The following is a 113,533-nucleotide window of genomic DNA, read 5'->3' as shown; positions in this document are numbered from 1 at the left end:
GGGCGGACGCCACGGTCAGGCCGGCGCTGGGGCCGAGGTTCTCCGTCGCGACCTCGTAGTCACCACCCCCGGAGGGGTACGCGTGCACCGTCTGCCGGTACGACAGGACGACCACGAACATCACCAAGGCCACCGCCAGCGCGATCTGCCAGGAGAAGACGAAGCCGGCGACGCCGGCAAGGCTCAGGGTGAGCAGGATCTCGTCGGGGGCGTACGCGACCGAGGACAGGGCGTCCGATGCGAAGACCGGCAACGCGATGCGCTTGGGGAGAAGAGTCTCCCCCAGTTGGGTGCTGGCCAGCTTACGGCCCACCAGGAGCCGCTTCACGGCGTCCGCGAGATTCACGTGGGTAGACTCTAGACCCGTTGCGACAACTTGCCGCGTTCGGTTGCCAAGGGGCTCACGCCCGAGGAGGATCTCCGCGTGCACATCGTCATCATGGGATGCGGTCGAGTGGGGTCCTCGCTCGCGCGGGCCCTCGAACGGCGCGGTCATTCCGTCGCCGTCATCGACCAGGACGCGGACGCCTTCCGACGCCTGGGCCCCGAGTTCCACGGCCAGACGGTCAAGGGAGTCGGATTCGACCGCCGGGTGCTGGTCGCGGCCGGCATCAGGCAGGCGGACGGGTTCGCCGCAGTCTCCTCGGGTGACAACTCCAACATCCTCGCCGCCCGGGTCGTCCGGGAGACGTACGGCATCCACAACGTCGTCGCCCGCATCTACGACCAGGGTCGCGCCGAGGTCTACGAGCGCCTCGGCATCCCCTCGGTGGCGACCGTGCGCTGGGCGTCGGACCAGGTGCTGCGACGTCTCCTGCCGGAGGGCTCAGAGCCCCAGTGGCGCGACCCGTCCGGCCTGGTCCGCCTGATCCAGGTCAGCGCCGACGATGGCTGGGTCGGGATGCGGATCACGGCCCTGGAGGCCGCGATCCGCGCGCGCGTGCCGTTCCTGTCGCGCTTCGGCCAGGGCATGGTGCCGACCGAGAACACCATCCTGCAGGACGGCGACATGCTCTACATCGCCGCCACCAACGAGGACGTGCCCCGCATCGAGGGCCTGCTCGCCCAACCGCCCGCCAAGATCTGAGAGGCCGACCCATGCGTGTCGCCATCGCCGGGGCCGGCAACGTCGGCCGTTCCATCGCCCGCGAGTTGCTCGCCAACGACCACAAGGTGCTGCTCATCGACCGGGACCCGGGCGCCATCAAGCCCGACAGCGTCCCCGGTGCCGAGTGGCTGCTCGCGGACGCCTGCGAGGTCGACTCGCTGGAGGAGGCCCGCATCGACCGCTGCGACGTCGCCATCGCCGCGACGGGCGACGACAAGGTCAACCTGGTGCACAGCCTGCTGGCGAAGACCGAATTCGCGGTCCCGCGTACGGTCGCCCGCGTGAACCACCCCAGCAACGAGTGGATGTTCGACGACGTCTGGGGGGTGGACGTGGCCGTGTCCACGCCGCGCCTCATGTGTGCGCTGGTGGAGGAGGCCGTCACCGTCGGCGACCTCGTGCGCCTCTTCTCGTTCCGGGGCGGTCGGACCAACCTCGTCGAGATGCGCCTGCCCGCCGACAGCCCGATCGCCGGACGCCGCTCGGGTGACCTGGGCTTCCCGGGGGATGCGGTGCTCGTCGCGATCATCCGCGACGGGGTGGCCCACCCACCGCAGCCGGACGCCGCCCTCGAGGGTGACGACGAGTTGCTCTTCGTGGTCGACCCCGACGCGGAACTCGAGCTTGCCCAGTACCTGGCCCCCGGCGTCCACCGGGAGCGGGTCGCGAACGAGGACGACGTGGAGCCGGAGCTGATCGGCTGATCAGAGCAACTCGTAGTGGGGGTTGTAGATCCGACGTACACCGTCCGCCACCGAGATGCGGCCGCGGACCAGGAGGTCGCGGCCGGCCTCGATGCCGGGGATCTCGTGGCGCCCCATCCAGATCAGCGTGACCTTGCCCGTTCCATCCGAGAACTCGGCCTCGAGCCACGGCGTGTCCTGCCGCGGGCGGATGGTCAGCGTGTCGATGGTGCCGCGCAGCACGACGCGCCCGCGGTCCGTGCACGAACCGATGGCATCGCAACCGAAATCCTCGGCCAACCGCTGACGGTCGGCCGAGGCCAGTTCGTCGTTGGAGCGCAGCAGGGTACGTACCCGGTCCAGCCAAGCCATGAGGAAAAGTTTAACCCTGCGCCGCACCGGTCGGCATGGCCAGGTGGATCAGCTCGCCCGGCACACGAGGGTGCTCGTCACGCTTGACGACGATGTTGCGGAAGAACTCCACGAACACGTCCGCCGGCTCGCTCTCCCCCTCGACCATGCCTGCCCGACCCATGAGGGTGCCGCGCAGGAGCCAGCGGGGACCCTCGACGAGCCAGATGCGGGACACGTGGAAGAGCTGCTCCCCCTCCGGTCCCTCCATCGGCAGGACGCGCTGGACCTCGGGCCCGAAGGGACCGTCCGCGACGCCGGCGTGCCCGCCGGACTGGGTGGCCTCCTCGATGGTCTCCTCGCGCAGTTCGGCGGCCAGGCCACCGGTGCGGGGAGCCGCGAAGAGGGCGAGTTCGAGACCCGAGTCGCCCAGCGCGGCCAGGAGCGCATGCACGGCGCCGGTCTCGGGATCGCCGTGCAACTGCAGGCCCAGGCCCTCGAAGGGCGTGATGATGAGGGGGCCGAACGCGACGCGCTCGACGTCGTCCGCGTCCAGGTCGACCTCGTCGAAGTCGAACGGTCCGTCCGCGCGAACGTCGGCGTCTTCATTGCCCGCGGCGGCGGCGACGTCGTCGCCCGCCTCGTCAGCGTCAAGATCGTCCGTGGTGGTGGCCTCGTCGTCGAGGAGCTCCTCGTCGACGGCCTCGATCTCGACGGCGTCCTCGCTGTTCTCGCGAGCCTTGCGCCCAAAGATCACGGGTACCTACCTCCACCTTCCCCCACGGGGATCGTTCCGTCCGCCCAGCCGGCGACGCCGCCGGTGGAACCATGTCCACCGGTACCGCGCGCACTTGCGGGCAAGGTGTCGACCTCGGCGAAGTCCGCCGAATCGACGCGTTGGAAGACTAGCTGTGCGATCAAGTCGCCCCGGCGCAGTATCACGGTTCGGTGGACGTCCGTGTTCAGCAGGCAGACCATGATCTCGCCGCGGTAGCCCGCGTCGACGGTGCCGGGTGCGTTCACGATGGTGATGCCCTCGCGCGCCGCCAGGCCCGAGCGCGGGTGCACGAAGCACGCCCAGCCCTCGGGGACGGCCAGCGCCAGGCCCGTGCGGACGAGGCGGCGCTCCCCCGGCGCCAACTCCACGTCCTCGGCGGTGGCCACGTCAGCGCCCGCGTCCCCGGCGTGGGCATAGCGTGGGAGGGGGACGCCGGGGTCGAGCCGGCGGACGGCGACGCGGACGCGCGCGTCCCCGGTCATGTCCGCGCCTCCGCCCGTCGTCGCTCGATGGCGGCGGCCAACTGGGCCGGGCGCCGGGTCCCGACCAGCCAATAGGGGTGCGGGTCGGCGGGGTCGGCCACGTGGACCACCACCGACTCGTCCAGCCAGGCACGCTGCACGACGAAGGCACGGGCGTTCGCCCCGATCCCGAGGCGGTCGCGGGTGGCGCCGGCGTCCAGCACCTCGACCTCACCCACGTACGGCCACTCGAGGACGGACGGCCCCACGCGGAGCCCGGTGGCGTCGACGGCCACGTCCGTCCTCCCCAGCCAGGCCAGGCCGACGGTCACGCCCGCCGTGACCACGAGGGCCCCCGCGGTCGCGACCCAGGGGCCGTACCAGAATCCGACGGCGACGACGGTGGAGACCCCGAAGGTGATGGCCAGCAGCCAGTACCAGGCGGGGGCGGTGAGCCGTTCGTGATAGTCCACGCATCCAACCTAGCGGGCGCCGGGACGAGCCCTAGGATGAGTTCCATGGACATGTCCCAGAAGATCGTGTGGAACGGCTACTCCACCCTCGTCGGCGCCCTGGCGGCCATCCTCACGAAGAAGGCCGTGGACGGCGCCTGGACGTTCGTCACGGGCGAAGAGCCGCCGGAGCCCAACGACCCGGACACGCCAACGTCGCAGGTAGCGATCTGGGTGTTGGCCATGGCCATGGGCGTTGGGCTCTCGCAGGTCCTCATCAACCGGTTTGCAGCACGGCGCTTCGAGAAGTTCGTCGGCGAGCGGGGAATTCTGCGCCGGGTGAACCTGCGCCTGTGATCCGGTTGATCCAGGGGCTCAGGCGCAGTCGACGCAGTAGGTGAGGCCGTCCTTGACCTTGGCCGCCTGGGCGCGGTGCTTCACCAGGAAGCAGCTGGCGCAGGTGAACTCGTCCGCCTGGCGGGGGAGGACGCGGACGGTCAGTTCCTCGTGGGACAGGTCGGCGCCGGGGAGTTCGAAGGATTCAGCCGCCTCGACCTCGTCCTCGTCGACCTTCCCGGAGTTCTTGTCATTGCGACGGCTCTTGAGCTCCTCGATCGAATCCTCGTTCTCCTCGTCGTTCTTGCGAGGAGCGTCGTAATCAGTCGCCATGATGCCTTTCGGAGCCGGTGGTGCGCGCCCGGCGGCTTGCCGATGCGCAGACGCACATATATCACACGCGTCAAGCCCACCCAAGAAGACGCTGCAACCCGAGGAGGGTGTTGGCGTTCCCGGTCGGGCCTACGCTGCTGGGAAGATTGGGTAGGTTACGCTGCCACAACGAGTGTTGGAGCCGGGAGTTGAAGATGGAGAGTGCCCTGAGGCCGCGCGACATCCAGGCGCGGATCCGCGCCGGGGCTTCCCCCGAGGAAGTGGCGCGGGCCGCCGGCGTCCCCGTGGAGAGCATCGACGCCTTCGCGGCCCCCGTCATCGCCGAACGTGACTACATCGCGGGCCTGGCCCGCACCAACCCGGTCCGGCGACGCGGCGAGACCACCTCCCACCGCACGTTGCGCAACGCCGTGACGGACGCCTTGGCCGTGAAGGGCGTCGACGCCGACGCGGCGGACTGGGATGCGTGGAAGCTCGAGGACCGCCGCTGGCAGGTCCGTGTCGCCTTCGAGGCGGACGGCCAGCCGCACGAGGGCCTGTTCATCTTCGACGCCATGGGCCGCTTCTCGGTGGCGGGCAACGATGAGGGGCGCGCCCTCATCGGCGACAGCGTCTCCGACCAGCTCGCCCTCGTCCGGGCCACCCTGGAGAGCGTCGAGCAACCCGATGAGGCGGACGAGGAGGAGCCACCCAGGCCCTCGCCGGACGATGATGCCTTCGACGCGGACGACGCGTTCCACGAGGGCGACCTCACCGAGGTGGACGGCGTCTACGACATCGTCCCCCCGGACCGCAGCGACCTGGACGTCCTGTACGACATGCTGTCGAGCTTCGACGAGGATTCCGTCAAGATCTACGCCGGTCTGGTCCACCCGAAGGAGGCCTCCCCCGAGCCCACCTCCCCCGTCGTGGTCGGGATGGTCGAACCGGACGCCGGACGCGAACCGGTCGCCGATGAGGCGGACGAGGAGATGACCGGCCTGGTCCCGCGCGTGGAGCCGATCCGGGCGCCGGCCGCGGAAGAGCCCGCCGATGCCCCGTCGGACGTCCCGCAACCGCCGGCCCCGGATGAGCCGGAGCAACTGTCGCTGATCGACGACGTCGAGGAGCCGGCGCCCAAGCCGAAGCCCCGGCCACGCCGCAAGCGCGCCTCGGTCCCCAGCTGGGACGAGATCATGTTCGGCGCACCCCACCCGCCCAAGTCGGACGACTGAAGCGCAACACTGGACCTGGCTGGGGTGAGGTCCGAGCTCACCGGGACTTCGGCAGGTGCGGGCTCACGCTTCGTCGTGAGGCAGCGGCGCCGGAGAGGGACACGCGCTCCGTCTTGTGACACCTGCGCCGAATGGGGACACACGCCCAAGCAGACGCGCCGCTCGGGGAAGGCCCCCGCGAATACATCCGGCTCGGGTGTGCTCAAGCGGCGCGTGGGTCGGATCGAGGCCCGGGGCGTGCCCCAAGGGCCCGCCCACACCGGTTGTGCCCACACCTGCCGCCCCCTCACTCGGCGAACGGGAGCGGCTCCGGGGCGAGGTCGACCCCTCGCCCCGCCGAGGGCTGCCGGGCACGGTGGTGCGCCCGGCACAGCACCTCGTAGGCGACCTCGCCGGCCCCGCCCCCGTCGGTGTCACCGACGGCGATCTGCTCTCCCTCGACGACCATGACGCCATCCACCAGGCGCGCGTTGTGGGTGGCCGGCTCCCCGCACCAGCAGCGCGGCCGGGCCTGGAGCAGCTCGATGCGGTCCGCCAGCTCCACGAGGCGCCGCGAACCGGGGAAGAGCTCGGTCCGGAAGTCGGTGAGGATCCCGAAACAGGAGACGTCGATGTCCAGTTCGTCCACGATGCGCGCGAGGGCGTCGATCTGCGGCGCAGTGTAGAACTGCGCCTCGTCACAGATGAGGTAGTCAACCCGCCGACCCGCCACCAACTCGGTCGTCACGGCGGACCAGAAGTCGAAGTCCCGGTCGACCTCGATGGCACTGGCCACCAACCCGATGCGGGAGCTGATCCGAGCCTCTCCGCCGCGGTCCTGAGAGGTGAACCGCAGCCCGCGGCGTCCGGCCGTCGCGTTCGTGTAGTCGACCTGCAACGCGAGGGTGGACTTGCCGCAGTTCATCGGTCCGGTGAAGTAGGTCAGGTGCGCCATCAGGCCACCAGGAAGGGGACGCGCATCTCGAACTCGGTCAGCGAGCCGTGCATGCCGATCAGCCCGAACTCCTTGGGCTGGGTGCGGGTCATGATCGCCCAGTCGTCGCGGCAGATCGCCAGCACGTCACCGTAGCGGTCGGCCATCCGCCGGTCGACGGCACCGAACCACCCGGATTCCACCGCTTCCTCGCGGGTCACGACCCAGGCGCGCTCCCCCAGCACGGACCGCCAGCGCCGGGCGACGGCGTCCACGTGGCGGGGTTCGCAGTAGAACTGGCGGAAGCGCCCCTCGCCGGCCAGCAGGGTGAGGTCGTCGGTCAGGCCCGGGACGTCCTCAGCGATGATCCAACGATCGAACGGCGAGTCGATCATCCCGTGATCCCCGGTGACGAGCAGTCTCACGTCGTCCGGCAGCGCCGCGCGGACGTCACGCGCGAACGTGTCGATGCGGTGCAGGATTTCCCGCCACTGCGGGGTCTGCCAACCCTGGCCGTGGCCGGTGTGGTCCAAGGACCGCTCGTAGAGGTAGACCAGCGACTTGTCCCCGGTCATCGCGCCGTCGACGGTCCAATCCATGCGGGCCTGTAGGTCGTCCTCATCCGGGACCGGCTGGAACCGCGCTCCCCGCAGCGCTGCCTCGGTGAGGCCGGTTCCCGCGAAGCGCGCCGGGCTGACGGACGTCACCGACACTCCCTGGCGGACGAGACGCTCGAAGGCGGTCAGGCGCGGCTGGACGTCGAGCGCGGACAGGCCCGGGGCCCAGGTCAGGGCGTTCAGGTGGGTGCCGTCGATGGGGTTGCGGAACGCGTACCCGACGATGCCGTGCTGCCCCGGGGCGAGTCCCGTGCCCAGGGACGTGATGCTGGTGGCCGTCGTGCTCGGCGCACCCGAGGTCAACGTCGTCGACGCCTCCCCCGCCACCAGGGACATGAGGAAGGGAGCCTCCTCGGCGGCCGCCGCGAGGTTCAGCGCGCCGAGTCCGTCCACCAGCATGATGACCCAGCGGTCGGACGCCGGGACGGCCAGCGCGTCCGACCACCCCGCGACGCCCATCGAGGTGGCCAGCGAGCCGACGATGTCGGCCAGGGTCGACTTCCCGTACGCGGGGACCAGCGGTGCCTCCACCGTCAGATCGCCACCCTCTGCAGCCGTCCGGCGAAGCGGATGAGGTTGGCGACGGCCGCCTCGCCGTCGGCGGCGGCGCTGATGCGCACGGTGAGGTCGTCCGCCACGTCCTGGACGGTCCAGCCGTGGTCGGCTTCGCAGTTCGGATCGCCACACGTGGCCGGTTCAACCTCTTGGCGGCGCACCGCGCCCCAGTTCACGACGAGCCAGGTCTCGGTCACGCCCTGGGCGCCCCGACCGAACTTCTCCGGCTGGGCGGCCACCTGCGTCAGCGCGACGGACCGGATGTTCCGCACGCCCACGGTCTCCACCGTCGTCAACGCCTGCTGGACGTGGGGGTTCTCGCCATCGTCGGTGTGCGCGGCGATGAAGCGGGTCGGCGTCAGCACCAGCACGGTGACGTGCCGGTGCAGCTCGGTCGCGTTGAAGGTGGCCTCGTGGTGGACGAGGGCGTCCACAACCTCCTCGTCCCCGATCGCCTGGGCGACGGTCGTGGCGACGAAGTCCGGGAAGTACCCCGACGCCACGATGGCGTCACGAAGCTCGGTCGGCAGGGCGGTCATTCCAGCATTCTCCCATGCGTCGGGCGCCCGCCGAAAACCGTTACGGTGAACCCCATGAGCAATCGGCCGTTCATCGCCGCACGCCTCGAGCTCTTCCTCGACCGGCGCCTTGAGCAGATGTTCCGCACCCTCGGGTGGCGCGAACGTGTCATCCCGTACACGGCGTACGGTGACGGCCGGTTCGTCCGGGTGCTGGGCCGCATCGTGCTCTCTCCCCCGTTCGCCGACACCCACCTCGGTCGGGCGGCCGAGGAGTTCCTGCGCCAGCGCGGGTGGCGCAACTTCATCACGGCGCCCTGCGTCCACGCGCGCTACACCATCAGCATCGGCGACGCCCGGGTGACCGGCACCACCGACCGAGGCGGCTACATCGACCACCGGGTGCGGGGCCACGGGCTCTCGGCCGGCTGGCAGAGCGGGTCGGTGGCCCCTGAACAGTCGGATGACCAGCCGTTCCACGCCCAGGTCGTGGGCTCGGACGCCACCTTCGGCCTCGTGTCGGACATCGACGACACCATCCTGACCACGATGCTCCCCCGCCCGCTGATCGCCGCCTGGAACTCGTTCTTCCGTACCGAAGCGGCGCGGCAGGCGATCCCGGGCATGGCGGTGTTCTACGCCGACGTCCTGAAGCGGCACCCCGGCGCCGCCGTCATGTACCTGTCGACCGGCGCCTGGAACACCCACGGCTTCCTCAAGCGCTTCATGCGCCGGCACCGGTACCCCCAGGGCGCGATGCTGCTGACGGACTGGGGCCCCACGAACACGGGGTGGTTCCGCTCGGGGCAGGAGCACAAGCGCAACGCGCTGCTGCAGTTGAGCGTCGACTTCCCGCGCATCCAGTGGCTGCTGGTCGGCGACGACGGGCAGCACGACCTCGACATCTACAGCGAGTTCGCCGCAGCCAACCCCGACAAGGTGGAGGCCATCGCGATCCGGCAGCTGAGCCCGGCGGAGCAGATCCTCGCCCACGGAACCACGGAGCCGCTGACCGCCGCTGAACCCCTCCCCCGCGACATCCCTGTGTTCAAGGCCTCCGACGGGCGTGGCCTGCGCCGGTTGACGCGGGAGTTCCTCGGACTCCACTGATGGGGGCCGTGCGCCGGGTCCCACCCTCGGACCAGTCCGGAGTGGCAGCCACGGCGTCCGGCTTGGGGTGGGGCACAATGGCGGGTGGCGTAGAAACGGAAGAGGGAGCACGTGGTAGCGAAGCCGCCGGTTGACGAGGATGTGATCGAGAAGATCACGGACATCGACGTCACCGAGGAGATGGAGACCAGCTTCCTCGAGTACGCCTACTCGGTGATCTATGCCCGGGCCATCCCCGACGCGCGCGACGGCCTCAAGCCTGTCCAGCGTCGCATCCTCTACTCGATGGACGACATGGGCCTGCGCCCGGACCGGGGGCACGTGAAGTGCGCCCGCGTGGTCGGTGACGTGATGGGCAAGTTGCATCCCCACGGCGACACGGCGATCTACGACGCGTTGGTCCGCATGGGCCAGGGCTGGGCCATGCGCCTGCCCGTCGTCGACGGCCACGGCAACTTCGGCTCGCTGGACGCCGGTCCCGCCGCCATGCGTTACACCGAGTGCCGCATGGCCCCCGCCGCGCTCGCGATGACGGACGAGATCGACCAGGACACGGTCGACTTCAAGCCCAACTACGACGGCAAGATGTCCGAGCCCGTCGTGTTGCCCGCCTCCTTCCCGAACCTGCTGGTCAACGGGTCGACCGGCATTGCGGTCGGCATGGCGACGAACATCCCGCCGCACAACCTCGTTGAGTGCGTCCAGGCCATCAAGCACCTGCTGAACCACCCCGATGCCACCGTCGAGGACCTGACGCGCTTCGTTCCGGGACCCGACCTCCCCTCCGGCGGCAAGATCGTCGGCCTGGAGGGCATCGCCGACGCCTACGCGACCGGACGCGGTACGTTCAAGATCCGCGCGACGGCCCGCATCGAGCAGACCAGCCCGCGTCGCAAGGGCATCGTGATCACCGAACTGCCGTACATGGTCGGCCCGGAGCGGATCATGGAGCAGGTTTCCGCGCTGGTCCGGAACAAGAAGCTCACCGGCATCGCCGACATGAAGGACCTGACCGACCTCACCAACGGCCTGCGCCTGGTGATCGAGGTCAAGAACGGCATCAACCCCGACGCGATGCTCGAGCAGTTGTACAAGGCGACCAAGCTCGAGGACTCCTTCGGCATCAACATGGTCGCCCTCGTCGACGGCCAGCCGCAGACGCTCTCGCTCCGGGACGCTCTGGTCGTGTACGCCGACCACCGCCTCGACGTCACGTTGCGCCGCACCCGCTTCCAGTACCGGAAGGCCGCCGACCGACTGCACCTGGTCCGCGGCCTGCTGCTGGCGATCCTCGACATCGACGACGTCATCGCGATCATCCGCGGTTCGGACGACGCTCCCGAGGCGCGCGCCAAGCTCATGGAGGCCTTCGACCTCGACGAGGTCCAGGCCAACTACATCCTCGACCTGCAGCTGCGCCGGCTGACCAAGTTCAGTCGCCTCGACCTGGAGAAGGAGCGCGACGAGCTCGAGAAGCGCCTCGCCGATCTCTCCCTGATCATCGAGAACGACGACGAGCTTCGCGCCCTCGTGGCGCACGAGCTGGACGAGGTCGCCCGGTTGCACGGGACGCCGCGTCGGACCGTCCTGCTGGCCGGGGGCGGCGCCACCGTGACGGCCGCGAAGGCTGCGCCGCTGGAGATCGCCGACGAGCCCTGCTGGGTGATGTTGTCCTCGACCGGGCTGTTGGCCCGTGCCGACACCGACCAGCCCATGCCGTCGAACGGGCGCCGCGCCCAGCACGACCTCATCACCTCGGCGATCCGAACGACCGCGCGCGGCGAGTATGGCGTACTGACCTCGCACGGACGCGTGATCCGCGCCCAGGCGATCGAGTTGCCGTCCATCGCCATCACCGCGGACGCACCCAACCTGCAGGGAGGGTCCCTGGCGACCGAGCTCGTCGATCTCGACAAGGGCGAGCGGATCCTGGCGTTGACGACCCTGTCCGACGACACCCACGGGTGGGCGTTCGGCACCAGGAACGGAGTCGTCAAGCGGACCAACCCCGAACTCCTGGGCAAGGACTCCTGGGAGGTGATACGCCTCGACGCCGGGGACGAGGTCGTCGGAGCCGTCGAACTGGCCGACGAATCCGGCCACCTCTGCTTCATCACCTCCGACGCCCAGCTCCTGCACTTCCCGGCCGACTCCGTGCGTGCCCAGGGGCGCTCGGGCGGCGGGGTGGCCGGCATCAAGCTGGCACCCGGGGCGTCCGTGCTGTTCTTCGGGCACGTCCCGGACGCTCCGGCGAGCGTGGTGACCGTCTCGGGAACCGGCGCCGGCCTGCCCGGGACCGAGGCCGGCTCGGCCAAGGTCACCCCGTTCAGCGAGTACCCCTCCAAGGGGCGTGCCACCGGCGGCGTCCGGTGCCACCGCTTCCTCAAGGGCGAGACGACGCTGCTCACCGCGTACGCCGGCCCCGATCCGGTCATCGGCTCGGCCTCCTCCGGGTCGGCGATCGAGTTCGGCAGCGTCCACCAGGGGCGGCGCGACGGCTCCGGCACGCCGCTGACCCAGCCGCTCGCTGCGGTGGGAACCCGCACGCACGGCGTCCCGACGGGGCCGTCCGCAGCCTCCCATGCGGCCGCAGGCGTCGACGAGACCCCGGGCGAGGATGCGGTCGATGACCCGCTGTCGGACGCCCGGGACGTCGACTCCGACGACAGCACGCTCTTCTAGGACGCCGTGGACGTCGACACGCTGCTGGCCCGTCTCACCCAGGCGGCGGCGGAGCGGACGGCGTCAGCCCTGATCGCCGACCCCGAGCACACGCTCGAAGTCTCGGTGGCGTCGGACGGCCGCTGGGGCGTCCGCTCGTGGGCGACGGAGTGGTCCTTCGGGCCGGACGGCCTGCGCTGCTGGCAGGTGTTCCCGGCCGGGGGCGCGGCCGCCGTGCCCCACGACCGTCCGCGTGGCTGGGTCCACCCGGTCGTCGGACTCCTCCGACCCGCCTTGTTGCCCATCTGGGGTCGGGACGGCGACCTCTATCGTCCCGTCGGCGTCATCGACGGCGTGGCGGGGCCCGCGCAGGTGGTGCTGGCCCCGTCCAGGACGCACGCCCATGTCGGCACCCTGCACGTGGACGCACGGCGGTGGCTGTGCACCGCCCTCCAACTGCCCGGCCAGTCCTGGACACTCATCGAGTACACCAGCCACACCCCTTGACTTACAACCAACTGGTTGTACATTGTTCCTCATGGAGGGGACGAGCGAGGACCGGGCCGACGCCCTGTTCCACGCGCTCTCGGATCGGACACGGCGCGACATCATGCGCCGGGTGCTGGCCGGGGAGCACTCCGTCTCCGCCTTGTCGGCGAGCTATGACATGAGCTTCGCCGCCGTGCAGAAGCACGTGGCCGTCCTCGAGCGGGCCGGCCTGCTGCGCAAACGACGCAGCGGGCGGCAGCAGCTGGTGAGCGGCGACGTGGAAGCGGTGCGCTCCGTCACCTCGATGCTCGACGAGCTCGAGCAGGTCTGGCGGGGACGCATCGACCGCATCGACATCCTTCTCACCCAGGAGCCCTGACATGCCCGTCACCGACATCACCCGTGACCTCGACAACCGCGCCCTCACGATCACCGCCCACTTCGACGCCCCGGTCGAACGGGTGTGGGCCCTCTACGCCGACCCCCGTCAGCTCGAACGCGTGTGGGGGCCGCCCACCTACCCCGCCACCTTCGTCGAGCACGACCTCCGGCCCGGCGGTCGCTCGTCGTACTACATGACCAGTCCCGAGGGCGAGCGCTTCGGCGGCTGGTGGCAGGTCACGGACGTGGACGAACCCCACCGCTTCGCCTTCGACGACGGCTTCGCCGATGCCGACCTGCAGCCGAGCCCCGACATGCCGGTGGGGCACAACGTGTACACGTTCGCGCCCGACGGCAACGGCGGTACGGTCGCCACCTACCACGCGGTCTACGACACGGTCGAGGCCCTGCAGCAGGTCCTCGACATGGGGGTCGAGGAGGGTGCCAGCGGCGCGATCAACCAGATCGACGAGGTGCTGGCCGCCTGACTCAGACCTCCTGGTGGACGAGGCCCGTGTCGACGTCGTAGACGAACCCACCGACCTTGGCGAAGGGGCCCACGAGGGGGTGGTTGCGCACCCTCTCGACGTCCTTGCGGAGGTTTCCCAGCTGGTCGGGGTCGACGCCGAAGTGGAAGTCGCCGACCTCGACCCCGGAGATCTCGCCGATGGCGGCCTTCATCTGCTCCTCGGTCATCGACGCCGCCGCGCACTTGGTGTGCGGAACGATCATGATGCGGTCCACGTTGAGCTTGTGGACGCCCATCACCATGGCGGCGAGCGCGGCGTCGGTGAGGCGCCCGCCGGCGGTGCGGAGGATCTTGGCCTCACCGATCATGAGCCCCACCATCTCCAAGGGCTCGATCCGGCTGTCCATGCAGGTCAGCATCAGGATGCCGGCGTGGGCGATGCCGTCGAACTCGCGGGGGGCGGAACGGGCGTAGCGCCGATTGGCGGCCAGGAGGTCGTCGAATGTGTCATCCACGACGCCAGACGTTACTCCTGTGGGGACCACCGCGTCAGGCGTCAATGCGCTCCGCACTCAGGGCGTAGGCGCCCTCGACGATGAATTCCTTGCGGGGCGCCACGTCGTTGCCCATCAACTTCTCGAAGGTGGCCGTCGCCTGCTCCAACGACTCACCCTCCTCGACGGTGATGCGCCGGAGTTGGCGGTGCCGGGGATCCATCGTCGTCTCCTTGAGCTGGTCGGCGTCCATCTCGCCCAACCCCTTGTAGCGCTGGGGCTCCTTGAACCCGACACCGCGCTTGGTGAGTTCGGCGAGCTTGCGCTGGTACTCGGCCTCGGAATACGTGTAGATGTACTTCTCCTGGCCCCGCTTGGGGTTGGTGAGTTCGAACCGGTGCAGGGGGGGCACAGCCGTGTAGACCCGACCCGCCTCGATCATCGGCCGCATGTACGTGAAGAAGAGCGTGGCCAGCAGGGTGCGGATGTGGGCACCGTCGGAGTCGGCGTCCGCCATGAAGATGATCTTGCCGTACCGCGACTGGTCGGGGTCGCACGTCCGACCCGAGCCGGCACCGACCACCTGCAGGATCGCCGCGCACTCGGCGTTCTTCAGCATGTCGGCCACGGACGCCTTCTGCACGTTCAGGATCTTGCCGCGGATCGGCAGCAGGGCCTGGAACTCGGAGTTGCGCGCCAGCTTGGCCGTGCCCATGGCGGAGTCACCCTCGACGATGAACAGTTCGGTGCGCTCCATGTCGTTGCTGCGACAGTCGGCCAGCTTGGGCGGCAGGGAACTGGACTCCAGCGCGTTCTTGCGACGCTGGTTCTCCTTGTGGGTGCGGGCCGCGACGCGCGTGCGGGAGGCGCCGACCGCCTTCTCCAACACGGCCCGGGCCATCGGCCGGAGGTTCTGCTTCGTGGTGGTCAGGAACTCCAGCAACTCCTGCTCGACGATGCGGGAGACGAGCCGCGTGACGGGGGGCGTGCCCAACACCTCCTTGGTCTGTCCCTCGAACTGCGGCTCGGCCAACCGCACGGTGACCACGGCCGTGAGGCCTTCGAGGATGTCCTCCTTGATGACCTCCTCGCCGGCCTTGAGCAGGCCGCGGGTGCCCTCGAACGCCTTGGCGAAGGCGCGCACGAGCCCTCGCTCGAACCCTTGGACGTGGGTGCCCCCCTTGGGCGTGGCGATGATGTTCACGAACGAGACGAGCTTGGCGTCGTACCCGGCCCCCCAGCGCAGCGCAATGTCCACCTCGAGGTCGCGCTCGACGTCGGTGGGTGTCATGGCGCCCGCTTCGTCCAGCATCGGGACGGTCTCGGTGAACTTGTCCTGGCCCTGGAGGCGCAGCACGTCGGTGATGGGCTCGCCCTCGGACAGGTAGTCGGCGAACTCGGAGATGCCGCCCTCGTGCAGGTGGACGTCGACGTGCTCGTCGCCGGCGACCCGCCGGTCGTCGACGGTGATCTTGAGGCCCGGGACCAGGAACGACGTCTGGCGGGCCCGGGCGGCGAGTTGGGTGCCGGACAGCTTGGCGTCCTTGAGGAAGATCTGACGATCCGGCCAGTAGCGGGTGCGCGACCCCGTCGTGCCCTTGGCGACCTTCCCGACCTTGCGGAGCGTGTTGTCGGGGGTGAACCCCGCGTCCGGTCCGGGGCCATCGAAGACGCCGGGCACGCCGCGGCGGAACGACATCGCCCACGTGGCGCCGTTGCGGTCGACCTCCACGTCCATGCGGCTGCTCAGGGCGTTGACCACGGACGCCCCGACGCCGTGGAGGCCACCGGTGGCGTTGTAGGAACCCCCGCCGAACTTACCGCCGGCGTGGAGTTTGGTGTGGATGACCTCGACACCGGACAGGCCGGTTCGCGGCTCGATGTCCACCGGCATGCCGCGCGCCTCGTCGCCCACCTCGACCGAGCCGTCGGCATGCAGGACGACGGCGATGTGCCTGCCGAAACCGGCCAGCGCCTCGTCGACCGAGTTGTCGATGATCTCCCACATGCAGTGCATCAGACCGCGGGTGTCGGTCGAGCCGATGTACATCGCCGGCCGCTTGCGCACGGCCTCGAGTCCCTCGAGAACCAGGAGGTGCCGCGCCTCGTAGTCGCGGTTGTCGGTCTTGGGCTTCGGCGAAGTCTTGGCACTGCTGGAGGTCACCATCGCAGATTACCCTCGCTGCCCGACACTTCCGGGCACCGACTCGTTCGCGGGGCAGACCGGCGCAACAATCTGCGAGTCTCTCCCGGTCCTTGTGATCCTCGGGTAACGTCGAACGCACGGGAACAAACCGGCCAACCCCCGCGTTGGAACAGGTGCCCGAGCCGACAGGAAGGATTACGGCCCATGAGCACGACGGTGATGGAATCCCTGAACGCCGCGGATCGCTGCGATCGCTGCGGGGCGCAGGCGTACTTCCGAGTCACGCTGAACTCCGGCGGAGAACTCCTCTTCTGCGCGCACCACGGGCGCGCGCACTCCGACAAGCTGAAGCAGGTCGCCCTGAAGATCCAGGACGAGACGGCTCGCCTGTCCTGACCAACCCCCTGGACCTACGACCCGGCCCCGGCAGATCCTGCCGGGGCCGCGTGCGTCCGGTGGCGCGGCTCAACGCTCGAGGACGGCCGCGAGCGTGTCGATGCGGGTCTGGGTCTCGTACGCCGTGGTCACCAGCATGAGTTCCTGGACCTGGCACTCCTGGACGAGGGCGTCCAGTCGCGACCGCACGTCCGCCGCGGTACCGACGACCTTGGTGCCGGAGAACTCCACCCCACCCATGGCCTCGATCCGCCGCGCGGACTCCTCGGGCGAGGGCAGCGGCTCACGCGTGTCGCGCCGGATGTTGATCCACTGGATCGTCGACGGCCCCGCCAGGTGGATCGCCTCCTCGTGCGTCGCCCCGACGAGCGCGGACGTGCAGAGCATCGCGTGCGGAGCGTCGAGAGCCTCACTGGGCTCGAAGGTGTCCCGGTACAAGCCGAACACAGCGGCCGGGTCGAGGCTGCCGAAGTGGCCGGCGTACGCGTACCGGAGGCCGAGCTTGGCCGCCAGACGAGCCGAGTAGTCGGACGACCCGAGCAACCAGATCTCGGGGTAGCCGGACGCCGCGGGTGTGGCCCTGAGCGTCATCCCCATCCCGACGCGCACCCCATGTGGACTCAGCCACGCCGACACCAGTTGGACGTGCTCCACGAAGTCCTCGTGTCCGAGGCCCTCCTGGGTCCGTCGCAGCGCCCAGGCCGTGACCTGGTCGGCTCCCGGCGCGCGCCCGATGCCGAGGTCGATGCGCCCCGGGTACAGGGCCTCAAGGGCGGCGAACTGCTCGGCGACGACGTAGGGCGAGTGGTTGGGCAGCATGACACCCCCCGACCCGACGCGGATGCGCTCCGTCCTGGCCGCCACCGCGGAGATGATCACCGGCGGGGTGGTGGCGGCGACCGAGGGCATGTTGTGGTGCTCGGCGATCCAGAAGCGTGCGGCGCCCAGTCGGTCGGCGGCCTGGGCCAACTCGATGGTGGCGGCGAAGGCGTCCGAGCTGGACCACCCGCTGCGGACGGTGGCGAGGTCGAGGACGGAGACGGGAACGGAAGCCATGCCCCGACCGTACCCGCCGTCAACGGTGGGTGCCCGGAGCCGGGCACGAGAGACGTGGAGCGGGCAGGATGGCCCCATGGCGACCATCACCTGCGTGCTCGGCGACATCACCCGCGAGGCCACGGATGCGATCGTGAACGCGGCCAACTCGTCCCTGCTGGGCGGAGGTGGCGTGGACGGGGCGATCCACCGCGCGGCCGGGCCTGAGCTCCTCGCGGCCTGCCGCAACCTGCGCGCCACGCGCCTGCCGCACGGCCTGCCCGTCGGCGAAGCCGTCGCGACGCCGGGCTTCGACCTGCCGGCCCGCTGGGTCATCCACACCGTGGGCCCGAACCGGCACGCCGGCGAGACCGATCCGGCCCTGCTGGCGTCCTGCTTCACCCGCTCCCTCGACGTGGCGGTGGAGGTGGGCGCTCACTCGATCAGCTTCCCCGCGGTCAGCGCGGGCGTCTACGGCTGGGACGCCGGCGACGTCGCCCGCATCGCCCTCGCCGCAACGCGAGCGCACCCCGCCGAGGGGATCGACGAGGTGCGCTTCGTGCTGTTCTCCGAGCCGCTGCTGGCGGCGTTCGAGGACGCGCTGGGTCAGTCCAGGTAGTCGCGCAGGACTTGCGACCGCGACGGGTGACGCAACTTGCTCATCGTCTTGGACTCGATCTGGCGGATCCGTTCGCGGGTGACGCCGTAGACCTTGCCGATCTCGTCCAGGGTCTTCGGCTGGCCGTCGGTCAGGCCGAACCGCATCGAGACGACGCCGGCCTCACGCTCGCTCAGCGTGTCGAGCACGTCGTGCAGTTGCTCCTGCAGCAGCGTGAAGTTGACGGCCTCGGCGGGCACGACGGCTTCGGAGTCCTCGATCAGGTCACCGAACTCGGAGTCGCCGTCCTCGCCCAGCGGGGTGTGCAGCGAGATCGGCTCGCGGCCGTACTTCTGCACCTCGACGACCTTCTCGGGCGTCATGTCGAGCTCCTTGGCGAGCTCCTCCGGGGTTGGTTCGCGACCCAGGTCCTGCAGCATCTGGCGCTGGACGCGGGCGAGCTTGTTGATGACCTCGACCATGTGCACGGGGATGCGGATGGTGCGGGCCTGGTCGGCCATCGCGCGGGTGATGGCCTGCTTGATCCACCACGTGGCGTACGTGGAGAACTTGTAGCCCTTGGAGTAGTCGAACTTCTCCACGGCGCGGATCAGGCCCAGGTTGCCCTCCTGGATCAGGTCGAGGAAGAGCATGCCGCGGCCGGTGTACCGCTTGGCCAGCGAGACCACGAGGCGCAGGTTGGCCTCCAACAGGTGGTTCTTGGCGCGCCGGCCGTCCTCGGCGATCCACTCGTAGTCGTCCACGTCGGTGGGATCGACGGTGCCCTCGGTGAGGGACTCGTCGGCGAACAGGCCCGCCTCGATCCGCTTGGCGAGCGTGACCTCCTGCTCGGCGTTCAGCAGGGCCACCTTGCCGATCTGCTTCAGGTAGTCCTTGACCGGGTCGGCGGTGGCCCCGGCGGCCATCACCTGCTGCTCCGGCTCGTCGGTGTCGTCCGCATCGGAGACGACGAAGCCGCCGTCCTCGACGAGCTCCTTCTCCTCCTTGGCGATCTCGCCCTCGTTGAACTGTCCCTCGTCGACCTCGTCCAGCGAGCGCTTCTTGCCCCCCACGGTCAGGACCACGTCGTCACCGTCCCGTTCAAACTTGACCTCCTTGAGCTTCTCCGGGCTCAGGACCTCGGCGACCGTCGGGGTCTCCTCCTCGACGTCGAGCTCGATGCCCTCGTCGTCGAGCACCTCGGGCGCCTCCTCGGCCTCGACCTCCTCGACGACGTCCTCGTCTCCGATCGGCGCCTTCGCCTCGGGCTCGGGCTTCGCCTTGGCGCGCGAGCGCGTCGGCGCGGCCTTTCCGGGGGCCGACGCCTTCGCCGTCGTGCGGCGGGGCGCGCGGGTGGCCTTGCTCTCCTCAGCCGTCTCCGCCGACTCTTCGGGCGCGTCAACCTTGCGGGTGCGCGTGCGACTGGTGGTGGCCTTCGGCCTGTCGGACGCGCTGGCAGCGCTGGAGCTCTGAGTCACGTGGGCCCTCTCGTCTCATCCGGTTTCTGGGCGTGCAGCGGCCGGGACCTGTCAACGGCCGGCGCATCGGCCATTGTTGCACGCCCTACGGTCGTACCCAAACAGCGGCTTGGCAACCGTGGCTACGCTGGCCGCCGTGCCCGATGTCCTGCAGACCCCTCCCGACGCGCCCCAGCGCCCCTTCGTCCGCACCGTCCACGGCGACGCGGTGGCGGACCCCTACCACTGGATGGCCGACAAGGCGGATCCCGAGCTGATCGCCTACCTTGAGGCCGAGAACGCTTGGACGACCCAGCACACCGCCCACCTCGAGCCGCTGGTGGAGGAACTGTACGGCGACCTCAAGTCCCGCACCCAGCAGACGGACATGTCCGTGCCCCTGCACGTGACCCACACCGACGGCAGCAGCTACTGGTATTACGGGCGCACCACCGAGGGGCACGACTACGGGCGGTCCTGCCGCCTGCCCGCGACGTCGCGTGACGAGATCCCCGACGTGACCGTGCCCGCCCCCGAGGAGCAGGTCATCCTCGACATCCAGGCCCTCGCCGAGGGGCACGACTTCTTCTCGCTGGGCCAGGCCCAGGTCTCCCCCGACGGGAGCCGCATCGCCTACTCGGTCGACACCTCGGGGGACGAGCGCTACGACCTGTACGTCGTCGACCTGGCCTCGGGCCGGACGATCGACGGCCCCCTGACCGGCATCGCCGCCGGGGGGGCTTGGGCGGGCCCCGACTGGATCTTCTACCTCCGGGTCGACGCCGCGTGGCGCCCGTACCAGGTGTGGCGCCACGAGGTGGGCTCGGAAGCCGAGTCCGACACGCTCGTCTTCGAGGAGTCGGACGACCGGTTCTGGGTCGGTGTCGGCAACTCCCGCGACCACGAGTGGCTGTTCGTCGAGCTGGCCTCGAAGACCACCACGGAGACCCACCTGCTCCGCACGTCCGACCCGACCGGTGAGCTGGCGGTGGTGCAACCGCGGCGTCCGGGACTGGAGTACGGCGTCGAGCTCGCGCCCGACGCGGTCTGGATCCTGCACAACGACGGGGCCCCCCAGTTCAAGCTGAGCCGCGCCCCGCTCGCCACGCCCGGCATCGAGCACTGGGAGACGGTCATCGAGGAGCGTCCCGAGACCCGCCTGCTCGACGTCAGCGTGTACGCGTCCGCCGTGGTCATCGACCATCGCACCAACGGGTTGTCGGGCATCAGCATCCTGCCGCACGAGGCGGACGGCACCCTCGGCGTCCTCACGGAGCTCACGTTCGACGAGGCGCTGTACGACGTGGGGGCCGACGACGCGCCCGACTTCGACACCGACCGCATCCGCTTCGGCTACGAGTCGTTGGTGACACCCCCGAGCGTGTGGGAGTACCGCCTCGACACCGGAGCCCGCCGACTGCTCAAGCAGACGCCGGTGCTCGACCACCCGACCCACGGCGCGTACGACCCGACCGCGTACGTGAGCGAGCGGCTGTGGGCCACCGGGGACGACGGCACCCGCGTGCCCGTGTCGCTGGTCCGGCACCGCGACACCCCGGTGGACGGCACTGCACCTGGGCTCCTCTACGGGTACGGGGCGTACGAATCCGCGACGATGCCCTACTTCTCGATGAGCCGGATCAGCCTCCTCGAACGGGGCTTCGTGTTCGCGATCGCCCACGTCCGTGGCGGCGGGGAGCTGGGGCGCCCGTGGTACGACGGCGGCAAGCTGCTCGCCAAGCCGAACACGTTCTCCGACTTCGTCGCCTCGGGACGCGTCCTGGTCCAGGAGGGGTACGTGGCCCTCGATCGCCTCGTGGCCGAGGGCGGTTCCGCCGGTGGGCTGCTGATCGGGGCGGCCGTCAACCTCGCGCCCGACCTGTTCCGGGCGGTCCACGCCGCCGTCCCGTTCGTGGACCCGCTCACCACGATCCTCAATCCCGACCTGCCGCTGACGGTGATGGAGTGGGAGGAGTGGGGGAACCCCGTGGAGGACGCCGAGGTGTACGCGTGCATGAAGGGCTACTCCCCCTACGAGAACATCCGGCCCGTGACCTATCCGGCGATCCTCGCCACGACCAGCCTCAACGACACGCGCGTCGAGGTGACCGAGCCCGCCAAGTGGATCGCGCGCCTGCGTGACGTGGTCACCAACGGAGAGGACCGGCCGATCCTGTTGAAGACGGAGATGGTGGCCGGTCACGGCGGTGTCTCGGGTCGGTACAAGGCGTGGCGCGAACGAGCGTTCGAACTCGCCTGGCTGGTCGACCAGGTGGGGGCCTGCTGAGGATCGGCCGGACGGAGCGTGGCCCGTCACCGGCAGGGGGGCCGCGCATCATCCCGCCGGGGGTAGGGGCGGGTACGACCACGGTCTTGATTTGGCAGCTGGGGGCCCCACTCAGGGCCGGTTCGGGGGGTGCACCGAACAAATTTGGCAACTTTCGCGTTGTACTGGTCGACGACGAAAGGACGACGCATGATTTCGACCTCGCACCGTTCCCGCTCCACTGACGGCATCGACGGCAAGGACTCCGTCGGGCTGTACCTCGATGGCATCGCCAAGACCCCGCTGCTCACCGCGGAGGAGGAGGTGCAGCTCGCCCGTGAGATCGAGGCCGGGCTGTACGCGGAACAGATCCTCGCCGGCGCCGTGACCTCGAAGGAGCGCGGGGGCCGGAAGGCCAAGAAGTGCACCGCCGAGGAGTTGGAGCTGGTCGCCGAACAGGGTCGGGCCGCCATGAAGCGCTTCGTGACCGCGAACCTGCGGCTGGTGGTGTCGGTGGCGCGCAAGTACGGCCGCTCCCAGATGCCGCTCCTCGACCTGGTGCAGGAGGGCAACACCGGCCTGATCCGCGCGGTGGAGAAGTTCGACTACACGAAGGGCTTCAAGTTCTCGACCTACGCGACCTGGTGGGTCCGCCAGTCGATCAGCCGTGGCATCGCCCAGCAGGGCCGGATCGTCCGCCTCCCCGTGCACGTCGCCGAGCAGATCAACCAGGTCTCGGCCACCCGGCGCAACCTCGAGCGCAAGCTCGGGCGTGAGCCCGAGGTCATCGAGATCGCCGACGAGCTCGGCCTCGAGGAGGAGCGCATCGTGGAACTGCTCCGGCTGGCCCGTGACCACGTCTCCCTGGATGCCCCGGTCGAGGAGGACGGCGACACCGCGCTCGGCGACCTGCTCGCCCGCGACTCCGCCCCCGGCCCCGACGAGGTCGTGCTGGACGCCGAGGACCGGGCCCGCCTGGACCACCTCCTCGACAGCCTCGACGAGCGCTCCGCCGACGTGGTGCGCCGACGCTACGGCCTGATGGACGGTCGCCAGGCCAAGCTCGCCGACATCGCGACCGTCTGGGGCATCACGGCGGAGCGCGTCCGCCAGATCGAGCGCCAGGCCATCGCCAAGCTGCGGGACACCACCCTCGCTGCCTGACCCTTCGACGGCACCCCATCGCATGCGCCCCCGAGCCCAGCTCGGGGGCGCATCGGTGTGCGGGCGTCCTACACCAGTCCCCGGCGTTCGCGGTCGTCGGCCACCCGGATGAGGCCCTCCTGGGCCGCGTGCGCACCGAGCCGGCCGTCGGCCTCGAACAACTTGCCGAAGGACAGGCCCAGGGCGTTCGTGGCGTTCGGCGACGACTGGTCGTACAGGACCCACTGGTCGGCGCGGATGTGCCGGTGGAACCACATCGAGTGGTCGATGGTCGACATCTGCAGGCGTGGGGACCCGAACCCGTCCGGGTGCGCCAGGGTGGAGACCGACAGCAGCGTGAGGTCGGACGCGTAGGCGAGGACCATCTGGTGCAGGCGTGGATCGTCGGGCATCTCCCCGCCGGTCCGCAACCAGATCTGGAGACGGGGCCCCTGGGTGAGCTCACGGTTGCTGAAGCCGACGAACCGTGTGTCGAGGGCGGCCCACTCGCGTGCCCAGACCTCCCGGGTGCGCGGTGATCGCTCGGCCAGGACGTCGGCGAGGCGGGGGCACTCCTCGGGCGGTGCCGGGGGTTTGAACGGCACCGCGGCGTGCTCGAAACCCTGCTCCGGGGTCTTGAAGGAGGCCGACATCATGAAGATCTCCCGGCCGTTCTGGGATGCCTTCACGCGGCGGGTGGTGAACGACCCGCCGTCACGGATCCGCTCCACCTCGTAGACGATGCCGCTGGACGTGGACCCCGGACGCAGGAAGTAGCTCTTCAACGAGTGGCACAACCGGTCGTCCGGCACCGTCTGGTACATCGCGGCGAGCGCCTGCGCCATCACCTGCCCGCCGAACGTGCGCTGCAGTTCCGTGTCCGGGTGTTCGCCGACGAAGAGGTCGCCGTTCCGCTCGAGCTCGAGCAGGGCCAGGACCTCACTGATGTGTTGCACCATGTGCCTCCGGGTCGTCGCCGTTCTGCTCGGCCAGGAACCGCTCCACGGCCGCTCCGATCTCGTCGGCCGACGGAACGTTGGGTCGCCCCGAGGCCTGCAGCTCGTCGTACTGCTGCTCCAGGGCCTGGACGAGCGGCCCGAGCTCACCGTCGGAGGCCATCTCGGCCTCGAGCTGCGACAGCGTTTGCAGCGCCAGGGTCGCCAGGTCTCCCGGCGGCAGGTCGAGCCCGGTCACGGAACGGATGCGCTCCAGGACCGTGAGCGCGCCGGGCACGAACGAGCCAGGTGCGAGGTAGTGCGGCACGTGCGCCACGAAGCCGCGGGCGAGGCGTCCTGCCTGACCGGAGCGGTACTCCAGCATGGACGCGAAGCTGCCGGGAACGGTGACCCTGTCGATCCAGACGGGGTTGTCGGCGACCAGCGTGGGATCGCTCGCGTGAGCCGTGACCAGGATCGGCCGGGTGTGGGGAACCCCCATCGGCACGCCCTGCGCGGTGACCAGGAGCGACACGTGGAGGGCGTCGGCGATGCCGAGGATCGCCGCGCAGGTGCGGTTCCACTGGGTGTCGGGTTCCGGACCGCTCAGGAGCAGGAAGGGCCGCCCGGAGGTGTCCGTCACCTTGTGGATCACGAGGCGGTAGTCGGTCATCGCGGCCCAGGTGTTGGTGTCGAACACCATCTGCGGACGCCGCGAGCGGTAGTCGTGCAGCTGGTCGTGGTCGAAGGTGACCAGGAGTTCGTGGTCGAAGTCCGACAGCAGGTGATCGCTGAGCTGTCGCGCCACCTGTCCCGCGTCGACATAGCCCTCCAAGAGGTGGATGAGCACGGGCCGGGTGCCGGCGAGGCTGTCCCAGACGTCCTGCTCCACCGTGTACAGCGCGCCCGGATCCAACATGGTTGCCACCCTACCGGCCCGCCCCAGCCGGGGAGACGGACCGGCCAAGGGGTCAGCCGACACGCTCGACGAGTTGGTAGGACTCCTCGTCGAAGGACAGGCGCCACTGGGTGCCGGGGTAGAGCGCCGCCCCGTGGCGGACGCCGTCGACGCGCGTGCTCCACCCGCCCGCGAGGTTGTCGATGACCAGGTGGTCCGGGAGGGGGTTGCCCTGGTTGGCGATGAAGTACACGTCGGCGCGATCCACCAGCTGGTTCATCAGCGAGATGTCGGCCGACACCACCGCCCCCCGCGGAACCCGCTCCAGGAGCGCGACGGCGGCACGCTGGCGCGGACCGTCGACCTGCCAGGTCGCCTGCTTGGTCAGCTCCCACAGGGGCAACTGGGGCAGGATCGCCAGGGTGAACGTCAGCAGGATCGCCGGACCGCTCCTCCCCCAGCCGCGGAGGAACTCGCGCCGCGATTCCCCCAGGAGTACAGCCCCCTCGGTGGCCGCCACGTACGCGATCGGCATGAGGACCAGGCTGTAGTGCCACGTGGGCCCCCAGTGCCCGCTCACCGTCGACAGGAACCGCCAGCCGAGCGTCGGCAGCAGGGCGAATGCGAGGGTGGACCGCAGGGCGAGCAGGCCGGTGCAGGCCAGCAGCATGGCCAGGGTCAGCACCTTCTGCTCGTTGGTGAGGATTCCCGCCAGGGCTCCGAGCGGGTCGGCGAGGACAACCCCCAGGTCGAGGTGTCCGGCGTAGTCGTACTGTCCCCTGGGGTTCATCGCCGGAAGGATCACCCGCAGGGCGAGGAAGAACCAGAGCACGCCCCACAGGGCGAGGCCCCCGCCGAGCAGCCGGCGTCCGGACCGCCACGCCACGAGCAGGCCGAGGACGAGGACGGTCGCGCCGAGGTCCTCCTTCACGAACACGAGCAGGCCGAACCAGATCGTGGCCGCCACCCAGCGCTCACGAACAAGGAACCACAGCCCCAGGGCCAGGATGGGCGCCCCGAGCGCGACCTCGTGGAACTGGACCGCCGCCGCCTCCTGGACGCCCCAGCTGAAGGCATACGCCAGCCCGACGAGCCAGGCGGCGGGGCGTCCGAGCAGGTGGTGGGCGGACGCCGCCACGAAGAAGGCCGAGACGCCCAGCAGGACCGACTGCACCACCAGCAGGGTGTGGGCGGATGGGAAGACCGCGTACACCGGTGCCAGCACCACGAGGAGCGGGTGGAAGTGGTCGCCCAGGATGTTGTAGTCCGCGCCCTTGATGTGGACGATCGGTGCCTCGAGCGCCGCGTACCGCTGGAGGACCTGGGTGAAGATGGCGAGGTCCCACGAGGGTGACTCGTACCGCAGCCACTGCAGCGTCGAGAGCACCAGGTACGCCACCGTCGCCAACCCGCCGACGACCCACGGCGCGGTGCCGAGGGCGGCCAGGGATGGGCGGCGACGCTCGGCGTCCAGAACGCTGGCTGTCGACGGCGGCATGGCGTCGATCCTGTCAGGCCAGGGCGGCCAGCGCGCCCCGGACGCGCTTGGCGGAGACGGGTTGGGCGGTCCCGAGGGACTGGGCGAACAGGCTGACGCGCAGTTCCTCGAGCAGCCAGCCCACCTCGACGGCCGCCGCGGGCAACTCCCCCACCTCGTAGCGGGAGATCGCGTCCGCGTAGGTGTCCTCCAGGTCGGTGATCACCTCGAGGTTCTGGGCCTCACGAGTCGGATTGGCCGTCCATCCCCTCAACCGGACATCGATGGCGTGCACGTACTTGTCCAGCCGCGTGAAGTGCGGCTCGGGCGTCGCCGCGATGAACCCGTCGAAGACGAGGTTCTCGAGCTGGGCCGAGATGTCGGCCTTGGTGTCGGAGTCGGGCCGCCGGGCGAGCTCAGCACGGACCTCGGCGTGACGGGTCAGGATCCGGGCCGCCAGGCGGGTGATGGCCTGCATGCGGTCCGCGGCGTCCGGGCGGACGGCGTCGACCACCCGGCGGAAGGCCGCCTCGTCACGGATGGTGTCGGGGTCGATCCGGTGGGCGGCGATGAGGTCGCCCGTCGCCTTGAGGCGGGTGTCGGCCAGGAGGGCGTTGAGGTTCGCGTACGGCCCGGCCGCCAGCGCGATCTTCTCGGCGTTCGCCATGTGGATGAACACGCTGCGCGTCGGATCCGGCGAGCCGAGCATCACGAGGCGGCGCAGGCCGCGCATCTGCCAGCGGGACGCCTTCTCGGCGGTGTTGGCGATGCGGACGCCCACGTTCGTGCCTTGGTCGACGAGGGCCGGGTAGCCCACCAGCGGGGTCGGGTCGCGATCCACGACGCGCGTGGCCGGGATGGAGCCGAACTCCCACGTCGTCGCGCCCGGGTGCACCACATCGGACGCCGCCGCGTTGAGCCGCTTGTTGAGGCGGGGGGCGAACTGCTTGCGGAGGCTCTCGAAGTCCTTGCCGGCGCCGAGTTCACGCCGGCCGTCGGTGATCACGTAGCGGACGGTCAGGTGGTCGGGCAGGGTCCCGGGGTTGAACAGCGTCGGGTCGAGCGGGTCCCCGGTGAGCGCGGTCAGCGCCCGCGCGAGCGCGTGGGGGAAAGCCTCCCCGTCACCTTCGGACCCAGCCGGCCCGGACGGGTGGTCCTCGAGCCACGTCAGCGCCCGGCGCCCCCAGTCGGGGGCCGGGACGAAGCGCGTCCGGACCGCCTTGGGCAGGGAGCGGATCAGCTCGGTCGCCAGTTCGTCCCGCAGTCCCGGCACCTGCCATGTGAAGGGCGCGGCGTCGACCTGGTTGAGGACGCTGACGTCGACGTCGACGGACACGCCGTCGCGGTGGGCGCCGGGCGCGAACACGTAGCTGACGGGCAGGTCGGTCGGGCCGACGGTCCAGGTGTCGGGGAACGCGTCGGCGTCCACCGCATCGGTGTCGTCGACGAGGTCGTCAAGGGCCAGGTCGAGGTGGTCGTCCTGCTGGCGTCGCTTGTCGCGCCACCACCGGTCGAAGTGGGCGACGGAGGTGATGTCCGCCGGGATGCGCTCGTCGTAGAAGGCGAAGATGGCGGCGTCGTCGACGACGATGTCGCGTCGGCGGGTGCGCTCCTCGAGCTCCTCGGCCTCGGCGCGGACCTTCTCGTTGCGCGCGAAGAAGTGGTGGCGGGTGCGCCACTGGCCCTCGACGAGCGCCGACTGGATGAACACCTGGCGGGCGACGACGGGGTCGATCCTGCCGTAGCTGACGGTGCGACCCGCGACGATCGGGACGCCGAGCAGGCTGACCCGCTCGTCCGCCACGCACTGGCCGCCCGAGACCGACCAGCGTGGCTCGGAGTACTGGCGCGTGATGAGGTGCTCCCCCACCTGCTCGACCTGCTCCGCGGTGATCGGCGCGACCGTGCGCGCCCACAGCCTGCTGGTCTCGACGAGCTCGACCGCCATCACCAGCGGCGGCTCCGCCTTGGCGGACGCGCTGCCCGGCTGGATGGCGAACCGCGCACCGCGGGCCCCGAGGTACTCCGCCATCGGACGCCGGCCGCGCGTCTTGGCGGCTCCCTTGGCCACGCTCTTTTCGTCCTTCAGGCCGACGTGGGACAGCAGGCCGGACAGGACCGCGGTGTGCACGGCCTCCCAGTTCGGCGTGTGCCCGGACGCCGTGCGTGGTTCCTTGGCGCGGCGCCGGCGGTTGTCGGCGTCCCGGTCGGACGCGTTGGCGTCGAGGTCGAGTTCGCCCACGACCTCGCGCAACTGGGACACGAGGTCCTGCCACTCCCGGATGCGCAGGAAGTTCAGGTACTCGTCGCGGCACATCCGACGGAAGGCGTTGCCGGAGAGCTCGTTGCGCTGCTGGCGCAGGTGGTCCCACAGGCGCCAGATGGCGGCGACGTCGGACGGGTCGCGGTCGCCGTGGGCCTGGCCCTCGGCTGCGTTCGCGGCCCCGTCCTCGCTCCAGAACCGGCGGTGGAGCGCGTCCGCCTCGGCCTGCTTCTCGCTCGGGCGCTCGCGGACGTCCGGGATCGCCAGGGCCGCGACGATCGGCAGGACGTCCCAGGCGACGCCGCGGCGTCCGGCCTCGACGAGCATGCGGCCCATGCGCGGGTCGATGGGGAGGCGGGCGAGCATCCGGCCGGTGCGGGTGAGGCGCTGGCCCGGGTGGTCCTTGTCCTCCTCCTGGAGCGCCCCCAGCTCGCGCAGCAGCCGGACGCCGTCGCGCACCTGCGAGCGGTCCGGCGGTTCGACGAACGGGAAGTCCTCGATGGCGCCCAGGCGGGCGTCCGCCATCTGCAGGATGACGCTGGCGAGGTTGGTCCGCAGGATCTCCGGTTCGGTGAACTCCGGGCGCGCGAGGAAGTTCTCCTCGGAGTAGAGGCGGATCGCGATGCCGGGCCCGAGGCGTCCACAACGGCCGGCGCGCTGGTTGGCGCTGGCCTGGCTGATCTCCTCGATCGGCAGGCGCTGCACCTTGGTGCGCGCGGAGTAGCGGCTGATGCGGGCGAACCCAGGGTCGACGACGTAGCGGATGCCGGGGACTGTCAGCGACGTCTCGGCCACGTTGGTGGCCAGCACGACGCGCAGGGTGCCGGGGTGGGGCTTGAACACGCGGTCCTGCTCGGCGGCCGAGAGTCGCGCGAACAGGGGCAGCACCTCGGTGTTGCGCAGCTTCAGGGCGCTGATGGCGTCGGCGGCGTCGCGGATGTCGCGCTCGCCGGAGCAGAAGACGAGGATGTCGCCCTCGCCGAGGGCGTGCAGTTGGGTGACCGCCCTGGCGATGCCGTCCACGAGGTCGTTCTCGTTCTCCAGCGGCTCGTAGACCATCTCGACCGGGTAGGTGCGGCCCGACACCTCGACGATGGGGGCGTCCCCGAAGTGCTCGGAGAAGCGGGCGGTGTCGATGGTGGCCGAGGTGATGATCACCTTGAGGTCCGGACGCCGCGGCAGGAGTTGCTTGAGGTAGCCGAGCAGGAAGTCGATGTTGAGCGAGCGCTCGTGCGCCTCGTCGATGATGATCGTGTCGTAGGCGCGCAGGTCGCGGTCGTGGGAGATCTCGGCGAGCAGGATGCCGTCGGTCATCAGCTTGACCCGGGTCTGCTTGGTGGCCTTGCGCGTGAATCGAACCTGGTAGCCGACGGTCTCCCCCAGCTCGACGCCCATCTCGTGGGCGATGCGGTCGGCGACCGTGCGCGCGGCGAGCCGGCGCGGCTGGGTGTGGGCGATGCGCTTGCGGCCGGTGAGCAGGGCGATCTTCGGCAGCTGGGTCGTCTTGCCCGACCCGGTCTCGCCGGCGACCACGACGACCTGGTGGGCATCGATGAGCGCGCGGATGTCCTCCACCGCCGCGGTGATGGGGAGGGCGGGGTCGAAGACGAGGTTCGGTTCGGCAGTGGGCATGGCCCGCCCATGCTACTCGGAGGCCTGGGCGGGGCCGAGGGGCTCAGCCGAGGATCGCCCTGGCCTGCTCCCCCGGCGTCCACCCCATGGCCTGCTCGTCGAACGGCCGGGGGCCCTGACCCGCCTGCCAGCTGTAGAAGTCGCAGATGCGCTGGAGGGTGCGCACCTCCCTCGCGGGGGTGACCCCCACCAGGGTGCTGGGCTCCACCTGCGCGCACTCCGACGGGAAGTCGTTCGGGCCTGCGGGTCTGGCGTTCGCCGTGATGTCGGCGAGCACGACCCGCCAGTCCTCGGGGCTGATGTCCCGCCCCTTCGCACCGGCGTCGAAGCCGGTGCAGACCACGCCACGTGTGGTGTCCTGCAGCTCCGGCGTCAACCAGGAGGACTGCGAGCGGCACACGGCGTCCGGTTCGAGGGTCCGCTCGGGGGCCGGCATCGTGGCGCGTTGCGCCCACAGGGCGGACGTGACCGCATCGAGCACCTCGTTCGCCCCCACGCGGTTGCCCACGACGCGGCAGCCGAAGAGGTCCCCCGACACCTGGACCGTGCGGCCATCGGGGTACTCGACAGCCAGGCGGTACGCCGGCCCGAGGTCGGCGGTGCAGGCCATGGACTCCAGGTGGGCCACCTCGAGGGCGTTGTAGGCCTCCGCCACCGCGTCGGTGCCGCGGACGAGGGCGTCGGGGGGCGGCGTCGGACCCAGGAAGCCGTACTGCTCCGCGTGGCCCGGGTCGTTGCAGAGCGTGACCCGGCTGATCCCGCGCTCCAGCGACTCCGGCTCATCGCGCCCGGCGGGCAGGCGGGCGCAATCGGCGGGGGTGGCGTCGGCCGGCGCCGCGCGCGAGGGGGTGGACGTGGACGCCGGCTCTCCCTGGTAGGTCGCACAGCCGGACAGGACCAGCGCGGCGCCCAGCAGGGCGGTCAGTGAGCGCTTCATGCTTGCTCCACGTTCCGGGCGCGCTCGGCGTTGCAGGCATGTGGCGCGATCCGGCGGGCTCTCGGGAGGATCCGCGGGCCGTGGGGGGGTCACGCTTCGGGACCGACCTCCAGGCCAGTGTGGTGGGCGACAAAGGCCAGGACGTCCGCCCACTCGGCGGCCACCATTCGCAGCGACTTTCCCGCGCCGTGGCCCGCCGAGGACTCCACCCGGAGGAGCACGGGGGCCTCCCCACCCTGGGCGTGCTGGAGGGCGGCGGCGAACTTGAAGCTGTGGAGCGGCACGACCCGGTCGTCGTGGTCGGCGGTCAGGACGAGGGTGGGTGGGTAGTGGGTCCCCTCGCGGACGTTGTGCAACGGCGAGTACGCGTATGCCGCCGCGAAGCCGTCGGGGGTGTCCGGGTCGCCGTAGTCGCTCATCCACGCCGCCCCGATCGTGAACCTGTGGAAGCGCAGCAGGTCGAGGACGCCCACGCCCGGCACCACCGTGGCGAACAGGTCGGGGCGCTGGGTCATGGCCGCGGCGACCAGGAGCCCGCCGTTGGACCGTCCGTACAGCGCCAACTGGCCCGAGGTGGTGGTGCCGGTCGCGATCAGGTGCTCCGCCACGCCGATCAGGTCGTCGAAGACGTTCTGCTTGCGGTCGAGGCGTCCGGCGTCGTACCAGCTCGTCCCGAACTCACCGCCGCCGCGGAGGTTGGCCAGCACCAGGGCTCCCCCGGCCGCCAGCCACGCCGACCAGCCGGGCCGGTAGTCGGCCAGGATCGGGATCTTGAACCCGCCGTACCCCCACACGAGCGTCGGACGCGGACCCGTGCGGCCATCGTCGGGGACGACGAGGAAGTAGGGCACCTCGGTGCCGTCCGCGCTCCGGGCACGCTGTCGCGTCACGGTGTGGGCGGGCGCGAAGCCACCCGCATCGGACGCCACGAGGTCGACGCGCTCGAGGGACGGATCCTCGTCCCCGGAGGGCAGCTGCACGTGGAAGGCCGCACTGGGTGTTTCGATGGTGCTCACCCCGACGAACGCCTCGTCCCTCAGCGGCGAGGAGTCCAGCGCCACGAGGGCCCCCGCCGGCAGGTCCAGCACCCGCTCCCCCGAACCGTCCAGGTCGCAGTACGTGACGACCGGCTGGGCGTCGTCCAGGTGGGCCAGCAGCAGACCGTGGCCGGCGGCCTCCACGGCGCCCAAGGTGGCGCGCAGCTCGGGGACGACCTCCGCGAACTGCACGTCACCCCGGGACGCCCACGCCAGGTCCACCTTGACCACCCGGCCCAAGGGGGCGTCGAGGTCGGTCTGGAGGTAGAGCTGGTCACCATCGGTGCGGATGAACGCGTACTCGGCGTCCGCCGTGTCGACCACCTGGACGGGCTCGCCGACGGTGGACCGTCCATCCTCGGTGGTGATCGGGTGGGCCCACAGCCGGTTCACGTTCTCGGTCCCCCGCACGATCGAGACGACGAGCCAGGCGTCGTCATGGCTGACCTGCGCGAACGCCATGGTGTGCGGCTCGTCGGGGAAGCTGAGGAGGAGCTCGTCGGGTCCGTCCAGCCGGTGGATCATCAGCCGCGCGGCCCCCAGGCCCTCGGTGGAGGTCCCGCGTGCGTCGGTGGCCTGGTCGAAGGTGGTGTAGAGGAAGCTGCGGTGGTCGGGCAACCACGCCGGGGACGAGAACTTGGCCACCACCTCGTCGTCGAGGTCCGCACCGGTGGTGAGGTCGCGCACGCGGAAGCGCTGCCAGTCCGAACCGCCCTCGCTCCGGGCGTACGCCAGGAGGGAGCCGTCACGGGCCACGGAGAAGGTCGAGAGCGCCACGGTGCCGTCGGGGCTCCAGGTGTTGGGGTCGAGGACCACGTCTCCCCCAGCTCGGAGCTCGTCGAGGGTGGAGGCGGTGTACCAGACGTCCTGGGCCGTGGAGCCGTCGTTGCGGCTGACGAACCACCGACCGCCCCGTTGGACGGGGACTCCGGCGCGGGGCCGCGTCACGATGCGGTCCATGAGGTCTCGGAACCAAGGTCGCCCGGGGAGTCCGGCCAGCGCGTCCTCGGCATGCTTCCCCTGCTCGGCGACCCACGCGGTCACCTCGGGATCGTCGGCGTTCTCCAGCCAGCGGTAAGGATCGGGGACCGAGACCCCGTGCAGGATGTCGACGACGTCGGAGCGGCGGGTTTCAGGGTAGGGCACGGGCCGAGTCTAGGGGCCCCGGCGGCCACGTCCCCGGCAGTGCGGGGGGGACGCGATCAGGCCTCGTCCTCGTCGTCGGCCGACACGATCCGACCCGACCAGTGCGTCGGCTCGATGGCGATGGCCACGTCACGGAAGCCGGGTGCCCACGTCTTGAGAGCGGGCACCTCGCCGTCCCACGGGCCGGAGTTGCCCTGGACGAGCACGGCCCAGCCGGTGGCGGTCTGCTGGTCCAGGTCGTCGACCTGGAAAGCGACCTCCACCGACCGGGTCAGCTCAGCGAGGATGCTGCCCTCGTCCACGCGGAACACGATCCGGTCCTCCACCAGCGCATAGTTCACCGGCAGGACCTGGATGCCCCGGGTCCGGGAGACCCAGGACACCCGACCCACGACGGCGTCGCCGAGAAGCCGGCGACACTCGTCGGGGTCGATCGTCACTATGTAGCCAAGGTCAGTCACGATGGGGAGCTTACAGTTCCCCGAGCTTCCAGTTGCGCACCTCAGGCATGTCCTCCAGGTGCTCACGGATGTATGCCTCGTGACGCTCGAGCTGCGACTCGCACCACTTCTTGAGCTCCTCGGCGCCGCGCGGGAGCCGCTTGGCGTTGTTGATGGCGTCCATCACGAGGTGGTAGCGGGAGGCCCGGTTCCGGACGACCATGTCGAACGGCGTGGTCGTTGTGCCCTGCTCGATGAAGCCACGCACACGGAAGCGGTCGGGGTTCGGCCGCCCGTGCACGAGCTGGTGGATGCCACCCGGGTACCCGTGGAACGCGAAGACGACGTCCTGGGTGTCGGTGAAGAGCTCCCGGAACATCGTGGGCGACATGCCCTCCGGGTGGTCCTTCGGACGGCGCAGGGTCATCAGGTTGACCACGTTGACCACGCGCGTGGCGAGCGCCGGCAACTTCTTCCTCAGGATCTCGGCGGCGGCCACGGTCTCCATGGTCATGATGTCGCCGGCGCAGGCCAGGACGATGTCGGGATCACGGCTGCCGTCCTCGTTGCCCGCCCAGTCCCAGACGGACGCACCCTGGTCGAAGTGGGCCTCTGCCTCCTCCAACGAGAGCCACTGCGGCTGCGGCTGCTTGTCCTGCACGATCAGGTTCACCTTGTCGGTGGACTGGAAGACGTGGTTGGACACCACCAGCAGGGAGTTCGCGTCCGGCGGCAGGTACACGCGGGCGGCCTTGGGACCCATGTTGAGCAGCAGCTGGAGCATGCCGGGGCCTTGGTGGCTGAAGCCGTTGTGGTCGTTGCGCCACGCGGTGGAGCTCACGAGGATGTTCAGGCTCGGGATGGACTCGCGCCAGGACAGTTCGTCGGCCTCCTGGAGCCACTTGCCGTGCTGGATCGTCTGGGACGCCGACACCATGGCGAACGCCTCGTAGGTGGCGAACAGGCCGTGGCGGCCGGTGAGGTTGTAGGCCTCGAGCCACCCGTGGGTGTTGTGCTCGGACAGCACCTCCATGACGCGGCCGCTGCGGCTCAGCTTCTCGTCGTCGGCCGTGACGGCCTCCATCCAGGTGCGGTCCGAGACCTCGAACACGGCACCGATGCGGTTGGAGTTGGTCTCATCGGGGCAGAACAGGCGGAAGTTGTCCGGGTTGTTCCGGTACAGCTCACGCATGAACTCGCCCAGCTTGCGGGTGGACTCGAGCTTCTCGGCCGCGCGCTCCTTGACCTCGACGGCCATCGACCGGAAGTCAGGCAGGACGAGCGGCTTCATGAGGCGGCCACCGTTGGCGTACGGCGTGCCGGACATGGTCAGGTCGGCGTCGTCCGGGTTGGCGGCGAGCACCAGGTCGGACGGTGAGCCGTCCTCGTTGAAGAGCTCGTCGATCTTGTAGGACCGCATCCACTCCTCGAGCTCGGCGAGCGAGTCGGCGTTCGCCTTGACGTCCGACAGCGGAACCTGGTGCGAGCGCCAGGTGCCCTCCATCTGCTTGCCGTTGTGCTTCTCGGGACCGGTCCAGCCCTTCGGCGAGCGAAGGATGATCATCGGCCAGACCGGGCGCTTGCCGTCCCAGTTGCCGCTGCGGGCCTCCTCCTGGATGGCCTTGATCTTGGCGTAGGCCTGGGCCAGCGCCTCGGCGAACTGGTGGTGCATGTCGGGGGTCTCCTGGCCCTCGACCTCGATGACCTCGTAGCCGTGGCCCTCGAAGAGCTTCCGGACCTCTTCGCGCGGCTTGCGCGACAGGACGGTCGGGGCGGCGATCTTGCCGCCGTTGAGGTGCAGGATCGGCAGGACGGCGCCGTCGTGCTCCGGGTTGAGGAAGGAGACACCCTTCCAGGACCCCTCGAGCGGGCCGGTCTCGGCCTCGCCGTCACCCACGACGGCGACGGTCAGCAGGTCGGGGTTGTCGAACACCGAGCCGAAGGCGTGGATCAGCGCGTAACCGAGTTCGCCGCCCTCGTGGATCGAACCGGGAGTCGTCACGGACGCGTGGGACGGGATGCCACCCGGCGCGGAGAACGTGCGGAAGAGCTTGAGCATGCCCTCGGCGTCCTGCGTGGCGTAAGGGAACGCCGGGGTGTAGGTGCCCTCGAGGTACGAGGCGCCGACAATCGAGGGGCCACCGTGGCCGGGGCCGGTGATGTAGAGGCACTGCTGGCCCGTCCGCTTGATCAGGCGTGACGTGTGCGCCCAGATGAAGGCCAGGCCCGGGGAGGTCCCCCAGTGGCCCAGCAGTCGGGGCTTGATGTGCTCGGCCTTCAGCGGCTCGCGCAGCAGCGGGTTCGCCTGGAGGTAGATCATGCCCACCGTCAGGTAGCTGTTCGCGCGCCACCAGGCGTCGATCGAGGCCAGTTCGGAGTCATCCAACTTGGGGAGTAGCTCTGCCATGGGGCTCACGCTAATCGAGGCTCGGATACCAAGACAGCCTGTTGCCGAATTTGTCACTGAGACTAATACGCACGACATCGAGTATCTCGACGGCGAGGTACCTGCGGGGTGACTACAGGGTTCCCGCCTCGTCCCCACCCTCGAACGTCGTCCGCCCGCGGAGCCTCTGGGCCAGCATGTCGTCGATGCTGTCGCTGATGAGGGAGACGACCCGCAACGCGCGTTGCAGGTGCGCTGGGATCAACGGATCCGCCGGCACGGACATGCTCACGTAGACGCTGTCGCGGATCAGCTGGAAGCGCACCCAGCGCGCATCCGTGTTGAGGTCACTGAGCACCTCCATCGCCCGCGTCCGCCCCTCGACGTCGTGGACCAGCGGTGAGAAGACGAGCACCTCCTGCGCGTCCAGGGAGACCCGCACCAGCACCATCGTCGAACCGACGCGCAGGCTCAGGTCACCGGCGTTGTCCCTCAGGGGCTCGAAGCCGAGGACCTGGGTGAGCTCCCGTTGGACAGCGGCGTCCAACTCCTCGACGGTCCGCGCCAGGATCGGCTCGGTGCGCCGCGGCTCCAGCGCGCCGGGTTGGCCCTCCACCGGGGCCGGCGTGAGGATCTCCGCCAGGTGGTCGGGCGCCAGGAGTGCCGGGTGCTGGACGCCGTGGACCTCCCGCAACGCCGCCGACGTCGCTGTCGCCAAGGCGTCCGACTCCTCCTGCGTCCCCTCCCGCTCGTAGGTGCCGGGTACGTCCGCCACGGGCGTCCAGCCGGATGCCGCGAGCTCCAGCCGGGCGTCCTCCCCCAGCCCCTCGGTCGTCGCCCGGGCGACGAGGACACCGCCCTCACCACACCGGAACCGGACGTGCGGCGCCGTCTCGCCGTCCTCGGCCAGCGAGCCGATGGCGAGGGTGGCGCCGGCGTCCATCACCGACAGCACCTCGGCGAGGCGGTCGCTGAACCGCCGCCACGACTCGAGGGTGGAACGGTCGAAGTCGAAGTCGGAGACATCGGAGGCCAGGCTGGGATCTTCGCTCACGTCTCCCAACCTAGACTCAGCCGAGCAGTGCCGCGATGACCAGCAGCGAGCCCACCGACAGGATCGTCGTCCAGAAGACCGCGTCGCGGGCCAGGAGTTCCCCCTCGCCGTAGCGCGAGGCCGTCACGTAGACGTTCTGCGCCGCGGGCAGGGCCCCCAGGACCGTCACGGCGTAGAGGTCGAGTCCCTGCAGGCCCATGAGGGTCCCGATCAGCCAGGCTGCCAGTGGGTGGACGACGACCTTGAGCAGCACCGCCACCCACATTGGAGCACGGTGCGGGCCGGCCCCGGGAAGGGGATCCAGCCGCATCGAGACGCCGAACGCCAGGAGCATCAACGGCAACGCGATCCCGCCGATCATGTCGATGGGCCGCATCACGACATCGGGGAGGGACACGCCCATCAGGTTGAGCACCAACCCGGCGAGGATGCCGATCGTGATCGGGTTGCGGAACGGCAGCTGCAGGTAGCGCCAGGGACCGCCCCTGCCCCCTACGCTGCGTCCGCTCGCCACGTCGAGGATCGCGAGGCAGATCGGCATGATGAACGCGAGCTGCAGGAGCATGATCGGGGCGACCCAGGTGCCGTCGTGCAACAGCGCGAGGGCGACGGGCAGGCCGAAGTTCGCCGCGTTCGTGTAGCAGGACGACATGAACCCGATCACGCCGTCGCCGAGGGACTGCTTGAAGACGGGCACGGCGACCACCAGGTAGAGCCCCCCGGCCACGGCCACGGCGAGGATCGAGACGATCACCGTCCGGGAGAAGACGTGGGCCAGGTCCGCCTTCAGCATCAGGGAGAACAGCAGGGCGGGCGAGCCGACGGTGAAGGCCAGCATCGACATCAGCTTGCGCCCCTGATGGGTGACCAGTCCGCGGTGGGCGATGAACCACCCCACCGCGATGACCACCCAGATGGTGGAAACGCCACTGATCGCGCCCTGCACAGACGCACACCCTAGTCGTCGGTACCATGGCGCGGTGCAGTCGGGGCGGCGGAACCATGTGATCGACGTCGCGCGCGCCTGTTCCGTGATCGTGGTCGTGGTGTTCCACACCTTGCTCTACCGCATCGAACTGACCGACACGGGCCTCACGCTGGTGCCCTGGGCTGCCCCGACGTGGCTCTACCCGCTGACCTGGGTCCTCATGATCATGCCGCTGTTCTTCGTGGCCGGAGGCTTCGCCAACACGCTCACCATCGATCGGATGCGCCGGGACGGGGACAGTCTGGCCACGTACCTGGCGAGCCGGGGGCGCCGCCTGGTCGGTCCCCTCGTCGTGTTCGTCTTCGTCAGCGCCGTCGTCTCGTCCCTGGCCGCGTGGGCCGGATGGCTGGACGCCGCGTCCGAGTTGAGCCGGCTGTTGATGCAGTTGCTGTGGTTCATCACCGTCTACCTGGGCATCATGGTCGTCGCGCCGTACGCGGTCCGCTGGCACGACCGCTGGGGCGTGTGGCCGATGGTGGCACTGGCGCTCGCGGCCGCGGGTGTGGACGCCTGGTCCTTCTCGACGGGGCACTGGCAGCTCCGCAACCTCAACATGGCGTTGGTGTGGCCGCTGGTGCACCAGTTCGGCATCGCCTACCAGCGCGGCTGGTGGCGCCGCGGGCCGGTCTGGGTCGCGTGGGCGTCCATCGTGGCGGGGGCCGCGTCGGTGGCCGTCCTCGTCCTCGTCCTCGGCTACCCACCCACCTCCGTGGGGTTCGCCGACCTGCCCATCGCCAATGTCCAGCCCCCGACGCTGGCGATGGCGGCGTTGGCGCTGGCCCAGTGCGGCGTCCTCGGGCTGCTCGAGCGTTCAGGTGTGTTGGCCACGCTGCCGCCGCGGGTCGAGCGCGTCCTCGGCGTCCTCAACGCGCTCATGGTGAGCGTGTACCTGTGGCACATCCCCTGCATCGCCGTGGCGGGTGGCGCGCTCGCCCTCCTCGCGCTGGCGTGGCCGGCGACGGCACAGGTCCTGCTCTCCCCCGCCGTGCTGGCCGTGGCCTCGCTGGCCGTCATCGCGTTCGTGGTCCCCCTGCTGGGGCAGCTGGAGCTGCGCCTCATCCCTCCGCTGGGCCCCCGGCAGGACCTCACCCTGTCCGTCCTGTCCATCGCCGTGCTGGGCTTCGGGACGCTCCTGGTTTGGCAGGCCGGTACGGTGGTGCACTGGGAACGGCCCGCCTCAACCCTGGGCGTCCTGATGGTGCTCCTGGGGACGCGGCTCATGACGCGGGCGGCGGACGCCACGCAGGCGGCCGTCCGGACCTGACCGCCTTCAGGGCGGTCGGGGCCAGAAGCAGGAAGGAAGACGTGTGAACATCAACCCGATGAGCTGGGACGCTCCCTACCTGGCCATCGTGGGTGCCCTGTTCGTGATCGTGTTCCTGCGGGCCAACGCCACCTACTGGGTCGGGCTCCTCATCAGCCGCGGGGCGGAACGCACCCGGGCCGCCAAGATGATGGCGAGCCCCGGGTACCAGCGCGCAGTCCAGCAACTCAACCAGTGGGGTCCGCCCGTCGTGTCGGTGTCGTTCCTCACGATCGGCTTCCAGACCCTCGTCAACCTCGCCGCGGGTGCCACGCGGATGCCGCTGTCCCGCTACCTGCCCGCCGTGACTCTGGGGTGCGTGATCTGGGCCTTCGTCTACGGCACCGCCGGGACGGCGGGCGTCGAGGCCCTCGGGCTCGTGTGGGAGCGCAATCCCCTGCTGGCGGTGGTCCTCGGCGTGGTGGCCGTCGCCGCGCTGGCGACCTTCATCGTCTGGCGCGTCCGCGGGGCGAGGCGCCGACGCCCGGACCCGGTCGCCTGACCGTCGCGCCCGTCCAGTTTCACGCCCGGCTCACAGGAGGCCCCGCGAGCGCTGCGGGATCTCGGGCTCGTCCCCGTCCGCGGGCTGCCCCGCCACGTCGCCGGCATGCCGGGCCGCGTAGGCGGCGTCCTCGGCCCCTGTTTTCACGTGGACGGGGTTCAGGACGCGGTCGAGGAATTCACGGGTCCGCTCGTGCTGGGGGTTGCCGATGACCTGGTCCGGATGGCCCTCCTCGACCACCACACCGCCGTCCATGAACATCACCCGGTCGGCGACCTCGCGGGCGAACGCCATCTCGTGGGTGACGACCATCATCGTCATGCCGATCTCGGCCAGGCGGCGCATGACCTCGAGCACGTCACCGACCAACTCGGGGTCGAGCGCGGAGGTGGGCTCGTCGAACAGCACCATCTCCACGTCCATGCAGAGCGCGCGGGCGATCGCCACGCGCTGCTGCTGGCCGCCGGACAGCTGGGCCGGGTAGGCGTCCGCACGGTGCTTGAGCCCGACCCGGTCCAGGTACTCCAGGGCCGTCTTCTCCGCAGCCGCTCGGCTGACCTTCTTCACCCGGATCGGGCCGATCGTGCAGTTCTGCAGCACCGTGAGGTGCGGGAACAGGTTGAACGACTGGAAGACCATGCCCATCTTCGTGCGGATGGCGTCGACGTCGGCGTCCGGGTCGGTGATCTCCTCGTTCAGGATGAAGATGCGCCCCGCCGTCGGCTGCTCGAGCAGGTTCACACACCGCAGGAGCGTCGACTTGCCGGATCCCGACGGGCCGATGATGCAGACCACTTCACCGGTGTGGACCGTCATGGAGATGCCCTTCAGCACCTCGACGTCGCCGAAACTCTTGTGCAGGTCGTAGATCTGGATCTCGTCGCGGCGATCGCCGGTCGGGATCGCTGCGGGAACCGTCGCGGGGGTCGACATCGCGGTCACCGTCCCTTCTTCGACTGGGCCTCCATGCGCCGCACCAGGAAGGTGAGCGGGAGGGTGATGAGCAGGTAGCACAGGCCGGCGATCACCAGGGGTGTGAGGTTGCCGTTGGAGTTGGAGATGTCGCGGCCGAACTTCGTCAGTTCAAAGGCGGACGCCGTGAGCCCCAGCACGTAGACGAGCGAGGAGTCCTTGGTCAGCAGGATGAGTTCGTTGGTCAGCGGAGGGGTGATGATGCGGAACGCCTGGGGCAGGACGATCCGCTGCATCGCCATGCCTGACGACATGCCCAAGCTGCGGGCCGCCTCGACCTGGCCCTTCGGCACGGCCTGGATGCCGGCGCGGATCGTCTCGGCCATGTACGCGGCACTCACCATGCCCAGGGCGGTCCAGACCGTCCCGAACGGGTCGAGTGGGAAGCGGAGGCCCGGGAAGGCGACCGACAACAAGCCGAAGGCCAGCAGGACGATCAGGGCCGGGACGCCGCGGAAGAACTCGATGTAGATCGAGGCGATCCACCGGTAGGGGCCCACCTGTGACAGGCGCATCAGGGCGAGCAGGGTGCCGACCGTCAGGCCGAACACGAAGGCGCCACCGGTGTAGAGGATCGTGTTCAGCAGGGCGCGCGGCAGACCGGATGTGAGGGTCACCTGGACCAGGTCGGGGCGGAAGAAGACCGACTGCACCTGGCGGCCGTCCACCGTGAGGATGATCACGAGCAGCAGCGCGGCCAACACCGCGTACTGGACCCAACGGACGCGCTGGGCGCGCTTGCGCGGCGACAGCTTCTTGCGGGGCGCGAGCGTGCTCGTCGTGGTCGTCATCGTGCTCCTGTCGTGGGCGGGCGGGACAGCGCTGCGGGCCTGCGCCGCGGCGTCCGGACGGCGGAATCGGCCACCCGGACGCCGCGAGCCTCAGGCTACTTCTTGGGGGCGTCGACGCCGAACCACTTCTTGTAGATGGTGTTGAACTCGCCGGATTCACGGGCCTTGTCGAGCACCTCGTCGATCTTCTTGGCCAGCGCCTTGTTGTCGTTGCCGACGTTGAAGCCGTACTGCTCGCCGGTGGCGAACTCCTGCACGACCTTCGTGCTCGGGTTGTCCTTGGCGAAGTCGTACAGGACGCCGTTGTCGTTGATGGTGCCGGCCGTCACGCCGCCCAGCACCGAGTTGGTGCCGGTGGGCATGTCGTCGAAGACGCGCGGCTCGAAGCCGTACTTGTCCTTGTTCTCGTCAGCCCAGTCCTTGCCGGTGGTGTCGGTCTGGACGGCGACGACCTTGCCCTTGAGGTCCTCGGCCTTGGTGATTCCGGAGTCCGTCTTGACCAGCAGGGCGAGCGTCGAGTCGAAGTACGGCTGGGAGAACGTGGCGGCCTTGGCGCGCTCCGGCTTGATCGTGATCGCAGCGGCGCCGGCATCGCACTTCTTGGCGGTGAAGACCGAGCCGGAGGTGATCTGGTCGAAGGAGATGTCGACGATCTCCTGGGTGACCCCCAGGTCCTTGGCGACGAGGTCCATCAGGTCGACGTCGTAGCCGACGATCTTTCCGGACGAGTCCTTGTACTGGAACGGCTTGAACGCCAGGTGCGTGCAGACGGTGAGTTTGCCCGGGCTGACGAGCGCGATCTCGCTGCCGGCGTTGCCCCCCGCGGTGGAGGCGGGAGCCGGTTGGGCGGAGTTGTTGGCGCAGGCAGCCAGGGTGAGCGCGGTGGCGCCGGCCACGACGGCCAGGGCGACGGAGCGTAGCGTGGTCACGAGGATTCCTCTCTCGGTCGTGCATTGGTGATGTGGAATCTTCGCACTGAAGACGCGTCTCGCCCCCACTTCGCATGCGGAGACACGCAGACGTAACCAGATCGATGCATCTCAGTGGCAGGGTTGGTGCCATGGTGACGCCTTCCCTGCCCCCGTCCGACGAGCTCGATTCGCTCCTGGCGGTCGCCGTGGACGTGGCGCGGGCCTGCGGACGCCTGATCGTCGACGAACGCCCCGCGCACGTGGAGGTGGCGGGCACCAAGACCAGCGCGGTCGACATCGTCACCGAAATGGACCGGCGCAGCGAGGCCCTGGCCAAGCGCCTGCTGGGCGAGCGACGTCCCGAGGACGGGCTCGTCGGCGAGGAGGGCAGTGAGCGGGTCGGGACGTCGGGCATCACCTGGCTCGTCGACCCCATCGACGGCACGGTCAACTACCTCTACGACAACGGTGAGTACGCGGTCAGCGTGGCTGCGGTGGTCGGGGACGCCCACGTGGACGGCGGCTTCTGGTCCGTGGCGGGGGCCGTCTTCAATCCAGTGTCCGGCGAGTTGTTCGCCGCCCGACGTGGTGGTGGGGCACGCCTGGTTCGGGGCGAGTCGGTGGCGGTGCTGATGGCCTCCCCCTCCCCCGACCTCGCCACCTCGCTGGTGGGGACGGGGTTCGCCTACGACGCGGCCCTCCGGGGTCGACAGGGCCGGGCGGTGGCCACGCTCCTCCCCCTCGTGCGGGACATCCGGCGCCATGGGGCCGCCTCCCTCGACCTGTGTGCCGTGGCCGCTGGGCGGCTGGACGCCTACTACGAGGCAGGACTCAACCCTTGGGATCACGCGGCAGCCTGGGTCGTCGCCGAGGAGGCGGGCCTCACCGTGCGGGGTCCGGGGGTCGGCCGACCGCAGCGGGCGCTCACCCTTGCCGGCAGGCCGGACGTCCTCGACGCCCTGGAACGGGTCGTCGGCCCGACCTGAGCCCGTCCCAACGCACCTCCCGAACTCCGTGGTCCTGTGCGATAGTGGCTCCGTCGCGCACTCACCACCGCAGCACCCCTCGGAAGGAAGTCTCCGCGTCCATGGCCGAACCCCGTGCGTACCACCACGGCGACCTGCGCCGAGCCCTGCTGACCTCGGCCCGCCGCCAACTCGAGGAGTACGGACTCGAGAGCGTGTCCGTGGCGAGGGCCGCCGCGGAGGTCGGCGTGAGCGTCGCGGCCCCCTACCGCCACTTCGCCGACCGCGCGGCCCTGCTCGGTGAACTCGCCACCATGGGCTTCACCGAACTCACGGCAGCGATCCGCGCTGTCCCGAGCGACGACGGTGCACTCCGACGGGTCGTCGAAGTAGGGCTCGCGTACCTCCAGTACGCCGAGGACCACCCCCAGATGTTCCGGCTCATGTTCAGCCGTGGCAGGCGCACCACGAGGAACGAGCCGAGCGCCCGGGCGCTGTCCGCACTCGACGACCTGGCCAGCGAGTTGGCCGCCGAGGACAACCTGGCGGTCCCCCAGGAGGTCGCGGTGCGCATCATGTGGTCGACCGTGCACGGGCTGGCCATGCTGCGGATCGGCCGCCTGCCCAGCCTGGCGGGCCTGCCCGTCGAGGAACACCGCAGAGACCTCGAGATGGCGTTCGCCCACCTCACGGGCGATTGACGGGCGCCGTGGCTCAGCGCACCTGCTTGGTCATCTCCACGTTCCAGATGCGCGCGTCCTGGAAGCGCTCGCGGGGCGTCCGCTCGAAGCCGAGCGAGGCATAGAATCCCTCGGCGTACTCCTGCGCCTCGAGCACCAACGTCAGCGGGCCGTCCGTGCGCTCGGCCGCGATCCGCTCGCCCCCCCCCGCATGAGGACTCGCCCCAGACCGGTTCCCCGGACCGACGGCAGCACGGCGACCCGTCCGATGTGAACCGAAGGCGTGTCGAGGTCGAGCAGCCGCCCGGACGCGACCACTTCGCCGTCCAGCACGCCGGCCAGCAGCAGCGTTTCGGGGAGGTCGTCGCGACCGTCGAGTTCCTCGGCTTCGGTCACCCCTTGTTTGCCCACGACACAGGTCGGGGTCCTCGGTGCAGCAGTGTGGTAACTCCTGATCCTCAGGGCCCCGGCCGCCTACCTCGCCGACCGCGCCCTCACCGGCGTGTCCCGCTCACCCCCACCCGAGATCCCGAAGAGCCGGACTTCTCGGGCCAGGCTTGCACGAGATACGCCTCCCCTGACCGCTCGACGCTCAGGTCGGCGTGCTCATCCCTATCGCGCGCACTGACTCTCAGCAGGTGTCTTCCCGCGCGTGTAGGGCCGAGCACATCCTCGAACGAGTCGGCCCAGTAGGGCGAGGACAGCCGTAGCGGCCCAGCGAGCCACATGGCCAGTTCAACCTGGTCAGGCCACCTGTGCGGCCACGGGGGCTCTTCGTCCCAGAGCTCCATCCGCACACGTACAGTGCCCTCCGCACAGCCCGTCACGATGATCAGGGCGGTTGCGTCGTGCGTCACCGCGGCGAGGCTCACGTCTTCGCCGATCCAAACCGGCGACACCCCCAACGGGGCCAGGAACAGCTGGCGCGCAGAAGCGAACGCCAGCTGTTCCCAATGGCGGACCTCAGGCATCAGGGCAAGTACCCAACTTGGAAGCGATCTCCCGCCAGCATCCGTTCGTTGCTGTAGAAGCCGCCCAGGATTCCCCCAGCCGATAGATTCTGGGACGAGGGAATGAAGCAGCGGCTCCAACCCGTGGAGCCCGTGCGCTGGGGATCCGGCATGCTGCAACCGGGGAACGAGCGCGCGAGGCCGCCACCGCTCGTGTAAGCACCTTGCTGGGAGCTTCGGAACGGATACTCATCGCACTGGTACCCGGTCGGACGAGTAATGCTCGAGGGGCAGGCAGTGGCGCCGTTCCTTGCAATCAACGTGGTGTCCGTAATGCGGGTGAGGTAGGTCCCCGAGGACATTCGGCCTGGGAGCCCAGAAACCTGCGCCTGGTAAATGTGCCAAACGAACGAGGGGTTGAGACTCTGCGCGAACCCCACGATTGCGGATATGTTGGAAAATACGCACCCTGGGAGGCGATTGCCGATCGCATTGTCGCAGCGATAGGAAGCCAACGAAAGGTCTCCAATCACGCTCCGGTTCGACCACTTCGACGAGGAAAGGGTGAACTCCCATCGGCCGGAGAGACCGCTCTCAATGGCGCCCGGAGCCATTGCCTTGCTGAAGGAGCCGGTCCCCCGCCAAGAGTCGAAACTAGGGTGAGTGTAGGTGCTGGTGCCCGTGCAGCCACTGCAACCGAAAAGGCGTAGTGAGGCGCTTTCGGGGAAGCCGATGCCGGTCGAGTTCCAGACCCACATGTACGCGCTAGATGCCCAGCCGGCGGTGCCGGAGAGCGCCGTCATGTCCAGCACCGCGTGCATATTTGCGGTGCCCACGAGGCGCCCGGAGGGAACCTCGAGGACCACAATGTCGAACTGCTGGTGTGAGCAAGCTTCCCGGCGGTTGGCAGCCCACCAACCAGTGTTCGGTGTTGACGTCTGTGAGCACTCGTCAAGCGCCAGTGCGAGAATCTCGCGTTGGCTGTTGTCGAGCGATGCTGGCCTCTTGGAGGGTTCGACGCTGACACATTCCGTCACCGTCGAATCGCCTCGCCGACGAGCTTCTGCGGCTCGCTTCTCGCAATCGGCGCGGGTGAGGCCCGGGATTTCGGACTGGAATTCTGAGACCTTCTCGAACGGGCGAGGGATGAGTGCGCCGCCGGGCTCGGCCGCGAAGGCGGTCGGGAACTCCTCGGGGGCGGGTTCAGTCGCCGAGGCACCGGAAAGGGGGGTGAATCCGAGAATGAGGGCAATCAGAAGAATGCCCAGCAGGCTTCGCATGTGCATAGTGGCTCCGTGTCTGCCGAAGGCGCCCCGCCCAGAAAGGGTTTTGCGGGAGGCCATGGGGGGTGGGTTGCTGCGCAGCGTGCCGGTTGGCGGGAAGAAAGTAACACGCGACTTGCGTGCCGATCAAGGGGCTCATTGCAATCGTAGCGAGTTGTCGTGGGGCGTTAATTAATGAAAGGGCGCCCGTGGCCTCACACTGGGCCGGGTGGTGCGGAGCATCCACCCGGCCCAGGAGGACCAGTTGTGAGTCGATCGCAGCCGGCCGGTCGCCGCGGTGGCCGCCTCCTCCGAGGTAGCTGGCGCCGCAGACGAGAGTGGACAGCGCTACGACACACTCCCCACGGATCCGGAAACTTCTTGGTGAGGGGATGCCGTACTGGACGGCACCCTCTCACCGGGTTGTATCACGTCAGTCTGGCTCGCTTCATCAGCTGCAGCCGGACGTCGAGCCGCAGCCCTCGCACACGTAGCAGCTGCCCGACGGACGCATCTTGGTGCCACACGTGAAGCACAGCGGCGCATCGACGGCGTGGCCGGAGATCCGCTCCATCAGCTCGGCGGTGGTGTGCGCGCCGGACAGGTCAGGGGCGGCCGTGATCAGGGACGGCTGGTTCGGGCCGGACTCGTCGAAGCGCATGTCGTCGACCGCGTCGTTCCGCAGGGAGTCGGACTCGATCATCTGCGCCTCGTCCTCCTCCGAGATGTAGGAGCCGGTCTCGACGTAGTGGGCCCGTTCGGCGGCGGTGTAGATGCCGAGCTCGGAGCGCTCGTCGAAGGACAGGTAGTCCAACGCCAAGCGCTTGAAGACGTAGTCGATGATCGACTGCGCCATGCGCAGGTCCGGGTCGTCCGTCATGCCGGCCGGCTCGAACTTGAGGTTCGTGAACTTCTGGACGTAGGTCTCCAGCGGCACGCCGTACTGCAGCGCGATGGAGATCGCGATCGAGAAGGCGTCCATCACACCTGCGAGGGTCGAGCCCTGCTTGCCCAGCTTCAGGAACAGCTCGCCGAGGCGTCCGTCGTCGTACTGGCTGGAGGTGAGGTAACCCTCCGCGCCACCGACCGTGAAGGACGTCGTGCGCGAGGTGCGCGTCTTCGGCAGGCGCTGCCGGCGGGGGCGGTACTCGACGCGCACCTCGGGCTTCGGGGCCTCCTCGGCCTTCGTCTCGTCCTTCTTCTTGCCGTCGGACAGCGGCTGGCCGACCTTGCAGTTGTCGCGGTAGACCGCGAGCGCCTTCAGGCCCAGCTTCCAACCCTGCAGGTAGACGTCGGCGATGTCCTCGACCGTGGCCGACTCGGGGAGGTTGACCGTCTTCGAGATGGCGCCGGAGAGGAACGGCTGGACGGCGGCCATCATGCGGACGTGGCCCATCGGCTTGATGGAGCGCTCGCCCATGGCGGTGTCAAAGACCTCGTAGTGCCCGGACTTCAGGCCGGGCGCCCCGACGACGTGGCCGTGCTCGGCGATGTAGGCGACGATCGCCTCGGCGACCTCGTCGCGGTAACCGAGGCGCTTGAGCGCACGCGGGATCGTCTGGTTGACGATCTGCATCGACCCGCCTCCGACGAGCTTCTTGAACTTCACCAGGGAGAAGTCGGGCTCGATGCCGGTGGTGTCGCAGTCCATCATGAAGCCGATGGTGCCGGTCGGGGCGAGGAGCGACGCCTGCGCGTTGCGGAAGCCGTTCTTCGCACCCAGCTCGACGACCTGCGCCCACTGCTCGGTGGCGGCCTGGTGGACCGGGCTGTCGCTCGGCTCGACGACCTTGAGGTCGTCGTTGGCGGCCTGGTGCTTGCGCATGACCTTCTGGTGGGCGCTCGCGTTGCGGGCGTAGCCGTTGTACGGACCGACGACGGCGGCGAGCTCGGCGGAGCGACGGTAGGCGGTGGCCGTCATCAGGGACGTGATGGCGGCGGCCAAGGAGCGGCCGCCTTCGGAGTCGTAGCCGCGGCCCATGGCCATCAGCAGCGCGCCCAGGTTGGCGTAGCCGATGCCCAGCTGGCGGTAGTCCTTGGTGGTCTGCGTGATCGCCTCGGTCGGGAAGTCGGCGAACGTGATCGAGATGTCCATCGCGGTGATGATCAGCTCGGACGCCTTGACGAACTTCGCGACGTCGAACGTGTCGTCGTCGTTGAGGAACTTCAGCAGGTTGAGCGACGCCAGGTTGCAGGAGCTGTTGTCGAGGCTCATGTACTCCGAGCAGGGGTTGGACGCCGTGATGCGGCCGGTCTCGGGGTTGGTGTGCCAGGCGTTGATGGTGTCGTCGTACTGGATGCCCGGGTCGGCGCACTCCCACGCGGCCTTGGCCATCTTGTTGAACAGCTCGCGCGCGTCGACCTTCTCGATCACCTCGCCGGTCATGCGGGCGCGCAGGCCGAACGGGGCGCCGTCCTCGACTGCCTTCATGAACTCGTCGTTCACCCGGACGGAGTTGTTGGCGTTCTGGTACTGCACGGACACGATGTCCTTGCCGCCCAGGTCCATGTCGAAGCCTGCGTCGCGCAGGGCGCGGATCTTGTCCTCCTCGCGCGCCTTCGTCTCGATGAACTCCTCGATGTCGGGGTGGTCGACGTCGAGGACGACCATCTTGGCCGCACGACGCGTCGCGCCGCCGGATTTGATGGTGCCCGCCGAGGCGTCCGCACCGCGCATGAACGAGACCGGGCCGGACGCGGTGCCGCCGGAGGACAGCAGCTCCTTGCTCGACCGGATCCGGGAGAGGTTCAGGCCGGCGCCGGAGCCGCCCTTGAAGATGAAGCCCTCCTCCTTGTACCAGTTCAGGATCGACTCCATCGAGTCATCCACGCTCAGGATGAAGCAGGCGCTGACCTGCTGCGGGCTCTTGGTGCCGACGTTGAACCACACCGGGGAGTTGAAGCTGAAGACCTGGTGGAGGAGCATCCAGGTCAGCTCGTGCTCGAAGACCTCGGCGTCGGCGTCCGTGGCGAAGTAGTCGTTCTCGCGGCCGGCCTCGGTGTACTTGCCGACGACGCGGTCGATCAGCTGCCGGAGGCTGTTCTCGCGCTGGGCGGTGCCGAGCGCGCCGCGAAAGTACTTGGTGGTGACGATCGTGGACGCGTTCAGGCTCCAGAAGTCGGGGAACTCGACGTCACGCTGCTCGAAGACGTTCTCGCCCGTCCTCCAGTTGGTCTGGATGACGTCGCGACGCTCCCAGGTGACCTCGTCGTAGGGGTGGACGCCTTCGGTGGTGTACACGCGGTCGATGGTCAGCCCCTTGGGCTTGGCCGCCGGCCGGCGGGGTGCCTGCTTGGTCTCGGTCACTTCTCTCCTCCTGAGGTGATGGTTGTCTGCGCGAACCGCGCGCGGCGGCTGGTTCAGAACAGCTGTTCGGCGGTCTGAGCCGGAACGGCGATCGACTCGTCGCCGGCTCCAGCGGTTCGGAGCCGGGCGATCTCGGCCTCGAAGTCCTCGACCGACTGGTAGTGCTGGTAGACGGACGCGAACCTGAGGTACGCGACGGGGTCCAAATCACGGAGCGGGCCCAGGATGGCGACACCGACGTCGTCGGCGGGGATCTCGGCGCAACCGCTCGCTCGCAGGGTCTCCTCGACCTTCTGGCCGAGCTTGGCGAGGTCGGCCTCCGTGACCGGACGACCCTTGCAGGCCTTCCGGACGCCGGTGACGACCTTCTCGCGCGAGAACGGCTCGATGACGCCGGACCGCTTCACGACCACGAGTTGCATCTGCTCCAGGGTGGTGAACCGCTTGGAACAGGACCGGCACTCGCGGCGACGGCGAATGGAACTACCATCCTCCGCGACACGCGAGTCAAGGACGCGAGAATCGGTGAACCGACAATACGGGCAGTACATCGACCCCACCTCCCCTCGGCAACGCCCCCCGCTGTGGAGGAACATGTGGACGAACCGTGTACATCGTGTGGGTGAACGACCACAAGCTGTGGACGAAAAACAACGATGTAACTACTACATGTAGAGGTTAGGCGCCTCCTGAGCACAAAGCAACCCTGTCCCGGGGTGTCTTCCCAGGACGGCGACCCATTGACACAAAGCGACCAAAGGGCCCCGGTGGTCGCGCTCGGCGACCCCGGGGCCCTCGCCAGTCGTCAACTCGCCGGCTGGGGCGCGGCCAGCGCCACCACCGAGGACGCACCGGCATGCATCGGCTCGTTGCTCACCGCCAGGAACGCCCCGACCAGCGTGGCGACCATGATGCCGACGACCAGAGCCACCAGCAGCACCAGGACGGCGACACCGCGCGGGGTCCACTCCAGCCGGCGCGTGGCACTCGGCGCGGCGAGCGCGACTGCCGGACGCGAGACCTCACAGGCGCGGGCCTGGGCACCCCACCGCTCCTCCGCACGGGCGCTCGCAGGGCGTCCGGTGGCCTGCACGGACGAAGCGGAGCGCGCGGCTCGGATGCGGCGCGAGACCACGTCGGCCCCGGTCGTGTAGTCCAGCAACTCGGCGGTCATGGCTGCTCCTTCTTCGAACATCTGTTCGACCAGTATTATCGAACACTCCTGCGATTGCAAGCACCATTCGCACAGGTGTTCAGCGTTTCGTACGACACCAGAACCGTCCCAGCCGGGTCCGACAATTTCTGCGCACGCCTCCCCCGCACCGCGACAACACCGCGCCGGACACACCCGAACATGTGTTTGAATGATGCGTCGGATTGTCCTACCGTGAGCCCATGGCGACGACGGATGACAAGCGGGGCGGCGGCAAGCGGCCCATCCCCAGGCAGACCCGGCGCGGGCGCCCGACCGATGACGAGATCGCGCGCATCGGCAAGGTCCGCCAACTCCCCGACGGGCCGGAGGATTCTCACGGCCTGACGATCCGACAGCGACTCATCCTCGAGACGATCCGTGAGGCCATCGAGTCCCGCGGCTACCCGCCCACGATCCGCGAGATGGGCGATGCCGTCGGCCTCGCCTCCCCGTCCAGCGTCACCCACCAGCTGAAGGTCCTCGAGGGCAAGGGCTTCCTCACGCGTGATCCCAAGCGTCCCCGCGCCCTGGCGGTGCACCTCCCCGACTCGATGAGGCCCGCCACTCCCGGTTCCCCCGCCCCGGCCGGGGCCGCGCCCCCGGCGTCCGGCTTCGGTGAGGACGTGCACGTCTCCCGATCGGTCGACGTGCCCATGGTCGGGCGCATCGCGGCCGGCGGTCCGATCCTGGCCGAGGAGCACGTCGAGGAGGTGCTGCCGCTGCCGCGCGACCTGGTCGGCGAGGGCACGCTGTTCCTGCTCGAGGTCAAGGGCGACTCGATGATCGACGCCGCGATCTGCGACGGCGACTACGTGGTCGTCCGCCAGCAGCCCGACGCGAACAACGGCGACATCGTCGCGGCGATGATCGACGGCGAGGCGACCGTCAAGACGTTCAAGCGGACCCCGGGCCAGGTGTGGCTGCTCCCCCACAACCAGGCGTACGAGCCCATCGACGGCAACGAGGCAACCATCCTCGGCAAGGTGACCGCGGTCCTGCGCCGCGTCTGACTCCCCGACCGTGGACGGGCTCGGCAACGGCGTCCTCCTCGCGGGCAAGGATCTCCAGCTCATCGACGGGGTCACCCTCATGATGACCTTCGGCGAGCACGCCGCGAACGTGCGGGTTCGCGCTCGGGTGGGAAGCGGTCCTGCTCGCCGCTGTTGCGGTGGTGCTGGGATTGCTGCTCGGGTCGCTGTACGGCTTCGCCGGCGTGGCGGCGCTGCTCGCGGCAGAGGCCGATGTGGTGCCGACGATCCCGTGGCTGCGCCTGGCGCTCATCACGGCGGTGGCGCTGCTGGCCGGCTGGCTGGCGTCCGTCCTGCCATCGATCCGGGCGTCCCGTGTTCCACCGGCGGCCGCCCTCGCGTGGGGTGAGTGAGCCTCACGCGCCGGCGAGGCGCCGCAACGCGTTGACGGCGACCTCGCGGTCGGTCGTCGACCAGAACCCCGGCATGGACGCCCGCAGGTAGCCGCCGTAGCGAGCCGTCCGCAGCCGCGGGTCGAGGACAGCGACCAGGCCACGGTCGGACGTCCGCCGGATGAGGCGTCCGGACCCCTGCGCCAGCAGCAGGGCGGCGTGGCTGGCGGCCACGGCCATGAAGCCGTTGCCGCCGGCGTCCGCCACCGCCTTCTGGCGGGCCTGCATGAGCGGCTCGTCCGGCCGGGGGAACGGGATCTTGTCGATGATGACGAGTTGGCAGGTCTCCCCCGGGACATCCACGCCCTGCCAGAGGCTGAGCGTCCCGAACAGGCACGTGTGGGGTTCGGCGATGAAGCGGCGCGTGAGTTCCGACAGCTGCGCGTCCCCTTGGCACAGGATGGTCATCTTCGGCAGTTCCGCGCGGCAGTGCCGGGCGGCGGCCTCGGCGTTCCGCTGTGAGGCGAACAGTCCCAGCGTGCGGCCACCCGCCGCCCACACGAGTTCGGCGACCTCCGACAGTGCCTCGGGGGTGATGCCCTCGCGGCGCGGGTTGGGCAGGTGCTGAGCGACGTAGAGGATCCCCTGTCGGGCGTAGTCGAAGGGCGAACCCACGTCGAGAGCCCGCCACTCCAACCCGGTGCGCTCCTCCGGTTCGGTGTCGAGCACGCGCTCGTTGCGCCGCAGCCCGACGGACGCCGCGGCCGCCTCGAAGTCACCACCCAGCTTCAACGTGGCCGAGGTGAGGACGGTGGTCGTGTTCGACAGCACCTTCTCGCGCAAGAGGCCCGCGACGTCCAGCGGTGCGACCACGAGCCAGCGACCGAAGCGCTCGCGCTCGCTCACCCAGAGGACGTCCGTGTCCTTCAGCGCTCCCATCGCCTCCGCGATGTCGAAGACCTCCTTGGCGGCGGCCGCGGCCTGCTTCGCGTCGGGGTCCTCCGACTTGAGGGCGCTCACCACCCGCCGCGCCACGTCGCGGATGTGGGCGACGACGGTGAGGACGGGTGAATCCGGGTCTTCGATCCGTTCCAGGCGGGCGTCGGCCAGCACCTTCCCCAACGCGTCCCCCAGGTCCGCGAACTCCACGGCGAGGTCGTCGTCCTCCAAGTGCGTCGTGCAGCGGCGGGACACCCGCTCCAGCTGCTGGGGACTGAGTTCGTGCGAGGCGGCGCCGGTCACGCGTGCCGTCAGTTCGTGTGCCTCGTCGATGACGAGGAGGTCGTGCTCGGGGAGGACGGTGTTGCCGTGCATGGCGTCGATCGCGAGCAGGGCGTGGTTCGTGACGACCAGCTGCGAGCTCCGCGCTGTCTCGCGGGAACGCTCGACGAAGCACTGGTTGAAGAAGGCGCACGTGGTCCCCAGGCACTCGCGCACGGGAATGGAGACCTGAGCCCACGCGGCGGCCGTGTGTGTGGGCGCGTCGTCGCGGTCTCCGGTGCCGTCGGCCTCGAGTTCCTCCTCGACCCACTCGCGCAACGCCAGCACCTCCGCGCCCAGCACGGACGCGGCGTCCGCCCGGCCGGCACGGAGGCCGTCAACAAGATCCTCCCCGCCGAGCAGGGATTCCTGCTCCCGCCCGGTGCCGTCGAGCGCCCGGTGGAGGCAGGCGTAGTTGGTTCGACCCTTCAGGACCGCGTGGGTGATCTCGCCGCCGGTCACCTTGCTCGCCGCCTTGACGGCGGCCGGGATGTCGCTGCTCGCCAGCTGGGCTTGCAGTGCCAAGGTGGCCGTCGCGATGACGACGCGACCCCTCGGGTTCTCCGCCAGGTGGGCCAGCGACGGCGCCAGGTAACCCAGCGACTTGCCGGTGCCCGTCCCAGCCTGGACGAGCAGGTGCTCCTTCTCGACGAACGCGTGGTCGATGGCGCGGGCCATGGCCACCTGACCCTCGCGTGGGGCGCCGCCGATCGCCTCGACAGCGGCGTCGAGGATCTGGTCGGTTCGGCTGGGCACCCGTCCGAGGCTACTTCACCACCGCACCCGCTCGTTCCACCGGCCCGACGGACAACACGCGGACAACACCTCCGATGACGGAAGGACGTCCCCTCCGCCCATCGTCCTGACGCCGAGAAGGAGGAGCCCATGTCCCTGCACCCAACGCCCACCCCGCCCCGCGCGACCAAGCCTGTCCCGTGGACCGATGAATCGCTCGCCGAGCTCGTCGCCGCCGTCAGGGCCGGCGCCGCACTCGAGGAGCTCGCCGCCCAGTTCGGACGAGGCAGTCAGGGCATGAACGCCCGCCTGCGGCTCCTCCTGCCCGTGCAGGAGCGGAAGTGTCCGCTGGATCGTCTCCTGCCGCGCCTACGCGAAGTGCTCGAGGATCCGGACCACGACTGGAGGCAGGTCATGCTCCTCCAGCCGCCGCCGGTTCCGATCGTCCGCCCCGAGTACAAGGGGTTGGCGGGGCTGCTGGACGAGCAGGTCGTGCACGTGGCCGTGGCGGTGTTCGGTGACGCCTGGGCCGACACCGAGTTCGCGGCACAGGTGCACGCCGAGGTCATAGGTCGGCACCTCACGCACCGCGTCGGGAGCGCGCTCATCGCCCGCCTCGTCGCCAAGGGAGTCGACTGGACAGATGCCGAGCAGGCCATCGACAGGCTCTACCCTGCTGCGCTCCACCGTCCCTACGGGATGTGGGGCTCGTACTGAGTGGCGTCCCGTTGGTCCAGAATTCGCCCACGTGTCAGGTGCTGTTCGCCCGGGGTCACCACGAGGTGGCTAGGTTGCGCGACATGACTTCCCGCACCACGCTTCGCGCGCTCACCGCCTCGATCGCGAGCGCTCTCGCCATCAGCATCGGCGCCGCACCGGCCCTCGCCGCCCCCGCCGTCGACCAGGACGTCCGCTTCGCGACGTTCAACGCGTCCCTGAACCGGTCCAACGCCGGCGATCTGGCCGACGACCTGTCCGACCCGAACAACGTGCAGGCCCGCGTGATCGCGGAGATCATCCAGCGGACGCGCCCGGATGTGCTCCTGATCAACGAGTTCGACTACGCGCCGGGCAACGACGAGTTGTTCTCCACCAACTACCTCGAGGTCGGCCAGAACGGCCAGGCGCCGATCCACTACCCGTACTCCTTCATCGCGCCGTCGAACACCGGCGTCCCCACCGACCTCGACCTGGACAACAACGGCGCCGTCGGCGGCCCCAACGACGCTCACGGCTTCGGCTTCTTCCCTGGCCAGTACGGCATGGTCGTGTACAGCAGGTACCCGATCGCAGCCGATGACGTCCGCACCTTCCAGAACTTCGTGTGGGCGGACATGCCCGGCGCGATGTTGCCCGACAACCCCGCCACGCCGGAACCGGCCGACTGGTACTCCGCCGAGGAGCTCGCGGTGCTCCGCCTGTCGTCGAAGTCGCACTGGGACGTGCCCGTCCAGGTCGGCCCCAAGACCGTGCACCTGCTCGCCGCGCACCCGACCCCGCCGACCTTCGACGGCGCCGAGGACCGCAACGGCACCAAGAACCACGACGAGATCCGCTTCTGGGCCGACTACGTGGCCGGCGGCCGGCGGGCGGCCTACATCTACGACGACGAGGGCGTCCGTGGGGGCCTCGCCTCCGGTGAGCGGTTCGTCATCGCCGGCGACTACAACGCCGACCCCAACGACGGCGACTCGACGGCCGGGGCCATCCACCAGCTGCTCGACCACCACCGCATCAACAGCCGCATCACCCCGGCCAGCGACGGCGGCGCCGAGGCGTCCGCGCTTCAGGAGGGGGGCAACGAGACCCACACCGGCGACCCGCGCTTCGACACCGCTGACTTCGCCGACGGGGCCCCCGGCAACCTGCGCGCCGACTACGTGCTGCCGAGCAAGAACCTCCCGGTCACGGACGCCGGCGTGTTCTGGCCGGTCAGCAGCGATCCGCTCTCGTCGTTGACGGGCACCTATCCGTTCCCGTCCAGCGACCACCGCCTGGTCTGGATCGACGCGAAGCTGCCGCACCGCGCCTGAGTCCGTCACTCCTCGGCGGGCTCCGGCTCGCCGAGGAGAAGGGCGCGGTCGCCCTCGGCCCGGGCTCCGCTCAGGTCGACGCCCCGAAGTCGGCCAGTTCGCCCGCGAGGTTCGGATTGACGCGCGCGGTGACGCGCGTGCCCTCGGCAGTGTGTTCGCTGCTGAGGATCTCGCCCGTCCGGTGGATGCGGTCGACCAGGTCGTGCCGGGCGTACGGGATCAGGACGTCCACCTCGACGGCTGGGCGTGGCAGTCGATCCTCGATCCGGTCCCGCAACTCGGCGAGTCCGGCTCCCGTGCGTGCCGAGACGAACACGGCGTCCGGTGCCAGCGTCCGCAGCGGGATCAGGACGGACTCGTCCACGAGGTCGACCTTGTTGAACACGATCTGCTCGGCGACGCCTTGGGCGCCGATGTCGTTCAGCACGGTCCGCACCGCCGTGATCTGTCCGGCCGGGTCCGGGTCGGAGGCGTCCACGACGTGCAGCAGGAGGTCGGCGTCCGCGGACTCCTCCAGCGTCGAACGGAACGCCTCGACCAGGTCGTGGGGCAGGTGGCGGACGAAGCCGACCGTGTCGGTCAACGTGAAGACGCGGCCGTCGGAGGTCTGGGTTCGGCGCGTGGTCGGGTCGAGGGTGGCGAACAGGGCGTTCTCAACCAGCACGCCGGCACCGGTGAGGCGGTTGAGCAGCGAGCTCTTGCCGGCGTTCGTGTAGCCGACGATGGCCACCGAGGGGACCTGGTTCCGCCTACGCTCCGACCGCTTGGTGTCACGCACGGCGTCCAACTCGCGGAGGCGCTTGCGCAACTGCGCGATGCGCGTGCGGATGCGGCGACGGTCGGTCTCGATCTTGGTCTCACCGGGACCACGCCCGCCGATGCCGGCGCCGCCCGCCGCCCGGCCACCGGCCTGGCGGGACAGGTTGCCACCCCAACCACGCAGGCGCTGGCGGAGGTACTGCAACTGCGCCAGCTCGACCTGGGCCTTGCCCTCGATCGACTTGGCGTGCTGGGCGAAGATGTCGAGGATCAGGGCCGTCCGGTCGATGACCTTGACACCGATCCGGTCCTCGAGGTTGCGCAGCTGGGCGGGTTCCAGTTCACCGTCGGCGATGACCGTGTCGGCCCCGGTCGCGATGACCACCTCGCGCACCTCGTCCACCTTGCCGCGGCCGATGTAGGTGGCCGGGTCCGGGTGCGTGCGCCGCTGGACCAGACCCTCGAGCACCTCCGATCCCGCAGTCTCGGCGAGCAGCTTCAGCTCGGCCATCGCGTTGTCGTGGTCGGCCTGCGTGCCGGACGTCCACACGCCGACGAGCACCACGCGCTCCAGTTGCAGTTCGCGGTACTCGACCTCGCTGATGTCGGTCAGCTGGGTGGACATGCCCGCGACGCGGCGCAGGCTCAGGCGTTCGGCCAGATCGAGCTGGTCGCCGTCGTAGTGGGGATCGCCGTAGTCGGGATCGCCGAACTCGAGGTCGCCCTCTTCGGGGTCAACCGTGGCATCGTAGGTGTCAGCCATGTGTCTCCTTGCCCGGCAACGTGACGCTGCCTCGGGCCACGATCTCGGCCGGACCGGTCAGCCAGGCCTCACCCCCGCGCAGGTCGACCTCGACCTGGCCGCCGGGTACGTCGACGATCCAACGACCGTCGGTCTCGCCGTGCGCACGCGCGACGGCGGACGCCACCGCCACGGTCCCCGTGCCGCACGACTCCGTCTCCCCCACACCGCGTTCGAACACGCGCATGCGGACGTGACCGGGCTCGAGTTGGTCCACGAACTCGACGTTGACGCCGCCGGGGAAGGAGTCCAGCGGGAACCAGCTGGGTGCCCGGGTGAGGTCGAGCTCGGTCAGCTCGTCCCCGTCGCCCAGGAGGACCACGGCGTGCGGATTGCCCACGTCCACGTTCGTGGCGCCCCAACTGGCGTCACCGACCTGGACCGTCGTCCCAGCCTCCGCGATCCGCGGACGTCCCATCCAGACCCGGACCCGGCCATCGTCGAGCAGGGCCGCCGCCCGCAGACCGGCTCGCGTGCCCACGGGGATCTCGGTGGTGCCCTCCGGCACCAGCCCCTCCTCGACGAGGTACCGCGCGAACACCCGCAGGCCGTTGCCGCACATCTCGGCGATGGAGCCGTCCGCGTTGCGGTAGTCCATGAACCAGAGGTCCGGGTCGCCGTCCCACTCCGGGATGTGCCGGGCCCTGACCGCGCGCAGGATCCCGTCGCCACCGATGCCGGAGCGTCGGTCGGCGAGGAAGCGTACCTCGGCGTCGCTGAGTGGGCGCGCGTCGTCGGCGTCCGTCACGAGGACGAAGTCGTTGCGGGTTCCGTGTCCCTTCGCGAATTGCAGCACGTCGGCCATTGTCCCACGGGGGGCAACCGGCGCAGGCTCGGCTGGCGGTCGGGCCTCAGGGAAGGAACGTCAACTGACCCGTCGCCGCCTGGAGCGCCAGGCTGGTGGTCGCCACGAGCGCCCACAGGATGCCGCCGAGCGCGAGCGGACGCCAGCCCGCCTGCTTGATGGCGCGGAGGGAGCTCGACATGCCGACACCCGTCATGGCGACGGTGGTGCCGAAGTGCGCGGCGAGGGTCAGCCACGGGACGATCGCCTCTGGGATCGCGCCGATCGTCCGCAGCGCCGCGGCCACGAGGAACAGGACCAGGAAGCCCGGCACCATCTTCCACCAGACGGTCCGGGAGCGCTCGGACTCCGGCGCCCGGAGGTTGCCGAACCACTGCTGGAAGAGCGCCAGCGGCACCAGCATGAGGGTGCGCACCAACTTCACCACGACCGCATACGCCGAGGCCGACATGCCACCGACGACGACCCCCGCTGCGATGAGCTGCGCGTCGAAGGACGTGGCGGCTGCCACCACGGACGAGGTGTCGTTCACGGCGGTGCCCGCCCACAGACCGAAGGTGGTCGGGGTGAACCCGAAGGTCATCCCGAGCGAGGGGAAGACCAGCGCCGCGAGCACGTTGTACATCACGATGACGGCGATCGACATCGCGATCGCGGTGGCGCGCGCCTTGATCACCTGGCTCATCGTCGCGATGGCGGACGCCCCACAGATCGTGGTGCCGTACGTGACCAGGATCCCGGTCTCGCGATCGACCTTGAGCGCTCGCGTGAGCGGGATCCCGGCGGCCACGGCCACGATGACCGTCCCGAGCATGACGGGGAGCCCCGCCCCACCGATGGACATGACCTGGGTGAGTGACATGCCGGCGCCGAGCAGCACGATGGACGCCTGCAGCACACGCTTGGCGTTGAACTGGACGCCCTTCTTCCACTCCGCGCGCTGGCCGAGGAACTGGCCGATGAGCAGGCCGAACACGATGCCAAGAACTGGGGCGCCGATCACGGGCACCTGCTGGCCGAGGACCCACGCGACAGAACCGACGATGACAGGAAGGACGTATCCCCAGGCAGACGATTTCACCGCCCTATGCTTCCACCGCCCCCGGCGTGTGCCTGACGCTGTACTGACGAGTGGGCGCGGGCGTGAGCCCCGTCAGCTCGTCTGCTAGAGACCTCGCCAACCCGGGCTCCAGCGCATCCCGCCAGGCGATGCGATGGTCCCTCCGGAACCACGACAGCTGTCGGCGTGCGAACCGCTTGGTCGCCTGCACGACGGCGCGGCGGGCCTCGTCCTCGGACAATGCGCCGTCGAGGAACTGCAGGACCTGCCGGTATCCGATCGCCTTGACCGCCGTGACGCCCTCGCGCAGGCCCCGCTCCTCAAGGGCGCGCACCTCGTCGACCAACCCGGCCGCCCACATGGCGTCCACGCGCTCGACGATGCGGGCATCCATGGTGGCGCGGTCGAGGTCGAGCCCGACGCTGGTGACCCCCTCGAGGGCGTAGGTCCACTCGGGCAGGTTGGGGGCGTGCCCACCGGTCAGCTCGAGCACCTCCAACGCCCGGACGGTCCGACGTCCGTTGTTGGGCTGGATCTCGGCGGCGGTGTCCGGCGCCCGCTCGGCGAGCAGGGCGTGCAGGGCCTCGGGACCCACGCGTTCGAGTTCCGCCTCCCAGCGTGCCCGCACCGCGGCGTCCGTGCCGGGGAACTCGAAGTGGTCGAGGATCGCGCGCATGTACAGCGCCGATCCGCCCACCACGATCGCGAGGACGCCGCGGGCGCGGCAGTCGGCGATGGCGGCCCGCGCGAGCTGCTGGAACTGCGCGACCGTGGCGGTCTCGGTGACGTCCAAGATGTCGATGAGGTGGTGCTGGACGCCGCGGCGCTCCTCCGCGGTCGGCTTCGCCGTGCCGATGTCCATCCCCCGGTAGACGAGCATGGAGTCGGCGTTCACGACCTCGGCCGGCTGCCCGCGCCCCGCCAGCGCCAGGGCGACGTCGACGGCGAGGGTCGACTTGCCGCTGGCCGTCGGCCCGTTCAGCGCGAGGATCTTCTGCACCGGTCCATTCTGGCCGGTCCGGCCTGTTGTGGGGTCCAGCGCGCGGCTACCGTGGTGGACGCCGGTTGTACCAGACGGCACACAGACGAGAGAAAGGGGGTCCCATGGGCATCTTCGACGACATCAAGAACGCCGCCAACGCCAACGAGGCGCAGGTGGAGGCCGGGATCGACCAGGTCGGCGACTTCGTCGACAGCAGGACCGGCGGGCGTTCCGCCGCGCAGGTCGACCAGGCCCAGGAGTTCCTGAAGGACCAGATCGGAGCGCCGAACCAGGTGCCCGCCGAGGCCGCGCCCGCTCCAGGGGAGCAGGCCTGACTCGTTGATGGTCCCGCTCCGGGACATTCGTTCGAGACAGTCCGTCCGAGACGCAACGTATCTCGCTCAGGGCCGCCCATGGGGGCGGCCCTGAGTCGTTTCTTCGGCAGCTCAGGCCTGTCCGCACCCATCGGACGCCGGCGCCATCGGCTGGGGCCTGCGCAGCGGCATGCCGAGGCCGACCCCGGCGGGCGCCGGAGTCGCATCGTTCCAGCGGGCCCAGGCATCGCCGCCGGGCGTGCGGCGGAGGTTGGAGACCGCACCGTCGGCGTTCAGGTGGTGCGGCGCGGCGTAGGTGATCTCGACGTCCGCGATGTCGCCTGGCCGAGGGCGCTCCATGCCCTCGGGGATCATGACGTGAACGAGCCTGTTGTCGCGGGCGCGGCCGGAGACGCGATGGGTCGCCTCGTCCTTGCGGCCCTCGCCGGTGGCGAACATGACCTCGACGGTCTTTCCCACCACCTTCTTGTTCTCGTCCCACGCGACCTCCCCGACCAGGTCGACCAAGCGCTCGTAGCGCTCCTGGACGACCTGCTTGGGCACCTGGTTCTCCATCGTTGCCGCCGGCGTACCGGGGCGGATCGAGTACTGGAACGTGAAGGCGGCGCTGAATCGCGAGGCGGCCACCACGTCGAGGGTGGCCTGGAAGTCCTCCTCGGTCTCGCCGGGGAATCCGACGATGATGTCGGTCGTGATCGCGGCGTCCGGCATCGCTGCACGGACGCGGTCCAGGATCCCCAGGAACTTCTCCGAGCGGTACGAGCGGCGCATGGCCTTGAGGATGGCGTCCGACCCCGACTGGAGCGGCATGTGGAGGCTCGGCATGACGTTGGGGGTCTCGGCCATCGCGGCGATCACGTCGTCGGTGAACGCGGCCGGGTGCGGGCTGGTGAAGCGCACCCGCTCCAGTCCGTCGACCTCGCCGCAGGCGCGCAGCAGCTTGCCGAAGGCCAGCCGGTCGCCGAACTCGACCCCGTAGCTGTTGACGTTCTGGCCGAGCAGGGTGATCTCCTGGACCCCTTGGTCGACCAAGGCGCGGATCTCGGCGAGGATGTCGCCGGGGCGGCGGTCCTGCTCCTTGCCGCGCAGGGACGGCACGATGCAGAACGTGCAGGTGTTGTTGCAGCCGACGCTGATCGACACCCAGGCCGAGTACGGCGACTCGCGTCGGGTGGGCAGGGTGGACGGGAAGCGCGTGAGCGCCTCCTCGATCTCCACCTGGCTGGCCCGCTCCACGCGGGCGCGTTCCAACAGGACCGGCAACGACCCGATGTTGTGGGTGCCGAACACGACGTCGACCCACGGGGCCTTCTTGACGACGGTGTCGCGATCCTTCTGCGCCATGCAGCCGCCGACAGCGATCTGCATGTTCGGGTTCTTCGACTTCTCAGGTGCGAGGTGGCCCAAGTTGCCGTACAGACGGTTGTCCGCGTTCTCACGAACGGCGCACGTGTTGAACACGATGATGTCGCCGCGCTCCCCCTCAGGTGCGCGGACGTGGCCCGCCTCCTCGAGCAGCCCGGAGATGCGCTCGGAATCGTGGACGTTCATCTGGCACCCGTAGGTGATGACCTCGTAGGTGCGTGGCGCTGCGTGCGTAGTCATGGCTGGACGAGTCTACGTCACGGCCAGCGACCCCCCGGGATGGTGGGCTCCAGAGCAGTATGAGTGATGCAGCTGTGCATCACTCGGACACCCTTGAACACATGACCAAGGGGTCAGCTGTCACCTTGCCACGCCGCGTCGGGCATGCCGTCCATGACCTCGGACACCACGCGGTGGCACAGGCCCGGCGAGAACCCCCTGCGCGCCAGAGCGCCTGCCAGCCTGCGGTACCGCACCTGCGGCTCGAGGCTGCCCATGCTGCGCACCTTCTTCTGAGCCAGGGCCAGTGCCGCCTCGTAGTCGGCGTCGTCCGCAGTCTCGGCGAGCGCCTCATCGATGACCGCGGCGTCCACGCCCTTGAGCCGCAGCTCCGCCCGGAGCGCCCGTGACGACTTCATGCGTCGCTGCTGACCCTCGACCCACAGACCGGCGAACTGGGCGTCGTCGACGAGTCCGACTTCCTCCAACCGGTCCAGCACCGACTCGATGATCTCGTCCGGCACGGCCTTCTTCGCCATGGCCTGGGCGAGCTCGGCCCGTGACCGGGCGCGCGATTCGAGCAATCGCAGCGCGATCTCGCGGGCCACCGCCTCGTGGTCGGCGGGCGAGAGGTCCTCGGCCAACCCGTCCGGCTCCTCACGGCCGGGACGGGGCCGCGGCTTGCGCCGCGACCCCGGATCTCCGAACCCGCTCAGAACTTGACCTCACCGGTGATGGGATCGATCTCCTCCGGAACGCCGGCGGCCTTGGCCCTGCCCTTCCTGACCTCCGGCTGGACCTCCTCCGGCTGGGCCTCCCCAGGCCGGACGCCGATGCCGAGCTTGGTCTTGATGCGCGACTCGATCTCGTTGGCCGCGTCCGGGTTGTTCTTGAGGTAGTTGCGCGCGTTCTCCTTGCCCTGCCCCAATTGGTCGCCCTCGTAGGTGAACCAGGCCCCTGCCTTGCGGATGATGCCGTGCTCGACACCCAGGTCGATCAGGCTGCCCTCGCGGCTGATGCCCTGACCGTAGACGATGTCGAACTCGGCCTGCTTGAAGGGCGGGGCCACCTTGTTCTTGACGACCTTGACGCGGGTGCGGTTGCCGACGGCCTCCGTGCCATCCTTCAGCGTCTCGATGCGGCGGACGTCGAGCCGGACGGACGAGTAGAACTTCAACGCACGACCACCCGTGGTGGTCTCCGGCGAACCGAACATGACGCCGATCTTCTCGCGCAGCTGGTTGATGAAGATGGCGGTCGTGCCGGTGCCGGAGAGGGCTCCCGTCATCTTGCGGAGCGCCTGGCTCATGAGTCGGGCCTGGAGGCCGACGTGGCTGTCGCCCATCTCGCCCTCGATCTCGGCCCGCGGGGTGAGGGCGGCGACCGAGTCGATGACGATCAGGGACAGTGCACCGGAACGGACCAGCATGTCGGCGATCTCGAGCGCCTGCTCACCGTGGTCGGGCTGGGAGACGAGCAGCGCGTCCGTGTTGACGCCCAGCTTGGCGGCGTAGTCCGGATCCAGCGCGTGCTCGGCATCGATGAAGGCGCAGATGCCGCCTGCGGCCTGCGCGTTGGCGATCGCGTGGAGCGCGACCGTCGTCTTGCCCGAGGACTCCGGACCATAGATCTCGACGACGCGGCCGCGCGGAAGCCCGCCGATGCCGAGGGCGACGTCGAGCGCGATGGACCCGGTGGGGATCACCTCGATGGGCTGGCGGGTCTCCTCACCCAGCCGCATGACCGACCCCTTGCCGTGGGCCTTCTCGATTTGGGCGAGCGCCGCCTCGAGCGCCTTCTCGCGATCTGCAACCGCCATGGTGGTGACTCCTTCTAGAACGCCGTGTGCCGTGTGGTTCTGCGTGGTGGGGGCACCCGCTGTCCCCCGACACCGATCACGTTAGGCGTCGCGTCCGACAATGTGTCGCGCGCTCGCGACCTGTGGACGACCGACCCACAACCTTCACGGTACGAGGCACATTACCGAACAAGTGTTCGAAGTGCACGCAACACGCCGGGTCAACGTTCGGACGCGGGGAGTTCGAGGAAGGACCACACAGCTCGCCAGACCTGCTGGGCCGGGACGCCCGCGTCCAACGCCTCGCGCACGCTCCGGTGGCCCAACTCGGTGAGCACCACGTCCTGGCTCCACATCGAGACCAGGGAGGGACCGATGTGCGTGGTGAGCCGCCGCCAGAGTTCCTGCTCGCGCACGGTCAGGCGACGGCGGCCCGGGCCATCCGGACCGGCAGGTGGGTGACGTTCTCGTGCGCCGCAACGCGGGAACTGGTCAGGCGGAGCACCTCCGACAGGTCGACCCCGAGTGCGCCGCAGATGGCGTTCAGCAACTCGGAGGAGGCCTCCTTGTGGCCACGCTCGACCTCCGAGAGGTAACCGAGGCTCACGCGGGCGGCGCCGGACACCTCGCGCAGCGTCTTTCCGGAGTCCACGCGAAGCTCACGAAGGGTCTCCCCCACCATCTCGCGCATCAACACGACGGCCATGCCCAGCACCCCCTCCAAGGACACTTCCCCCAACATCCGAATGCGGGAGGTTGTTCCCCCCAACCTACACGGGTGAGACAACGCGCAGCAGCATCCGCAGCGCCGCGTCCACGGTCTGTTCGCGGACGGCGTCGCGGTCGCCCTCGAAGTCGAAACGCTCGACCTGGGGGAACTGCGGCATCGAGGCGATGCGCGGACCGAGCACGCAGATCCACACCTCCCCCGGCTCGTGGCCGTCCTGGGCGTCCGGCCCCGCCACGCCCGTCACGGCGATGACCCAGTCGGCGTTTGTGCGGCGCTGCAAGCCCACGGCCATCCCGAGGGCCACGTCCTCACTGACGACGGTGTGGTCGGTGATCGTCTGCGCCGGGACGCCGAGCAGGTCGGTCTTGAGGTGGGTGGCGTAGGAGATGACGCCGCCGAGGTAGACCTTCGACGCGCCGGGCACGGTCGTGAGCGTGGCGCCGATGAGCCCGCCCGTGAGCGACTCGGCCACCGCCAGGCTGACCGACCGCTCCTTCAGGGTCGTGATGACCTTGCTCGCCAACGCGTTCATCGCGCCTCCTCCGGGTGCTCGGCCAGCCAGTTCGTCCGCATCTTGTTCGCCTCGCGCAGGTAGTCCAAGCCCGTCAGGACGGTGAGCACGAACGCGATGACCATCGCCACCCAAGCCACCCATCCCCACGGCTCCGGTAGGAACTGCAGGCCCGGCAGGAACATCACGAGGGCCACCGACTGCATGAGGGTCTTCAGCTTGCCGCCACGGTTGGCGGCCATGACGCCGTACTTCATGATCGCCCAGCGCAGGACCGTGATGCCCCACTCGCGCAGGAGGATGATGATCGTCATCCACCACGGCAGCTCATCCAGGATCGACAGCCCGATGAAGGCCATGCCGGTCAGCGCCTTGTCGGCGATCGGGTCCCACAGCTTGCCGAAGTTGGTGACCAGGTTGTAGCGGCGGGCGATGCGGCCGTCGAGGGCGTCGGTGGCGATCGCGACGACGAAGATGGCCGTGGCGACCCAGCGCATCGTGGGATCCGCCGGGTACGCGAGCAGCACCCACGCGAAGACCGGCACCATGACCATGCGGATCGCGGTCAGGACGTTGGGGACGTTCCAGTTGCTGGGCTTTCCCTCGGTCATGCAACACCATCCTCGCGCGCGATCAGGTCGACACCGTCGGTCGAGGTGACCCTACCCCAGACGAGGTCACCGACCCGCAGGTGTGCCCCGGCGACGAAGCTGGTCGTCCCGTCCACCTCGGGGCCCTGGTGCTCGGCCCGACCCACCGCGACGTCCCCCTCGTGGCTCTCCACCAGCACGCGCACCCGCTCACCCACGCGCTCCAGGGCGCGCTGGTCGACGAGGTCGGTGGCCAGGTCGCTCACCTCTTCGTAGCGCTGGTCGATGACCTCCTGGGGCAGGTGGTCACCCAGGGTGGCCCCCTCCGTCCCCTCCTCGTCGGAGTACGCGAACACGCCGAGGGCGTCCAGGCGGGCCTCGTTGACGAAGTCGACCAAGGTCTGCACGTCGGCGTCCGTCTCGCCGGGGAAGCCGACGATCACGTTGCTCCGGACCCCTGCCAGCGGACTCAGGCTGCGGATGCGCTCCAGCAGGGCCAGGAAGCTGTCGGGATCCCCGAACCGTCGCATGCGCCGCAAGACGGAGGGTGCCGCGTGCTGGAAGCTCAGGTCGAAGTACGGCACCACCTTGTCGATCGAGCACATGGCCTCGATGAGCCCCGGCCGGATCTCCGCCGGCTGGAGGTAGCTCACGCGGATCCAATCCAGGTTGTCGATGCCGTTGAGGCGCCTCAGCAGGGTCTCCAGCGCGCCGAGCTCACCAAGGTCCTTGCCGTAGGAGGAGGTGTTCTCGCTGACCAGGAACGCCTCGCGGACGCCGTGGCCGGCGAGCCACCTGACCTCCTCGACGATGTCGTCGACCGGGCGGCTGACGAAGCTGCCCCGGAAGCTCGGAATCGCGCAGAACGCGCACCGGCGGTCACAGCCGCTGGCGATCTTGATCGGGGCACTGGGCGCATTCCCGCGCCGCCTGCGCATCACGCGCGGCCCGGACGCCGGCGCCACCCCCTCGGGCAGGTCCGCCGTGTGCAACCCCGGGATCGCCACCCCGGACGCCGCCGCCTGCCGCTGGGCGGGGGCCAGCGGCAGGAGCCGCCGCCGGTCGGTCGGCGTGTGCGCCTCGAGGTGACCGCCGGCCATGATCAGGCGCAGCTTGGCGTCGATGTCGGCGTAGTCGTCGAACCCCAGTACCGCGTCGGCCTCGGGCAGCGCGTCCGCCAGCTCACGGCCGTACCGCTCCGCCATGCAGCCGACAGCCACGACCCGCTGCGTCGGTCCCGTCCCCTTCAGGTCGGACGCCGCGAGCAAGGTGTCGATGGAGTCCTTCTTCGCGGACTCGATGAAGCCGCAGGTGTTGACCACGACGGCCTCGGCCTCCGTGGGCTCGTCGACGAGGGTGAACCCGCCGGCCTCGAGGCGACCCGCGAGTTCCTCGGAATCGACGTCGTTGCGGGCACAACCCAGCGAGACGATGTGCACGGTGGTTGGAGTGGTCACCGCACCAATCTATCCAACCGTCCGCACGCCCGACCGCCCGCCGGTTACCTCAACGCGTGTAGTCGAGCTCCACGCGGTGGACGGCCTCGCTCGCGTCGAGGCTGATGCTGCCGCTCAGGCCCGTCAACTCGCCCGTACCGGAGCCGGGGGTCACCACGTAGGTCAAGATGGCCCCCGCGGCGTCCATGCTGCCGAACTGCTGGAGGGCCAAGGTGCCCGATCGCCCGTCGACCGTGCCGGTGAACACCTCGAGGGCCACGTAGCCGGCCACGCCGGTCGACGGATCGCCGCCCGACAGCATGGTTCCGGACGAGGTGCCCTCGAGGCCGCCGGTCCAGGTCTTGGTGAAGTCGAAGCGGCCGGTTCCCTCCAGCAGGGGGTCGCCCGGGGTGAGGTCGATGGTGAAGGTCGCGCTCGTGGTCGCCATGGCCCTCAACCTAACCGACCTCAGCGCTGCAACAGGCCCGCGCTCAGGCGCTCCTGCTCGTCTGGGTGCAGCTCCAGGGTCATGGCCTTCGCCGAGTCCTTGATCGACGCCGGACGCGATGCGCCCGGGATCGGGATGACGTGGTCGCCCAGACCCAGTTCCCAGGCCAGTACTACCTGCTGCGGGCTCACGCCGTGGGCGTCCGCCACCTCGGTGATGACCGGGAAGCGGCCGCCGACCTCAGCGCTGGCGCCCACCCCGCCGAGGGGCGACCAGGGGACGAAGGCGATGCCGTGCTCACCGCAGAACACCAGTTCCTGCCAGGAGGTGTGGTTGAACTTCGGGGAGAACTCGTTCTGCACGGCCGCGAGACCCCCCTCGCCGAGGACGTCGATGGCGATGCGGATCTCCTCGACGTTGGCGTTGGAGATGCCGATCTCGGCGATCACACCCTCGGCCTTCAACCCCGCGAGCACCTCGATCGCGTCGGCGTAGCGACGCGTGCGGTCGGGGCGGTGCAGGTAGTACAGGTCGATCGTCTCGACGCCGAGCCGCTCGCGGGAGGCCTTGGCCGCGCCGCGCAGGTACTCCGGCGAGCTGTTCCGGCCCCACGCCTCGCCCTCGTGGCGGGTGATGCCGCCCTTGGTGGCCACCGTGATCCCGCTGGTGTCCCCATCCCAGGTGCGGAGGCCCTCGGCGATGATGCGCTCGTTGTGGCCCATCTGGTCCCACGTCGGGGCGTAGATGTCGGCCGTGTCGATGAGCGTGATGCCGGCATCCAGCGCGGCGTGCACCGTGGCGATGCCCTGCTCGCGCGGCACCACCCGATCACCCCCGAGCGAGAACGGCATGCCGCCGAGGCCGATGTCCGAAACGGTGAACTGTCCGATGGTTCGAGTCACGCGGACACCTTAGACGCTGGCGGTGATGGTCGGCGTCCACTCGATCCGGACCGCCACCGGGAGTCGGGGCGCGGTCGCCGTGACGGCGACCAGCGAGTGGTCGTTTCCCCTCAGCGACGTCCGGAGGGCCGAACCGACACGACCTCGACGGTCGCGTCCGGGTCGGCTTCGAGGACGAACTCCACGGCCTTGGCCACCGATGATGCCGACATGGCGATCGAGGCGTCGTACTCCCGCCCCTCCGCCACCTGCAGCTCTCGTTGCATGTCCGTGTCGACGCGGCCGGGATGGACCGAGGACACACGCACCACGCCCTTCTCCTCGGCGCGCAGCGCGTCCGCCCAGGCCCGCACGGCGAACTTGGACGCCGCGTACACGGAACCATTCGCGCCGGAGGTGAAGCCCGATCCGGAGTTGATGACGACCACGGTCCCCCGCGCGGCCCGCAGCTTGGGCAGCAGCAGGCGGGTCAGGTCGGCCACCGCGATCACGTTCACCTCGAGGACCCGTCGCCAGTCGTCGCGGGTGGTGTCCTCGACGCTGCCGTAGCCGACCACGCCGGCGGAGTGCACCAACGCGTCCAGCTTGCCGATGCCCTCGACGGCCGCGGCCACGGCGTCCGCGTCGGTGAGGTCGCAGACGAACCCGAGGGCGTCGGGGCAGTCGTCGACGACGGCCTCGACCGCTTCGGCGGACGTCCCTCCGACGATCACACGCCATGACTCGCAGAGCTGGCGGACCACCTCTCGTCCGATCCCCCGTGTCCCCCCGGTGACGAGCACCGTGGGTCGCGGCATCGCCCGCCGCAAGCGGGAGTCACGCAGGTTGGCCATCAACCCTCCGAAAGATTCGCCAGCACCTCATCCAGGTCGTCGGGCTTCACGAGCACCTCGCGGGGCTTGGATCCCTCCGACGGACCGACGATACTGCGCGTCTCGAGAATGTCCATCAGGCGTCCGGCCTTCGCGAACCCGACGCGCAACTTGCGCTGCAGCATCGACGTCGAGCCCAACTGGAGGTTGACGACGAGCTGGGCGGCCTCGAGGACGAGCTCGAGGTCGTCGCCGATGTCCTCGGCCACCTTCGTGCTCTCCTGCGGAGCGGCGACGTCCTCGCGGTACTGCGGGGCGAGCTGCTCCGTCACGTGCTTGACGACCTCGCGGATCTCGGCCTCGGTGACCCAGGCACCCTGCACGCGCACCGGCTTGGAGGCCCCCATCGGCAGGAACAGCCCGTCGCCCTGACCGACGAGCTTCTCCGCGCCGGGCTGGTCGAGGATGACGCGCGAGTCGGTCATCGACGACGTCGCGAACGCGAGGCGGCTGGGCACGTTGGCCTTGATCAGGCCGGTCACCACGTCGGTGGACGGGCGTTGGGTGGCCAGCACCAGGTGGATGCCCGCGGCTCGGGCGAGCTGGGTGATGCGGACGATGGAGTCCTCGACGTCGCGCGGGGCGACCATCATCAGGTCGGCGAGCTCGTCGACGATCACCAGCAGGTACGGGTACGGGGCGAGGACGCGCTCGGACCCCGGCGGCAGCTTCACCTGGCCCGCCCGGACGGCCTTGTTGAAGTCGTCCACGTGCCGGAACCCGAAGGCGGCCAGGTCGTCGTAGCGGGTGTCCATCTCCTTGCAGACCCACTGCAACGCCTCGGCGGCCTTCTTGGGGTTGGTGATGATCGGCGTGACCAGGTGCGGGATGCCCTCGTAGTTGGTGAGCTCCACGCGCTTGGGGTCGACCAGCATCATGCGCACCTCGTCCGGTGTGGCGCGCATCATGATCGAGGTGATGAGGCTGTTGATGAACGACGACTTGCCCGAGCCCGTCGCACCCGCCACCAGCAGGTGCGGCATCTTGGCCATGTTCGCGATGACGTAGCCGCCCTCGACGTCCTTGCCCAGACCGGTGATCATCGGGTGGTGGTCGCTGCGGGCGCGGTTGGAGCGCAGCACGTCACCCAGGGAGACGATCTCCTTGTCGACGTTCGGGATCTCGACGCCGATGGCCGACTTGCCCGGGATCGGGCTCAGGATGCGCACATCCGCGGACGCCACCGCGTAGGCGATGTTCTTGCCCAGCGCCGTGACCTTCTCGACCTTCACGCCGGTGCCGAGCTCGACCTCGTAGCGCGTCACCGTGGGACCGCGGGTGTAGCCGGTCACGGTCGCGTCGATGTCGAAGTCGCGGAAGACCTCGGCGAGCCTGTGCACCACCGCATCGGACGCCTCGGTCCGGCTCTTAGGCGCGGAGCCGGCCTTGAGCACCTGGGGTTCGGGGAGCACGTACTGGATGTCCCCGGACAGCACGGTCTGCTCGGCCCGCAGCGGCTCGTTGGAGTACGTCGGGGGCTGGAGGTCTCGCGGCTGGTCGACCGGCACGGACGCAGCCCCCTGGGTGCCCGGCTCGACCCCACCCGGTGCCTTGCCAGCGGTGATGGGGGGACGGGTCGCGTCCTCGTACACCTCTCCGGTGAACGGGTCGACCATCTCGTCCTGGGCAGCGTCGGCGGGATCGTCGCCGGGGAAGAAGTCGATGACCTCGCCCTCGGGGCGACCGCCGTCGCGGCGACCACCCCTGCGACGCGAGGGCTTGTCGTCCAGCACGAGTGGGGTGTCGTAGGCCTCGTCGACGCCGTAGGTCAGTTCCTGCTGGGGCTCCTCGCGACGGTACTGCTCGCGCCAGGCGTGCAAGCGCGGACCGATCTCGTACAGCGGGATGCCGGTGATGACGAGGGCACCGAACAGTGCCATCACGACCAGGACCGGGATGGCGACCCACACCGTCCCCAGGTCGGCGAGGAACGAACTGGGGATGAACCCCAGAGCACCGCCGGCCTCGCGCATCGCCTCCGGCGTGCTCGGGCTCGGAATGCCCTTGGCCACCGACACGAGTCCCAGGACCCCGAGTGAGAAGACCAGCCAGCCCACGGGCTGTCGACCGGCCGGGCCGTTGGCCGCGGGGTCGCGCAACGTCCGCCACGCCATGCCGAAGAAGGCCAACGGGAGGGCGACGCTGGCGCCACCGACGATCGTGGAGAACCCGATGCGGAGCCAGTCACCGAACTGCCCGGGGAGCATGAACCAGAAGGCCGCCGCAGTCAGGATGCCCAGCACGACGAGCAGGAGTCCGGTCCCGTCGCGTCGCTGCTCGGGGTCCAGGTCACGGACGCCGCTCCCGAGGCTCCGCACCAGGCCGCCCAGCAGCCCGGCCACGGCGCGCCACACGGCCGCGAGACCACGTCCGATGGCAGGGAGCAGGCCGCCGGAACCCCCGGACTTCTTCGCGGGGGCCCGACGTGAGTTCTTGGATGAGCTTCCGCCACGAGAAGTCGACGAACGAGGGGTGGACGCGTTCGATCGGCTCCGCGAGGGGGAAGACGCGCGGGTCGCCATGGGGCCGACCATAACAAGCCGCACGGTTCCGCCCCAAGCAACCACGCCGCCGACGACACCCCTTGACCACGCGGTGGCCACGGGTCGACCATGGGCGCAGCGCGGTCGACGCATGCGACCACCCCCACCGCTAGGACCCGCGATGAGAAGCCCGTACCCCGGTGACGAACTGCTGGATGCCGACGAGGCGCGGACGGCCGCCCTGCGCTACGAGAAGGAGAGGCCCGAACCTGCCGGTGCGGAGATCGGCCCCCCCGAGGAGCCGGACCGCCGCAAGGCCTACCTCAAGGCGTCCCTGACCCAGGAGAAGGCCCGCGCCGTCGTCGCCGACGCGGACGCCCAGGGCACGGTCCGGTCTGCCGCGGACACGCTGGCGGGACTCGCCCAGGAGCGCATCATCGGCTCCAGCGACCTGCGCGACATCAACTACCTCGAGCTGGCCGTGGCGGTCGCCCGTGCCGTCTGCCGCATCCGGATCGGTCGGGGTGCGGGCACCGGCGTCCTCGTCGGTCCGCGGTTGTTGCTCACCAACAACCACGTGCTGCGGTCCCCGGAGCAGGCGCTGACCGCCGAGGCGCAGTTCGACTACCAGGAGAACGCGACCGGCGAATTGCTCCCCGTCCAGGCCTACGCCTTCGACCCCACCACCTTCTTCGTCACCGACAAGCTGCTCGACTTCACGATCGTCGCCCTGGCCCTGACCTCCTCCAAGGGGCAACCGCTCGAGCGCTACCCCTGGACCCGGCTGAACCCCACCTTGGGCAAGGCCGAGGCCGGCGACCCGATCAACATCATCCAGCACCCCCGCGGCGGACTGAAACAGGTGGCCCTGCGCAACAACGAGGTCATCGTGATCCCCAACGGCAAGCCGGACTTCCTCTACTACACGACGGACACCGAGCCCGGATCCTCGGGCTCTCCCTGCTTCAACGACCAGTGGGAGATCATCGCGCTGCACCACTCCGGCGTTCCCCGGATGGACGGGGAGACGATCCTCAAGAAGGACGGCACACCCTGGAACGAGGCCACCGACGACCCCGCCCTCGTCGACTGGATCGCCAACGAGGGCGCCCGTGTCTCGGCGATGGTCGCCTCACTGAAGAAGTTCCCCCTCGACGGAGCGGCCGCCGCCCTCCGCGACGCGGCCCTCACCGGGACGCCGCCGAACCCGGTCGCGCTCGCGCGCACGGCCAAGGAGAGCGTCGTGGTCTCCGGCCCTGCCCATGCCCCGGCGCCCGTGGGCGTCCCGCTGGGCGCCTCCTTCACCGCCCAGGATCGCGGCGGTGTCAGCTTCCAAGTGCCCCTCACGATCACGGTCACGCTGGGCGACACCACCACCCCCGTCCCCCAGCCGGCACTCGCCGGCGAGGCCGACGCCCCTCGGGACGCCGCACCCTCCGCCCCCGACCTGGTGGTCGAGGGAACTCGCATCGATCCGGACTGGTCGACACGCCAGGGCTACGACCCCCAGTTCCTCGGCATCGAGGTGCCCCTCCCGACCCTGTCGCGGTCGATGAAGGGCCGTTCGGTGGAGGTGCCCGAGGAGTACCGGGTGCACGGCGACAAGTACGAACTCGCCTACCACCACTACTCGCTGGTCATGAACCTGGAGCGCCGGTTCGCCTGGTACAGCGCCGCGAACATCGACGGCCGCGAGCGACCCAAGCTCCCCAAGCGCAGGGACGCGTGGTTCATCGACCCGCGGATCGACGACCCGAAGGCGCCCAAGGTGCAACTCGGTGAGACCCTCTACGCGGCCGCCCGCACCGACCGCGGCCACCTCACCCGGTACGCCGACGTCGCCTGGGGTACACCCGGGGCCGCCCGGGACGCAGCCGCCGACACATTCCACTTCACCAACGCCTGCCTGCAGCTGGACGGATTCAACCAGCGCACCGAACGCTGGCAGGGCATCGAGCAGTTCCTGCTCGAACGGAAGGCCGCCAAGGAGTCGCGACGCATCAGCGTGATGACCGGGCCGCTGTTCCGCGACACAGACCCGCTGTACCGCAACGAGTTCATGGACGCCCCCGTCCGGATCCCCCTGGGGTTCTGGAAGGTCTGCGCTCTCGTGCGGGAGGACGGGACGTTGTCGGCCACCGCCTTCATCCTGGGGCAGGCCGACATCACGGCGTTGGGCGGCTTCGACGAGGCGTTCCTCGACGTGGCAGCCGTCCAGACGACCATCGAGAACGTCGAGAAGCAGACGGGCCTCACGTTCGGTGTCCTGCGGGACAACGACCACCTCGCGGCGGGCGGCGCACCCGGCAGCCTCGAGGTGGACGGCCGCACCGTGATCCCCCTGCACACCCTCGACGACATCGTGACCTGACCACCCCCCGGCAATGCCGACCGAAGGAGGCAACCATGCCTGAGAGCAAGAGCCGCGCCACCAAGTCCGGGTCCGACGAGGGAACCCCCGCCCAGGACCGTCTGGACCCCCGCGTCTTCGACGCGATGTTCCCCGCGCCACCCGAGTTCCTGCCCGAGTTGATCGGACTGGAGGCGGAGGGCGACGAGTACTCGTTCCTGCTCGAGACCATCTGTGGTCTCGCCGACGACAGCCAACCCGTCGAGCAGTACGACGGGACCCTGGGCGTGACCCGCGCCTTCGTGGACGCACACCAGTCGGCGGTCGCCCAGGTGCAGTGGAACGACGACCTGGCCACGCACTACACCAACCCCGGCAACGTCAACGGCGCGCGCTGGGGCTCGGGGACGATGATCAGCCCCGACCTGTTCCTCACCTGCGGGCACCTGTTCGACCAGACCGGCAACGGCTGGACGCGCCCGATGGTGAACGGCACGTCGACGACCATCTCCCCGCAGGAGATCGCCACCCGCATGCACCTGAACTTCAACTACCAGGTGGACGCCTCGGGCACGCTCCGCACCGAGGCCAGCTTCCCGATCACCCAGCTCATCGAGTACCGCCTCGGCGGGGTGGACATGGCGATCTGCCGCATCGGCGGGTCGCCCGGCAACACCTACGGGTTCACGCAGGTGGCCACGGCCGACGTCGCGCTCAACGCCATGATCGCGATCATCGGCCACCCGGCCGGACGCCCCAAGCGCATCGAGGCGGGCCCGGCGACCGGGCTCGTCCCCGGACGGCTCCTCTACAACGACATCGACACCCTCGGCGGCAACTCCGGCTCGGGCATCCTCGGACCGGCCGGGTCCATCGTCGGCGTCCACACCAATGGCGGCTGCAACCCGCAGGGGACGGGGTCGAACTTCGGCGTGCCGATCATGACGATCCGCAACGTCTCGCCGACCCTGCAGAACCTCAACACCGCCACCGCCGTGATCCCCGACCGGATCGCCACCTCGCCCCAGGACGACCTCGTGGGAACGCTCGCCTTCCGCGACACCGGCGTGGTCGCCGACCAGATCCGGACGTCCCCGCGCGACGACCTGGCCACGGTGGCCTGGTCGGACACCAACCGGCTCTGGGATTCCATCATCACCAACCCCCTCCGCGACAACGCCACCACCCCGCTCGGGGACCGGCCGCCGATCGGCACCGGCGGCGTCGCCGACTCGCTCCAGGAGCACATCGACCCGGGCTGGCTCGATCCCGTGGTGAACCCCGCGGTCGTGCGCGACCCGGTGATCGGCGGCGGCCTGCGTCCGTTCGTGCTGCAGGGCGGCCACCGCTTCGGACCGGAGGCGGCCGGAGCGCAGGGCGGCCGAGAGGAGTACGAGGCGATGCTCGAGCAGTACGAGGCCGCCCTGCTCGCGGCCGAGGAGCAACTGGAGGCGCTGAAGCAGGAGTACACGGAGTTCTACGCCCGCTACGCCGAGACCTTCGGGCCGCAAGCTTGACGTGATCGGCATCATCGCCAGCGAGGCTGACGTCCACGCCCAGGGTGTGGCCGCGCGCCTCGCCGATCTCGGGTCCGCCGCCGTGTTCCTGGACACGGCGGCGGTCCCCACCCGCGCCCGCATCACCAGCCACCACTCCCCCGCGGTGCCGTGGGCCGCCTCCTGGGTCGAGGAGGGCACCACCGGGAAGCAGGTGGACCTCACCTCCCTCCGCGCGATGTGGTGGCGCCGGCCGCTCCCCCACGAACTGCACGCCGAACTCGGGACACCGACCGACCGGCGGTTCGCCTACGGCGAGGTGGACGCCGCCGTCCGGGGACTGTGGTCGTGCACGGACGCCACCTGGGTCAACGATCCGGATCGCGACCTCGCGGCGTCCCGGAAGCTGTGGCAGCTCAAGGTCGCTTCGCAGTTGGGGCTGCGGGTCCCGCGCACGTGCGTCACGACCGATCCCGCCGAGGCGCGGGCCTTCCTCGCCGGCGAGGCCGACGGTGCGATCTTCAAGCCGTTCGGCGGCCTCGAGGAGGCGTGGGCGGAGACCCGGCTGGTGGAGCCGTCCGACCTCGACCTGCTCGACCACGTCCGACTGGCGCCGGTGATCTTCCAGGAACTGATCCCCGGCGGGATCGACATCCGTGTGACCGTCGTGGGGCAGGACGTGCACGCCGCGGAGATCCGATCGCACGAGTCGTCCTACGCGTACGACTTCCGGATGGACACCGCCAACGCGCCGATCCTGCCGCACCTCCTCCCCGACGAGGTCGTGGGCCGTCTGCACGCCCTCATGGCGCACTTCGGCCTGCTGTACGGCGCGATCGACCTGCGGCGGGCACCGGACGGCGACTACGTGTTCCTCGAGATCAACCCGGCCGGCCAGTGGCTGTTCATCGAGCTCGCGACCGGTCAACCGATCACGACGTCCCTGGCCCGGTTGCTCCACGACCTGGACACGACCGGCTCCCCGGCCTGACCCACTACCTTGTCGCGCCTGCTAGCATGTGGGGCAAGTCGACGAAGGAGGCACCGTGGTCCCGTTCATGTCCATGGCGTTCATGGCCGTCACCGCCCTGGTCTGCGTGGCCGCCCCGATGGGCGCCATGCTGTGGATCTGGACGCGACGCTCACCCGAGGGGCACCGGCGCTGGCCCGGGGTCTGGAGGTCGTTCGGCATCGGCGCGCTCGCTTTCGTCGTCTCGCAAGTGCTGACGCGTGTGCCGCTCATGACCCTGGTCGTGCCACAACTGCCGGAGCCGTGGCCGTCGATCCTCCTGTCGGGGCCGGTCGCGAGTTACAGCGCCGGTCTGTTCGAGGAGACCGCACGCCTGCTGCTCATGCTGTGGCTCATGAAGGCGTTCCACCGCTGGATCGACGGCGTCTCCTTCGGCCTGGGCCACGGCGGCATCGAGGCCATCCTGCTGGTCGCCGGGGCGAACGTGAACAACCTCGTGCTCAGTTCCATCATCAACGCCGGCGGATGGGACGCCATCGCCCGGACGCTGCCCGCCGAGACCGCCGAGCAACTGCGCAGCGCCCTGGTCGACACGAGCCCGTGGCTGTTCCTGCTCGGCGGTGTCGAACGCCTGGCCGCGATCACCCTCCACATCGCGTGCAGCCTGCTGGTGCTGGCGGGCATCGTGCACGGCCGCAAGCTGCTCGGCTGGGCGTCCGCCGTCGTCCTGCACGGCACGTTCAACCTCGTCGCCGTCAGCCTGGTGGGTGCGGGCGTCCACCCTGTGGCCGTCGAGGCCGTGCTCGTCGCGCTCGCCGTCGCGCTCTGGCTGGCGATCCTGAGGAGCCGCCGCCTCTTCGACCCGCGTGCCGCCTCAGAAGTGGCGCCAGCCCCCGGCGTCGCGTGACCAGAGGGTCCCGTCGACCGTGACCCGCGCCGCATGTCCGGGTGGCAGATCCCCCAGGATCCTCGGGGTTTCTCCACCCGGAAAAGCATCCAGCGGCAGGACCCGTCCGATGAGGGTCCACCCCTCGGGAACATCTGCCTCGGCGAACGTGCCCAGCAGGGCGTGGTCGTCGCCGCCGGTCAGGATGTAGTGGAGGGCGTCTCCCCCACCGATCGCCGCGGCGACGGTCTTCTGGGCCTCGTCCACGTCCAGCGCGGACGAGCTGAGGTCGATGGCCACCCCGGACGCCTCGGCGACGTGGCCCAGATCCGCCAGCAGCCCGTCGGAGCAGTCGATCAGGGCGGACGCCCCGGCCTCGGCCGCGACGCGGCCCTGGCCGTACGGCACCTCCGGGACGCGGTGGGCGCGCACGACGGCCCCGGGCGACCGGAAGCCACGCGTGAGGACGGCCAGCCCGGCGGCCGCCATCCCGAGGCGACCCGTGTAGGCGACGACGTCGCCGGGTCGGGCACCGGAGCGGAGCAGGGGCGCGCGCCCATCGAGGTCGCCGAAGACGGTGACGACGATCCCGATGGCCGGGCCCCGGGTGGTGTCGCCGCCCATCAGTGCGGCGCCGGCGCGCTCACACTCCTCGCGGACGCCTCGGCTGAATTCAAGAGCCCACACGGTCGGGGTCTCCGGCGGCGCCGAGAACGCCACGACCGCGCCCAGCGGGGTGGCCCCCATGGCCTCGACGTCAGCGAACGCGGACGCGATGGCCTTCCGTCCCACGTCGTGCGGCCCCGACCACGCCTTCTTGAAGTGGACCTCCTCGTACATCGCGTCCGTGGAGACGACGACCTGGCCCTTGGGCGCGAAGACGGCGCAATCGTCGCCGGGGCCGACGGCCACGGCGTCCGGCATGGTGAGCCCGGACGTGATCTCGGAGATCAGGCCGAACTCGCCCTCGTCGGCGATGGTGCGACCGGCCATCAGCGCAGCCCCGTGGGGCGCTCCAGTGCGAGCCGGACCAGCTCGGCGATGAGGTCGGCGTAGCTCACGCCCGAGGCCTCGAACAGCTGCGGGTACATCGAGATGTAGGTGAAGCCGGGCATCGTGTTGAGCTCGTTGACGAAGATCTCCTCGTCGGCGGTGACGAACATGTCGACGCGGGCCAAGCCCTCGGCGCCCATCGCACGGAAGGTGCGGGCGCCGATGCGCTGGAGGCGTGCCAAGAGCGGGCCCTCAATGGCGGCCGGGACGTCGAGGCTCACGAGGTCACCCGGGGTGTACTTGGCCTCGAAGTCGTAGAAGCTGTCGGGGTCGTGCATGCGGATCTCACCCGCCAGCGAGACGCGCGGGGGGCCGTCCAGGCTGTCGAGCACGGCCACCTCGACCTCGCGGGCGCCCATGACCCCCTGCTCGACGATGATCTTGGGATCGTAGGCGAAGGCCTCCTCGACGCAGGGGATGAGGTCGTCGAGCGTGTTCGCCTTGCTGATGCCCAGGCTGGAACCGCCGCGAGCGGGCTTGACGAACACGGGGAACGTCAGGTCGGCCTCGACCTTGGCCAGGAAGTGATCGCGTTCGCCCTGCCACTGGCGACGGTGGATCGTCACCCAGGGGGCGATGGGCAGGCCCGCGCCGGCGAGCGCGGTCTTCATGAGGTCCTTGTCCATGCCGTTGGCCGACGCCGCGACCCCCGAGCCCACGTACCGGATGCCCAGCATCTCGAACATGCCCTGGATCGTGCCGTCCTCGCCGAAGGGGCCGTGCAGCAGGGTGAAGGCCACGTCGAAGTCACGGGCGTCGACCAGCCGGTCACCGTCGAGCGTGGCGATGCGGCCTCCGCCGTCGCGGCGCATCAGCAGGGCTTCGGGGCGGTCCTCGTCCAGGCGGGGCAGCCTGCCGTCGACGACCTCCATCGCGGCCATGTCCTCCGTGGCCACCTGGACCCAGCGACCGCTGGGCGTGATGCCGACGCCGATCACCTCGAACCGCTCGGTGTCGATCGCGCGGGTGACACCCCCGGCGGTCAGGCAACTCACGTCGTGCTCGGAGCTGACTCCGCCGAAGATGATCGCGACGCGGATGCGGTCGGCCATGCTGGGTTCCCTCTTTCGAACGTGGCTGGTGCGGGGATCACACTACCGGCGGCACGCGCACCCGAGGCCACGACGACGATCGCTCGGGCACTCAGCCCACGGCGGCGTCCCACCACTTCAGGACGCGCAGTGCGTGGAAGGTCAGCCACGGCGAGGGTTCCCCCACCGGCACATCGGTGTCGAACCAGACCTGGCCCTTGTACCGGGTGCCTTGGCGCCAGCGGCCGTCCTCGTCACGGGCGGCGCGGAGGAGTTCGATTGCCTCGGCGGCGCGGGGGTCGGGCGGCAGCCCGTCGTGCAGGGATGCCTCGCGAAGGTGGTCGAGCACCCGGAGCGACGTGTACACCCACCTGAAGGGATGGGCGAGGTCGTCGACCCAGGGCCCGACGGGCTCCCCGGTCGTCAACCGGTAGCGCAGCCTCCGTTGCAGGAGGTACTCCTGCCCGCGCTGCCGCGCCGCGCGGAGGGCCTCGTGGCCGCCGACGGCCCGCTCGTGGAAGAGGATCCCCCGCATGGCGTTGAGGGTGGAGTGGAACGAGGCACGCGCCGAGCCGTCGACCCACTCGCAGTTCCAACCGCCCTCGGCCATCTCGTGGTCGAGGAACCAGTCGACCAAGCCATGCACGTCGGCCCCCAGCCAGGTCCCGTTGGCGAGCGTGAAGGCGTTGATGCAGCAGTCGACCTCGCCACCCCAGTAGGGCAGGTCGTCGTACTCCCAGCGGCTGTTGGCGGCGAGCTTCTCAGCGGTGTCGCCCAGTTCGGACGCCGGCACGCCCCACTCGCGCAGGGCGTTGAGGGACCACGTCGTCGCGGTGTAGGGCTGGCCGTCGTCATCGTCGGGTCGGTTGAGGGCCCGTGGGTCGGCCCGCGTCGGGAAGTACGCTCCCCCGGCCCACTGGCCGTCCTCGTCCTGCAGGGCGAGGAGGCGGGCACCCATTCCCTCGCGGGCGACCTTGGCACGGGTCGCCTGCCAGACCTGTTCGGGGGCGTCGGCAAGATCGCGCTCGACCTGCCAGCGCAGAGCCGGATCGGTGTCCAACATCCAATCGAGCAACTCATCAGAGGGCATGCCCCAGCGTAGGCGCGGGTCGCGGAGGTGTCGATGGGACGAAGGTCAGCTGTGGTCACCCGCTGTCACCGGCGGTCGACGGGACCCGCACTAGGCTTTGGCCCATGCACTCGAAGGTGACCGTCGCGCGCCGAGCCGGCGACGGCTGGGACTGCGTCGACGACGCCGGTCGCCGCATCCTGGTGCCCGCCACGTCAGTCGACCCCTCCGTGCGCGAGCTACGGGTGGGCCAGCGGCTGGCCGTCGAGATCGTGGACGCCGTCGTGGTGCGGGCGTTCCTGCCGTAGCTGGCTCGCGTTTCTTCCCCCTGGGCCGGACGCCGGTTTCCCCGTCTTGCGCCGCCTCCCCGTTCTTACGCCGCCTCCCCGGTCTTACGCCGCCTCCCCGCTGACTGGACGCCGCTTTCCCCGTGCTACGCCGCTAGCAGGCGGTGTTCTTCAGGTCACCCGGCGTGCGCGCGAGACGCCGAGGCCATGAGGGTCCTCTTCAGGGTGACGCCCGCGGGCAGACCCAGCCCACCCGCCGACCCAGCACACCCGCCAACTCAGCGCACCCGCCGACTCAGTGCACCCGCCGACTCAGTGCACCCGCCCCTCAGGTCACGCGGAACGCCGCCGCCGGAACCTCTCTGCGTGGTCGAACTCCTCCCGGAGCTTCGTCCCCAGCGCGCGGACGTCCCGCGCGACCATCCAACCCCAATGACACGGCCACCAGCCGGCACGCCGGACCTGGTCGTCGCGTTCCCGTTCGGCGCCGAACACCTTGGCCGGTGATTGCTTGAGCGTTTCGAACCGGTCCTGGTACTTGGCCTCGCCGTCCATCTCCCCGACCAGACCGTGCTCGGGCCACCCGAAGTCCGAACAGGCGACCCACCCCTCGGGGCCCGTCACCTGGAACTGCAGCACCGGTTTGGGCAGCCCCGCACGTGCCATGGTCACTCGGCTCACCGACTCCGCCACCGAGCCGGATGCCCCATCCGCGAAGGTGGCCACACTCCGCAGGGCGGGAACGCCGGCCAGACGGGGGTCCGCGTCCGCGATGGCCAGCAACTCGTCGGTGCTGACACCACGACTCAAGGCCTGGTCGGCGGCCACAACGGCCCAGGTGAACTCGGTGCTGCGCGCGAGGTCGGCGGCGGTCCGGGCCAACGATGTGATGCGGAGGCCGTCGAGTTCGACCACGTCCTCCGCGGACGGCTTCGCCACGTGCATGTGGTAGCCCGAACGCTTGCGCACCTTCGCGGGCGGCGCAACAGTCAGGTGAACCGAGTCGGGCACGTCCGCTTGGACCGTCAATCCGTGGATCACGGCCGCCGACGCGTGCGAGGCCACCACGCTCGCACCCTGCCGTGACATGATCGCCCGCACCAGCGCGGTGTGCGCGTCGCGGGGAGACAGGTCGCCCGCCCAGCGGAACACGCTGCGCGCCACCCGGACCAGTTCCCCCGACGCGACTGCCCGGGCGATGCGATGGTCGGTCCAGCCCTCGGTCGCGAGCTGGGCCGTCGTGCGCAGGATGGGAGCCGTCACGCCCCAGACACTAGGCACCGCCTGCCACGTCCGGCGGCACGGCCCCTCGCCCTTCACGCAGACGCCGGATCCCCCGAGGAACGCCGCCAGCAAGGGGCGTCGCTCGGGGGATCCGGTGTGAGGAGCGCCAGCCTTCAGGGCCGACAGCAACCCAGGGTCAGTTGGCGACCTTCGCCGGGATCGTCTTGACCTTCCACGACGGACGCGTGGCCTCGTAGGCCGTGATGTCGGCGTCCTTCTGCAGGGTGATGCCGATGTCGTCCAGCCCGTTCAGCAGGCGGTGGCGGGTGTAGTCGTCGATGGTGAACGAGTACACGGCATCGCCGGCCTTGATGGACTTGCCCTCCAGGTCGACCGTGATCTCGGCGCCCGGGTTGGCATCGAGGTGGTCCCAGAGCGCCTCGACGACGTCCTGCTCGACGAGTGCCACCAGCAGGCCGGACTTGCCCGAGTTGCCCCGGAAGATGTCGCCGAACCGCGAGCCGATGACGACCTTGAAGCCGTAGTTCTGCAGCGCCCAGACGGCGTGCTCACGCGAGGAACCGGTGCCGAAGTCGGGGCCGGCCACGAGGACCGAGCCCACCTTGTAGGCGTCCTGGTTGAGCACGAACTCGGGGTCGTTGCGCCAGGCGGCGAACAGGCCGTCCTCGAAGCCCGAGCGGGTCACGCGCTTGAGGTAGACGGCCGGGATGATCTGGTCGGTGTCGACGTTCGAGCGGCGCAGCGGGACGCCGATGCCGGTGTGCGAGGTGAACTTCTCCATGTCAGCTACTCCTGCTCAGAGATCGGCGGGGGACGAGAGGGTGCCACGGACGGCCGTGGCTGCGGCGACCGCCGGGGACACGAGGTGGGTACGCCCACCCTTGCCCTGGCGTCCCTCGAAGTTGCGGTTCGAGGTCGACGCGGAACGCTCCCCCGGCTTCAGCTGGTCCGGGTTCATGCCCAGGCACATCGAGCAGCCCGCCTCGCGCCACTCGGCGCCGGCAGCCGTGAAGATGGCGTCCAGCCCCTCCTCCATGGCCTGCAGGCGGACGCGGGCCGAGCCCGGCACCACCATCATGCGGACGCCGTCGGCGACCTTGCGGCCCTCCAGCACGGACGCCGCGAGGCGCAGGTCCTCGATGCGGCCGTTGGTGCAGGAGCCCAGGAAGACGGTGTCGACCTTGACGTCCTTCATCCTGGTGCCGGCAGTCAGGCCCATGTACTCCAGGGCGCGCTCGGCGGCGGCACGGTCGACGGGGTCGCTGAAGTCCTCCGGCGACGGGATCGCCTCACCGAGGCCGATGCCCTGACCGGGGTTGGTGCCCCAGGTGACGAACGGGGTGAGCTGGGTGGCGTCGATCCTCACCTCGGCGTCGAAGACGGCGTCGTCGTCGGAGCGCAGCGTCTTCCAGTACTCGACCGCGGCGTCCCAGTCGGCGCCCTCGGGGGCGTGCGGACGGCCCTTGAGGTAGGCGAACGTGGTCTCGTCCGGCGCGATCATGCCGGCCTTGGCGCCCCACTCGATCGACATGTTGCAGATCGTCATGCGGCCCTCCATCGACATGTTCTCGATGGTGGAGCCGCGGTACTCGACGATGTAGCCCTGGCCGCCGCCGGTGCCGACCTTGGCGATGAGCGCGAGGACGACGTCCTTGGGGGTGACGCCCGCGGCGAGCTCGCCGTCGATGGTGACGGCCATGCGCTTGGCGGGGGCCTGGTTCAGGGTCTGGGTGGCCAAGACGTGCTCGACCTCGGACGTGCCGATGCCGAACGCCAGGGCTCCGAACGCGCCGTGGGTCGAGGTGTGGGAGTCGCCGCAGACGATCGTCATCCCCGGCTGGGTGACGCCCAGCTGCGGGCCGATGATGTGGACGACGCCCTGGTCCTTGTCGCCGAGGGAGTGCAGCCGGATGCCGAACTCCTGGGCGTTCCTGCGCAGCGTGTCGACCTGCAGGCGCGACACGGGGTCGGCGATCGGCAGGGTGATGTTCTCGGTCGGGGTGTTGTGGTCCTCGGTCGCGAGGGTCAGGTCCGGACGCCGGACGGGACGGCCCGCGAGGCGCAGGCCATCGAAGGCTTGGGGGCTGGTCACCTCGTGCACGAGGTGCAGGTCGATGTACAGCAGGTCCGGCTCGCCCGCGGCGCGTCGGACGACGTGGTCCTCCCAGACCTTGTCACTCAGGGTCTTGCCCATTGGTTTCCCTTCTGCTTCCGGTGGCTGCGACCCACCTCGCCGGTGGGGTGAGCCGGCCTCAAGGCCGTTGGTATCAGCCTACAACTTGCATATCAAAACTTGAGACGGCAATATCAGAGTATGGACAGTTCTTCTGGTGTGGGGGTCCTCGACAAGGCCGCCCAGGTACTCACAGCGCTTGAGCAGGGTCCCACGACCCTCGCGGGCCTGGTGACCTCGACCGGACTGGCCCGCCCGACCGCCCATCGCCTCGCGGTGGCCCTCGAGCACCACCGTCTGGTCAGCCGTGACCTGCAAGGGCGTTTCGTCCTCGGTCCGCGCCTCACCGAACTGGCCTCGGCCGCCGGCGAGGATCGACTGCTCGCCACCGCCGGCCCCGTGCTGGCCCGCCTGCGTGACATCACCGGCGAGTCAGCCCAATTGTTCCGCCGCCAGGGCGACTTCCGCATCTGCGCCGCCACCGCCGAGCGCCCGTCCGGCCTTCGGGACACCGTACCGGTCGGCACCCAGCTCACCATGAACGCGGGGTCGGCCGCCCAGGTGCTCCTGGCCTGGGAGGATCCCGAGCGCATCCAGCGTGGGCTCACCAACGCAACCTTCTCCGCCGTGGCCCTTTCCACCGTGCGCCGTCGTGGCTGGGCGCAATCCGTCGCTGAGCGCGAGGCCGGCGTTGCCTCCGTGTCGGCACCGGTGCGTTCCCCCAATGGAAAGGTGATCGCGGCCGTCAGCGTGTCCGGCCCCATCGAGCGCCTGACCCGCCAGCCCGGCCGCATGCACGCCCCGGCCGTGATGGCTGCCGCCGAGCGCCTCTCCGAGGTGCTGCGCCGCAGCGGGGACTCCTGATCCTCAGGGCCGCCTGAACCACCCCAGCAGCCCTCGCGCGCCGGGTTCCTCAGCCGACACGACCAACGGTTCGCCCAGCGGTTGACCCGTTAGCCGCGGCAGGACCACCGCGAGGCAGGCGTCGATCTCGTCGGCGCACTGCCGTGCGACCACCGGTCCACGCCGGTACGGGTCCTCGACGTCGAAGCTCATCGAATTGGACCCGACCGCCCCGACCACAGACGACACGATCTCGGGGCCGTCCAGGCTCGACCAGTCGCCGAAGGAGGGGTGCAGGCGCTCCGCCGCTGCCGCGACCTGGCGGAGGCTGACCACCTTCGCGCGGTTGTCCTGATCGATCTGCAGGAGCCGCATGTAGTGGGCGAACTCGAAGACGACCACCAGGTCGGCGTCCGCGACGAGGTCGTCGTCCACTGCGCGGCTGACGTGACCGGACGCATCTCCTCCGCGCTCGACGAGCAGGCGTTCCATCGCCTCGTCCATGCCGCGTCCGGGATAGCCCGGAACCCCCGCGCTGGACACGTCCAGCGCCGCACCGACGGCCTGGTGCGTCCGGCGCTCCGCGTACGGTGAGCGGGAGATGTTGGCGGTGCAGACGAACAGGACCCTCAACGGCGCGAGGATGCCCAGGCTGCGCTGACCCGACGGCGGCTCGGTCATGGCGTCCAGCCGAGCAGGCCTTGGGCCACCAGGGAGTCGAGGTAGGCGCGGGCGTCGTCCGCGACCGTCTGGACGGGGACGTCCAGCAACTCCGCCAGAACCGCCGGGACGTCATCCTCGCCGTCCGCGGCGATGCTCCAGATGAGGGCCGCGGTGTCGTGGAGGGCCAGCGCGTCCCCATCGGGAAGCTGCATCAGGTAGACCGACACGGGGCGATCCCCCTCCGGGGGCAGCACGACGTGTCCGAGACGGTCCGGGATGAAGTAGGTCACAGCGCCCCCCGCCCACGCCCCAGGCGTGCCGCGAGGCGTCCCAGCTCGGACGCCACGAGGCGGAACTGGTGCGCCCAGGCACGGATCATCGCGAGGGGACCGGGCTTGTGCCCCAGTTCCCGCTCCAAGCGGTCCGGCTTGGGGGCGACCAGGTGGACGGCGGTGCGCAGGGCGTGCCACGGGCTGGACTGCGCCCGGACCCTCGCCCACCAGAGGACCGTCCGTGACGTCTCACCGCTGGCGAGCGCACTCCACAGCGGGTGGGCGCGGTCCCCGCGGTGTTGCTCGAGGCGTCCCGTGCCCGCGGCCAGCGCGACGTCGGCGTGCAGTCGGGACGCCAGCGCGTCCACCTCGGCACGCTCGGCGGCCGAGGCCGCACCCCACGCCAGCTCGATGTCCCGGTGTCCCAGTTCCCCACCGCGGACCGCGTGGAGGATCAGCACCAGCCTCTGGGCCGCCAAGCTCGGAACAGCGCAGGGCTGACCGGCCAACTCGAATGAGTGACGGTCGGCCCAGAGCACGTCGAAGGCCTCCTCCCTCGGCAGGCTGATGCCGGGAAACGTCCGGTGGATGTCGGCGTGGCACACCCCCGGGCGGATCCACGTCGAGGCGTGCTCGAAGGCGGACCCGTCCTCGAACCGGTACACCATCGTCCAGCGGTGCGCGGTCATCGCGGCGAAGAATCGCTTCACGTGGCTGGGTCGGACGAGGACGTCGGCGTCCACGCTGGCGCGCGGCACGGGCTGCGTCGTGGTCTCCCCCGTGTCGGGGTCGGTGACCACCCGGCGCGGCAGGAGGGCGGCATCCACCGCGGCACCCTTGATGTGGAGCAGGTCGACAGCCGCGTCGTCCGCGATCACCTGCAGAGCCGCAGCGGCCAGCGGAACGCCGGCCAACAACGGCATCTGCTCGAGGGAACCCACCCACGAGAGCCTACGCGATCGCATGGTAGTTTCCGAGGCGTGAAGATCGTGGTCACCGGCGGCGCCGGATTCATCGGATCCAACCTCGCACGCGAGCTCCTGACCCGTCCCGAGGTGGGCCAGGTGGTGGCCTTCGACAACCTGTCCACCGGCAACCGGGCCAACCTCGACGGCGTCGACGCCGATCTGGTGGTGTCGACCATTCTGGACGCCGACGCCCTCGACTCCGCGTTCGCCGATGCGCGCGCCGTCGTCCACCTGGGCGCCCTGCCGTCCGTGCCGCGTTCGGTGCTCGACCCGGTCGCCTCCCACCACGCCAACGCGACCGGAACGCTCGAGGTGCTGCAGGCGGCGCGCAGGGCCGGCAACATCCCGGTCGTGGTCGCGAGTTCGTCGTCCGTGTACGGCGCGAACCGGGAGCTGCCCAAGCGGGAGACGATGCGGACCGCGCCGATCTCCCCCTACGCCGTCAGCAAGCAGGCGACGGAGGCGTACGCCCTGTCCTTCGGTCACACCTACGGCCTCCCCACCCTTGCCTTCCGGTTCTTCAACGTCTACGGGCCCCTCCAACCCGCCGGTCACGCGTACGCCGCGGTCATCCCGGCCTTCATCGATGCCGCCCTGCGGGGCGTGCCGCTCACCGTGCACGGCGACGGCGAGCAGACCCGCGACTTCACCTTCGTGGGCACCGTGGCGCGGGTGCTGGCGGACGCCGCGGTCGGCGGCGTGCACGACCTCGATCCGGTGAACCTGGCCTTCGGGTCGCGGACCTCCCTCAACGCGCTGATCGGGCTGATCGGCGAGGCCCTCGGCACGGAACCGCAGGTCAACCACACCGAACCCCGCGCCGGTGACGTGCGCGACTCCCAGGCCGACAACAGCCGCCTTCGCGCCTTGTTCCCCAACGTCGAGCCCGTGCCCCTCGCCGACGGAGTCCGGGCCACCGTCGAGTGGTTCCGGACGCTGCCCGAGTACCAGAGCTGACCATGCTTCGCCGGGTTCGCGGACTGGGCCTGCTGGATTCAGTCGCCCTCGGCGTCGTGCTTCTCTGGTGCGCTTGGGTCATCGCTGCGACCGTGCTGGCCGGCCGCCCGGCCGCCCCCGCCCTCTTTTACACAGTGCCCGCCCTCGTGGCAGTGGCCGGCGTGGCCCTCGGACGGTGGACGGCCACCCACGCGTCACGGTGGTTGGTGCCGGGGATCATCGTCGGGGTCGCCCTGTTCTTCGCCATCGGCTGGCTCGCCACGCCCACCCCGGGCAAGCTCCCCACGCGCTACCCCAACGCCAACGCGGCGGTGGGCGTCCAACTGGTGGCGCTCAGCTGCTTGGCGTGGCAGGGCCGGCGGCACCGCGCCCGACGCCTCGACCTCACTCCCGAACCGCCCCCCGGGCGGCCCGACGCCACCCCGGCTCGGTGGGCGGACCCGCTGCGTCGGCGCGAAGCCTGGCTGGCGCCGGCAGCGCTGATGACTTCCCTCCTGGTGGTGGCCGTCAACGCGTCCCGGGCCGCCACCTTGGTGGCTGTCCCGGTCCTGCTGCTGTGCCTGGTCGCGGTGGCGCTCCGCGGCGGCCCGTGGCGCTGGCTGACCATCACGGCCGGCGGGGCAGCCATGGCGGCGGCGGCGTACGCGCAGGTGACGTTGGCCCGGCAGTCCACGTGGCCGGACGCCGTGGTCGCGGCGCTCAGCCGGGTGCGCAAGCAGCTGTGGAGTGAGGCGTTGGGGCTGTGGTCCCGACACCGGCTGACCGGCGGTGGCGCCGGCTCGTTCCGGGAGACGAACCAACTCTCCCAGGACCCCGACCTGGCCGCAGCCCACTCCTCAGTGCTGCAGGTGGGGTCGGAGTTCGGCTTCGTCGGCGTGTCGATCTTCGCCGCGTTCCTGCTCGTGGGCCTGCTGCTGGCCAGCCGCGGCAACCGCGCCACCACGCTCATCGCCGCGAGCGCGTGGGTCGGGCTCGGCGTCCACTCGACGATGGACCACCTGTACGAGTTCGCGGCCGTGACCCTCAGCGCCGCCGCGGTGCTCGGCTGGGCGAGTGCCGCACCTCAGAACAGCTCGATGTCCCCCAGCGTCAGGCACCAGTCGGACGCCGGCGGCGGCGTGGCGGCCAGGGGTCGGGACGTCAACAGCGGCCCCGTGCCGGGCAGCGGCAGCGGCACCAGCCCGGCCGACGGGCCGGTCCGCAAACCGATCGCGTAGTCGGCGCCCGTCTCCCGCAGCACCCGAGCGACGAGCTTGGCACCGGTGAGGTAGTCGGGCACCAGTTGTTCGATGATCGCCGCCTCGACGGTGTCGCCCCGCCGCCGCAACCGGAACACCACGCCGCCCTCGGCGGGATCCGACGACGCCAATAACACCCGGTAGCGGAGCGGCCCGAACGACGTGCGCCAGGCCAGGTGCTCCGGCGTCCGATCGGTGCGGAACCTCTTCATGGGCGCGTGCTGCAAGAGGGCCTCGGCGAAGGCACGGTCGGTGAACGCCTCGGCGGCACCCCAGCCCACGGAAGTCTCCTCGGACCACAGGTTCGCCGGCACCTTGGAGCGCGCCATCTTGGGCAGGGCACCCGGCCGGGCCGGCAGGACGCCCACAGGCAGCCGCCGGACGACGCTCCAGCCCATCTTGAGGTAGCCGGGGCGGCTCTGGTCGTTCGGGGTGTTGAAGACGATCCCGTCCCCGGCCAGCGTGAGTTCGGCGACGCCGCGCAGCGTGAGGGTGCGGAAGATGCCCAGCCCCTGGTAGTCGGGATGGGTCGCGGTGTCGACGGCCCGGACGGCCGTGACCTTCTTGCCCTCGTCGTTCACGAAGCGCCAGCGCATCAGCGTCCGGTAGCCCACGGCCCGCCCGTCGTGCAGGGCCACCCAGGCAGCCGACGGGCCGAACGAGTTCTCCCGATGCTTCCACTGCAGGAACGCTTCGTAGTGCGGGTCGTCACCCTTCTTCAACGACTCGCGCAGCATCGGCACGACGACGGCGTCGTCCTCCGGGACCGCGGCGCGCACCTCGAGGTCGGCGGGCGTCAGCTTGGGCATGGGGTCCTCCCTGCGTTGGTAGGCTGCCCCCAGCCTAGGGGCTGCCCCCCCCCGCCCAGGCACGGCGAACGGACGGAGGACGTCATGGCCCCCACCACCCAGGCCAGGCCCCGGATCCTGTGGTTGATCAAGGGACTCGGCCCCGGCGGGGCGGAGCAACTGCTCCTGCTGGCCGCCCGCGTCGTGGACCGCGACCGGTTCACCTACCGGTTGGCCTACGTCCGACCGGACAAGACCCACCTCGTGCCCGAGTTCGAAGCTCTGGGGCTGACCCCGGAGCGGCTGGGCGCCGGCCGTCGGGGGCGGCTCGCGTGGCTCTCCGACCTGCGCCGCCTGATGGCCGGCGCCGACATCGTGCATGCCCACTCCCCCGTGCTCGCCTCCGTGGCGCGCCTGCTGGCGCGGACGCTGCCACGCTCACGGCGTCCGGCCGTCGTGGTCACCGAGCACAACGAGTGGAGCAGCCATCGGCCGCCCACCCGCCTGCTGAACGGCCTCACCACGCCGCTGGACGCCCACCACTGGGCCGTGTCAGACCAGGTGCGCGACACGATGTGGCCCTCGCGGCGAAAGGGCTACGAAGTGCTGATCCACGGCATCGACATGGAGTCCGTTCCCGTCAGCGCGGACGCCCGGGCGCTCCTGCGGGTCGAGCTCGGAATCCGGGACGATGAGGTCCTGTCGCTGACCGTGGCGAACCTGCGCAAGAACAAGGACTACCCCAACCTTCTGCGGGCCGCGAGACGAGCGGTGGACGCCGAGCCGCGCCTCCGCTTCGCGGCGGTGGGCCAAGGTCCGTTGGTGGACGAAGTGGCCGCCCTCCACGCCGAGTTGGGGTTGGGCGACCGGTTCCAGCTCCTGGGATTCCGCCGCGACGTACACGAGTTGATGGCGGCAGCCGACATCTTCACGTTGGGCTCGGCACATGAGGGGCTCCCGGTGGCGGTGATGGAGGCGTTCGCCGCCGGGCTGCCTGTCGTCGCCACGAGAGTGGGCGGGTTGCCGCACCAGGTCCGTTCGGGGGTAGAGGGATTACTCGTCCCTCCTGGCGACGACGTCGCCCTCGCCGACGCCTTGGTCCAAGTCGCTCGTGACGACGACGGACGCGCCGCCATGGCCCGTGCCGCACGCACTCGTGCTGCCGACTACGACATCCGTTCTGCCGTGACTGCCCAGGAGGCGGTCTACGAGCGCCTGAGCAGGCGCAACGGCTGACGGGCGGCGCCGAGGCCGGCCTTGGCCGCGCCGACGAGCGAACCGTAGGCGCGCTCGGCACGAAGGTCGCCGGTCAGCTTCGCGCGGAAGAACTCCTCGGGGTCGGTTCGCCGTACCGGGACGCGGTTCAGTCGCAGGACGTCCTGCCCGGGCAGGTTTCGCCCCACCACGCCGGTGGAAGCGCTCCGGAAACGTGTGCGCAGTGCGTCCTCCATGGCAGGAACGGGGACGCCCCACGGATAGGTGAAGTGCCGCGGCTTCACCCCGCAACGCTGGTAGATGGCCGCCGTGCACGCGTCCAGTTCTGCCTCCGTCAACACCTCGGGCCGGACGTGGCTGTGCGTGTGGTTGCCCAGGGTCAGCAGGCCCGTGTCCTGCATGCGGCGGATCTGGTCCCAGGACAGTCCACGGCCGGGGGCCCCCTTCGCGGTGGCGCCCTCCCACCTCATGGTGTCGCCCATGTAGGCCGTGGCGAGGTAGACGGTGAAGGGGAGCTGACGCTCCCGCAGCAACGGCCAGGCGTGGGCGAAGACGTCGGCGAACCCGTCGTCGAAGGTCAAGACCACGCTGGGCTTGGCGTCGCCGGCCTCGAGCAGGTCGAGCGCCGCGTCGAGCGACACCACGTCGTGCTCGACGAGGACATCCAGTTGGCGCTCGAAGGCGGCGACGTCCATGTCTAGTTCGTTGGTCGTGCCGCCACCGATCCGGTGGTAGATCAACAACGTGGCACCCTGCGCGGCACCCCGTGGCGACGCCGTGGCCAACGCCTTCTTCAGACTGCCTCGCAGGCGGCCCTCACGGATTCCCAGCACCGACCAGCTCCTTCCGGGTGGCGTCGCGCGTGCGTGCCTTCAGCTTCGGTAGTGGCTTGGGCAGCGCGAGCAGGACAAGGAAAAACGGGATCATCAGCACCCGCTGGCGGGCCAGGATCCCGAAGTTCGCGAACCCCGAGAAGGCGATGATGAACGCCAGCGCGTAGACGACGGCGAACACCAGCCAGGGGTTGCGGCGCAGCAGGGTGGGAAGCGCCCTCAGTCGGGGCCAAGCGGCGATGGTGAGGACCAACAGCACCGTCGCCTCGACGCTTTGGACGAGCATCGGGAGACCGTTCGCCTCCCAGGGAAACGGCCGGAACAGCAGCGTGACGATGGCGGCCGGCACGCCGAACGGTGACTCCAGCGGGACGGGGGTGAACGCCGATCCGCCTTGCGCAGTCTGGCCACCAGCCTCGTCTACCCGATCGGAAACCGCTTGGGCGCTGAGATCGTCGATCCCGAGGAACTGGGCCGACGTCGTCACGAGGATGACAGCGGCTACCCCCATGACGAAAACCCCGGCCGCCTTGGTGAGGATACTGGTCGAGCGCTTGGTGGTGGGCCGGACGATCTGTGCGACGAAGAGGGCGGCCACCATCAGAACGGTCACGTGCGGGCGGATGAGCGCGGTTCCCGCCGCACCGAGGACGACCAGCACGATGCCGACCACGACGGCATGGTTGAAGTAACGGGCCGCTCCGTAAGCCGTCACCCCGACGAACAGCATCAGCCAAGATTCCTTGCCGATGCTCGAGGGCCAGTACAGAACAGTGGGCAAGAGGAACAGCAGAAGCGCGTAACGCCTGTTGTCAGCTTGGGGCAGCGCGACTTGGAACGCCCTGTAGATCAGGTAGACGCCCCAGAACGCCAAGGAGCCGAACACGAAGAAGGCGGTGATGACGCTGGGCCCGATGATGACGTAGAGCCCGGTGGTGAGGAGCTCCATGTTGAGCGTGCCCACCTTGCCGGAGGCCTCCCACCAGATGTTCCCCTGCCGCCAATCGAGATAGTGATCGATCGCGAAAAGGTTGTACGCCTGGGCGTCAGCCGCACCCCCATACAGAAAATAGGCCACCACATAGCGCGCGCTGATGCCGACGAGCTTGAGGGCGAAGCCCAAGACGAGAATGCGGGTGAACCAGGTCTCGCCGACACGCTTGGACGCGGCGGCGATGAGCACTGCGTTCAGGGCGATGACGATCGGCACCATGAACAGGGCACCCCACGTGTTGTACGACTGGGTGTCCATCGCCCACGTGAACAAGCGTGCAAACGCGACGAGTGACAGCAGGATCGTGACGATTCCTGCCGTGTTCCCCAGCGCGCGACCGAACACGATCAGGAGATGGAGCGCCGCGGAGAATCCTGGTCGCCGGCAACCGCGCGGTCATCGGCACCTGGGTTCCCGGCGACTGGGTCCTGGGCGACCGGGTGCTTGGCGACCGGGTGCTGATCGACCGGGCCTGCGGCAATGTCTTGCACCGCCAATGGCTGGCTGCGGCGGCTGGCCGACCGTGCGTTCCGCTTGTCCTTGCCCCGGGTGGGCCCGTCTCCGTATCCGTACCCGGAGCCGTAGTCCGCCTTGCGGACGTGACCACCGATGAGGATGGCGCCCGTGACCGGCACGCGGAAGCGGCCCAGCAGTTCGGCCACGCGGTTGGCGGCGGTCTCCGTGAGACGACCGGCCCGAACGACCAGGACGATGGCGTCAGCCAACGGGAGGATGTCGAAGACGTCACTCGCCGCCAGCAGGGGGGCGGTGTCAATGAGCACGATGTCGGCGGCCTGCCGGGCGTCCTGGAGGAGCGGCGCCAGTCGGCTGGTCAGCGACGCGGGGTAGTCGAGCCGCGTGCCGGCCGTGACGATCCTGACACCGTCGACGTTGGTCGGGCGCATGATGTCGTGGAGGTCGACCGCACCCCGATTGGTCAGGTAGTCGGAGATGCCCGCCCCTTGCGGGACGTCGAACTTGACGTGGACGTCCGGTGAGCGCAGGTCCGCATCCAGCACCAGGACACGCGCACCCGTTTCGGCGAAGCTGGCGGCCAGGTTCACCACGCTGGTGCTCTTGCCCTCGCCTGCGTGGCCTGAGGTCAGCATGATCACGCGCGCCCCGGCGCTCGGTTCTGCCTCGGCCCCATTCGCGCGGCGTGGCGACCACTCCCCTTCGACCTGCTGCGTCGGCAGGTGCATGAGGGCGGTGCGAGCGGCGCGGTAGCCATCGGCATAGATGCTCAGGGGCTTGCTGACGGTGAGGATGGTGCCTCCGGCACGATCGCCCCGCCTGAGCCTGGGCACCTCGGCGATGACGGGGATCCGCAGCGCCTCTGCCAGCTCGGTGCGTGTGCGGAGCCGGGAGTCGAGCCGGTCGAGCAGGAGGGCGAGCGCAAGACCCACGATCAGCCCCACGAGGGCGGCCAGTGCCGTGCGGATGTTGCGGTCAGGCGGGATCACGAAGCCGGCGGTGCTCTGGTTCGGGATGGGCGTCGCTTCCTGGAGGATCGACAGCTGCGCGCTGCCGACGCCCGGGGGCGCCTCATCAAAGTAGGCGACGGCCTCGCGGGCGAAGGTGTTGGCCACGTCCGCCGCTCGCCGCCCGTCGGCAGCGGTGGTGGCGATGGTGAGGGACTCCGAAGACGGGTCGGGGGTGACGACGAGGCTGGCCGCAAGGACCGCCGGGTCACCGGTGTAATTCAGCTTCTGTGCGGCACGTCGGGGCACTTCGCCGGTCGTGATGAAGAGCTGGATCCGCCCCATGGAGGCCCGCTCAACGGGCTGCACCGGCTCGTTGCGGGCAGGCGTGGGCTGGGGCCGGTAGCCAACCAGCAGGGTGGTGGTGGCGGTGTAGGAGCCGATCCGCTGAGTGGTCTCCCCCCTGGCCGGTGTGACGATGAACATCGCCGCTGCGGCCACCACGGTGCACAGGAGGATCACCCACCAGCGTTGGCGCAGGATCTTGACGAAGTCGTGGAGGCTCACGATGGACCCCCAAGGGAGGAGGGGCGAGTGACCGCGGGGTGCCGCATGCAACCAAACCTTTCGCATGGCGAGTCCAGTGCCACGTGGCCGAAGTGGCGTGCGTGGTCAGGGCGATCCTACCGGCCTCCGGGGCGACCCGCACTTTGCCATAACACCGTTGCCTGAGACGATGGGCGGGTGCCCCATGTAGAAAACGGTGCCGATCGGCCCCTCCGACTCGCCCACGTGACCACGGTGGACATGTCGCTGGCCCTCCTGCTGGCCACCGAACTCCAGGTGGACGTGGACGAGGGTCACACCGTGTTCGGCATCAGCGCACCCGGCCCGTACGTCGCCCGGGTCGAGGCCCTGGGGGTCACCCACGTGCCGATTCCCTCCTTGACGCGGTCCTGGGCTCTGGTCAGCGACCTGCGGGCCTTCGCGGAACTGGTCCGGACCCTCCGAAGCCTGAAGCTGGACGTCCTGCACACCCACACTCCAAAAGCGGGGGTGATGGGGCGCATCGCGGGCCGGCTCGCGGGCGTCCCCGTCGTGGTGAACACCGTGCACGGCCTGTGGGCCCGCCCCGAGGACCGGTGGCTCAAGCGCGTGCTTGTGTACGGTGCCGAGGCGCTGGCGATTCGGTTCTCCGACTTCGAGTTGTTCCAGAACGCCGAGGACGCTCACACATTGAGGCGTTTCCTCAAGCGCGACCGGTGGCGGGTGGTGGGCAACGGCATCGACCTCGACCGCTTCCGACCCGACCCCGAGGGTCGCCGACGCGTTCGCGCCGAGTGGGGGGTCACCGACGGCGAGTTGTTGGTGGGCACGGTAGGACGCCGCGTGCGCGAGAAGGGGCTGGCCGAGTTCGCCGAGGTCGCCCATCGGTTGCGCGGCAAGGCGAAGTTCGTATGGGTCGGCCCGCGGGACGACACGGACACCGCGACTCAGGTGCCGCACCAGGACACCGTCCGCTTCGTCGACGAGCGCACCGACATGCCGGCGGTCTACTCGGCGTTGGACGTCTTCGTGCTCGCCTCGTATCGCGAGGGGTTCTCCAGGGCGTCGATGGAGGCCGCCGCTTGCGGCTTGCCCCTGGTGCTGACGGACATTCGTGGCTGCCGCGAGATCGGCACGGACGGCGTCCACCTGCTGCTGGTTCCTCCCTTGGACGCGGCAGCGCTGGCCCACGCCGTCCAACGCCTCCTCGACGACCCCGCCCTGCGAGCCCATCTTGCGGATGCAGTCAAGCGCCGAGCCAACGCCACGTTCGACCAACGCGACGTGGCCAAGGCCTCCTTGGACTCGTACAAGAGCATGCGGGCGGTGTCTGCGCGTGGCTGACGGCACTGAAAGCGCCCGGCGCAGCGGTTGGACGGTGCTCCTCGGCCTGGCACGCCGATACCGCGGACGGATGGTGCTGCTGGGCGTCACCTCTTTCATCGGCGCCATGCTCGAGGCGGGATTTCTCGTCCTGCTCACCAGCACCGTGCTGGCTCTCTCGGCTGAGCGCCAGAGCGTCGGTCCCCTCCTCGGCCAGAGCGTGTCCACCACGACAGCGCTCTGGATCGCGGCCGCCGCCGTGTTCGTCCGACTCCTGCTGAGCCTCATGACTGTGCGCATTGGCGCATCGCTCAGCGCGTTCGTGCGCACCGAACAGCGCCTGCGCGTGGCAGAGGCCTACCTGCGCGCCGACTGGGGAGTTCAGCAGGGCGAATCCTCCGGAAGGCTGCAGGAGCTGCTGATTTCCCTGGTGGGTCGCATCAACGGGGCCATGGGCTCGCTCACCCAGGCGATCACGGCCTCGCTGAGCCTCGTCGCCTTTCTCGCGGCCGGCGTGGCGGTTGATCCTGTCGCAACCGCCGCGGTGCTGGGTGCCCTGGCCCTGCTCGGGGCATTCCTCACGCCGGTACGTCGTGCCATCCGCAAAGAGGCAAGAGCTTCCATGGATGCCGACATGACCTTTGCGACCGCGGTGGCAGAGTCGAGTGGCCTGGGTCTGGAGATGCAGGTGTTCGGCGTCCGGAGCCGCTTCGAGGAAAGGTTGGCTGAGGCGATTGCTCTCAGCACCGAGAACCAGCGGCGTGTGCAGCTTCTGAGTGGGACCCTCTCGCCGGTCTATACCTTCCTCGCCTACGGAGCAGTCGTCGCCGGGGTGGCGGTACTGGAGGGTCTCGGTACCGGAGATCTCGCAGCATTTGGCGCCATCATGCTGTTGATGCTTCGTTCGCTCAGCTACGGACAGCAACTGATTGCGGTCTCAGGCAACCTCGCCTCCTTTATGCCCTCCCTGGAGCGGGTGGACGAAACGGTTGATCACTACCTTGCACGTCCGGCTGACGACGGCTCCGGGATACCGTCACGCGCCACCCCCGTCGATTTCCGATCGGTCACCTTCGCCTACACACGCGAGCGGCCGGCCTTGACGGACGTCACGGCGACCATCCGGACCGGTGAGATGGTGGGTGTCATCGGGCCATCTGGTGCCGGGAAATCCACGCTGGCGCAACTGATCCTTGGAGTTCGAAGGCCCACCCGAGGGACGATCGAAGTCAGCGGCGTCGATCTCAGGGATGTAAGGCGTGCGTGGTGGGCTCGCCGGATCGCCTTCGTGCCTCAGGAGCCGCTGCTGTTCAGGGGGACCGTCGCGGAGAACATCGCGTTCTTCCGTGAGGGCATCAGCCGAGATGCCATCACTCGGGCGGCTGAGCAGGCCAACGTGATCCTGGACATCCAAGGGCTGCCTCGTGGCTTTGACACCCCTGTGGGGGAACGCGGCAGCCAACTGTCCGGGGGGCAGCGCCAGCGCATCGCCATCGCCAGAGCCCTGGTGGGCGAGCCAGAGGTCCTGGTGCTGGACGAACCCACGTCGGCTCTCGACGGGCGAAGCGAGGCGCTGATCCGGGAGACACTCGGAGCGCTCCACGGACGGGTGACGGTGGTGCTCATCGCCCATCGAATGTCCACTCTGGACCTCTGCGACCGCATCATGGTGATCGAGGGTGGTCACGTTTCTGGCTTCGACACGCCGGAGAACCTGAGGCACACCAGTGCCTTCTACCGGGAGGCGCTCGCGGTGGCGGGCATCGAGTGACGGCAGCGCTCGGCCGGGCAGGGTCCGCTCAGAGCAGGACGATGTGCTCTCGTATCGAGCCGACGACCTGACCGATCTTGTTGCCTGCGATCCACACCCACACTGCTCGCCCCTGGGTGGTGACGAGTGTCGGGAGCTTCACCAAGAGCATCACCCAGGACTTCCATCCTGCGAGCCGGGAGGGACGTGGCCTACCGGCCTCGACCAGCATTCGTGCGATCCGCGGGCGGAAAGCGCCATAGGCGAAGCCCTGCCGCCAGAGCGCGCGCGGGGCGTCCCGGTAGCGATAATGCACGACGGCGTCCGGGAGACCCACGACATCGATGCCCGCGAGCCAGCAGTCCAATGAGAAGGCCGTGTCCTCCATGGCGCGAAACCCCTCGCGCATCCCCCCGATGCGCTCCCACACGCGGCGATGGGTGCCCCAGTTGGCACCGCGGATGGTAGGGAAGATCCCATAGTAGGAGCCGACAGGTTCCTCGGCAGAACGTCCGCGTGAAGCGGTCAGCCACGAAGGGTTCAGTCGGTCCAACTCGTGCGGCCCAGTCACCACCTCCTGATGCTCGAGTCCGCGGGCGATGGCGGCCAGCCAGCCCTCCGCGACGACATCGTCGGCATCGCACACCGCCAGGTGGTCCGAGAGCGCCTCCTCAAAGCCGACCCCGAGCGCGTAGGACTTGTCGGCCCGTGCGGCCGCGCTGACGAGCCGAACCCGGGAGTCGCGTGACGCGTACCTCTCCACGATTTCCGGTGTGGAGTCCGTGGATCGGTTGTCCACCACGATCAGTTCCCAGGCACCCTCCCACTCCTGGGCCAGCAGCGCGTCCAGTTGTGCTGGAAGATGCTGCTGCTCGTTGTGGGCGCAGACGATGACAGAGAGATCCATCAGGACTCCTTCCGCGGGCGACGGGAAGCGAATCTAGACCACGATCGCTCCTGATCCTTGACGAGCGAGTCCGTGGGCTGCCTTGGGTCGCCGCCATCCAAGGGTAGCGGGGTGTTGCATACTGTTGATCCGAGCGCTCGGTGATGAGGAGAACGCGTGTCGAAGGCAGCCGGGGCGGGACAGCGTCGGACAGGTGAGCTCTGGGGGGCGGTCGTCACTTTCAACCGAATCGACGCGGTGAAGGTGATGCTGGATTGCCTGGGGCACCAAACAAAGCAGGTGGACCACCTGCTGGTCGTGGACAACGGGTCGGACGCACAGGTACGAGATCTCGCGAGGCAATATGGGGCTCACTACATCGACTCCGGAGACAACGTCGGTCCGGCCGGAGGTGTCGCCAACGCGATGGAGTTCGTTCTCGCGCATGCGACCAAGGACGACTGGCTCGTGCTCCTCGACGACGACAACCCTCCCGAGGACAATGACGTCCTCGCCGGGGTGTGGAATCTCGCTCACGAGCGACTCCTCGCCGACCCCAGAACCGGAGCAGTGGGGCTTCTCGGTGGCCGCTATCGACGCAACGTCGGAGTTTTTCGCCGACTGGAGGACCACGAACTGGTCGGGGCTGTTCCGGTTGACGTGATCGGGGGTGGCTACTTGCCGATGTACCGGTGCGCGGCCATCCGCCAGGTGGGTACCTTTGACCGTTCGTTGTTCTTCGGTTTCGAGGAGGGCGAATACGGACAGCGGCTGCGCAGCAGAGGCTTCACTTTGTATGCCGACGGCGCGCGCTGGCTGGCTCATCGCGCCGCAGTCGGGGGACTCGGTGTCCCGTCCTCTTCTGTGCGCACCTCCCGCAGGAAGGCCGCCTGGCGTCGGTACTACGGAGTGCGCAACGCAACGGTGATCGCACGGCGATACGGGCCACCGTGGACGCCGCCACTCGTGGCGGCCGGGGGCGCCTTTCTCGGCGTGCGCGCTCTCGTCACGGTACGTCGGCCGCTCGCCGAGGTGTGGTTGCCGGTGCGAGGCGCCCTCGACGGACTGTTGGGCCGTATGGGGCGATCGGTTGACCCCAACCAGAACCGCAAGGAGGTGTGAGTCGTGTCGGTGCCTGACCTGATCGATTCGGCGGCCAGCAAGTCGCCGTCGGCGCCCGCCCTCCTTGGCGTAGCGCACGACACTGTTCTCACCTACGCAGAACTGCGGGACCGCACGAGGATCATCGGGTCGACCTTGCGGGCGCACGGAGTCGGCCGGTCGGACGTGGTGCTGGTGAGCATGCCCAGTGGGACGGATTTCCTCGCGACGATCCTCGGCGTCATGAGTGCGGCGGTGTGCGCCCCCATGAATCCCTCCTACACCGTCGAGGAACTTGAACGGCTCGCGGAGGACGTCGGAGCGGCCGCGGTCGTCGTCCTGGCGGAAGACGAGGGTCCCGCGGCGCAGGTAGCCGCGCTGGCGGGGCTCCCCCTTCTGGCTCCAGGATCGGAACACCTGCACCCGGAGGGCCCTGACCCGCTGGACAACCCTGCCCCTGACGCGGTCGCCCTACTGCTCCACACGGCCGGCACCACCGCGCACCCCAAACAGGTGCCTCTGACCCATGGCAACCTGATGGCCGCGGCGCGAAACGTCGTCGCTTCGCTGGATTTGACGAGTGCGGACCGGTGCCTGAATGTGATGCCCTTCTTCCACAGCCACGGGCTACTGGGTGCGGCTCTCAGCACACTCGCGGCAGGCGGGAGCATCGTGTGCACGCCCGGCATGGATCCCCGGCACTTCTTCGGCTGGGCAGAACGGTTCGGCTGCACCTGGTACACGGCAGCCTCGACGGTGCACCGACTGGTGCTGGACTCCGAGGGATCGTGGAGCGGCTTTCGCTTCCTGCGGTCCGCTTCCGGTCCGCTGCCCCCTCAGCTCGCGCGCGAGTTGGAAGCTCGCTGCGGTGCCCCCATGATCGAGGTGTACGGCATGACGGAGGCCTACCAGATCTCCGCCAACCCGCTACCGCCGGGCGAACGGCGCTTCGGGAGCGTCGGCAGGGCGACCGGGACGGCCATCGCGATCCTCGACGACACGGGTGCCGTTCAGGATCGCGGCGAGGGTGAGATCCTGGTGCAGGGCCCGGCGGTGTTCGGAGGCTATTCCGCTCCCTCGAACGCAAACGACGGAGCGTTCGTCGACGGCTGGTTCCGCACGGGAGATCTGGGACGGCTCGGCGCGGACGGCTACTTGACGATCACCGGACGCGCGAAGGAGCAGATCAACCGAGCTGGGGAGAAGATCTCCCCCCGCGAAGTGGAAGAGGCGATCCTGGACCACCCCGGCGTGTTGGAGGCCGTCGCGTTCGGGGTGCCCGACCGGTTGCTGGGCGAGGACATCGTCGCCTCGGTGGTGCTGGCAGAGGGGGCCCACCTGGACGTGCCTGCTCTGCGCAACGAGTTGGCGTCCCGTCTCGCGGCGTACAAGATTCCGCGTCGAATTCTTGCGGTGCCGAGCATCCCGAAGAGTGACGCTGGCAAGCCTCAGCGCCGCGCTCTCGCGCAGGCCTTCACCGGAGGGCTCCAAGCAGCAACTCCCCCCGTGGCGGAAGTAGGAGACACGAGTGGCCAGGTTCAGGATCGGCTCGCACGCATCTGGCAGGGCGTCCTCAAGCTGTCCACCACTCCCTCGGGAGCAGATCGATTCTTCGACCTCGGTGGCGACTCGCTGGCGGTCATGGAGATGGTGGTGAGCATCGACAGCGAATTCAGCGTGGATCTGCCCCTCCTCGACATCCACGCTGTCCCGACGCTGGGCGAACTTGCGCGCCGCATCGAGCAGCTCACGGCCGAGAATGCCTCGGGCACACTACTCGTGCGCTACCAGAGAGGCGACAGCCCGACCAGCGTGGTGTTGGTCCCGGGCCAATTGGGCCATGCGGTGGGCTTGGACCTGATCGCCGACGCGATCGGGGCTGGCCCCTCGATCTACCTCTTCGACTACCCTGGCCACCGTCAGGGACAGGAACCCGTCCGTACCGTCGAGGCCGTCGCGGCACGCCTGGTCGAGGAGATCATCGCTGCCGATCTGGACGGCCCACTCGTTCTCTACGGCAACTCGCTGGGGAGCTGGGTGGCGTTGGAGGCGGCTTGCGTACTCGAATCCAGAGGACGGAGGCCGAAGGTGGTAGGCATTGGTGATCTCTACAGCCCGTACTTCAACACCCACACAGCGGGGCACCGCCCAGCCTTTGGTCGCCGGCTCCTGAACTTGTTTGGACGGATAGGACGACGCCTCGAGCGCGATCGCGCCCTGCGCAAGGCCACCGGTGCGTCTCCACAGCAGCGCGAAATCACGGTCGGTCACGCCTCGTCATTGGCCCAGCGTGCGTACCGACCACCCGCCTACAGAGGCGACTTGCTGGTGGTCTCAACGGCATCTCGAGCCATGAAATTCGGGGAGGCGATGGGGTACGACCGGCACGTCAGCGGCACCATCACGACGCTGGGGGTGGGAGGCGGACACAGTGAGATGCATCGGGAGCAGGCGCAGCCCATCGGGCGGGCGCTGAGCCGTTACGTGTCCTGAAGTCCGTTGGTTCGGGCTGACACCGCAGCCCTCACCAACTCCTCGAAGAGCTCTGTGACAGCGTCCGGGTCGACCTCGTCACGATGACCGTGCGCCCAAGCGGCGTCCGCCAGCGACTGGTAGCGCGTCTCGTCCTCCCAAAGGGACCGGATCGCACCTGCCCAGGCGTCGATCGAGTTCAGCGGAACGCTGATTCCACCCTCCCCGGTTGCCTCGGCGAGGGCAGGGACAGCACCGGCGATCACCGGGATGCCGTTGGCCTGCGCCTCGAGGATGACTCGGGGTCGGTTGTCCACCCGGTACGGAACAAGAAGCACGCGCGCGTCACCGTACAGCAGGGGACTGGGTGGCGCTGCGCGGCGGAACTCGACGTTGGGGAGTGCCTCCGTGTGTCGGAGCACCTCTGCCAACTCCTCTCCAGCGAGGGGCCAGGACTCCTGCACCACGAACGGGATGTCCTGCAGCAGTTCGGCCAACCGCCAGACGATGTCGCTGCCGCGGCTGGGCGTGGGGTTGATCGCGAGCGCCGTGCGGCGCGATGACGCCGTCCGCGTCACCGAAACATCGACGACTGAAGGGACGAAGGCGCACTCGAAGCCTTGGGCTCGGAGACGTTCGGCGAGGGACTGAGCATTCGCGACCAGCACGTCGGGGACTGCCCCTGACTCCAGGTGACGAAGGCTGTCGTCCTCGCGGACGTAGAGGATCGTGGGCACCCCAGCCGCAGCGCAGGCCTCGTGGATCAACCGCCACGCCCACCTCTCGACGCTGTTCGCGACGACGACGTGGGGGCGCACGCTCGCCAGCACGCCGGGGAGCGCGTTCTGTGGGACCGGCGTGAGGTCGTGAACCAGCCCGCTCATCACGGCTCGGGTCGTGCGGCTACCGGGCAGACCCCTCAGCCATGTTGCTTGTGGCCCAAGCGCAGTGCCTGCTAGCCGGACGGAGGCGTCGGAGAATTGGCCATAGAGCCAGCGCGTCACGGTCGCGGGCTGGTCATCATCTACGAGGAAACGGACATCGTGACCGCGGTTCACGAGTTGGCTGGCCAGTTCGCGTTGGCTCCTGCCCGAGCCGCCCACGGTGGTGCCTGAGATGAACAGGAGACGCACCGTCACCACCACCAAGTTCGCGCGCGCAGCGCGCCCTTGAAGCGGCCCCCTTGTCGGGCTGCCCGCCGGACCCATCCTCCACGGCGCTGCGGCTGCACCGTGAGGGGTAGGCGGGTGAGGAGCCACCAGAGGTCCAGGCCGAAGGCACTGATCGACCGGCGCCTGATCCCGTGGCCGACGAACTTCTTGTAGAGCTGGGCCTCGGCTGTCCCGTAACCCACCTCTTGCTTCGCCATGGCGCGCAGCGTCGGGCGGAGCCGATAGTGCACCACCGCGTCCGCGAGGTAAACCAAAGCGCTGCCGGTCAACTGAGCCCGCCAGCAGAAGTCGACATCGTCGGCTCCGCCGATGAAGGACTCGTCGAAACCCCCGAGTTCGTCGAAGAGCGAGCGCGTGACCGCGAGATTGCTGAGATGACCCGCGGGGAGGAAACCCAGGTGGACTGAGGTACCGGCGCCCTGGGCGCCTCGCCAGCTCAGCATGCTGGTGTCATTCAGCTTGCGATAGTCGAGATGGCCGACAACAAGCTCATGCCCTGCCTCCAGCGCATCTCGCATCCTCTCCATCCAGTGCGCATCCACGACGTCGTCGGCGTCGCAGAACAGCAGGAACCGTCCGCTGCTTGCCCGAACTGCGGCGTTTCTCGCGGCGTTCGCGCCGGGACGCTGGACGGTGATGATGCGCAGGGGAACTCGGTCGGCGAAAGTGTGCGCGAGGTCAGCAGTACCGTCCGTCGAGCCATTGTCGGCAACGACCACCTCGAATCCCCCGGCTGGCGTGGCACTCGCGTCCAATGCCTCCAGTTGATCGGCGATGGTGGTGGCCCCGTTGCGCACGGGAACGATCACGCTGACGTCCGGGGACACCATCATTCCCTCGCCAAGGCGGGGTGGTGCTCGGCGAAGGCTTCCTCGAACATCTGGAGCGCGTTGCCCTTGCCTTGTCCCTGCGTGGCGTAGAGGTTGTGGTAAACGATCCCCCCGAACACCGAGCCGGCGAGTCCCGGTCCGCGGGTCGAGCTGGGCTCGAAGAAGTGCAACGCACGCCCGCCCCCGTACTTGACGATCATCCGTTGGGAGAGCCCCTCGCCCACGTCGAGGAACAGCGGAGCGGTGCGGGCCAGGCGCGCGAGGCTCCCGACCGGGCGGAACGTGAGCCCGTACTCGTGGAGGACGCGTGTCCGCATCACCAGGAAGCTCGGGTGAACGAAGTTGCGGTGCAGGTGGGCTCCAGCAACCTGGGCCCCCCCTTCAAGTGCCGCGATGCTCTGACCCAGCCAGTCCGGTGCGACCGGAAACGCGTCCACATCGAGGACGGCCAAGTACTCAGTGTCCACACCTGGAACCGCGAGGTCCAACGCCACGCCGTGGCCGACGTTGAGCGGGAGGCGCAGCGTGCGCACTCCCTGCTGGCCTGACAGGAAGTCGCGGGAGCCGTCCATGGATGCGTTGTCGATCACCACCACCTCTGTGCCGGCCGGCGACATCGCCTCAACGGCGGCGATCGTCCGCTTCAGGAAGCGAAGGGAATTCCAGTTGACCGTCAGGACGGTTGCTCCCAGTCGGTACTCGCGTGGATGACGCGCTCTGAGCAGGTCAGCAAGCCTCGAGCCGCCCACCCGAACGATGCGCGCCTTGGACGCGCCGATCACCGTACTCAGACTCATACCGGCCCTCCTTCCGAGGAGCGCACAGCGGCTACCAGCTTGTCGCATGCATCCCGCCAACCGGCCAGGGCCTCGGCGTCGATCGAGCCGCTTGAAGTCCTGCTCACCCCGCCGTGGTGGTAGACCACCCCACCGGTCGTCATCCCCGGCAGCCCGAGCACCAGGTTCTCCGTCGGGTCCACAAAGAAGACCTGCTCAGCGGGCAGCCGCCGGGTCATGAGTTCGGCGGTGTCCCACGCCTCTTCCCCCCACCGTGCGGTGGCGCCGACCACCCCGGGTGGGATGAACGCCTGATAGGACAAGCGCCGTCGGACGAACTCAGCGGTGTTCACCGCGGAGTACACCGGATGGACGAAATCGCGGGAAGAACGAAGACCCGCGAGAATCACGCGGCCGTCACGAACCGGGTTCACAGCGACGTCAAGCCAGTTACGCGTAAGAGGGATGGCGTCCGAGTCGAGCGTCACGGCGACCTTCGTCCGTGTGGCGCAGACCGCGAGGTCAAGGGCCACGCCGTGGCCGGCGTTCCAACGCAGCAGCAAGGCCTGGACACCGGGCCAGGATCGGAACACATCACGGCTCCCGTCCGTCGACCCGTTGTCCACGACAAGAATGCGGGTTTCCGGCGGAGACAACTCCTGAACCGCCCGGACCACGTCGGAAGTGACGTCCTTGGTGTTCCAGTTCACGACGATGACAGTCACACCGTCCTGCAGGGACGCGATTCGACGGAGCGCCACCTGGCGCGCGACCTTAACGACGATGTTCCAAGGGCGGCGGGCCGCGACGTCCTCCAGCACGGATCGCTCCCATGCTGGCTTCTGCTCCGCATCTGGGCGGATCCTGGCTGCCGCAGCAGCGACGCCGAGGGGCAGGGATCGGAGCGCCGGAGCGATCCGCCTCCTCCTGGAGATGTTCACAAGAGCATCCTACGGGCCGAGGGGTGACGGTCCCGCACGATCATGCGGCACAATGAGAGAGGTTCGAGGAATGGGACGTTGGAGGCGTGAGTGAGACCCTGCGTGTCAGTGCTGGTCGCTGTCCACAACGGTGAGAACACCGTGGAGCGAGCAGTTCGTTCTGCTCTCGCCCAGACCCACCATCACGTCGAAGTCATCGCTGTCGACGACGGTTCAACGGATCGCAGTTGGGAGATCCTTCAGAACTTGGCCGACGAGGACGGGCGGGTTGTGACGACAAGACGTGAGCGCGCGAGCGGCGGCCCCGCAGTACCGCGCAACGTCGCCCTCGGACTTGCCACCGGGTCATTCTTCGCCCTTCTGGACCAAGACGACTACTGGGTGCCGCAGAAGCTCGCCGCGCAGATGCCTCTGTTTGAGGACGGCGTAGGAGTCGTCTATTCGGACGCGAGGACGTCGGACTCCCCAAGCTACCTCGGACAACTTCGCCACCTCGGTTCGCCACCCTCGGGTGACGTGCTGGAATCGATCCTCCGATGGAACTTCGTGCCCACGTGCACGGCAGTCTGGCGCCGCGAGGTGAACGAGCGGCTTGGCGGTTTCGTCGAGGAGCTCAGCACTGTTGACGACCGCGATTACTGGATCCGCGCCGCCCGAGCCGGTTTCCGCTTCGGCTACGTGGACGAGGGCTTGGCTTTCTACAGCACCACCGGCGAACGACTGAGCGACGATTCTCCCCGACACGGGCGTCTGGTCGTCCGCATGTGGGAAAGGCATTCGCGGGAATGGCCGAATGATCCTTTCGTCGCCGAGACGCTTCAGAAGTCGCGCAGATTCGCGTCCCACCTTCTGGCGAAGGAGGCGGCAAACCGTCACGGGACCGATAAAGCCACCCTTCTATGGGAAGCGCTCCTCATGTGCCCCGAGCCGCGCAACGTCGCGAAGATCCTGTCCGGACGTGCTGCGAGGACACCGCAGTCATGAAGATCTCACGAGGACGAGGGGAGCCGAGCGCGACCTCAAGGCGGACGCCCATCTTCATCATCTGCAGGAACCAAGTCACAATGCTCGCTGACTTGGTCGCGTGGCTTGAGGACAGCCACTACGAGAGGTTGGTGCTTGTTGACAACGCCTCGACGTACGAGCCGCTTCTGGAGTACTACGAGGCGACCCCGCACCGCGTCGTAAGACTTCCGCGGAACATGGGTCCTCACGCCTCTATCTGGGAGTCCGGCGTCAGGGGCGAGTTCGCGGGGGCCGAACCATACGTGGTAACGGACAGCGACGTCGTCCCAGACCCAGCGTGCCCCCCGGACGTTGTCGACTACTTGAGCTGGGCGCTTGCCCGCTATCCCGAGTACATCAAGGCTGGACTCGGGCTACGAATCGACGACCTACCAACCCACTATCAGCAGGCTGAGCGCGTGGTTCAATGGGAGAGCCAGTTCTGGCACCGGCGCCTGCAACGAGGTCTTTATCGAGCAAAAGTCGATACAACATTCGCACTTTATCGCCCGGACAGCGAAGCGTTTGCCCTCGGACCCGCCATTCGGACAGGATTCCCGTATGTGGCACAACATCGGCCCTGGTATAGCGACTCGGCAAATCCCTCCGCAGAGGAGAGTTTCTACCGAGAGACGAGCGACAGAACCAAGTCACAGTGGACCCACCCAGACGCTGGCGTGAACGCCGGGCGACTTCCACCAGCGAGGCCATCCCCCGTGGAACGAATCAGGTGGAGTTTGTACTCAACTTTCAAGGTGGAGAAGGCTCGTAACGTTGCAGCGCACTACCTCGGAGCACGCAATGGGCCACGCTGAACCCCTGACGATCTCCCTCTTACACGCCACTTACCATCGACCGGGCGGACCGAATGAAGTCAGGGACTGGTGGATCAATTCGGCGGAGAACCCCAGTCGCGTTGAGTACGTGGTGGCGATGGACTCCAGTGACGTCCTTGCGATATCGACGACAGCAGTCGACCGGCGAGTCATATCCCCAAGTTCGCGTTCAGTGACGTCGGTGCGCAATTGGAATGCGGCCGCAAATCTAGCGTGCGGCGATCTTCTGATGGTGATATCCGATGATCTCGCCCCGCCGCCTCGTTGGGATGTCGAACTGTCCGCTCAAGCCTCTCCGCTCCGTCCTTCGCGCCACGCATTTGCCATGAAGTTGGCCGACTCCTCTGAGCGGACAACACTACTGCGCCACCCAGTAGTTTCGCGCGCTTTCTATAACAGGCTCGGACTGTTTGACCCCAAGTACACTGGCGTCTATTGCGACGATGACATCACGCTGCGCGCGTATCTGAAGGCCTTCATCCTCGACTCCACAGCAATCTCACTCAGGCACCTGCATCCCTCGGACTCCTTGGTTGCATCGTCAGCGTCTCACGAGCGTGTAAACGCCTCTGAGGAGTATCGTCGGGGAGCACGCGCCTTTACGACTTCGTGGAAATCGCGCCATCGCTTCGCGAAAGTGAGACTGATCGGTCCAACCCATCGCAAGATTGGCTACTTCTGGATCAGGTGGGTCGTACTTGGATTCCATACGCGCGACATGATTCTATACGCAAAGCAATTCGTCAGCGTCCGACTCTCGCAAGGTGGTTCAGCCAAGAACTGAGCCAGAGTCGCCCCTACCAGCGACCACCCGCAAGAACTCCCTGCTCGGCCAAGGGTGAGAGTTCAAAAGGGCGGCGTTGCGGCTTTCCAGCCACGAAGCAGGGGTGAGCGCGTACGGCCTGCTGGTGATCTCGAGCACCTGGACATCATCGAAACCCCCGCGCTGGAAAGCTATCGTGAGTCCTTGTCGGCTGAAGATGTGGAAGTGGTCCTGGGGTTGGGTGCCATCCCATTCGATGCCCAAGCGCTGAAACTCGGTGGAGCCAGCATTGGGAACCTCCACGAATACCCGGCCGCCATGGGCTGACCCCGTTTCGTAGGTCCAGTCGTTATGAGAGTCGTCCTGTTGCCCGCGGTCGCGGGCAGGGAGACTGGTCAGATCATGACGAACAGCAGGAAGCGTCACACCCCGGAGCAGGTCGTCCGTAAGCTCGGGCAGGCCGACAGGATGCTCACCGATGGTCAGGACGTCGCGGCGGTGTGCCGGGAGCTGGGGGTGTCCGAGCAGACGTACTACCGGTGGCGGAACCAGTACGGCGGCCTCAAGGCCGACGACGCAAAGCGCCTGAAGGAGTTGGAGAAGCAGAACGCGACCCTGAAGCGTCTGCTCGCGGAAGCGGAGCTGGAGAAGGCCGCGCTCAAGGAGCTGGCTGAGGGAAACTTCTAAGCCCGGACAGGCGCCGCGCCGCCGTCGATCACCTCAAGTGGATATTGCGCTTGCTGAGGGCCGGTGTTCCGCTGGGGGGTGAGCCAGTGTTCCGGGGATCGGTGGGCCACGTCGACGGGATGGGTTGCCATGGTGCTGGGGCGGCCGCTTGGGCCGCCCCAGCGCTGTGGTTACTGCAGGTGAGTGAAGTGTTTGCGCAGGGAGTCGTCACAGTCCAGGACGGTGGCGTGCGCGTTGGTGGTGATCCGGTCGACGATGGCGTCGGCGAGGATCTTCTCTTCCATCCGGTCGTGCCACTGGCCCGGTGGTAGCTGGGAGCAGTAGATCGTGGAGGCGGTCTTGTGTCGTCGGTCGATCAGGGTGTGCAACTGCTGGACCTGGACCCGGGTGGGCGGGGTGAGGAACCAGTCATCGATGATCAACAACTCGACGTTGACCAGGGTGTCGAGGCAGCGCTTCTTGTCCCCGGTCCGTTCGGCGATGGTGATCCGGTCGAACAGTTCCCCGGCGGGCAGGTAGAGCACCTTGCGGTACTGCTGGCAGGCCTTGTTCCCCAGCGCGCAGGCGACGTAGGTCTTCCCCGCGCCGGTGGGTCCTTGCAGGATGACGTCTTGGTGCTTGACCAGGTAGGCGCCGACCGCGAGCCGGTGGATCAGCTCGAGGTCCATGCTGCGGCCGGGCATGGCTTTCAGGTCGGTCAGGTCGGCGGCGGGTTGGGCGAGGCAGGCTTGGCGGCGGAGCCGGTGCAGCTTGCTGTCGCGGCGTCTCTCGTATTCCCAGTCGACGGCCTGTTTGACCAACTCTGGACCGGTCAGGGTGGCGGCGGTCGTGGTGTCGGCGAGGTTCTCGAAGTACTCGGCCATCCCGGACAATCGCATCGTCTTCAAGCGGGTGAGGGTTTCCACATCGATCATGCTCGGCTCCCGTAGTAGTCGCTGCCGCGGACATAGCCGGCGTCGCCCAGGGAGGGGGCCGGCGGGGCTTGGGTGGGTGGGGTCCAGCCGGTCCACAGCTTCTTGATGAGCGTGTAGGAGGGGGCGGGGGTGGCCGCCAACGCCCGCGTGCAGGTGTCCTCCAGGCGGGCCATGCCGCCGGGCTTGGTGGCCAGCGACATCACCCCCAGACAGGACCGGTAGGACTGCTCGACGATCTGGCGGGACGCCAGGATCGCCCCGATCGCCGCTTGGGTGTTCGGGCCCACCGTGGCGGCCCACTGCTCGAATCGTTCCGGCGTCCAGTCGACCAGTCGGCTGCGGTGGGTGGCGGGCATGTGGGCCGGCAGGGTCGCATACCGGCCCGACACCCCTTGGAAGCGGGGGTGGGACGCGACCCGCTCGATCCCGTCGAAGACCTCCACGATGCTCGTGGTGAGGCGCACATCCAGGGATTGGCCGATCAACCGGGAAGGGACGGAGTAGAAGTTCTTGTCGACCTGGACGTGGTAGTTCGGGCCGACCTTGGCCTTGCGGAGCTCGGCCAACTCGAACCGGACCGGCGGCAGCGGTTGCAACAGTGGCTTCTCGTCGCGTTCGAACACGATCTGCCGGGAGTCCTCCCGCTTCTGGAACGGACGCGCGTTGATGGCAGCGACTTCGGCGAAGATGGCCTCGTTCAACTCGGCCAACCCGACGAACTGCCGATTGCGGAGCACCGCCGCGACCTGCCCCGCGACGAACCGGACGCTCCCTTCGACCACTGCCTTGTCGCGGGGACGTTTCACCCTGGCCGGGATGACCGCGGTGCCGTAATGCTCGGCCAACCGGGCATAGGCGGGGTTCAACGCCGGCTCGTAGCGGTCCGACCGGGACACCCCGGTCCGCAGGTTGTCCGGCACCAGGAGCCGGGCAGCACCCCCGAAATCCTCCAGGGCGTGCACGTGCGCGTCGATCCACGACCCGAGCGTCATGTCCGGGAACGCCTCCACATACGTGTAGGCCGAATACGACAGTGCGGCCACGAACACCCACCCCTGTCGTGGTTCGCCGGTCAGCGGGTCGGCGTAGGCCATCGGGTCCCCGGCCCAGTCGACCTCGATCGACTCGCCCGGGTTGCGCTGGATCCGCATCGACGCGCCGGTGGCCTTCGCCCACCGCCGGTACTGTTCGTTGAAGAACGAGTACTGGTAGGGCACCTCGCCGGTGGCGCGGCAGTTGGCCACGTACTCGTTCCACAACACCAGCAGCGTCACCGACGGCCGTCCCAGCTCCCGGTGCACGTGCTCGAAGTCTGGTGTGGCCCGGTCCGAGTCCGGCTTGGCCGGTTCGGGCAGCAACAGCCGGCGGACCTCGTCAGCCCCGAGGTCCGTCACCTGCTCGAACCCGACCCCCGCCGAGTCCGCCGCAGTGAACACCGCCGCCACCGTGTTACGGGAACACCCCAACACGTCCGCGATCCCACGCTGACTGACCCCCTCAGCTCGCAGCCGAAGGATCTGTTTGTAGTCGACCATGAAGGCGACTTCCTCTCGTCACGCCGTACCCCAACGGCACGGCGCGACGAACGTCCCACACGAAAACCCGAGCGCCGCCACGGTCCACCGCGCCCCGTCGCCGTGGCTCACCGCCCACCGGACCACTGGCTCACCCCACAACGGAACACCGGCCCTCACCGAGCGCAATATGCACTCAAGCGCAAGTTGCGGGTGAGCGAACGGATGGCGTGCCGTCTGGTCGGGCTGAGCCGTTCCGCGTACCGGCGACCGCTCAAGGGCGACACGGTCACGGACCCGGATCGGGCGCTCAGGGAGTGGCTGCGCGCCTGGGCGAAGGACCATCCCCGCTACGGGTATCGGCGGGCGTATCACGACGCCCGCGCCGAGGGCTGGGTGGTGAACCACAAGAAGGTCCAACGCCTGTGGCGTGACGAGGGGCTCCGGGTCCCGCAGCGGCGTCGAGGCAAGCGCGTCGGATCTTCGACCATCGACACGCCGACGGCGGACGCGCCGAACGTGGTGTGGGCGGTGGACTTCCAGTTCGACGCCGACGAGCAGGGCAGACCGATCAAGATCTGCTCGATCGTCGACGAGCACACCCGGGAGTGCATCGGCGGACTCACCGAACGATCGATCACCGCGGACCGGCTCACCGCCCACCTCGAGGACCTCGTCGCCGCCCGGGGCGCCCCGGCGGTGCTCAGGTCGGACAACGGGCCGGAGTTCATCAGCGAGGCGATGGCCGACTGGGCCGGCACCCGCACCGGCCTGTCCTACATCCC

General features: G+C 69.3%; 104 protein-coding genes and 4 pseudogenes (1 of these 108 cut by a window edge). 39 read left to right on the top strand and 69 right to left on the bottom strand.

Annotation, left to right across the window (positions count from 1 at the left end; all coding sequences use genetic code 11):
* Nucleotides 1–346, bottom strand: partial view of an APC family permease gene (locus tag AC5YDV_RS00540; RefSeq protein WP_496181649.1) — the 5' end (the start) only. Its footprint begins 1,685 nt before the window's first position; only the first 346 of its 2,031 coding nucleotides appear in the window; its start codon is at nt 344–346; its stop codon lies beyond the left edge, outside the window.
* 93 nt (nt 347–439) lie between these two features.
* On the opposite strand from AC5YDV_RS00540, the gene AC5YDV_RS00535 reads away from it, so the two are divergent.
* The gene (locus tag AC5YDV_RS00535) at nt 440–1,087 is read left to right on the top strand and encodes a potassium channel family protein (protein ID WP_496181749.1); all 648 of its coding nucleotides are present in this window, start codon (nt 440–442) and stop codon (nt 1,085–1,087) included.
* An 11-nt stretch (nt 1,088–1,098) separates the two neighbouring features.
* Nucleotides 1,099–1,812: a potassium channel family protein gene (locus AC5YDV_RS00530; RefSeq protein ID WP_496181648.1), complete on the top strand. Its 714-nt coding sequence runs from the start codon at nt 1,099–1,101 to the stop codon at nt 1,810–1,812.
* Here AC5YDV_RS00530 and AC5YDV_RS00525 read toward each other — a convergent pair whose 3' ends face one another.
* Genes AC5YDV_RS00525 through AC5YDV_RS00510 form a run of 4 tightly spaced genes read right to left on the bottom strand, consistent with a single transcriptional unit; the run spans nt 1,813 to nt 3,854 of the window.
* The gene (locus AC5YDV_RS00525) at nt 1,813–2,163 is read right to left on the bottom strand and encodes an OB-fold nucleic acid binding domain-containing protein (RefSeq protein ID WP_496181647.1); all 351 of its coding nucleotides are present in this window, start codon (nt 2,161–2,163) and stop codon (nt 1,813–1,815) included.
* Nucleotides 2,164–2,173: 10 nt separating this feature from the next.
* Entirely contained in the window at nt 2,174–2,899 is a 726-nt protein-coding gene (locus AC5YDV_RS00520; protein ID WP_496181646.1) for a DUF3710 domain-containing protein, read from the bottom strand.
* On the bottom strand, nt 2,896–3,402 hold the full coding sequence (gene dut, locus AC5YDV_RS00515; RefSeq protein WP_496181645.1) for a dUTP diphosphatase: 507 nt from the start codon (nt 3,400–3,402) through the stop codon (nt 2,896–2,898). Before dut ends, AC5YDV_RS00520 begins: the two co-directional genes overlap by 4 nt.
* Nucleotides 3,399–3,854, bottom strand: a complete 456-nt coding sequence (locus tag AC5YDV_RS00510; protein WP_496181644.1) for a DUF3093 domain-containing protein — start codon at nt 3,852–3,854, stop codon at nt 3,399–3,401. The genes dut and AC5YDV_RS00510 overlap by 4 nt, the downstream gene beginning before the upstream one ends.
* 45 nt (nt 3,855–3,899) lie before the next feature.
* Here AC5YDV_RS00510 and AC5YDV_RS00505 point away from each other — a divergent pair, with 45 nt between their 5' ends.
* On the top strand, nt 3,900–4,190 hold the full coding sequence (locus tag AC5YDV_RS00505; protein ID WP_496181643.1) for a DUF4235 domain-containing protein: 291 nt from the start codon (nt 3,900–3,902) through the stop codon (nt 4,188–4,190).
* Between the two features lie 18 nt (nt 4,191–4,208).
* Here AC5YDV_RS00505 and AC5YDV_RS00500 read toward each other — a convergent pair whose 3' ends face one another.
* Nucleotides 4,209–4,502: a DUF4193 domain-containing protein gene (locus tag AC5YDV_RS00500; RefSeq protein ID WP_496181642.1), complete on the bottom strand. Its 294-nt coding sequence runs from the start codon at nt 4,500–4,502 to the stop codon at nt 4,209–4,211.
* Between the two features lie 17 nt (nt 4,503–4,519).
* On the opposite strand from AC5YDV_RS00500, the gene sepH reads away from it, so the two are divergent.
* Nucleotides 4,520–5,716: a septation protein SepH gene (gene sepH, locus AC5YDV_RS00495; protein WP_496181641.1), complete on the top strand. Its 1,197-nt coding sequence runs from the start codon at nt 4,520–4,522 to the stop codon at nt 5,714–5,716.
* A gap of 286 nt (nt 5,717–6,002) precedes the next feature.
* Here the strand turns inward: sepH and AC5YDV_RS00490 are convergent, their stop codons facing one another.
* From AC5YDV_RS00490 to AC5YDV_RS00480, 3 genes are read right to left on the bottom strand one after another with little or no spacing between them, the layout of a single operon-like run.
* Nucleotides 6,003–6,650, bottom strand: coding sequence for a thymidine kinase (locus tag AC5YDV_RS00490; protein WP_496181640.1), 648 nt, complete (start codon nt 6,648–6,650; stop codon nt 6,003–6,005).
* Nucleotides 6,650–7,777: an alkaline phosphatase family protein gene (locus tag AC5YDV_RS00485; protein ID WP_496181639.1), complete on the bottom strand. Its 1,128-nt coding sequence runs from the start codon at nt 7,775–7,777 to the stop codon at nt 6,650–6,652. The genes AC5YDV_RS00490 and AC5YDV_RS00485 overlap by 1 nt, the downstream gene beginning before the upstream one ends.
* A 2-nt stretch (nt 7,778–7,779) precedes the next feature.
* The gene (locus AC5YDV_RS00480; protein WP_496181638.1) at nt 7,780–8,340 is read right to left on the bottom strand and encodes a DUF5998 family protein; all 561 of its coding nucleotides are present in this window, start codon (nt 8,338–8,340) and stop codon (nt 7,780–7,782) included.
* Between the two features lie 54 nt (nt 8,341–8,394).
* Here AC5YDV_RS00480 and AC5YDV_RS00475 point away from each other — a divergent pair, with 54 nt between their 5' ends.
* The 5 genes from AC5YDV_RS00475 (at nt 8,395) to AC5YDV_RS00455 (ending at nt 13,448) form a co-directional block, all read left to right on the top strand.
* The gene (locus tag AC5YDV_RS00475; protein ID WP_496181637.1) at nt 8,395–9,429 is read left to right on the top strand and encodes an App1 family protein phosphatidate phosphatase; all 1,035 of its coding nucleotides are present in this window, start codon (nt 8,395–8,397) and stop codon (nt 9,427–9,429) included.
* Between the two features lie 111 nt (nt 9,430–9,540).
* The gene (locus tag AC5YDV_RS00470) at nt 9,541–12,111 is read left to right on the top strand and encodes a DNA gyrase/topoisomerase IV subunit A (protein WP_496181636.1); all 2,571 of its coding nucleotides are present in this window, start codon (nt 9,541–9,543) and stop codon (nt 12,109–12,111) included.
* 6 nt (nt 12,112–12,117) lie between these two features.
* On the top strand, nt 12,118–12,597 hold the full coding sequence (locus AC5YDV_RS00465) for a hypothetical protein (RefSeq protein WP_496181635.1): 480 nt from the start codon (nt 12,118–12,120) through the stop codon (nt 12,595–12,597).
* Nucleotides 12,598–12,628: 31 nt separating this feature from the next.
* Complete coding sequence (locus AC5YDV_RS00460; protein WP_496181634.1) at nt 12,629–12,958, top strand: ArsR/SmtB family transcription factor; 330 nt, start codon at nt 12,629–12,631, stop codon at nt 12,956–12,958.
* A gap of 1 nt (nt 12,959) precedes the next feature.
* Nucleotides 12,960–13,448, top strand: coding sequence for an SRPBCC family protein (locus AC5YDV_RS00455; protein WP_496181633.1), 489 nt, complete (start codon nt 12,960–12,962; stop codon nt 13,446–13,448).
* A gap of 1 nt (nt 13,449) precedes the next feature.
* On the opposite strand, the gene AC5YDV_RS00450 is transcribed toward AC5YDV_RS00455, so the two are convergent.
* Nucleotides 13,450–13,944, bottom strand: coding sequence for a beta-class carbonic anhydrase (locus AC5YDV_RS00450; protein ID WP_496181632.1), 495 nt, complete (start codon nt 13,942–13,944; stop codon nt 13,450–13,452).
* Between the two features lie 34 nt (nt 13,945–13,978).
* The gene (locus AC5YDV_RS00445; RefSeq protein WP_496181631.1) at nt 13,979–16,090 is read right to left on the bottom strand and encodes a DNA gyrase/topoisomerase IV subunit B; all 2,112 of its coding nucleotides are present in this window, start codon (nt 16,088–16,090) and stop codon (nt 13,979–13,981) included.
* A 183-nt stretch (nt 16,091–16,273) separates the two neighbouring features.
* Here AC5YDV_RS00445 and AC5YDV_RS00440 point away from each other — a divergent pair, with 183 nt between their 5' ends.
* Entirely contained in the window at nt 16,274–16,465 is a 192-nt protein-coding gene (locus tag AC5YDV_RS00440; protein WP_496181630.1) for a DUF7455 domain-containing protein, read from the top strand.
* A 69-nt stretch (nt 16,466–16,534) separates the two neighbouring features.
* Here AC5YDV_RS00440 and AC5YDV_RS00435 read toward each other — a convergent pair whose 3' ends face one another.
* A complete protein-coding gene (locus AC5YDV_RS00435) occupies nt 16,535–17,521 on the bottom strand; it encodes an LLM class flavin-dependent oxidoreductase (RefSeq protein WP_496181629.1) in 987 nt (328 codons plus the stop codon).
* A 76-nt stretch (nt 17,522–17,597) separates the two neighbouring features.
* Between AC5YDV_RS00435 and AC5YDV_RS00430 the strand changes: the two genes are divergently transcribed.
* Entirely contained in the window at nt 17,598–18,119 is a 522-nt protein-coding gene (locus AC5YDV_RS00430) for an O-acetyl-ADP-ribose deacetylase (RefSeq protein ID WP_496181628.1), read from the top strand.
* On the opposite strand, the gene AC5YDV_RS00425 is transcribed toward AC5YDV_RS00430, so the two are convergent.
* Nucleotides 18,107–19,576: an RNA polymerase sigma factor gene (locus AC5YDV_RS00425; protein ID WP_496181627.1), complete on the bottom strand. Its 1,470-nt coding sequence runs from the start codon at nt 19,574–19,576 to the stop codon at nt 18,107–18,109. The two genes, AC5YDV_RS00430 and AC5YDV_RS00425, sit on opposite strands and share 13 nt — an antisense overlap.
* Before the next feature lie 136 nt (nt 19,577–19,712).
* Between AC5YDV_RS00425 and AC5YDV_RS00420 the strand changes: the two genes are divergently transcribed.
* Nucleotides 19,713–21,842, top strand: a complete 2,130-nt coding sequence (locus AC5YDV_RS00420; RefSeq protein WP_496181626.1) for a S9 family peptidase — start codon at nt 19,713–19,715, stop codon at nt 21,840–21,842.
* A gap of 189 nt (nt 21,843–22,031) precedes the next feature.
* Nucleotides 22,032–22,985, top strand: coding sequence for a sigma-70 family RNA polymerase sigma factor (locus AC5YDV_RS00415; protein ID WP_496181625.1), 954 nt, complete (start codon nt 22,032–22,034; stop codon nt 22,983–22,985).
* 68 nt (nt 22,986–23,053) lie between these two features.
* Here the strand turns inward: AC5YDV_RS00415 and AC5YDV_RS00410 are convergent, their stop codons facing one another.
* The 10 genes from AC5YDV_RS00410 to AC5YDV_RS00365 form a co-directional block, all read right to left on the bottom strand.
* Entirely contained in the window at nt 23,054–23,923 is an 870-nt protein-coding gene (locus AC5YDV_RS00410) for an acyl-CoA thioesterase (protein WP_496181624.1), read from the bottom strand.
* Complete coding sequence (locus AC5YDV_RS00405; protein ID WP_496181623.1) at nt 23,904–24,818, bottom strand: PAC2 family protein; 915 nt, start codon at nt 24,816–24,818, stop codon at nt 23,904–23,906. Before AC5YDV_RS00405 ends, AC5YDV_RS00410 begins: the two co-directional genes overlap by 20 nt.
* A gap of 52 nt (nt 24,819–24,870) precedes the next feature.
* Nucleotides 24,871–26,295, bottom strand: a complete 1,425-nt coding sequence (locus AC5YDV_RS00400) for a DUF2079 domain-containing protein (protein ID WP_496181622.1) — start codon at nt 26,293–26,295, stop codon at nt 24,871–24,873.
* 13 nt (nt 26,296–26,308) lie between these two features.
* On the bottom strand, nt 26,309–30,169 hold the full coding sequence (gene hrpA / locus AC5YDV_RS00395; protein WP_496181621.1) for an ATP-dependent RNA helicase HrpA: 3,861 nt from the start codon (nt 30,167–30,169) through the stop codon (nt 26,309–26,311).
* A gap of 43 nt (nt 30,170–30,212) precedes the next feature.
* Nucleotides 30,213–31,106 (bottom strand): hypothetical protein, encoded by an 894-nt coding sequence (locus tag AC5YDV_RS00390; RefSeq protein ID WP_496181620.1) that lies wholly within the window; start codon nt 31,104–31,106, stop codon nt 30,213–30,215.
* Between the two features lie 89 nt (nt 31,107–31,195).
* A complete protein-coding gene (locus AC5YDV_RS00385) occupies nt 31,196–33,289 on the bottom strand; it encodes a prolyl oligopeptidase family serine peptidase (protein ID WP_496181619.1) in 2,094 nt (697 codons plus the stop codon).
* A gap of 56 nt (nt 33,290–33,345) precedes the next feature.
* Nucleotides 33,346–33,750, bottom strand: a complete 405-nt coding sequence (locus AC5YDV_RS00380; protein WP_496181618.1) for a pyridoxamine 5'-phosphate oxidase family protein — start codon at nt 33,748–33,750, stop codon at nt 33,346–33,348.
* Between the two features lie 10 nt (nt 33,751–33,760).
* Entirely contained in the window at nt 33,761–36,136 is a 2,376-nt protein-coding gene (locus AC5YDV_RS00375) for a phosphoketolase family protein (protein ID WP_496181617.1), read from the bottom strand.
* Nucleotides 36,137–36,248: 112 nt separating this feature from the next.
* Nucleotides 36,249–37,169, bottom strand: a complete 921-nt coding sequence (locus AC5YDV_RS00370) for a T3SS (YopN, CesT) and YbjN peptide-binding chaperone 1 (protein WP_496181616.1) — start codon at nt 37,167–37,169, stop codon at nt 36,249–36,251.
* A 16-nt stretch (nt 37,170–37,185) separates the two neighbouring features.
* Nucleotides 37,186–38,115: an AEC family transporter gene (locus AC5YDV_RS00365; protein ID WP_496181615.1), complete on the bottom strand. Its 930-nt coding sequence runs from the start codon at nt 38,113–38,115 to the stop codon at nt 37,186–37,188.
* Between the two features lie 58 nt (nt 38,116–38,173).
* Here AC5YDV_RS00365 and AC5YDV_RS00360 point away from each other — a divergent pair, with 58 nt between their 5' ends.
* Nucleotides 38,174–39,421 carry an acyltransferase family protein gene (locus AC5YDV_RS00360; protein ID WP_496192313.1) on the top strand — a complete coding sequence of 416 codons (1,248 nt, stop codon included), beginning with the start codon at nt 38,174–38,176 and terminating at the stop codon, nt 39,419–39,421.
* A 43-nt stretch (nt 39,422–39,464) separates the two neighbouring features.
* Entirely contained in the window at nt 39,465–39,962 is a 498-nt protein-coding gene (locus AC5YDV_RS00355) for a DedA family protein (RefSeq protein WP_496181613.1), read from the top strand.
* A 30-nt stretch (nt 39,963–39,992) separates the two neighbouring features.
* On the opposite strand, the gene AC5YDV_RS00350 is transcribed toward AC5YDV_RS00355, so the two are convergent.
* From AC5YDV_RS00350 to AC5YDV_RS00340, 3 genes are all read right to left on the bottom strand, one after another.
* A complete protein-coding gene (locus AC5YDV_RS00350) occupies nt 39,993–40,895 on the bottom strand; it encodes an amino acid ABC transporter ATP-binding protein (RefSeq protein ID WP_496181748.1) in 903 nt (300 codons plus the stop codon).
* A 5-nt stretch (nt 40,896–40,900) separates the two neighbouring features.
* The gene (locus tag AC5YDV_RS00345; RefSeq protein ID WP_496181612.1) at nt 40,901–41,725 is read right to left on the bottom strand and encodes an amino acid ABC transporter permease; all 825 of its coding nucleotides are present in this window, start codon (nt 41,723–41,725) and stop codon (nt 40,901–40,903) included.
* A gap of 95 nt (nt 41,726–41,820) precedes the next feature.
* Nucleotides 41,821–42,654 carry an ABC transporter substrate-binding protein gene (locus AC5YDV_RS00340; protein ID WP_496181611.1) on the bottom strand — a complete coding sequence of 278 codons (834 nt, stop codon included), beginning with the start codon at nt 42,652–42,654 and terminating at the stop codon, nt 41,821–41,823.
* Nucleotides 42,655–42,785: 131 nt separating this feature from the next.
* Between AC5YDV_RS00340 and AC5YDV_RS00335 the strand changes: the two genes are divergently transcribed.
* Nucleotides 42,786–43,622 (top strand): inositol monophosphatase family protein, encoded by an 837-nt coding sequence (locus tag AC5YDV_RS00335; RefSeq protein ID WP_496181610.1) that lies wholly within the window; start codon nt 42,786–42,788, stop codon nt 43,620–43,622.
* 101 nt (nt 43,623–43,723) lie between these two features.
* Nucleotides 43,724–44,302 (top strand): TetR/AcrR family transcriptional regulator, encoded by a 579-nt coding sequence (locus AC5YDV_RS00330; RefSeq protein WP_496181609.1) that lies wholly within the window; start codon nt 43,724–43,726, stop codon nt 44,300–44,302.
* A 13-nt stretch (nt 44,303–44,315) separates the two neighbouring features.
* Here AC5YDV_RS00330 and AC5YDV_RS00325 read toward each other — a convergent pair whose 3' ends face one another.
* The 6 genes from AC5YDV_RS00325 to AC5YDV_RS00300 form a co-directional block, all read right to left on the bottom strand.
* Entirely contained in the window at nt 44,316–44,438 is a 123-nt protein-coding gene (locus AC5YDV_RS00325) for a GNAT family N-acetyltransferase (RefSeq protein WP_496181608.1), read from the bottom strand.
* Between the two features lie 5 nt (nt 44,439–44,443).
* Nucleotides 44,444–44,677: a GNAT family N-acetyltransferase gene (locus AC5YDV_RS00320; RefSeq protein ID WP_496181607.1), complete on the bottom strand. Its 234-nt coding sequence runs from the start codon at nt 44,675–44,677 to the stop codon at nt 44,444–44,446.
* Nucleotides 44,678–45,251: 574 nt separating this feature from the next.
* Complete coding sequence (locus tag AC5YDV_RS00315; protein ID WP_496181606.1) at nt 45,252–46,511, bottom strand: NucA/NucB deoxyribonuclease domain-containing protein; 1,260 nt, start codon at nt 46,509–46,511, stop codon at nt 45,252–45,254.
* Between the two features lie 433 nt (nt 46,512–46,944).
* Nucleotides 46,945–49,800 carry a vitamin B12-dependent ribonucleotide reductase gene (locus AC5YDV_RS00310; RefSeq protein ID WP_496192312.1) on the bottom strand — a complete coding sequence of 952 codons (2,856 nt, stop codon included), beginning with the start codon at nt 49,798–49,800 and terminating at the stop codon, nt 46,945–46,947.
* Nucleotides 49,801–49,853: 53 nt separating this feature from the next.
* On the bottom strand, nt 49,854–50,351 hold the full coding sequence (nrdR, locus tag AC5YDV_RS00305) for a transcriptional regulator NrdR (RefSeq protein WP_496181747.1): 498 nt from the start codon (nt 50,349–50,351) through the stop codon (nt 49,854–49,856).
* 254 nt (nt 50,352–50,605) lie between these two features.
* Nucleotides 50,606–50,974 (bottom strand): hypothetical protein, encoded by a 369-nt coding sequence (locus AC5YDV_RS00300; RefSeq protein WP_496181604.1) that lies wholly within the window; start codon nt 50,972–50,974, stop codon nt 50,606–50,608.
* Between the two features lie 221 nt (nt 50,975–51,195).
* On the opposite strand from AC5YDV_RS00300, the gene lexA reads away from it, so the two are divergent.
* Nucleotides 51,196–52,005, top strand: a complete 810-nt coding sequence (gene lexA / locus AC5YDV_RS00295) for a transcriptional repressor LexA (RefSeq protein ID WP_496181603.1) — start codon at nt 51,196–51,198, stop codon at nt 52,003–52,005.
* 110 nt (nt 52,006–52,115) lie between these two features.
* A pseudogene (locus tag AC5YDV_RS00290) lies at nt 52,116–52,376 on the top strand (hypothetical protein); the annotation flags it as partial.
* Between the two features lie 3 nt (nt 52,377–52,379).
* Here the strand turns inward: AC5YDV_RS00290 and AC5YDV_RS00285 are convergent.
* Nucleotides 52,380–54,371, bottom strand: coding sequence for an ATP-dependent DNA helicase (locus AC5YDV_RS00285; protein WP_496181602.1), 1,992 nt, complete (start codon nt 54,369–54,371; stop codon nt 52,380–52,382).
* A gap of 129 nt (nt 54,372–54,500) precedes the next feature.
* Here AC5YDV_RS00285 and AC5YDV_RS00280 point away from each other — a divergent pair, with 129 nt between their 5' ends.
* Both AC5YDV_RS00280 and AC5YDV_RS00275 read left to right on the top strand, forming a co-directional pair.
* Nucleotides 54,501–55,067, top strand: coding sequence for a hypothetical protein (locus AC5YDV_RS00280; protein WP_496181601.1), 567 nt, complete (start codon nt 54,501–54,503; stop codon nt 55,065–55,067).
* Between the two features lie 83 nt (nt 55,068–55,150).
* Complete coding sequence (locus AC5YDV_RS00275; protein ID WP_496181600.1) at nt 55,151–56,383, top strand: endonuclease/exonuclease/phosphatase family protein; 1,233 nt, start codon at nt 55,151–55,153, stop codon at nt 56,381–56,383.
* A gap of 70 nt (nt 56,384–56,453) precedes the next feature.
* Here the strand turns inward: AC5YDV_RS00275 and hflX are convergent, their stop codons facing one another.
* From hflX to miaA, 4 genes are read right to left on the bottom strand one after another with little or no spacing between them, the layout of a single operon-like run.
* Nucleotides 56,454–57,905 carry a GTPase HflX gene (gene hflX, locus AC5YDV_RS00270; protein WP_496181599.1) on the bottom strand — a complete coding sequence of 484 codons (1,452 nt, stop codon included), beginning with the start codon at nt 57,903–57,905 and terminating at the stop codon, nt 56,454–56,456.
* The gene (gene dapF, locus AC5YDV_RS00265; RefSeq protein ID WP_496181598.1) at nt 57,898–58,740 is read right to left on the bottom strand and encodes a diaminopimelate epimerase; all 843 of its coding nucleotides are present in this window, start codon (nt 58,738–58,740) and stop codon (nt 57,898–57,900) included. Before dapF ends, hflX begins: the two co-directional genes overlap by 8 nt.
* Before the next feature lie 55 nt (nt 58,741–58,795).
* Entirely contained in the window at nt 58,796–59,830 is a 1,035-nt protein-coding gene (locus AC5YDV_RS00260; RefSeq protein WP_496181597.1) for a YeiH family protein, read from the bottom strand.
* A 4-nt stretch (nt 59,831–59,834) separates the two neighbouring features.
* On the bottom strand, nt 59,835–60,809 hold the full coding sequence (gene miaA, locus AC5YDV_RS00255) for a tRNA (adenosine(37)-N6)-dimethylallyltransferase MiaA (RefSeq protein ID WP_496181596.1): 975 nt from the start codon (nt 60,807–60,809) through the stop codon (nt 59,835–59,837).
* Between the two features lie 104 nt (nt 60,810–60,913).
* Between miaA and AC5YDV_RS00250 the strand changes: the two genes are divergently transcribed.
* Nucleotides 60,914–61,126 (top strand): antitoxin, encoded by a 213-nt coding sequence (locus AC5YDV_RS00250; RefSeq protein ID WP_496181595.1) that lies wholly within the window; start codon nt 60,914–60,916, stop codon nt 61,124–61,126.
* A gap of 111 nt (nt 61,127–61,237) precedes the next feature.
* Here the strand turns inward: AC5YDV_RS00250 and miaB are convergent, their stop codons facing one another.
* From miaB to AC5YDV_RS00190, 12 genes are all read right to left on the bottom strand, one after another.
* On the bottom strand, nt 61,238–62,731 hold the full coding sequence (gene miaB, locus AC5YDV_RS00245; RefSeq protein WP_496181594.1) for a tRNA (N6-isopentenyl adenosine(37)-C2)-methylthiotransferase MiaB: 1,494 nt from the start codon (nt 62,729–62,731) through the stop codon (nt 61,238–61,240).
* Nucleotides 62,732–62,844: 113 nt separating this feature from the next.
* On the bottom strand, nt 62,845–63,354 hold the full coding sequence (locus tag AC5YDV_RS00240; RefSeq protein WP_496181593.1) for a regulatory protein RecX: 510 nt from the start codon (nt 63,352–63,354) through the stop codon (nt 62,845–62,847).
* A gap of 68 nt (nt 63,355–63,422) precedes the next feature.
* Nucleotides 63,423–64,529 carry a recombinase RecA gene (gene recA / locus AC5YDV_RS00235; RefSeq protein WP_496181592.1) on the bottom strand — a complete coding sequence of 369 codons (1,107 nt, stop codon included), beginning with the start codon at nt 64,527–64,529 and terminating at the stop codon, nt 63,423–63,425.
* Nucleotides 64,530–64,729: 200 nt separating this feature from the next.
* A complete protein-coding gene (locus AC5YDV_RS00230) occupies nt 64,730–64,924 on the bottom strand; it encodes a DUF3046 domain-containing protein (RefSeq protein ID WP_496181591.1) in 195 nt (64 codons plus the stop codon).
* 2 nt (nt 64,925–64,926) lie between these two features.
* Nucleotides 64,927–65,214: a helix-turn-helix domain-containing protein gene (locus AC5YDV_RS00225; RefSeq protein ID WP_496181590.1), complete on the bottom strand. Its 288-nt coding sequence runs from the start codon at nt 65,212–65,214 to the stop codon at nt 64,927–64,929.
* Between the two features lie 64 nt (nt 65,215–65,278).
* Nucleotides 65,279–65,770, bottom strand: coding sequence for a CinA family protein (locus AC5YDV_RS00220; RefSeq protein ID WP_496181589.1), 492 nt, complete (start codon nt 65,768–65,770; stop codon nt 65,279–65,281).
* The gene (gene pgsA, locus AC5YDV_RS00215; RefSeq protein ID WP_496181588.1) at nt 65,767–66,360 is read right to left on the bottom strand and encodes a CDP-diacylglycerol--glycerol-3-phosphate 3-phosphatidyltransferase; all 594 of its coding nucleotides are present in this window, start codon (nt 66,358–66,360) and stop codon (nt 65,767–65,769) included. Before pgsA ends, AC5YDV_RS00220 begins: the two co-directional genes overlap by 4 nt.
* Nucleotides 66,357–67,805, bottom strand: coding sequence for a 30S ribosomal protein S12 methylthiotransferase RimO (gene rimO, locus AC5YDV_RS00210; RefSeq protein WP_496181746.1), 1,449 nt, complete (start codon nt 67,803–67,805; stop codon nt 66,357–66,359). Before rimO ends, pgsA begins: the two co-directional genes overlap by 4 nt.
* Nucleotides 67,806–67,845: 40 nt before the next feature.
* Complete coding sequence (locus AC5YDV_RS00205) at nt 67,846–68,223, bottom strand: DUF3224 domain-containing protein (protein ID WP_496181587.1); 378 nt, start codon at nt 68,221–68,223, stop codon at nt 67,846–67,848.
* 20 nt (nt 68,224–68,243) lie between these two features.
* Nucleotides 68,244–69,125 (bottom strand): aldo/keto reductase, encoded by an 882-nt coding sequence (locus AC5YDV_RS00200; protein ID WP_496181586.1) that lies wholly within the window; start codon nt 69,123–69,125, stop codon nt 68,244–68,246.
* 110 nt (nt 69,126–69,235) lie between these two features.
* Nucleotides 69,236–69,958 (bottom strand): SDR family oxidoreductase, encoded by a 723-nt coding sequence (locus AC5YDV_RS00195; RefSeq protein WP_496181585.1) that lies wholly within the window; start codon nt 69,956–69,958, stop codon nt 69,236–69,238.
* Entirely contained in the window at nt 69,958–72,519 is a 2,562-nt protein-coding gene (locus AC5YDV_RS00190) for an FtsK/SpoIIIE family DNA translocase (RefSeq protein ID WP_496181584.1), read from the bottom strand. Before AC5YDV_RS00190 ends, AC5YDV_RS00195 begins: the two co-directional genes overlap by 1 nt.
* A gap of 142 nt (nt 72,520–72,661) precedes the next feature.
* Here AC5YDV_RS00190 and AC5YDV_RS00185 point away from each other — a divergent pair, with 142 nt between their 5' ends.
* From AC5YDV_RS00185 to AC5YDV_RS00170, 4 genes are read left to right on the top strand one after another with little or no spacing between them, the layout of a single operon-like run.
* Nucleotides 72,662–74,851 (top strand): DNA/RNA non-specific endonuclease, encoded by a 2,190-nt coding sequence (locus AC5YDV_RS00185; RefSeq protein WP_496181583.1) that lies wholly within the window; start codon nt 72,662–72,664, stop codon nt 74,849–74,851.
* Between the two features lie 35 nt (nt 74,852–74,886).
* Complete coding sequence (locus AC5YDV_RS00180) at nt 74,887–76,347, top strand: trypsin-like serine peptidase (protein ID WP_496181582.1); 1,461 nt, start codon at nt 74,887–74,889, stop codon at nt 76,345–76,347.
* 1 nt (nt 76,348) lies between these two features.
* Nucleotides 76,349–77,317 (top strand): MvdC/MvdD family ATP grasp protein, encoded by a 969-nt coding sequence (locus AC5YDV_RS00175; protein WP_496181581.1) that lies wholly within the window; start codon nt 76,349–76,351, stop codon nt 77,315–77,317.
* 55 nt (nt 77,318–77,372) lie between these two features.
* The gene (locus AC5YDV_RS00170) at nt 77,373–78,203 is read left to right on the top strand and encodes a YhfC family intramembrane metalloprotease (RefSeq protein WP_496181580.1); all 831 of its coding nucleotides are present in this window, start codon (nt 77,373–77,375) and stop codon (nt 78,201–78,203) included.
* Here AC5YDV_RS00170 and AC5YDV_RS00165 read toward each other — a convergent pair.
* The 3 genes from AC5YDV_RS00165 to AC5YDV_RS00155 all read right to left on the bottom strand — a co-directional run bounded on the left by AC5YDV_RS00165 (nt 78,171) and on the right by AC5YDV_RS00155 (nt 81,356).
* Nucleotides 78,171–79,178, bottom strand: coding sequence for a thiamine-phosphate kinase (locus tag AC5YDV_RS00165; protein WP_496181745.1), 1,008 nt, complete (start codon nt 79,176–79,178; stop codon nt 78,171–78,173). The genes AC5YDV_RS00170 and AC5YDV_RS00165 overlap by 33 nt on opposite strands.
* The gene (locus AC5YDV_RS00160) at nt 79,175–80,287 is read right to left on the bottom strand and encodes a D-alanine--D-alanine ligase family protein (protein WP_496181579.1); all 1,113 of its coding nucleotides are present in this window, start codon (nt 80,285–80,287) and stop codon (nt 79,175–79,177) included. Before AC5YDV_RS00160 ends, AC5YDV_RS00165 begins: the two co-directional genes overlap by 4 nt.
* A 91-nt stretch (nt 80,288–80,378) precedes the next feature.
* On the bottom strand, nt 80,379–81,356 hold the full coding sequence (locus tag AC5YDV_RS00155) for a squalene cyclase (protein WP_496181578.1): 978 nt from the start codon (nt 81,354–81,356) through the stop codon (nt 80,379–80,381).
* Nucleotides 81,357–81,460: 104 nt separating this feature from the next.
* Here AC5YDV_RS00155 and AC5YDV_RS00150 point away from each other — a divergent pair, with 104 nt between their 5' ends.
* Entirely contained in the window at nt 81,461–81,643 is a 183-nt protein-coding gene (locus tag AC5YDV_RS00150; RefSeq protein ID WP_496181577.1) for a hypothetical protein, read from the top strand.
* Between the two features lie 312 nt (nt 81,644–81,955).
* Here the strand turns inward: AC5YDV_RS00150 and AC5YDV_RS00145 are convergent, their stop codons facing one another.
* From AC5YDV_RS00145 to leuC, 3 genes are all read right to left on the bottom strand, one after another.
* The gene (locus AC5YDV_RS00145) at nt 81,956–82,885 is read right to left on the bottom strand and encodes a type IV toxin-antitoxin system AbiEi family antitoxin domain-containing protein (RefSeq protein WP_496181576.1); all 930 of its coding nucleotides are present in this window, start codon (nt 82,883–82,885) and stop codon (nt 81,956–81,958) included.
* A 157-nt stretch (nt 82,886–83,042) separates the two neighbouring features.
* Nucleotides 83,043–83,648, bottom strand: coding sequence for a 3-isopropylmalate dehydratase small subunit (gene leuD, locus AC5YDV_RS00140; RefSeq protein ID WP_496181575.1), 606 nt, complete (start codon nt 83,646–83,648; stop codon nt 83,043–83,045).
* Between the two features lie 15 nt (nt 83,649–83,663).
* Complete coding sequence (gene leuC / locus AC5YDV_RS00135; protein WP_496181574.1) at nt 83,664–85,061, bottom strand: 3-isopropylmalate dehydratase large subunit; 1,398 nt, start codon at nt 85,059–85,061, stop codon at nt 83,664–83,666.
* A gap of 120 nt (nt 85,062–85,181) precedes the next feature.
* On the opposite strand from leuC, the gene AC5YDV_RS00130 reads away from it, so the two are divergent.
* On the top strand, nt 85,182–85,904 hold the full coding sequence (locus AC5YDV_RS00130; protein ID WP_496181573.1) for an IclR family transcriptional regulator: 723 nt from the start codon (nt 85,182–85,184) through the stop codon (nt 85,902–85,904).
* A 3-nt stretch (nt 85,905–85,907) separates the two neighbouring features.
* Here the strand turns inward: AC5YDV_RS00130 and AC5YDV_RS00125 are convergent, their stop codons facing one another.
* From AC5YDV_RS00125 to AC5YDV_RS00115, 3 genes are read right to left on the bottom strand one after another with little or no spacing between them, the layout of a single operon-like run.
* Entirely contained in the window at nt 85,908–86,564 is a 657-nt protein-coding gene (locus AC5YDV_RS00125; protein ID WP_496181572.1) for an arsenate-mycothiol transferase ArsC, read from the bottom strand.
* Nucleotides 86,561–86,836, bottom strand: coding sequence for a PqqD family protein (locus tag AC5YDV_RS00120; protein ID WP_496181571.1), 276 nt, complete (start codon nt 86,834–86,836; stop codon nt 86,561–86,563). The genes AC5YDV_RS00125 and AC5YDV_RS00120 overlap by 4 nt, the downstream gene beginning before the upstream one ends.
* Complete coding sequence (locus AC5YDV_RS00115; RefSeq protein ID WP_496181570.1) at nt 86,833–87,759, bottom strand: nucleotidyltransferase family protein; 927 nt, start codon at nt 87,757–87,759, stop codon at nt 86,833–86,835. Before AC5YDV_RS00115 ends, AC5YDV_RS00120 begins: the two co-directional genes overlap by 4 nt.
* 39 nt (nt 87,760–87,798) lie before the next feature.
* Between AC5YDV_RS00115 and AC5YDV_RS00110 the strand changes: the two genes are divergently transcribed.
* The gene (locus AC5YDV_RS00110) at nt 87,799–88,743 is read left to right on the top strand and encodes an NAD-dependent epimerase/dehydratase family protein (RefSeq protein ID WP_496181569.1); all 945 of its coding nucleotides are present in this window, start codon (nt 87,799–87,801) and stop codon (nt 88,741–88,743) included.
* Between the two features lie 2 nt (nt 88,744–88,745).
* A pseudogene (locus AC5YDV_RS00105) lies at nt 88,746–89,618 on the top strand (O-antigen ligase family protein); the annotation flags it as partial.
* A gap of 188 nt (nt 89,619–89,806) precedes the next feature.
* Here AC5YDV_RS00105 and AC5YDV_RS00100 read toward each other — a convergent pair.
* On the bottom strand, nt 89,807–90,790 hold the full coding sequence (locus AC5YDV_RS00100) for a GNAT family N-acetyltransferase (protein ID WP_496181568.1): 984 nt from the start codon (nt 90,788–90,790) through the stop codon (nt 89,807–89,809).
* Nucleotides 90,791–90,874: 84 nt separating this feature from the next.
* Between AC5YDV_RS00100 and AC5YDV_RS00095 the strand changes: the two genes are divergently transcribed.
* Nucleotides 90,875–92,005: a glycosyltransferase gene (locus tag AC5YDV_RS00095; RefSeq protein ID WP_496181567.1), complete on the top strand. Its 1,131-nt coding sequence runs from the start codon at nt 90,875–90,877 to the stop codon at nt 92,003–92,005.
* Here AC5YDV_RS00095 and AC5YDV_RS00090 read toward each other — a convergent pair.
* The 3 genes from AC5YDV_RS00090 to AC5YDV_RS00080 form a co-directional block, all read right to left on the bottom strand.
* A complete protein-coding gene (locus tag AC5YDV_RS00090) occupies nt 91,975–92,817 on the bottom strand; it encodes a polysaccharide deacetylase family protein (protein WP_496181566.1) in 843 nt (280 codons plus the stop codon). The two genes, AC5YDV_RS00095 and AC5YDV_RS00090, sit on opposite strands and share 31 nt — an antisense overlap.
* Nucleotides 92,801–94,030, bottom strand: a complete 1,230-nt coding sequence (locus AC5YDV_RS00085) for a hypothetical protein (protein ID WP_496181565.1) — start codon at nt 94,028–94,030, stop codon at nt 92,801–92,803. Before AC5YDV_RS00085 ends, AC5YDV_RS00090 begins: the two co-directional genes overlap by 17 nt.
* 128 nt (nt 94,031–94,158) lie before the next feature.
* Nucleotides 94,159–95,799, bottom strand: coding sequence for a P-loop NTPase (locus AC5YDV_RS00080; RefSeq protein WP_496181564.1), 1,641 nt, complete (start codon nt 95,797–95,799; stop codon nt 94,159–94,161).
* A gap of 177 nt (nt 95,800–95,976) precedes the next feature.
* Here AC5YDV_RS00080 and AC5YDV_RS00075 point away from each other — a divergent pair, with 177 nt between their 5' ends.
* Together AC5YDV_RS00075 and AC5YDV_RS00070 are read left to right on the top strand one after the other, a co-directional pair.
* Nucleotides 95,977–97,122 carry a glycosyltransferase family 4 protein gene (locus AC5YDV_RS00075; RefSeq protein ID WP_496181563.1) on the top strand — a complete coding sequence of 382 codons (1,146 nt, stop codon included), beginning with the start codon at nt 95,977–95,979 and terminating at the stop codon, nt 97,120–97,122.
* A complete protein-coding gene (locus AC5YDV_RS00070) occupies nt 97,115–98,872 on the top strand; it encodes an ABC transporter ATP-binding protein (protein WP_496192311.1) in 1,758 nt (585 codons plus the stop codon). The genes AC5YDV_RS00075 and AC5YDV_RS00070 overlap by 8 nt, the downstream gene beginning before the upstream one ends.
* A 28-nt stretch (nt 98,873–98,900) precedes the next feature.
* Here AC5YDV_RS00070 and AC5YDV_RS00065 read toward each other — a convergent pair whose 3' ends face one another.
* Nucleotides 98,901–99,758: a glycosyltransferase family 2 protein gene (locus AC5YDV_RS00065; protein ID WP_496181561.1), complete on the bottom strand. Its 858-nt coding sequence runs from the start codon at nt 99,756–99,758 to the stop codon at nt 98,901–98,903.
* 156 nt (nt 99,759–99,914) lie between these two features.
* On the opposite strand from AC5YDV_RS00065, the gene AC5YDV_RS00060 reads away from it, so the two are divergent.
* The gene (locus AC5YDV_RS00060) at nt 99,915–100,859 is read left to right on the top strand and encodes a glycosyltransferase (protein ID WP_496181560.1); all 945 of its coding nucleotides are present in this window, start codon (nt 99,915–99,917) and stop codon (nt 100,857–100,859) included.
* A gap of 9 nt (nt 100,860–100,868) precedes the next feature.
* Nucleotides 100,869–103,331 carry an alpha/beta fold hydrolase gene (locus AC5YDV_RS00055; protein WP_496181559.1) on the top strand — a complete coding sequence of 821 codons (2,463 nt, stop codon included), beginning with the start codon at nt 100,869–100,871 and terminating at the stop codon, nt 103,329–103,331.
* Here AC5YDV_RS00055 and AC5YDV_RS00050 read toward each other — a convergent pair.
* The 4 genes from AC5YDV_RS00050 to AC5YDV_RS00035 form a co-directional block, all read right to left on the bottom strand.
* A complete protein-coding gene (locus tag AC5YDV_RS00050) occupies nt 103,319–104,194 on the bottom strand; it encodes a glycosyltransferase (RefSeq protein WP_496181558.1) in 876 nt (291 codons plus the stop codon). The genes AC5YDV_RS00055 and AC5YDV_RS00050 overlap by 13 nt on opposite strands.
* Before the next feature lie 251 nt (nt 104,195–104,445).
* Nucleotides 104,446–105,309: a glycosyltransferase gene (locus AC5YDV_RS00045; protein ID WP_496181557.1), complete on the bottom strand. Its 864-nt coding sequence runs from the start codon at nt 105,307–105,309 to the stop codon at nt 104,446–104,448.
* A 2-nt stretch (nt 105,310–105,311) separates the two neighbouring features.
* Complete coding sequence (locus AC5YDV_RS00040; protein ID WP_496181556.1) at nt 105,312–106,109, bottom strand: glycosyltransferase family 2 protein; 798 nt, start codon at nt 106,107–106,109, stop codon at nt 105,312–105,314.
* Entirely contained in the window at nt 106,106–107,029 is a 924-nt protein-coding gene (locus AC5YDV_RS00035) for a glycosyltransferase family 2 protein (protein WP_496181555.1), read from the bottom strand. The genes AC5YDV_RS00040 and AC5YDV_RS00035 overlap by 4 nt, the downstream gene beginning before the upstream one ends.
* A gap of 102 nt (nt 107,030–107,131) precedes the next feature.
* Between AC5YDV_RS00035 and AC5YDV_RS00030 the strand changes: the two genes are divergently transcribed.
* The 3 genes and pseudogenes from AC5YDV_RS00030 to AC5YDV_RS00020 all read left to right on the top strand — a co-directional run.
* The gene (locus tag AC5YDV_RS00030; protein WP_496181554.1) at nt 107,132–108,013 is read left to right on the top strand and encodes a glycosyltransferase family 2 protein; all 882 of its coding nucleotides are present in this window, start codon (nt 107,132–107,134) and stop codon (nt 108,011–108,013) included.
* Nucleotides 108,014–108,093: 80 nt separating this feature from the next.
* Complete coding sequence (locus AC5YDV_RS00025; RefSeq protein WP_496192310.1) at nt 108,094–108,849, top strand: glycosyltransferase family protein; 756 nt, start codon at nt 108,094–108,096, stop codon at nt 108,847–108,849.
* Between the two features lie 1,186 nt (nt 108,850–110,035).
* A pseudogene (locus tag AC5YDV_RS00020) lies at nt 110,036–110,367 on the top strand (transposase); the annotation flags it as partial.
* Between the two features lie 123 nt (nt 110,368–110,490).
* Here AC5YDV_RS00020 and AC5YDV_RS00015 read toward each other — a convergent pair.
* Nucleotides 110,491–111,234 (bottom strand): ATP-binding protein, encoded by a 744-nt coding sequence (locus AC5YDV_RS00015; protein WP_496181551.1) that lies wholly within the window; start codon nt 111,232–111,234, stop codon nt 110,491–110,493.
* A complete protein-coding gene (gene istA / locus AC5YDV_RS00010; RefSeq protein WP_496181550.1) occupies nt 111,231–112,769 on the bottom strand; it encodes an IS21 family transposase in 1,539 nt (512 codons plus the stop codon). Before istA ends, AC5YDV_RS00015 begins: the two co-directional genes overlap by 4 nt.
* A gap of 168 nt (nt 112,770–112,937) precedes the next feature.
* Here istA and AC5YDV_RS00005 point away from each other — a divergent pair.
* Nucleotides 112,938–113,533, top strand: a pseudogene (locus AC5YDV_RS00005) (DDE-type integrase/transposase/recombinase); the annotation flags it as partial.

It is taken from the genome of Propioniciclava sp. LT432 (assembly GCF_059515965.1).
Note: the sequence above shows the minus strand (reverse complement) of the source record. Positions and strands in the feature narration are given on the sequence as shown.

Excerpts from the sequence above, each read along its gene's own strand:
- AC5YDV_RS00535 (WP_496181749.1), top strand. The coding sequence starts at position 440 with ATGGGATGCGGTCGAGTGGGGTCCTCGCTCGCGCGGGCCCTCGAACGG.
- AC5YDV_RS00530 (WP_496181648.1), top strand. The coding sequence starts at position 1,099 with ATGCGTGTCGCCATCGCCGGGGCCGGCAACGTCGGCCGTTCCATCGCC.
- AC5YDV_RS00525 (WP_496181647.1), bottom strand. The coding sequence starts at position 2,163 with ATGGCTTGGCTGGACCGGGTACGTACCCTGCTGCGCTCCAACGACGAA.
- dut (WP_496181645.1), bottom strand. The coding sequence starts at position 3,402 with ATGACCGGGGACGCGCGCGTCCGCGTCGCCGTCCGCCGGCTCGACCCC.
- AC5YDV_RS00505 (WP_496181643.1), top strand. The coding sequence starts at position 3,900 with ATGGACATGTCCCAGAAGATCGTGTGGAACGGCTACTCCACCCTCGTC.
- AC5YDV_RS00500 (WP_496181642.1), bottom strand. The coding sequence starts at position 4,502 with ATGGCGACTGATTACGACGCTCCTCGCAAGAACGACGAGGAGAACGAG.
- AC5YDV_RS00490 (WP_496181640.1), bottom strand. The coding sequence starts at position 6,650 with ATGGCGCACCTGACCTACTTCACCGGACCGATGAACTGCGGCAAGTCC.
- AC5YDV_RS00480 (WP_496181638.1), bottom strand. The coding sequence starts at position 8,340 with ATGACCGCCCTGCCGACCGAGCTTCGTGACGCCATCGTGGCGTCGGGG.
- AC5YDV_RS00475 (WP_496181637.1), top strand. The coding sequence starts at position 8,395 with ATGAGCAATCGGCCGTTCATCGCCGCACGCCTCGAGCTCTTCCTCGAC.
- AC5YDV_RS00460 (WP_496181634.1), top strand. The coding sequence starts at position 12,629 with ATGGAGGGGACGAGCGAGGACCGGGCCGACGCCCTGTTCCACGCGCTC.
- AC5YDV_RS00455 (WP_496181633.1), top strand. The coding sequence starts at position 12,960 with ATGCCCGTCACCGACATCACCCGTGACCTCGACAACCGCGCCCTCACG.
- AC5YDV_RS00445 (WP_496181631.1), bottom strand. The coding sequence starts at position 16,090 with ATGGTGACCTCCAGCAGTGCCAAGACTTCGCCGAAGCCCAAGACCGAC.
- AC5YDV_RS00440 (WP_496181630.1), top strand. The coding sequence starts at position 16,274 with ATGAGCACGACGGTGATGGAATCCCTGAACGCCGCGGATCGCTGCGAT.
- AC5YDV_RS00435 (WP_496181629.1), bottom strand. The coding sequence starts at position 17,521 with ATGGCTTCCGTTCCCGTCTCCGTCCTCGACCTCGCCACCGTCCGCAGC.
- AC5YDV_RS00430 (WP_496181628.1), top strand. The coding sequence starts at position 17,598 with ATGGCGACCATCACCTGCGTGCTCGGCGACATCACCCGCGAGGCCACG.
- AC5YDV_RS00415 (WP_496181625.1), top strand. The coding sequence starts at position 22,032 with ATGATTTCGACCTCGCACCGTTCCCGCTCCACTGACGGCATCGACGGC.
- AC5YDV_RS00410 (WP_496181624.1), bottom strand. The coding sequence starts at position 23,923 with ATGGTGCAACACATCAGTGAGGTCCTGGCCCTGCTCGAGCTCGAGCGG.
- AC5YDV_RS00405 (WP_496181623.1), bottom strand. The coding sequence starts at position 24,818 with ATGTTGGATCCGGGCGCGCTGTACACGGTGGAGCAGGACGTCTGGGAC.
- AC5YDV_RS00400 (WP_496181622.1), bottom strand. The coding sequence starts at position 26,295 with ATGCCGCCGTCGACAGCCAGCGTTCTGGACGCCGAGCGTCGCCGCCCA.
- hrpA (WP_496181621.1), bottom strand. The coding sequence starts at position 30,169 with ATGCCCACTGCCGAACCGAACCTCGTCTTCGACCCCGCCCTCCCCATC.
- AC5YDV_RS00390 (WP_496181620.1), bottom strand. The coding sequence starts at position 31,106 with ATGAAGCGCTCACTGACCGCCCTGCTGGGCGCCGCGCTGGTCCTGTCC.
- AC5YDV_RS00375 (WP_496181617.1), bottom strand. The coding sequence starts at position 36,136 with ATGGCAGAGCTACTCCCCAAGTTGGATGACTCCGAACTGGCCTCGATC.
- AC5YDV_RS00350 (WP_496181748.1), bottom strand. The coding sequence starts at position 40,895 with ATGTCGACCCCCGCGACGGTTCCCGCAGCGATCCCGACCGGCGATCGC.
- AC5YDV_RS00345 (WP_496181612.1), bottom strand. The coding sequence starts at position 41,725 with ATGACGACCACGACGAGCACGCTCGCGCCCCGCAAGAAGCTGTCGCCG.
- AC5YDV_RS00335 (WP_496181610.1), top strand. The coding sequence starts at position 42,786 with ATGGTGACGCCTTCCCTGCCCCCGTCCGACGAGCTCGATTCGCTCCTG.
- AC5YDV_RS00330 (WP_496181609.1), top strand. The coding sequence starts at position 43,724 with ATGGCCGAACCCCGTGCGTACCACCACGGCGACCTGCGCCGAGCCCTG.
- AC5YDV_RS00315 (WP_496181606.1), bottom strand. The coding sequence starts at position 46,511 with ATGCGAAGCCTGCTGGGCATTCTTCTGATTGCCCTCATTCTCGGATTC.
- nrdR (WP_496181747.1), bottom strand. The coding sequence starts at position 50,351 with ATGTACTGCCCGTATTGTCGGTTCACCGATTCTCGCGTCCTTGACTCG.
- AC5YDV_RS00300 (WP_496181604.1), bottom strand. The coding sequence starts at position 50,974 with ATGACCGCCGAGTTGCTGGACTACACGACCGGGGCCGACGTGGTCTCG.
- lexA (WP_496181603.1), top strand. The coding sequence starts at position 51,196 with ATGGCGACGACGGATGACAAGCGGGGCGGCGGCAAGCGGCCCATCCCC.
- AC5YDV_RS00280 (WP_496181601.1), top strand. The coding sequence starts at position 54,501 with ATGTCCCTGCACCCAACGCCCACCCCGCCCCGCGCGACCAAGCCTGTC.
- AC5YDV_RS00275 (WP_496181600.1), top strand. The coding sequence starts at position 55,151 with ATGACTTCCCGCACCACGCTTCGCGCGCTCACCGCCTCGATCGCGAGC.
- hflX (WP_496181599.1), bottom strand. The coding sequence starts at position 57,905 with ATGGCTGACACCTACGATGCCACGGTTGACCCCGAAGAGGGCGACCTC.
- AC5YDV_RS00250 (WP_496181595.1), top strand. The coding sequence starts at position 60,914 with ATGGGCATCTTCGACGACATCAAGAACGCCGCCAACGCCAACGAGGCG.
- miaB (WP_496181594.1), bottom strand. The coding sequence starts at position 62,731 with ATGACTACGCACGCAGCGCCACGCACCTACGAGGTCATCACCTACGGG.
- recA (WP_496181592.1), bottom strand. The coding sequence starts at position 64,529 with ATGGCGGTTGCAGATCGCGAGAAGGCGCTCGAGGCGGCGCTCGCCCAA.
- AC5YDV_RS00225 (WP_496181590.1), bottom strand. The coding sequence starts at position 65,214 with ATGGCCGTCGTGTTGATGCGCGAGATGGTGGGGGAGACCCTTCGTGAG.
- AC5YDV_RS00220 (WP_496181589.1), bottom strand. The coding sequence starts at position 65,770 with ATGAACGCGTTGGCGAGCAAGGTCATCACGACCCTGAAGGAGCGGTCG.
- pgsA (WP_496181588.1), bottom strand. The coding sequence starts at position 66,360 with ATGACCGAGGGAAAGCCCAGCAACTGGAACGTCCCCAACGTCCTGACC.
- AC5YDV_RS00205 (WP_496181587.1), bottom strand. The coding sequence starts at position 68,223 with ATGGCGACCACGAGCGCGACCTTCACCATCGACCTCACCCCGGGCGAC.
- AC5YDV_RS00195 (WP_496181585.1), bottom strand. The coding sequence starts at position 69,958 with ATGGCCAACCTGCGTGACTCCCGCTTGCGGCGGGCGATGCCGCGACCC.
- AC5YDV_RS00190 (WP_496181584.1), bottom strand. The coding sequence starts at position 72,519 with ATGGCGACCCGCGCGTCTTCCCCCTCGCGGAGCCGATCGAACGCGTCC.
- AC5YDV_RS00185 (WP_496181583.1), top strand. The coding sequence starts at position 72,662 with ATGAGAAGCCCGTACCCCGGTGACGAACTGCTGGATGCCGACGAGGCG.
- AC5YDV_RS00180 (WP_496181582.1), top strand. The coding sequence starts at position 74,887 with ATGCCTGAGAGCAAGAGCCGCGCCACCAAGTCCGGGTCCGACGAGGGA.
- AC5YDV_RS00160 (WP_496181579.1), bottom strand. The coding sequence starts at position 80,287 with ATGGCCGACCGCATCCGCGTCGCGATCATCTTCGGCGGAGTCAGCTCC.
- AC5YDV_RS00155 (WP_496181578.1), bottom strand. The coding sequence starts at position 81,356 with ATGCCCTCTGATGAGTTGCTCGATTGGATGTTGGACACCGATCCGGCT.
- AC5YDV_RS00150 (WP_496181577.1), top strand. The coding sequence starts at position 81,461 with ATGCACTCGAAGGTGACCGTCGCGCGCCGAGCCGGCGACGGCTGGGAC.
- leuD (WP_496181575.1), bottom strand. The coding sequence starts at position 83,648 with ATGGAGAAGTTCACCTCGCACACCGGCATCGGCGTCCCGCTGCGCCGC.
- leuC (WP_496181574.1), bottom strand. The coding sequence starts at position 85,061 with ATGGGCAAGACCCTGAGTGACAAGGTCTGGGAGGACCACGTCGTCCGA.
- AC5YDV_RS00130 (WP_496181573.1), top strand. The coding sequence starts at position 85,182 with ATGGACAGTTCTTCTGGTGTGGGGGTCCTCGACAAGGCCGCCCAGGTA.
- AC5YDV_RS00125 (WP_496181572.1), bottom strand. The coding sequence starts at position 86,564 with ATGACCGAGCCGCCGTCGGGTCAGCGCAGCCTGGGCATCCTCGCGCCG.
- AC5YDV_RS00100 (WP_496181568.1), bottom strand. The coding sequence starts at position 90,790 with ATGCCCAAGCTGACGCCCGCCGACCTCGAGGTGCGCGCCGCGGTCCCG.
- AC5YDV_RS00095 (WP_496181567.1), top strand. The coding sequence starts at position 90,875 with ATGGCCCCCACCACCCAGGCCAGGCCCCGGATCCTGTGGTTGATCAAG.
- AC5YDV_RS00085 (WP_496181565.1), bottom strand. The coding sequence starts at position 94,030 with ATGGTGCCGATCGTCATCGCCCTGAACGCAGTGCTCATCGCCGCCGCG.
- AC5YDV_RS00065 (WP_496181561.1), bottom strand. The coding sequence starts at position 99,758 with ATGGATCTCTCTGTCATCGTCTGCGCCCACAACGAGCAGCAGCATCTT.
- AC5YDV_RS00050 (WP_496181558.1), bottom strand. The coding sequence starts at position 104,194 with ATGAGCGGGCTGGTTCACGACCTCACGCCGGTCCCACAGAACGCGCTC.
- AC5YDV_RS00040 (WP_496181556.1), bottom strand. The coding sequence starts at position 106,109 with ATGAGTCTGAGTACGGTGATCGGCGCGTCCAAGGCGCGCATCGTTCGG.
- AC5YDV_RS00025 (WP_496192310.1), top strand. The coding sequence starts at position 108,094 with ATGCTCGCTGACTTGGTCGCGTGGCTTGAGGACAGCCACTACGAGAGG.
- AC5YDV_RS00015 (WP_496181551.1), bottom strand. The coding sequence starts at position 111,234 with ATGATCGATGTGGAAACCCTCACCCGCTTGAAGACGATGCGATTGTCC.
- istA (WP_496181550.1), bottom strand. The coding sequence starts at position 112,769 with ATGGTCGACTACAAACAGATCCTTCGGCTGCGAGCTGAGGGGGTCAGT.